Below are 112350 nucleotides of genomic sequence, written 5' to 3'. Positions count from 1 at the left end.
GCCCTCTCTTCGCTTGGTAAAAGCTCTGCGCGTTGATATTCCCAGCCGTCTTGACCCAATTGGTTCAACACTTGCTCAATCGTTGCGGCAAACCGGCCCTCGGCGGTCTTTACACCTTTTGCTTTCGTGCCTTTTTGCGGGGCGGGAACGACCTTGTACTCATAGCGCTGCATCGGTTCTTCCTGATTGCCGGTTTGTGGCAACTTAACATGCGGTTGATTTGGCGAAAGTCAGCATTGCGCGAAAACACCCGGAAAATCAAAAGCGGCAGGATTTTGCGAAACCCGCCGCCTGTATTGGGTGCCCTTAGAAGGTTACGAACCTAGTTTCTTGCCGACCAGCTCGTTCACCGCCTTGGGGTTGGCCTTGCCGCCAGTTGCTTTCATGACCTGACCCACGAACCAACCTGCAAGCTTCGGGTTCACCTTCGCCTTTTCGACCTGCGCGGGGTTAGCGGCGATAATCTCATCCAGCGCGGCCTCGATTGCACCCGTGTCGGTGACCTGCTTCATACCGCGGTCTTCAACGATCTTCGCCGGGTCACCGCCTTCGGTATAGACGATCTCGAACAGGTCCTTGGCGATTTTGCCCGAGATCGCGTCCGAGGAAATCAGATCGATGATTGCACCCAGTTGCGCCGGAGAGACCGGCGAGTCGGTGATGTCGTGATCTTCTTTCTTCAGGCGACCAAACAGTTCGTTGATGACCCAGTTCGCCGCCAGTTTGCCATTGCGGCCCTTGGCAACCTCTTCAAAATACGCGGCTGACTCTACCTCGGCAGTCAGGACGGATGCGTCATAGTCAGTCAGGCTAAATTCGCTGATGAACCTTGCCTTTTTGTCGTCTGGCAGTTCCGGCAGTTTGGCGGCGATATCGTCCACCCATGCCTGCTCGATCTCCAGCGGCAGCAGGTCGGGATCAGGGAAGTAACGATAATCATGCGCCTCTTCCTTGGACCGCATGGATCGTGTTTCACCTTTGTCCGGGTCGTACAGGCGGGTTTCCTGCTCGACCTGTCCACCACCTTCGACGATAGCGATCTGACGGCGGGCTTCGACCTCAATCGCCTGCTGGATAAAGCGCATCGAGTTCATGTTCTTGATCTCACAACGCGTTCCCAGATGCGAGAAATCCTGCGTTTCCTGATACTTCTCATACGCACCCGGCAAACAGATCGAAACGTTTACGTCCGCGCGCAGGTTACCGTTCTGCATGTTGCCGTCGCAGGTGCCCAAGTAACGCATGATCTGGCGCAGCTTTGCGATGTATGCGGCGGCCTCTTCTGGCCCACGGATGTCGGGACGCGAGACGATCTCCATCAGGCAGACGCCTGTGCGGTTCAGGTCGACAAAAGACATATGTGGATCCATGTCGTGGATCGATTTGCCCGCGTCCTGCTCCATGTGGATGCGTTCGATGCGGACCATGCGTGCCGTGCCATCGCCCATCTCGACCAGCACTTCACCTTCGCCCACGATGGGGTGGTACAACTGAGAAATTTGATAGCCCTGTGGCAGGTCCGGATAGAAGTAGTTCTTGCGGTCGAAAGCCGATTTCAGGTTGATATCCGCCTTCAGGCCCAACCCGGTGCGCACCGCCTGTTCCACACAATATTCGTTGATCACCGGCAGCATCCCCGGCATCGCCGCATCCACAAAGGCCACGTTTGCATTCGGCTCGGCCCCGAATTTCGTCGACGCGCCCGAGAACAGCTTGGCATTGGATGAGACCTGAGCGTGCACCTCCATCCCGATCACCAGTTCCCAATCGTGCTTGGCCCCGGCGATGGTCTTGGGTTTGGGCATTTCGTATGTCAGATCGAGCATTGCGCGCCTCATTTCCGCAGAAGTCTAAGCCTGCGTATTAGGCCCGGCGCGGGCTAGGGGCAAGGGGGAATCAGTGCTGGGACAGGCGCAACCCCGACGGGGTGAAGGTTACATCCATGCCGCTGAGCAACTCCTCGCGGAACAGGTCGCCAATCGCGCGCAGTGCATCGCGCTGACCGCGGGCCGCGAACCGCTCGGCCGAGTGTATACGGACCGAGTTGTTGAACCCGTTCGCCGCATGCGCCCAGATCATTGGGTGCAGCTCGGTCATGTGGTCGCGGATCAGCCCGTGTGCGGCCTCGTGAATTTGCGCACGCACAGTCTCGGCTTTTTCATTCTGCCTCAGGCCGTTCTGTATCGTAATGGCGCAATAGGCGGATAGCATGTTGACTGTTTGCTGATCCGGCCGATGGTGCAGAATGTCATAGAGACCTTCCAGAAAGTACTCAACATCCAGCCGGGCACAGGCCTCTTCATCCAAGGTGATGGCGTCGAATTGCACCCATGTGTAACCGCCAGCGCCCCAGATGTCGTGGGTCCGGGCTGCGTTGCGCAGGGCTTGAACCTCAAGCTCTGCGTAGCTGCCAAACCACTGGGGCAGCAGCTGGGTGCCCATCGCGCGCATGTGGCGCTGATTGTTGGGGTCTAGCGAGATCAGCCGCTCATATTCATCAGCAACACGAAGGCTGGCTTTGCGTTGGCCAGCCAAAAGTGCGCAGCCTGCGGCGGCGACGATCGGGCTGTCTGGCAAAGCCGCGCGACATCTCGGCAATAACGCTGCGGCCCGGTCGAAATGGGCCGCACAGCGGGAACGGTGCAGTGGCGGAAGGGTTGCGTCCGTTGCCGTTCCGCGCCACGCCCAAGCCAGGTCGATATGCGTCAGCGCGACCACAAGCGCAATCATCGCATCATCCGGGTGCGCGCGCATTTCGTCTTCAAGCTCGGAAATCCCGCCAAGCAAATCGTACTCACGCAGTGCATTTCCATCCGAAAGGGCGTGTTCGACCCCGAGAACCACATCGGACCGAGCGCCAAAGCCAAGCAGATCCGCGATTGGCGTGCCATCCGGTGCGGCGGCACGGTTCTTGTCTGCCGCGCGCATTTGACGAGACAGTTCGGCCCAACGATCCTGTCTGGCCAGCGTGCGACCACGCCCAATCGCATCGCGGCCTGCCAAGTCTTCGGCTTTGACGTCGGCCAATGGGATGTTCAATTGCCCTCTACCCGGGAGCGTCGAATTCACGCCGCCATTCACGTTGGGCAGGCTCTGCATGGAGCCTTTGGAAGAAGGAGAGGATTGGGCCTGACGCGCCCTGAAAAACCGAAACATGGTAAAACTCAAAATCAAAACAACTTACACGCTTGTTAGAAATTCTGACCGAAGGTTGGCTCAAATTCAAGCTTACGGCACTTTATTGGGTATAAACCCGAAACTAAGCATCATTAATCAGTTTGATTGTTTCAGAAAACGCGAAAATGATGCCGTTCAACCCGCAACCCGGCTTTCTGCAAGACGGCCTCAAGCTCCTTATGCGGCGGCATAGCCTCATCCGGCAGGCGAATCCGTTTGTCTGACGTCAGAACCAGTGCGCTGCGCACCGAAAAGTCCCAGCGTGTGTCTAACCGAACGTGATCGATTTCGGACAAAGCGACCTCGCCCTCGCGGTTGCCAGAGAACCAGCGAATCCGGTCGACATCCAACGTCAGCCCTGCTTGAGTGTCCTGTATGATGTCCCAAAGGGCAGGCAAGGTGGTCAGGCTGAGCAACACAACAAGCCACCATGCTGCGTCAAACACGATCACCAGCGCCAACAGCCCCGCATAGATGCCGATCAGAGTCAGGACGCCGCGTCGCGTCCGGTTGTTGCGCGTGAAACTGTACGGGCTCATGCGCCAAGGATACGGGACACCATTTCCGTGGTATCGCGCGACAGGTTTGGTGTTTCGGCGATACGGGCCAGCTGCGCTTGCATGAGGTCCTGTCGCTCAGCGTCGTAGCGTTTCCATGTCTGGAAAGCCGAGCACATTCGGGCCGTTGTTTGTGGGTTAACCGGATCCAGACGGATCAACCAATCCGCAAGCAGCTCATAACCGGCCCCGTCAGGGCGGTGAAACCCGGCATGGTTCATCGCGAGCGCACTGATGACCGCGCGGAATCGGTTCGGGTTTTTCCAATGGAAATCAGCGTGCTCTGTTAGCGCGCGTGTGACGTCAACGGTTGTTTCGGGTGTGGTTGTAGACACTTGCAATGCAAACCACTTGTCAACCACCAGCCGGTCATGTTGCCACTGATTGTAGAATCTTGTCAGTTCCGCCTGGCCCGCGCCTGCCCGCAAGAGACAGGACAGAGCAGTCAACTGGCGGGTCATGTTGTCAGCGACTGCGTATTCTTCGGCTGCTTTGGCACCGCCATCAAGCCGCGAAGTCAGGTACATAACCGCACCGCCAAGCGCGCGTTTGCCAGCCTGTTCGGCGTCTGGGCTGAACGGAGCGTCAATCTGCGTTTCGCTAAGCAGTCTCGGCAGCAGGTCCTGGACATGGTGCGCGGTTGCTTGCCGCAGGGTTTCGACTGCTGTCCAAATCGCCATCGGATCAGGGGTTTCACCGCTTTCGAACAGGGCGGCTGCCAATTCTGATTGCGTTGGTAGGCCCAGCATCAAGGCGCGATAGGCGGGGTCCAGATCTCTGTCCCGCAACACGGTTAGCATACCATCCAGATAGTCCGCCCCCGGCGCGGCATCGTTTCTGATCATGCGCAGTAAGGTGTCTTGCGCGAGTGAGCGCCCGGCCTGCCAGCGGTTGAACGGGTCAGTGTCATGGGCCAACAGAAAGGCGCGTTCCGCATCCGTATGGTCATGTTCGAGAATTACCGGAGCCGAGAAATCCCGCAGGATCGAGGCAACGGGTTTGGCGGCCAGACCGGTGAATTCAAAGCTCTGTTCGGTCTCTGTCAGTTCCAGCACCTCGGTTGGGCGCACTTCATCCCCGTTCGGGCTCAGCAAGCCAACGGCGACCGGGATCACTTGCGGCAGCTTCTCTGACTGACCGGGCGTCGGTTCGGTTCGTTGTTTCAGGGTCAGAGTATAAATGCCGTCCGCCCAATCTTCGGACACGGTAACGCGCGGTGTCCCTGACTGACTGTACCAGCGTTTGAACTGGGTCAGATCGCGGCCTGTCGTGTCCTCGAACACTTTCAGCCAATCCTCGATGGTGCAGGCCTGCCCGTCGTGGCGGTCGAAATAAAGGACTAGCGCCTGTTTGTACGCCTCATCCCCGACCAACCGCTTCAGCATCCCAATCACCTCGGCCCCTTTTTCATAAACTGTGGCCGTGTAGAAGTTATTGATTTCCTGAAAGCTCTCGGGTCGGACAGGGTGCGACAATGGCCCGTTGTCTTCGGGGAATTGCCGCGCGCGCAGGTCTATGGCGTCATGTATGCGTTTCACCGGGGCCGAGCGCATGTCAGAGGTGAACTGCGCATCACGGAAGACGGTCAGACCCTCTTTTAAACAAAGTTGGAACCAGTCGCGGCAGGTGATGCGGTTGCCTGTCCAATTGTGGAAATACTCATGCGCGATGATCGCTTCAATGCGTTCGAAGTTATCATCGGTCGAAGTTTCCGGGCTGGCCAGAACAGCCGAGGAGTTAAAGATGTTCAGCCCCTTGTTCTCCATCGCGCCCATGTTGAAATCGTCGACGGCCACGATGTTGAACACATCCAGATCGTATTCCCGGCCATAGACGTCTTCGTCCCATTTCATTGACTTTTTCAGTGCCTCCATACCAAAGGCGCATTTCTCTTCATCGCCTGGGCGAACCCAGAGGTTCAATGCAACATCGCGGCCCGACATCGTGGTGAACTGGCCGGGATGCGCGATTAGGTTGCCAGCCACCAACGCAAACAGATAGGCGGGTTTAGGCCAGGGATCGGTCCACTCCGCCCAGCCCTTGCCTTTGCCCGAGGGGTTGCCGTTCGACAGCAGCACCGGCAAATCGCCATTTATGCGCACGGTGAAGGTGGACATCACGTCTGGCCGGTCGGGGTAAAAGGTGATCTTGCGGAACCCTTCGGCCTCGCACTGCGTGCAATACATGCCGTTCGACATATAGAGCCCCTCAAGGGCGGTGTTGTTGCCCGGGTCGATCTCTACAATCGCTTCCCAGATGAATGGGGCGTTTGGAACGTCGGCGGTCAGGCCAGTCTCGGTGACATCGGGTGTGATCTCGGCCCCGTCGATGGCGGCGCGGATTAGGGTTAAATCCTCGCCATGCAGGAAAAACGTTCGATCTGTGGCGTCCGGATTGGGGCTGAAGGCAATGCGCGACGTGACGCGTGTGGCGTGATCGGCCAAATCAAAGGTCAGATGCACGCTGTCCACTAGATAGCCAAAGGGCGTGTAATCTTTCAGGTAGATCGTGGTAGGGGCTGCGTCACGCATCGGGGGCCTCGCATCGGTTCATGTTTGGCGCGACGTTATGGCCTGCGGCGGTGGGCTGCAAGCGGTGCAATCCGCAACCGTGCCTGTGTATTCCGAAGTTTTGGTAAGTGTGTTTTACCGCAGTGGCCCCTGTGCGCGTTGCCTATCGGAAACAATCGTTCTAAATGCAACCGGAATACAGTGGCGTACACACGAGAGAGGGACCCCATGAGCAGCAGACAAACGCGCAGCGGACTGCAAGTTGATACCGTTCTGGCCGAATTCATCGAAGATCGGGCTCTGCCGGGCACGGGTGTCACCGCCGAAACCTTTTGGGGCGGTCTGTCCCGCCTGGTGGCTGAGCTGGGTCCGAAAAACCGCGCGCTGCTGGCAAAGCGGGAAGAAATCCAAGGGCAGTTGGACGCGTGGCATCTGGAGCGGAAAGGGCAGGGGCACGACGCCGCCGCGTATCAGGCATTCTTGCGCGAAATCGGCTATCTGGTTGAAGAAGGCGCCGATTTCCAGATTGAAACCACCGATGTTGATCCCGAGATTGCGCAAACACCCGGACCGCAATTGGTAGTGCCAATCACTAACGCGCGTTTCGCGTTAAACGCAGCCAATGCGCGTTGGGGCAGCTTGTATGACGCCCTCTACGGCACCGACGCGATGGGTGACCTGCCGACCGGCAGCGGGTACGACACGGCCCGCGGCGCAAGGGTGATCGCTTGGGCCAAGGGGTTTCTGGACGACGCTGCGCCTTTGGCAAACGGGTCTTGGGCGGATGCGGCTGAGTTGCGGGTTGAAAACGGTGCGCTGGTGCCGGCTCTTGCGGATGCCTCACGTTTCGTTGGGTATGGTGGCGCTGCGAAAAACCCGGAGTTCATTCTGCTGAAAAACAATGGGTTGCACATCAAGATCGTTATTGATGCCTCCAGTACTATTGGTGCCTCTGATCCGGCGGGTATCGCGGATGTCGTGCTGGAATCGGCCTTGTCTACGATTATGGATTGCGAAGACTCAGTCGCCTGTGTCGACGCCGAGGATAAGGTGGTTGCATATGGTAACTGGCTGGGCCTGATGAAGGGTGACCTGACCGAACAAGTCACCAAAGGCGGCACCACATTTACCCGCAAGTTGGCGGATGATCTGGAGTACACCACCGCCGGTGGGGGTCAGGCCAAGCTGAAAGGTCGCTCATTGATGCTGGTGCGGAACGTGGGGCACCTTATGACCAACCCTGCCGTTCTGGACGCCGAGGGCAATGAGATCGGTGAAGGCCTGATGGATGCGCTGTGCACCACGTTGATCGCCATGCACGATTTGGCTCGCGAAGGCGGCAACTCGGTCATGGGATCGGTTTATGTGGTTAAACCCAAGATGCATGGCCCGGAAGAAGTTGCGTACTCGGTCGAGATTTCCGATATGGTCGAAGACATCCTTGGCCTGCCGCGTAACACCGTGAAGCTGGGCATCATGGACGAAGAGCGCCGCACCTCGGTTAACCTTAAGGAATGCATCCGTGCTGCAAAGTCGCGCGTGGCTTTTATCAACACAGGTTTCCTCGACCGGACAGGGGACGAGATCCATACCTCGATGGAGGCAGGTCCGATGCTGCCCAAGGGGGATATGAAAAACACACCATGGATCGCGTCCTACGAGGATCGCAACGTCGATATCGGGTTGGCTTGCGGCCTGAAAGGCAAGGCGCAGATCGGCAAGGGCATGTGGGCCATGCCCGACCGGATGCAAGATATGCTTGAGGCCAAAATCGGCCACCCGAAGTCCGGTGCCACCTGCGCATGGGTGCCGTCGCCAACCGCCGCAACGCTGCACGCAACACATTATCACAGTGTGGATGTTTTGGCCCGTCAGGACGAACTGGCAGCTGGTGGCGCGCGTGCCTCGCTTGAGGATTTGTTGACGATACCATTACTGAGCGGCCGCAATCTGAGCGATGATGAAATCACGCGCGAGATTGAGAACAACGCTCAGGGTATTCTGGGGTACGTGGTGCGCTGGATCGACCAAGGCGTCGGGTGTTCGAAAGTACCAGACATCAACGATATTGGCCTGATGGAAGACCGCGCAACCTGCCGTATATCCTCTCAAGCGCTGGCCAACTGGCTGAATCACGACGTTGTCAGCAAAGAGCAGGTGATAGCCGCGATGCAGAAAATGGCCGCCGTGGTGGATCGCCAGAACGAAGGCGACCCCGAGTATCGCCCAATGGCCCCGGGATTTGATGGCGTGGCTTTTCAGGCTGCCTGCGATCTGGTGTTCAAAGGGCGGATACAGCCTTCGGGCTATACTGAACCAGTCCTGCATGCCCGCCGTCTTGAGTTGAAAGCCAGCCTTTAAACCGAAAACACGATAGGACAGAAAATGGCAGTTTCTTTGCGCAAAGCCCGCACGATCATCCGAAAAACCCTTGAAAAGGGTCGTGAGATGGACCTGAAACCCCTTTCAGTTGTTGTACTGGATGCGGGTGGGCACGTCATCGCATTTGAACGCGAAGATGGCGCCGCACCGGGCCGGTTTCCGATCGCTCATGGCAAGGCCTATGGCTCGGTCATGTTGGGTATGGCGGGCACCGCGCAAATGCAGCGGGCCGAGGCACAGGCCTATTTTATGGCAGCGGTAAACGGTGTTTATGGTGGGCAGGTCGTGCCGGTTCCGGGCGGCATCCTTCTGCGGGATCGCAAAGGGGCTGTTATCGGCGCAGTTGGTGTCACGGGCGACACGTCTGACAATGACGCCGTTGCAGGCATGGCAGGGATCGAGGCCGCTGGTTTGACCGGAGAAATCTGAAAAAGATCACCGCGCCGGGGCAGAGCCTTGCCAGTTTAAGGCTCGGGCCCCGGCGTGGGCAACTCTCCCGTGTGCCTGAGGTTTCTGGATCACACTGTGCATCACTGAACACAGCCTTGCGCTGTCATACAGGGCGTGTTTTGTTGCACGTTCGATCCACTGCGGATAGCGTTCTCGTGAACAAGAAAACAGCAAGGGAAGCGGCATGTCTCGACCGGTCGTCGGTATCATCGGTAACTCCTACATCTTGAATGATGAGTACCCGACCCATGCGGGCGGAACGATGAACTCGGACGCGGTTGCGAATGTTTCGAACTGCCTGCCGCTGCTGATTCCGTCCGACCCACGCTATGTCTCAGTCGAGGAACTGTTGGAGGTATGTGATGGGTTTCTGCTGACTGGTGGGCGCCCGAATGTGCACCCTGAGGAATACGGCGAGGACGCCACCGACGCCCATGGAGAGTTTGATCGGGCGCGGGATGCGATTACGTTGCCTCTGGTCCGGGCCTGCGTCGAACGCGGTCAACCATTCATGGGCATCTGCCGCGGCTTTCAAGAGGTCAACGTGGCCATGGGCGGTACGCTGTATCCTGAAATTCGCGATTTGCCGGGCCGGATGAACCACCGCATGCCGCCTGACGGCACGTTGGAAGAAAAGTTTGCGCTGCGCCATGTGGTGACCCTGTCTGAGGACGGAGTTTTTCATCAACTGTTCGGGGCGACCGAGGTTATGACGAACACGCTGCACGGGCAGGGGATCAAAACAGTTGGCGACCGGGTGGTTGTTGACGGCTATGCCCCGGATGGTACGCCCGAGGCGATGTATATCCAAGACGCCCCAGGTTTTACGCTGTCGGTACAATGGCACCCAGAATGGGATGCAATAAACGATCCTGTGTCTCGACCGCTGTTTCAGAAGTTTGGCCAAGCCGTTCAAGCGTGGTCGACCTGCGGGCGCGCCGCGTTACGCCGGATCGCTTGAAGCCTGCTGTCTGTTTCGCACAGAAGAGCGACGTGGATGTCCCGCTTTTCACGTCGGAAAGCGGGACATCCACGCCTGATACGTGTCAGACCAGCAGGTTAAACTGCTGATTCAGCGGCAGTTTGCGGGCGCGCTCTCCGGTGAGGTCGAACAGCGCATTTCCAAGCGCGGGCATCGACGGAGGCGTGCCGGGTTCGCCCGCGCCACCCATGTGGCGGTTGGTTTCCAAGACGCGCACTTCGACCTGCGGCGCAGTATGCATGCGCAGCGCATCATAGTCGGGGAAGTTGTACTGCTCGACTTCACCTTCGGCAAAGGTGATCTCGCCATAACACGCGGCTGACAGCCCGTACATCATGCCGCCAAACATCTGCGCCTTGACGTTCTCGGGGTCCAAAGCCAGCCCCATGTCACAGGCGATCCAGGCCTTGCTGATGCGAATGGTGCCGTCCTCGTCAACCACCTCGATGACCTGAGCAACCGGAGTGCCGAAGCTGTAGGTGAAGGCAACGCCCCGGCCCACACCATCCGGCGTCTGACCAGTCCAACCTGACATTTCCTTCACGGCTTCCAGACATCCGGCCGACGGGGCATGCTCGGTCTTCATCAGCACCAGCCGGAATTCAAGCGGGTCCTGACCAGCGGCGTGGGCCATCTCATCCATAAAGGTTTCGTGGAAGAATCCGTTATGGCTGTTTCCTACCGAACGCCAGAACCCCACCGGAACATCCAATTTGGCGATGTGGCCGCTCATTCGGTAGTTCGGCACCGCATAGGGCTGGTTGAAAAAACCTTCGACCAGAACCTTGTCCGGGCCAGCGCCGGGCATGCCGGTGTACCGCGTCACCGCCTGCTGTGTGCAGGATTGCGCCGCGACCATGCCGTCGATCAGCACTGCTTTGCCGTTCTGAACTGCGCCCCGCATGCGGGCGATGGCACCGGGGCGGAAATAGTCATGGCGCATGTCTTCTTCGCGGCTCCAGGTTGTCTGCACCGGAGTGCCGGGCATCGCCATGGCAACCTTGGTGGCAATTTCACCAAAGTCCAACTCACCCCGGCGACCAAAACCGCCACCTAAGTAAGTGGTATGAATTTGCACCGCCTCTGTGTCCAGATTGGCCGTGTTTGCAACGCGGAACTTGATCAGGGTCGGGGCCTGATTTCCGCACCACAGTTCGAGCGCATCGCCGGTAAACAGTGCTGTTGCGTTCATCGGCTCCATCGTTGCGTGGGCCAGATAAGGCACCTGGTACTCAGCCGTAATCTCGGTCGCGCCGTCGGGTGTGACGCTGACATCGCCGTCATCCCGCATGGTCGAGTTCGGGGCTTCGTCAAACGCCTCGGAAATTTTTGCAAAGATGCCTTTGGTGTCTGGCGGGTAGGGGGCGTCTGCCCAGTCGACATCAATCGCTTCGACCGCCTGATTGGCCAGCCATGTGTTGTTGGCGATCACAGCGACCCCGGTGCCCAGATCGACCACTTTCTCAACTCCGGGCATGGATTTCGCAGCGCTGTCGTCATAGCCGTTCATCGCGCCGCCCAGCTTGGGGTTCATCCGAACGGCTGCGAATTTCATACCGGGCAAGCGAACGTCGACTCCGAATTCTGCGGTGCCGGTTGCCTTTTCCACCATGTCCAAACGCGGTTGGGTCTGGCCGAGATAGCGCCATTCTGACGGATCCCGCAGGGGGGCATCAACCGGTTCAAGCGCAGCCGCATCCACCGCCAGATCGGTGTAGGCGATCTTTTCGCCGCTGGGTGCAATGACATGGCCTGAGGCCGTTTTCAGGTCAGTCGGATCAACGCCGAGACGGTTGGCGGCAGCGCGCTTCAGCGTCTCACGCGCCGAAGCACCAGCTTGACGCATTCTCTCGAACCCATCTTTCATTGAGGTCGATCCACCGGTCACCTGCAAGCTGAGCGTTTTACCAAGAACACCCAACGCCTCGCCCAGATTGTGCTGGAAATCGGAGATATCATACCCCTTGTTGGGCAGGCCTTCCCCTATCAGGGCCGAGTTATAGTAAGCCGCCGCCGCAGGGCCGTGCAGAACGGTGATCTGATCAAGATCGACATCCAGTTCCTCGGCAATCAGCGCAGCCCATGTCGTCTGGACACCCTGTCCCATTTCGGCGCGGGGGGCAAAGAGGGTAACGCCATTTTGGTCGATCAAAACAAACGGGTTCAGAGCAGCCTGGCCCTCGCCAGGTTTCAACGGATTCACAGCGGGGCGGCTGACGTAATAGGCGCCGAACGCTACGCCACCGACAATCGCGGCCGAACCGATTAGGAAGGTGCGACGAAGGATTTTACCAACAGATGCCATGGTTTACGCCTCCTTCAACTTGCTGGCTGCATCATGAATGGCGGCGCGAATGCGAGGATAGGTGCCACAGCGACAAAGGTTGCCTTGCATAGCGTCATCAATATCTGCGTCCGAAGGGGCAGGATTTTCCGTCAGCAACGCAGCGGCCTGCATGATCTGGCCTGACTGGCAGTACCCGCATTGCGCCACTTGGTGATCGACCCACGCTTGTTGGATTGCAGCCATCGCATCAGGCGATCCGATCCCTTCGATTGTCGTGACATCGCCCCAGACATCCGACAGTGCCACCTGGCATGAGCGTACGGCTTCACCATCAATATGAACGGTACAAGCCCCGCAGGCCGCAACACCACAGCCGAATTTGGTTCCTGTCAAGCCGACCTCATCCCGCAATACCCAAAGCAGGGGTACGTCGTCGGGCAGATCAATCTGATGTTGCTTTCCATTGATCTTCAGGGCGGTTGCCATGGCGCACCTCACGTAGCTGTAGCTGGTTTCTGACATAATTGTCGTAAAATGTCACTGTGTCAATTGACAAAATAGACAGAAGATGTCACGGGTTCAGATATGACGGACACAGTTGATGATCCACGGCAAAAGGCAATCCTGGCATCGGCCTTTCAGGCGTTTGCCGCTTATGGGTACCGGAAAACGTCGATGGATGACATCGCGCGCGGCGCCGGCATGTCCCGCCCGGCAGTGTATCTACACTACAAAAACAAAGAGGCGATCGTCAGAAAACTGACTGAGGTTTATTACGCCGATAAAAGCGCTGCCGTGGCCGAGGCGCTGGCGACCTCAGGCACAGTGCCCGAGGTTCTCACACGTGCAGTGCAGGCACAAACTGCCGGGATGGCGACCATATTGGCCTCGCCTCACGGGCTTGAGATGCTGGATAACACCAAGTCCATGGCGGCCGACATCATTGCCGAGGGTGAGGCCGAACTGGCCAAGCACTATGCAGACTGGCTGACGCAGCAAGCGCAGGCTGGTCGGGTCAAAATGCCAGCAGATTCGGCCGAAACCGGGCGGACAATTACGGCCACGCTGAAAGGGCTGAAGCTGGCCGGCGCGGGGGCCGAGACCTATGAAAAGCAGGTTGCCCAGATCGCGTCCTTGATCGGTGCGGGGCTTGAGGTCAGGTAACCCTCTGCTGCACCTTGTACTCGGGCGCGTCCCACAGGCGATTGTTCATGACATCGGCTAGGATCTCAACCGCGCCTTCGACATCCTGTTCGTCGATGTAAAGCGGGGTAAAGCCAAAGCGCATGATGTTGGGCGCACGGAAATCTCCGATTACACCGCGGGCAATCAAGGCCTGCATAGCGGCATATCCGTCATTGAAGCGGAACGACACCTGACTGCCGCGCTGGCTCGGGTCACGCGGGCTGACCAGCTCCAGCTCGGGGCAGGTTGCTTCGACGCGGGCAATGAACAACTCGGTCAGCTCAATGGACTTGGCGCGCACATCGGCCATATCAGCCATGTCCCAGATATCCATCGCGGCTGACAAGGCGGTCATTTGCAGGATCGGAGGGGTTCCAACACGCATCCTCTCAATCCCGGTGCCGGGGCGGTAATCCAAGTCGAAAGCAAAGGGTGCCTCGTGCCCAAGCCAGCCTGACAGGGCCGGTCGTGCCCGATCCGCAAGGCGTGGCGCGACATAGATAAAGGCTGGCGCGCCCGGTCCTCCGTTCAGATACTTGTATGTACATCCCACCGCGAAATCGACGTTGCAGCCGGTCAGATCGACCGGGATCGCACCGGCAGAGTGGGCCAGATCCCAGACTGTTACTGCACCGTTGGCATGTGCCAGTTCGGTCAACGCTTTCATGTCGTGCATGCGACCGCTGCGATAGTCGACTTCGGTCAGCATCAGAACAGCGACATCTTCTGTGATATTCGCGGCCACATCCTCGGGCGCAACAACGCGCAGCTCATAGTCTGTCCCGAGCGATCGCAACAGGCCTTCCACCATGTAAAGATCAGACGGGAAGTTACCGCTGTCCGAAAGTACAACTTTTCGATCAGGACGCAGTTCCAGTGCCGAAGCGACGGCCTGATACACCTTGATTGACAAAGTATCGCCGGTCACAACCGATCCGGGCGCGGCACCTATCAACCGCCCGATACGATCTCCCAGAGCCGTGGGCAGAGCCATCCAACCAGCCTTGTTCCAGCCCGTGATCAGCATCTGCCCCCATTCCTTGACCATCATGTCATTCACGCGCTTGCCCGCAGCGCTTGGCAGGGGGCCAAGCGAATTGCCATCCAGGTAAATGATGCCCTCGGGCAGATCGAACATGGCTTTGGTTGCGGCAAAGTCGGTCATACTGGGGTCTCTACCTTCGTACTGTGTTGCGGTGATTTCGTCTGGCGTATCCTATCCATTTCTGCCTGTCCATCGATGCGACAACCTGAACTTTTGCCAATCTGGTTTCAAAGCGTTAGGACAGCGCTCAGAAATGTCACGTGCTTTACGTGATGTAAGGCCTGAGAACTGACTATGCGCTGGATCAATATCCCTCCTGTTTGGCTTGCCGGTTTTGTATTGCTGGCTTGGCTACAGGCGCGTCACCTGCCCATGGGGCTGTCACTGGAAAGCGGTTTGACCGATTTGCTCAGCGGATTTCTGATCGGAGGCGGCATCTTGATAGCGGTTCTCGCGGTCGTCGAGTTCCGCCGTCACAAAACAACCGTTGTTCCGCATCAAACACCCGATGCGTTGGTGCAGTCGGGTATCTACAAGCGCAGCCGCAACCCGATCTATGTTGGCGATGTTCTGATATTTGCTGGGTTGGTCCTGCGGTTCGATGCAGTACTGTCTTTGCTATTGATCCCGGTTTTTGTCTGGGTGTTAGAGCGCCGCTTTATCCTGCCCGAGGAGGACCGCTTGCGTCGCACTTTTCGTGCGGATTTCGCCCGCTATGAACGCAAAACACGCAGATGGATTTAGCATGGCACAACCGGTGACACAGCGTAACGATTGCCATGCTTGTGAAACAATGTTGCGCAAGATAAACGTTTGCTTAACAAACAATACCGCTCACCCGATCGAACAGAGTTAAATTTAGGGGGACTGCCAGTGAAAATAGGCACACCGAAAGAGATTTTTGACGGCGAGAACAGGGTTGCAATGACGCCTGAGTCTGCCGTGCAATTGCAGAAACTGGGCTATGAGTGCCTGATCGAGAAAGGGGCCGGTCAGGCGGCTGGTTTTTCCGATGCAGCGTATGAATCTGCCGGTGTTGAGTTGGTCAAAACAGCTGCGGCATTGTGGAAAGCGGCTGATATAATTGCCAAGGTTCGGGTGCCGACCGAGACAGAGCTTAAGCGTCTGACAAAGGGTAAGACGTTGATCTCGTTCTTCAATCCTGCAGGGAATGAAGAGGGGATGGAGCTAGCCAAATCCAAGGGCGCAAACGTCATCGCCATGGAAATGGTGCCGCGTATCTCACGTGCGCAGAAAATGGATGCGCTGTCGTCCATGGCGAATATCGCAGGCTATCGCGCGGTGATTGAGGCGGGTAACAATTTTGGTCGTTTCTTCACCGGTCAGGTGACGGCGGCGGGTAAGGTGCCGCCTGCCAAGGTACTGATCGTCGGGGCCGGTGTGGCCGGTCTGGCCGCGATCGGGACCTCGACGTCGCTGGGTGCAATCACCTATGCGTTCGACGTGCGCCCTGAAGTGGCCGAACAGGTCGAATCCATGGGGGCGGAATTCGTCTATCTGGACTTCGAAGAGGATCAGCAGGATGGCGCGGCCACCGGCGGCTATGCCTCGGTCCAGTCCGAGGAATTCCGCAACGCACAGCTTGCCAAGTTCCGCGAGCTTGCGCCTGAAATGGACATCGTCATCACCACAGCCCTGATCCCCAACCGACCTGCGCCCAAGCTGTGGCTTGAGGATATGGTGAAGGCGATGAAGCCGGGCTCGGTCATTATTGACCTTGCGGCGGAGCGTGGCGGCAATGTGGAAGGCACTGTGCCGGACGAAAAGGTCGTGACCGATAATGGCGTGACTATCATCGGCTATACCGATTTCCCCAGCCGAATGGCGGCGCAGTCTTCGTCTCTGTATGCGACAAACATCCGTCACATGATGACGGACCTGACGCCCGAGAAGGACGGCCAGATCAATCATGACATGGAAGATGACGTGATCCGCGGCGCGACCGTGACCCATGAGGGCGAGATCACCTTCCCACCGCCGCCGCCCAAGGTGCAGGCGATTGCGGCGCAGAAAAAGCCCGAGGTCAAGGAACTGACCCCGGAAGAGAAGAAGGCGCAGGAAATCGCGGCGTTCAAGGCGCAAACCAAACAGCAGTTCACCCTGCTGGGTGTGGGCGGAGCGCTGATGCTGTTGGTAGGGCTGGTTGCTCCGGCCAGCTTCATGCAGCACTTCATCGTCTTTGTGCTGGCGATTTTTGTGGGCTTCCAGGTGATTTGGAATGTCTCACATTCGCTGCATACACCGCTGATGGCGATCACCAATGCGATCTCGTCGATCATCATTGTGGGGGCGTTGATGCAGATTGGGTCGGGGTCGTTCCTGGTCATTCTGCTGGCGGCGCTGTCTGTCTTCATGGCCGGGATCAACATCTTCGGCGGTTTCCTCGTAACCCGGCGCATGCTTGCCATGTTCCAGAAATCTTAAGGAGGCCGGGCACATGGAATTTGGCTTCACCACTGCTGCCTATGTTGTTGCGGCTGTTCTGTTCATCCTTTCCCTCGGCGGCCTGTCGAACCAGGAAAGCGCCAAACGCGCGGTCTGGTACGGCATCGTCGGTATGGCGCTGGCGGTCTTTGCCACTCTGGTCGGTCCGGGTTCGGGTCTGTGGCTGCTGTCGATCCTGCTGATCATCGGCGGCGGTCTGATCGGTCAATATGTGGCGCAGCGCGTCCAAATGACCGAGATGCCGCAACTGGTCGCTGCGATGCACTCGCTGGTTGGTCTGGCCGCTGTGTTTGTTGGTTTCAACGCGCATTTTGAAATCGGCAACGTGGCTCAGGCACTGGCGTCGGCAGATGCTGAACTGGCGAAAGAGGGCTTTGGCACCTTCGCCGCGTTGATTGCCAAGAAAACCTCGGCTGAGCTGGCGATCCTGCACGTTGAACTGTTCCTTGGTATCTTCATCGGTGCGATCACCTTTACCGGCTCGGTCGTGGCCTATGGCAAACTGGCAGGTAAGGTGACGTCGGCTGCGACCAAGCTGCCCGGTGGCCACGCTTTGAACGCCGCGGCGGCGGGTTTGTCGTTCATCTGTCTGATCTGGTACACCAGCTCAGGCGGTTTCTTCCCGCTGTTCCTGATGACGCTGGCGGCGCTGTTCATTGGTTATCACCTTATTATGGGTATCGGTGGCGCGGACATGCCGGTGGTTGTGTCGATGCTGAACAGCTATTCGGGCTGGGCGGCTGCGGCGATCGGCTTCAGTCTAGGAAACGACCTGCTGATCGTGGTCGGTGCTCTGGTGGGCTCGTCCGGTGCGATCCTGTCCTACATCATGTGCAAGGCGATGAACCGGCACTTCGTCAGCGTGATCCTCGGCGGCTTTGGCGGTCCGCAGGGGGAACAGATGGCTGTCGAGGGCGAGCAGGTGGCCATTGACGCCGATGGTGTTGCGGCGGCCCTGAACGATGCCGACAGCATCATCATCATCCCTGGCTATGGCATGGCGGTGGCGCAGGCACAGCAGTCGGTATCCGAACTGGTCCGCAAGCTGCGCGCCAAGGGCAAAGAGGTGCGCTTTGCGATCCACCCCGTTGCCGGTCGTCTGCCGGGCCACATGAACGTGCTACTGGCCGAGGCAAAGGTGCCCTACGACATCGTTCTGGAAATGGACGAGATCAACGATGACTTCCCGGATACGGATGTTGCCATCGTGATCGGCTCGAACGACATCGTAAACCCTGCGGCACAGGAAGACCCCAACAGCCCCATCGCCGGCATGCCGGTATTGGAATGCTGGAACGCCAAGCAGGTGTTTGTCAGTAAACGCGGTCAAGGCACCGGATATTCGGGTATCGAGAATCCGCTGTTCTTCAAGGAAAACACCCGCATGTTCTACGGCGACGCCAAACAGTCGTTGGACAAGCTGATACCGATGATCGAGTGATCAAGGGTTTAATCCCAATACCAAGGGCGCCTAAGGGCGCCCTTTTTTGTTCTGTGGCGTGCTTTGCCTTCTGACCTTCGCGAATTGGTAGCCAGTCAAAACACGCTGCTGTGGTATGATTAGCCTGAGCTTGAAAAGGAGGGCGGGTATGCAGAAAGTCAACGGTATCGGAGGTGTATTCTTCCGTGCGCGCGACCCTCAAGCGTTGAGCGCCTGGTATGAGAAATATCTGGGCGTCAATCATTATGATCCAGTGCCGTGGAAGCAGCGCGAGGGGTACACGGTTTTTGCACCCTTCGCCCAGGACACAGCGTATTTCGGGCGGGACGAACAACAATGGATGATCAATTTCCGCGTTGATGACTTGGACGCCCTGACCAAGCAGCTGAAGGCAGCGGGAATAGAGGTTGAGACCAACCCGGACTGGAACAGCGAGGTTGGAAAATTCGCACGGATACACGACCCCGAAGGCAATCCGATCGAGCTGTGGCAGTCAAATCAATGAGATAGGGGGAATGTATACTGTCGTATCCGTGTAAGTAACTGAAAAAAAACGGAATTGATGTATTCTGGGTGTGTCGTATAGTGCCACGGACGAAACGGAGCCCCGCATGACGCCCATGGACGACCACCCGCTGCGCTATACCTTGGCCAATGAACTGCACGCCCGCCCTTTTCCAGTGGCCGAAACGCCATGCACGGTGGTTTTTCTGGCGATCAAAAAACCGGTGGCCGCAGTGGCCCGTGATCGCAGTGAGGACTTAACGCATCTGATCGACCTTTTGGACCGGCACGGTGCGCAGCATCCGCAGCCAAACGCCACTCATTTCGCGGGGCAGATCGGTCGCCACTGGCTCAAGTGGGAACAGCATACCGAATTCGTCACCTATACTGCGATTACGCAGAACGTCAGTGACCGCCCGTTCGACCCAGCGGATTTCGAGGTTTTTCCGAAAGACTGGCTATCTACCTGTCCGGGTCAGCGGGTCACTTCGCTGATGCTGCGCGTGGTTGATCGCGAAGAGGATGACGCGGTCAAGGTCGCCTTGGCTGACTGGTTCGAACCGGAAAGCCTGGCGGTGGCGCGGGTGTTGGACGATTCGGCCATCTGTGCCAGCGATTTTCGTATAGATGCCACGGGGCATATGCGTTTTGCACTGTTCGTGGCCAACAGCACGGGGCGGCGCAGGACCGGACGGATCATCCAGCGCCTGTGCGAAATCGAGACATACAAGGCCATGTCGATGCTAGGCTTTGCGCGCGTCAAACAATTGTCGCCCCGCATCGGGGCCTTGGATGGCAAACTGACCGACCTGATGGGGCAGATGACCAACAATTCGGCCCATCCTGACGAGTTGCTTCCCGATTTGCTGGCAACGTCGATCGAGTTGGAGACCCTCTCTGCCCAATGCTCTTTCAGGTTTGGGGCTACGGGTGCCTATGAGGCCATTGTCAACCAACGGATCGAGGCACTTAGGGAAGAGCGGTTTCAAGGCGGTCAAAGTTTTGCTGATTTCATGATGCGCCGCTACGATCCTGCTATTCGAACGGTGAAGTCGACCGAGCGTCGCTTGCAGGCTTTGTCGGACCGGGCGATCCGCGCGGGCGAATTGTTGCGGACGCGCGTAGATGTAGAACGCAGCGCACAGAACCAGGCTTTGCTGGAAAGCATGGACCGCCGTTCCGACCTGGCCTTGCGGTTGCAACACACGGTCGAAGGATTGTCTGTTGTGGCGGTTAGCTACTATGCGGTTTCGCTGGTTAGCTATCTGTTGCATCCCCTGACAAGCTCCGAGGTCAGCAAGGGCACGCTGACGGCAGCAGTGACGATACCCGTAGTGTTGATCGTTTGGTTTGCGCTCCGGAAGATCCGTGGAAAGCTCAGGTAATCCGCGATTGCCAAAGTATCCTAAGCCTGTAGAACAGGGCCGTTTGACGCGATTTGCAAAGGGTAATCGGTGATTGGAATCGCAGCTGCATGGCGGGCCGTAGCCGCCATGTTCATCCTGAACGGTGCGCTGTTTGGCATCTGGGCGTCCCGCATTCCCGCAGTGCGGGATCATCTGGGCCTGACGCATGAGGCGTTGGGCTATGGATTGTTGTTCATGGCGGCCGGTGCGGTGTGCTCGTTTCCGGTGACGGGTCGCCTCACCGATCGGTTTGGGGCTGTATCCATAACGCGGGTCATCGCGGTGCTTTATACGTTGTCCCTGATTCTGCTGGCGATGGCTGACAGCTTTTGGGCGTTGGCAGGTTTTCTGTTCGTGTTCGGGGCCTTTCACGGCTCAATGGATGTCGCCATGAATGCCTGGGCGGCCGAGGTTGAACACGCCTATGACAAACCTGTCATGTCCTCGTTTCACGCGATGTGGAGCTTAGGTGCTGGGCTGGGCGCGCTCAGCGGGTATGGCGCGGTGCAGATGGGGCTGACGGTAATGCAGCACTTTCTGCTGATGGGTGGGATTGTTGTTGCTTTGACGTTGGCACTGTCCTGGGTTCGGTGGACTTCACGCAAGGCCGCATCTTCGGGCGCTGCGGTGTTCGCACTGCCGTCTGGCGCGCTGATCCTTGTGGGGTTCACCGCTCTGTGCGGCGCACTTGGAGAAGGGGCCGTCGCTGATTGGAGCGCGATATTCCTGCGCGACGTGACAGGCGCGGAAGAAAGCATTGCGGCATTGGGGTATGCAGTGTTCTCGGTGACTATGGTGGCCTTCCGACTGGCGGGCGGGTTCGTTATCTCTCGGTTTGGTCCCGTCGCGACTGCGCGGTTTGGCGGAGTGTGCGCGGCGATTGGTGTTTTCACAGTTGTTTCAACTGCCGAACCGGCGTTGGCGCTGGTCGGCTTTGCCCTCATGGGCATCGGCTACGCAGTTATCATGCCGCTGGCGTTCAGCCGGGCCGCCAGCGATGCAAACGTACCGCCTGGGCAGGCCATCGCCAGCGTGGCCACTCTGGCATATGGGGGTTTGCTAATCGGTCCACCGCTTATTGGGTTTCTTGCCGAAATGCTTACATTACGCTTGGCGTTCGCGGCCTTGTTGCCCTTGGCCGTTTTGATTGTCTTGCTGTCCGGCGCGCTTCGGCCAGCCCGCTTGGACTAAGGACACAAAGGCGCAATCGGGGTCACACTCCGACAAAAATAGATGGGAGAGAACTATGCCAATCAAGAACCGTTTTGCCGAATTGCAAGGTGAGATCACTGAATGGCGGCGCGATATTCATGAGAACCCTGAAATTCTGTTCGAAACGCACCGCACCAGCGCCTTGGTTGCCGACAAGCTCAAGGAATTTGGCTGCGATGAGGTGGTGACCGGCATTGGTCGCACCGGGGTTGTTGGCGTGATTAAGGGCAAAACCGACACAGGCGGCAAGGTGATCGGGTTGCGGGCCGATATGGACGCCTTACCCATCCATGAGGAAACGGGGCTGGACTATGCCTCAAAAACCGATGGGGCGATGCATGCGTGCGGCCATGACGGCCATACGGCCATGTTGCTGGGCGCTACGAAATACCTGTCGGAAACCCGGAACTTTGACGGAACGGTCGTAGTGATTTTTCAGCCCGCAGAAGAGGGCGGCGGCGGCGGTCGTGAGATGTGCGAAGATGGCATGATGGACCGCTGGGGCATTCAAGAGGTTTACGGCATGCACAACTGGCCCGGTCGTCCCGTCGGCAGTTTCGCCATTCGTCCGGGCGCTTTCTTTGCGGCGACCGATCAATTCGACATCACGTTCGAGGGCAAGGGCGGACACGCGGCCAAACCGCATGAGACGATAGACACCACAGTCATGGCCGCGCAGGCGGTTCTGGCGCTGCAGACGATAGCGGCGCGCAATGCCGACCCCGTGGATCAGGTTGTGGTATCGGTCACGTCGTTCGAAACCTCGTCCAAAGCGTTCAACGTGATCCCGCAGAAAGTCCACCTTAAGGGGACGGTCCGCACGATGAGCAAAGAGATGCGAGATCTGGCGGAAAAACGCATCGGCGAGATATGTCAGGGCATCGCAGTGACATTCGGCGGGGCTGCTGAGGTGACATATTACCGGGGGTATCCGGTGATGGTGAATAGCGACGAGCAAACCGATTTTGCAGCAGATGTCGCCCGATCCGTATCAGGAAACTGCGATGAGGCGCCCTTGATCATGGGCGGCGAGGACTTCGCCTTTATGCTCGAAGAGCGACCAGGCGCCTATATTCTCGTTGGCAATGGCGACACGGCGGCAGTGCATCATCCCGAGTACAACTTCAATGATGAGGCTATTCCGGCCGGGTGTAGCTGGTGGGCCGAAATTGTCGAGCAACGGATGCCCGTAGCGTGAAGGTTAACGGCAAGGACACGCGCTGACAGCGACTTGCCATCAGCCCGACGCAGTTGAATTCTGACTTGAGAGGCTAAGTTGGGTGCAGAGTGTTTCGACAACTGCATCCAGCGCTGTTTTTTGGGTGTTCACGCAAGTCTTTGCAGCAGCGCGTGCCCTATCCAGTGCGGTTTGGTCAGTAAGCCATGTGGCTACGGCCTCGGCCAGTTCGGCGGATGACTGCACTTGCAGCGCGCCGCCCGATGCGATCAAAGGGGCGAAGGTTTCAGCAAAGTTGTAATAGCCGAGCCCGGTGATCACCGCAGCACCGGCTTGCGCGGGTTCGAACGGATTGTGGCCGCCAATCTCTTTTAGCGACCCCCCCAGAAACACGATGGGGCTAAGCGCGTACCACGTACCAGTTTCGCCAAGCGTGTCCGCCACGTAAACCTGAGTCTCCTCTGAGATCCTGTCGCCTGCCGAGCGGATCGCGGATCTCTGTCCGGCTTGGTCCAGCAGCGCGGTAACTTCTGACCGGCGTTCAGGGTGGCGTGGGATCAGCAGCAGCAACAAATCTGGCCACCGTCTCAGCAGTTCGGAATGGGCGGCCAGAACCGTTTCTTCCTCGCCCGCATGGGTTGAACTGGCGATCCAGACCGGGCGGTTCCCGATCTGCGCGCGGATGTCAGACAGCGTGGCCTGATCTACGGGCAGGGGGTCGGACATTGCTTTTAGGTTCGTGCCCGGTTGAACGCGCTCCGGACGTGCGCCCATGTCTATCAGGTTTCGGGCTGTTTTGTCATTTTGGGTCAGGAACAGAAGGAAATGATCCAGGACGAACCGAGCCGTATCGGGGTGTTTTTTCCAGTTTTCGACGGACTTGTCCGACAGGCGCGCGTTCAGCAGCGCCAACGGAATGTCCCGCAGGGCGCCTTCCACAACAAGGCGTGGCCAGATTTCACTTTCGACAAAAATACCTGTATCCGGGCGCCAATGATCCAGAAAACGCCGTACGGGACCCGCGGTGTCCAGCGGCGGGAATTGGTGGCGTGTGCGGGGCGGCATGCGTTTTTCGATCAGCGCGGCAGATGTAGGCGTGCCAGAGGTGATCAGGAACTCGGCCCCGGGCAAGCGCTCACCCAGCCGTTTGATCAAGCTGATGACCGAAAGGGTTTCACCAACGCTGGCTGCGTGAAACCAGACCAATACTCCGTCCGGGCGGGGAAGGCTGGCATGCCCCAAGCGTTCCTGTTGTCGGGTCTTGGGAACGTCCGCGGCTTGCAGCTTGTTGCGCACAGTGCGCCAGACAAGCGGAGACGCAACGGAAGTCAGACCACAATACAGGTGATAAAGTAGCGTAGGGCGGCCAGGAATGCCTGGCATTTCAGCCGCCTGTGTGGCTCATGTGGCGGCTCATCTTGCCGTCTACCGTTTGGCGGGAATAATCGAAATCGTGGCCCTTGGGTTTCAGGTTGATCGCCGCGCGGATCGCCTCCTCCAATGGCTGTTCGGTGTCGGGGTGATCGCGCAGGGGGGCGCGCAGGTCAGCCATGTCTTCTTGGCCAAGGCACATGTAAAGCTCGCCCGTGCAAGTTAGCCGTACGCGGTTGCAGCTTTCACAGAAATTGTGGGACAGCGGTGTGATGAAACCGATCTTTTGGCCGGATTCTTCAAGCCGTACATAGCGCGCCGGCCCGCCGGAACGCTCGGCCAGATCAGTGACGGTATAGTGGTTTTCGTATTCCTTGCGCACGTCTTTGAGAGACCAATACTGGTCCAGCCGATCTTCGTTGCCGATATCGCCCATTGGCATGACCTCGATCCAGGTCAGGTCCATATCCCGTTCGGCGCACCATTTCGTGATCAAGGGCAATTCTTCTTCGTTGAACCCCTTGAGGGCCACGGCATTGATCTTGATCCGCAGTCCGGCCTTCTGCGCTGCGTCGATCCCGTTCAGCACCTGTTTCAAGCGTCCCCAGCGGGTCACTTTGGCAAACTTGTCTTCGTCCAGCGTGTCCAGTGACACGTTTACACGACGCACACCCGCCGCATACAGGTCGTCGGCAAAACGATGCAGCTGTGAACCGTTGGTGGTCAGCGTCAGCTCTTTCAGCGCGCCGCTATCAAGATGGCGCGTCATGCTATTGAAAAACGACATGATATTGCGGCGCACAAGCGGTTCGCCACCGGTGATGCGCAGCTTTTCAACCCCCATCTTCACAAAGGTCGAACACATGCGGTCCAACTCTTCCAGCGTAAGCAGGTCCTTTTTCGGCAGAAACTTCATGTCCTCGGACATGCAGTAGACACAGCGGAAATCGCATCGGTCCGTGACAGAGACGCGGAGATAAGTGATCGCACGTGCGAACGGGTCAATAAGCGGAGCAGTCATGCGATATAGGTAAAGGCGAGGCTCGCCAACGACAAGAGCGAAGTTTCCTTTGCGCTGGCACGTATGCGCGCGGGGGGATAAGCTGACAGCATGAAGTATGTACTAATCACTTTGTGTGTTCTCGTGGCCGGATGCGACACCGTTCGGTCGACGACAGACCGCGTCTTTGGCGGGGACCAAGCCCCGCCCGAGGCTGATGAGGTCACGGTTGAAGAGGCCGTGGTTGAAGAACCTGTTGAGCCCGAGCCCGTAGCGGCCACAGCCGTTGGCTGGGTCGGGGCAAAGACGACCATCGCCGGGTTGGGTGATCCGACCACGCCGGGCCGGTGGCTAGAGACCCCTCTGGTCGACACCGAATTCACCGGGCGAGTCGTGGTCCCACGAACCGGATCGCAGGCCTACATTACTCTGGTTCCAGCCGGAGGACCAGAAAGCGGCGGCAGTCGGCTCTCCCTTGACGCGATGCGTGCCCTTTTGTTGCCCTTCGACGAATTGGTTGAACTTGAGGTCTATTCCAACTGATCTTTCAGGTATTTTCCGGCCTCGCGACGGGCAAAAGGTTTCATCGCGCTTCCGTGTTCGACCAGAAAAGCGGCCACTCTCGGTGCGTCGTGTTTTGACAACTCGCGCAGCCACCACGCGATGGCCTTTTGAATGAACCAATCGCGGTCGGGTACGTAACCTGCGGCCCACCCAAGGATGCGGTCGCGCCGAGCCAAGTCGTCGGGTTTGGGGTGGTTCTGCTTGGTCCAAGGCAGCGTGGCCACCAACGCCGCGCGTCGGGCCCACATATGGTCCGAGGTCGTCCAGAGTTCGACCTGATCCAACCGGGCCGGGTCGGCTGACGGGCGTTTTTGCATCGCCATGCAGGCGTGATCCGCCACGGCCCAGGCATCGAAATCGGGTAGCCAGCTTTGCAATAGCGCCCAGACTGCCTCATCCGGGCGAATGCGCGCCTGTGTCAGCAGTTTTGCGGCGGCCAGCCTGCCCTCATGAATGTTGGATTGCCATAGCTCATCTGCCAATTCCACGCGCGCGGGCACATCCAGTTCCCTGCGCCATGCTTTTGTCAGGTCGTTCAGAACGGGATTTGCAACACCAAGGTAAGGGCGGTCGACCTTGTGATAGGTCGCCATTTGCGCAGCGCGCTCTGGATCAGCTTTTGTCTTGATCTGGTCTAGATAGGTGTTCAGCATCCGTCGGTCAGTCGGCTACGCGCGTGGGTTTGCCATCTATCGTCTGTTGGTTCCTTTCCACCCAATAGGCGCGGATATCGTCATCGGACTTTGCATCAACCCATTTCTGCATGGTGTCGCGCTCGGATTGATACTCCATAAACGGCACCGCGTAACCACAGGAGGTCTGGACGAGATCAATCTCCAAGTCATAAATCTGCCGTGCGCTGCGATGACTAGGAAACAGATCAGCCATTTCATCCCAACCCGCGTCACCAACATGCAGCGTACGAGCGGTTCCGTAAGCACGCAGGATCAGGGGCCGCGTGGTGAAGGAGCACCACATCAAGGTCATGCGGTTGGTCTCTAGCAGATGCCCGGCCGTTTCGTTGCCACTGCCGGTCAGGTTCATCCAAACGATACGACCGGGTCCCAGAATGCGCAATGAGTCCATCCCTTTGGGCGAGATATTCACTCGCCCATCCGGTGCGGCGGTGCCAACGAAGAACATGTGTTGCTCTTCGATGAACTTGCTGTGGGCGTCTTGCAGTTCCGGGAATTGCTTGGCCATGGTTCACTCCACCGTAACTGATTTAGCCAGATTGCGGGGCTGGTCCACATCGGTGCCCTTGGCGATTGCCGTGTGATAGGCCAGTAGCTGCGCCGGAATCGAATAGAGGATCGGAGCCAGGCTTGGATGGATATGAGGCAGGCGAATGGTGCTCCAGGTGCCATCCCCGGCTTCGGCAATGCCGTCATCATCTGAAACCAGAATGACTTTACCCTTGCGCGCCATGACCTCTTGCATGTTTGAGACGGTCTTGTCGAACACCGCATCGCGCGGTGCCATCACAACCACCGGCATGTGCTTGTCGATAAGGGCGATGGGGCCGTGCTTTAGTTCGCCCGAAGCATAACCCTCGGCGTGGATATAGCTGATTTCCTTGAGTTTCAGCGCACCCTCCATCGCTAGCGGATACATCAGACCGCGACCCAGGAACAGCACGTCGCGCGCCTCGGACAAGCGTTGGGCGGATTTCTTGATGGCGGGGTCCTGATCCAGTGCTGCATTCAGCGCCGTTGGCAAGCCTCGCAGCGCGGCGGCATGGTCGGCCAAATCCTCATCGCTCAACGTACCCCGGTCCGCCGCTGCTTTTAATGCCAACATCAGCAATACGCTCAGTTGACAGGTGAACGCCTTGGTCGAAGCCACACCAATTTCCACCCCTGCATGGATTGGCAGGGCAATGTCGCTTTCCCTTGCGATCGAGCTCTCGGGAACATTGATCACCGACACGATCTTGTCGGCCTTACCCTCGCAATAGCGCAGCGCGGCCAGAGTATCAGCGGTTTCCCCCGACTGGCTCACGAAAAGAGCCGCCGTCCGCCCCGGGATCGGAGGTTCGCGGTACCGGAATTCACTGGCGATATCGACCTCAACGGGCATTTTGGCCAGACGTTCGAACCAGTACTTCGCAGTCAGACAGGCATAGAACGCTGTACCGCAGGCGACCATTGTAAGGCGGTCCAGCTTGGAGAAATCAAGATTGTCCGGAAGCACAACCCTGTCCCCGCCCGTGGGCAGGTAAGATCGGATAGCCTCGGCCACTACAGCGGGTTGCTCAGCGATCTCCTTGGCCATGAAGTGTTTATGGCCAGCTTTGTCCGCGCGTGTCTGATCCAGCTTGATCTTGCGGGTTTTGCGGTTAGCCAGTTCACCGGCCTCGTTGCGGATTTCAAGCGAGGTGCGGGTCACCACCGCGCGGTCGCCTTCCTCAAGGTAAGTGATGCGGTCAGTTAGCGGGGCCAGCGCAATTGCGTCTGATCCTACAAACATCTCACCCACCCCATGCCCGATCGCAAGGGGCGAGCCCTTGCGGGCCGCCACAATCAGGTCATCTTCACCGTTGAACAGAAAGGCCAAGGCGAACGCCCCTTTCAGTCGCTTGATGGTCTCGAACGCGGCATCAACCGGGGAAAGGCCAGTGTCGAGGTAGTACGCGGCCATCAGGGCGACAGTTTCGGTGTCCGTCTCGGTCACGAAATTTACGCCATGCTCGGCCAGTTCGGCGCGAAGTTCGCGGTAGTTCTCGACGATCCCATTGTGCACAACAGCGACCGGTCCGGCCTGATGCGGATGTGCGTTGGTAACGGAGGGTGCGCCGTGGGTGGCCCAGCGGGTATGGCCAATGCCGGATTTTCCTGGCAGGGGATCATGCACCAACAGATCGCTGAGGTTGACCAGCTTGCCCACCGCACGGCGGCGCCCAAGAACGCCATCATTGACCGTTGCGATGCCCGCACTGTCATAGCCACGATATTCAAGCCGCTTTAAAGCCTCGACCAGAATGGGGGCGGCTTCGTGATCGCCCAATACACCTACGATTCCACACATGGATCAGGCTCCTTTGTCGCGGCGAGCCTTCTTCGCCTTTAGCATGTCAAATAATTTGCGCGCATAGCCGGGCTTGTTGTCCTGCTTGGCGCGGGCCACGGCCAGTGCGTCGGGCTCAACATCGCGGGTGACGACTGTGCCGGTTGCCGTCATTGCGCCATCGCCTACCGTTACAGGGGCCACAAGCATGGTGTTCGAGCCAACAAACACATTCTCACCAATAGTGGTGCGGTGCTTCATGACGCCATCATAATTGCAGGTGATCGTGCCCGCGCCGATGTTTGTGGCAGCGCCCACCGTTGCGTCGCCGATATAGCTGAGGTGATTAACCTTGGCGCCTTCGGCAATCTCAGCGTTTTTGATTTCCACGAAGTTGCCGATGCGGGTGTTTTCGGCCAGTTCCGTACCGGGGCGCAGGCGTGCATATGGGCCTACAATCGCGCCGCGACTGACGTGGCACCCCTCCAAATGTGAAAACGCCCGGATAGTCGCGCCACTTTCGACCGTGACGCCGGGGCCGAAGACCACGTTTGGTTCGATCACCGTGTCGCGGCCGATGACGGTATCCGCCGCCAGGTAGACGGTTTCCGGGGCCATCAGTGTAACACCTATGTCCAGCAGATCAGCACGCGCCCGGGTCTGGAATTCAGCATCCGCAGCGGCAAGGTCCGCGCGCGAGTCCACGCCCAGAGTTTCGGATTCAGCACACTTGATCGCGGTGGCGCTCAGACCGCGTGCATTGGCGAGGGAGATGATCTCAGTCAGGTAGTACTCGCCCGAGGCATTGTCGTTGCTGACCTGGTCGATCAGATCGAATAAAAGCGCGGCGTCGCAGGCCAGCAGGCCACTGTTGGTAAACCGAATAGCGCGCTGTTCCTCGGTGGCGTCTTTGTATTCGACGATCTTTACCAACCGATCACCGTCCATGACCAAGCGACCGTACCGGGGTTGAACCTCGGCAATGTCAAAACCCAGCATCACCAAGTCATGCGAGGTGCGGGCGTCGATCATTCGGCGCAGGGTGTCCGGTTCGACAAACGGCGTATCGCCGTACAAAACGATCACGTCACCATCAAATCCTGCAAGCGCCTCGCGCGCCTGCGCGACCGCATGAGCGGTACCAAGCTGTTCCGTCTGACGCACAACGATTGCGCTTTCATCTTCTGCCTTCGCGGTTTTTTCAACGGCTTCGGCCCCGTGGCCGGCCACGATAACGGTACGATCCGGTAAAAGACTGGCCCCCGCGCGCATGGCGTGAACCAGCATCGGCGTTTGGGCCATGGGATGCAGAACCTTTGGAAGATCCGACTTCATCCTGGTACCTTTTCCTGCGGCAAGGATGACAAGGGCAGTGCTCATGAAAACGATTTCTCTTTGTGTTTTGTTGGCGTCCGTTTTATCCGCTGAGGGCAGGGGCGCAAGCGGTTCAGCCATCAAACAAGATTGCCGTTTGCAACACGATACGGCAAAAACCCGCCGAGGCAGGAGGTATCATGCGCACGGTTATCTTTGATTTGGACGGAACTCTGGCTGATACATCGGGCGATCTGCTGGCCGCCGCGAACCACTGTTTTCGTCAGATGGGGCACGGAGACGTTCTGAACCGCGAGCAGGATGCGGCAGTCGCATTGCGGGGCGGGCGGATGATGCTGACCTATGGGCTGAAACGGGTCGGCGCCTATGATGAGGACACTGTTAACACCTATTATCCAACGTTGCTGCAGGCTTATTCGCAGGCCATCGACACCCACACACATTTCTACCCCGGTGCGCTGAAAGCGGTCGAGATGCTGAAATCTGCGGGTTATGGTGTGGGCATCTGCACCAACAAGCCAGAGGCACTTGCAGAACAGTTATTGACCCAGATGGGGGTGCGTGATCAGTTCGCCTCGCTTGTGGGGGCCGACACGCTGCCAGTGCGCAAACCCGATCCGGAACCGCTGCGCGAGGCGGCGCGCCGGGCGGGCGGACATCCGGATTGGTGTGTGCTGATCGGCGACTCGGATACCGACAGGAACACGGCGCGGGCGGCGGGTGTGCCCTCGGTCCTGGTGACCTTTGGCCCGTCCGGCGACGATATGGCCGCGCTGGAGCCCGAAGCCCTGTTGCATCATTTCGACGATCTGCCTGACCTTGTTACTGGCCTGATCGGTGCGGCGGCTTGATCTCTTGACCCGGACCGCTGGTAGCACCACAACGTGCTTATGACCGAGACATTCACTGGCAGCTTCACCCAGCAGGAACCCATCCCCGAAGAGGCAATCGAGGCCGCGATGGTCGTGCTGCGCCACGGACGCCTGCACCGTTACAATGTTGTACCCGGTGAACTGGGTGAAACCGCGTTGCTGGAGCAGGAATTCGCGGCCCAGATGGGGGCAAAATACTGCTTGGCTGTGTCGTCCGGCGGCTATGCTTTGGCGACCGCGTTGCGGGCTATTGGGGTCAAGCCGGGTGATCCGGTTCTGACGAACGCCTTTACGCTCGCCCCGGTGCCCGGGTCGATTGCTTCGGTCGGGGCCAAGCCGATTTTTGTGGGCGTGACAGAAAACCTGACCATAGATTTGGATGATCTTGAGGGAAAGCTGCATCAGGCGCGTGTGCTGATGTTGAGCCATATGCGCGGGCACTTGTGCGATATGGATCGGCTGATGCAGATGTGCGATGCCGCAGGCGTCACGGTGATCGAGGATTGCGCCCACACAATGGGTGCCGCATGGCGCGGCCAGATGTCGGGGCGTCAGGGCGCGATCGGGTGCTATTCCTGCCAAACCTATAAGCATGTCAATTCCGGTGAAGGCGGCCTGCTGATCACCGATGACGAAGAGATTGCGGCCAAGGCTACGATGCTGTCAGGCTCTTACATGCTGTACGAGCGCCATTTGGCCGCGCCCGGGCCCGAGGTTTTTGAGAGAATCAAATACACCACCCCAAACGTCTCTGGCCGCATGGACAACCTGCGCGCCGCGATCCTGCGCCCGCAATTGCGCGATCTGGACCGACAGGTGCGGCGCTGGAACGAACGCTATCACGAGATTGAGGCCGGCCTTCGAAACACACCCGGTCTGGCCATCGTTGATCGCCCACCGCAAGAGACCTATGTCGGCTCGTCCATCCAGTTCCTGCTGCTTGATTGGTCGCCCGAACGTATAGCCGAGGTTATCCGGCGCTGCGCGGCCCGAGGGGTTGAGTTGAAGTGGTTCGGTGGGGCCGAGCCAACAGGTTTTACCTCGCGCTATGACAGTTGGCGCTATGCGGACAGCGAGCCGCTTCCTGCCAGTGACCGCATCCTCGCCGGTGTCATGGATATGCGCGTGCCTCTTACCTTTTCACTGGATGATTGCCGCCTGATCGCGCGTATCATCCGGGCTGAGGTCGGCGCGGTCTATCAGTCTCGATCCAATTGAGTGCGCTTTCAGCGCACGCTCTGATTTTTGACAGCCGCCCTTTTCGGGCGGTTGTCTGCGTTTTTGGGCGACGTTTTGCAGAGGATCGTTGACCCGGAATGATCAGGCTGATATCAGTTTATTGAACGTCTGTTCATTTATGCGAAGGAGGAGGTCGCGAATGTTCATGGCCACAATGCAATTCGATCTTGGCGAAGACGTGAATGCCTTGCGCGAGATGGTGCATCGCTGGGCGCAGGAGCGGGTCAAGCCGATGGCGGCTGATGTCGACGCGTCTAACGCTTTTCCGAATGAGCTTTGGAAAGAAATGGGCGATCTCGGCTTGCTGGGTATCACGGTACCCGAGGAATATGGCGGCGCGGGGATGTCGTATCTTGCCCACACAGTTGCTGTGGAAGAGGTCGCGCGGGCCTCGGCCTCGGTCTCGCTTTCTTATGGGGCGCATTCGAACCTTTGCGTCAATCAGATTAAGCTGAACGGCGATGACGCGCAGAAAGCAAAGTACTTGCCGCGTCTTATCTCGGGCGAACATGTGGGCGCGCTGGCGATGTCCGAAGCCTCGGCCGGTTCTGACGTGGTGTCGATGAAACTGCGCGCGGAAAAGCGCAACGATCACTACCGTCTGAACGGCAACAAATATTGGATTACGAACGGGCCGGACGCGGATACGCTGGTGGTATATGCCAAGAACGATCCGGATGCAGGTTCAAAAGGGATAACGGCGTTTCTGATCGAGAAAGAGATGAAGGGGTTCTCGACCTCGCCCCATTTCGACAAGCTGGGGATGCGAGGCTCGAATACGGCCGAACTGATTTTCGAAGATGTCGAGGTGCCCTTCGAAAACGTACTGGGTGAAGAGGGCAAGGGCGTTGCTGTTCTGATGTCCGGTCTGGATTATGAACGTGTGGTTCTGGCCGGGATCGGAACCGGGATCATGGCCGCCTGTCTGGATGAGATCATGCCGTATCTGGCCGAGCGCAAGCAATTCGGCAAGCCGATTGGCAGCTTTCAACTGATGCAAGGTAAGATCGCCGATATGTACACGGCGATGAATTCCGCGCGGGCTTATGTTTACGAGGTCGCAAAAGCATGTGACCGGGGTGATGTGACCCGTCAGGATGCGGCTGCATGCTGTCTTTATGCCTCGGAACAGGCGATGGTGCAGGCGCATCAGGCCGTTCAGGCGATGGGTGGTGCCGGGTTCCTGTCGGATTCGGCGGTTAGCCGGATTTTCCGCGACGCAAAGCTGATGGAGATCGGCGCGGGCACCAGCGAAATCCGCCGGATGCTGATTGGGCGCGAAATGATGAACGAGATGACCTAAGGAAAACGCCCCGCCAGAATGTGACGGGGCGTCTTGAAGAAGGTTCAGAAGCGATGGACGTACGATATGCCGACCAGCCAGGGATCGATCTCGGCAGTGCCGATATCGGTTCCGTCCAGTTCGACGTCCGAGTCGATGTCGAACCAGCGGACATTCAGACGAACGGCACCGTTTTCAGAGACCATGTAGTCCAAACCGGCCTGAACCGCGACACCGACCGAGTTATCGACCTCCAGATCACCCAGGGGCGAACTTTCGTCAAAGAAGATGGTGTAGTTAATGCCGGCGCCAACGTAGGGCTTCCATACGCTGTTCGTCGGAAAATGATAATTCAGCGACAAGGTCGGGGGCAGATGCTTGACCGACCCGGCATCTACGCTGCCGCCCAAGGTGACCTCATGGCTGAAAGGCGTGGCGGCCAACAATTCGACACCCAGATTATCGCGGACGAAGTACTCGACAGTAAAGATCGCGCTGGTGTCTGCGTCCACTTCGGCGTCGAATCCAGCCAATGTGCCGTTGTCGGATTTGGGATCAAGGTAGCCAACACCGACACCAACGGTCCAGTCACCTTGATTCTGGGCGAAGGTGGGGGCGGCGAGCGCAACAAGCGCGGTGGAGAGCGTCAAAGCAACGAGTTTTTTGGTCATTTTATGGCCCTTGAATATGTTGATGAGTGTGTTTTGCACACGTGCGGTCGGGCAGACTCTGATCTACATCAAGTGGGCGTACCCCTTCGAATTGTGGTTGATTGTAATGCATTGGAAATAAAGGAATTTCATAATGCATCCCGCTGATTGCATACCGGGGATGCAAAAAAACGGGGGCTGGTTAATCCCCGACAGGCTGAATATGGCGCAGCAGTGCCTTTCTCAGCCAAAGGATCGTGTTGCGATCATCGATTTGACCGGCGGTGGTTGTGAGGCCATCACTTATGGCGCATTGCAGCGCATGGCGGACGGAATAGCGCATGACCTGAAAATGCAGGTTCAACCTGGTGACAGGGTTGGTGTTCTTCTCAGCCAATCTCCGTGGTGTGCGGCGGCACATCTTGCAATCTGGAAGATCGGCGCGATCTCGGTTCCCTTGTTCAAGTTGTTCAAGCACGATGCCTTAGCGTCGCGGGTAGGGGATGCGGGCGCGTTGCTTGTGTTGACGGATACCGAAGGGGCGGCGTTGGTAGGCGATCTGGCCCGACCCGTCGTGGTTGACCAGATCGTACCGTCGCATGACCCGCTGCCCTATGCGGATACCGGCTCCGAAGACCCTGCGGTTTTGATCTACACCTCTGGCACCACGGGCAGCCCTAAAGGCGCGCTGCACGGCCATCGGGTTCTGACCGGCCACTTGCCCGGTGTTTCGATCAGCCACAATCATCTGCGGGAAGGCGACTGCCTATGGACACCCGCCGACTGGGCCTGGATTGGCGGGTTGTTCGACGTATTGATGCCCGGTCTGGCGCTCGGCATTCCCGTGGTCGCCGTACGGCTTGAGAAATTCACCCCAGAAGCCTGCGTCGACGTGATCGCGCGTGGGGGCGTGCGCAACGTATTTTTCCCACCGACCGCGTTGCGAATGCTGAAGGCTGCGGATCAGGCGATTCCCGGTCTGCGCTCGGTCGCGTCCGGGGGCGAGCCGTTGGGGGCTGAGATGCTGGCCTGGGGGCAGAAGGCGTTTGGTCTGACGATCAACGAATTCTACGGTCAGACTGAATGCAACATGGTCGTTTCCTCCTGCGACGTGGATTTCCCGGTGCGACCAGGCTGTATCGGCAAGCCGGTGCCGGGGCATGAGGTTGCGGTTATCGACAAGGACGGCAACCCGACGAACGAAGAGGGCGACGTAGCCATCCGGCGCGGCTCGGCCTCAATGCTGCTGGAATACTGGAACCGGCCTGAAGCCACCGCTGAAAAGTTCCGCGGCGACTGGCTGATCACCGGCGACCGCGGCGTGTGGGATGGCGATTACCTGCGCTTCGTGGGCCGCGACGATGATGTGATCACGTCCGCCGGGTATCGCATCGGCCCGGCCGAGATCGAGGACTGCCTGCTGACCCATCCGGCAGTGGCGACTGTCGGCGTGGTCGGCAAGCCCGACCCGCTGCGCACCGAGATCGTGAAAGCCTATGTGGTTTTGAAACCAGAGGCTGAGGCTGCGGAACATGAGTTACAGGATTGGGTCAAAGCGCGCCTGGCGCATTATTCGTATCCACGAGAAGTGGCTTTCTTAAAGGAGTTGCCGATGACGGTGACGGGTAAGGTTATCCGCAAGGAATTGAAAGCGCGGGCGAGAGCGGAATTGAGGGTATAGAAATGAAACTCACATCCAAAGTCATGCTTGCCTCTGACGGCTTCAAGGCAAACCGCGCGGCGCATCTGGAGGCGCTGGCGCACATCTCTGCCGCTGCCGAAGCAGCCCGCATGGGCGGCGGTGAGAAATCCCGCGCGCGGCATGAATCGCGGGGCAAGATGCTGCCGCGTCGTCGGGTGGCGAACCTGCTTGATCCGGGGTCTCCGTTCCTTGAAATCGGGGCGACGGCTGCGCATGGGATGTACGGCGATGCCGCGCCAAGCGCCGGGGTCGTTGCGGGGATTGGCCGGGTGCAGGGGCGCGAGGTTATGGTGGTGTGCAACGACGCCACCGTGAAGGGCGGCACCTACTATCCGATGACCGTCAAGAAACACCTCCGCGCGCAGGAGATCGCTGAGGAAAACCATCTGCCCTGCATCTATCTTGTTGATAGTGGTGGTGCGAACCTGCCCAATCAGGACGAGGTGTTCCCCGACCGCGATCACTTTGGCCGCATCTTCTATAACCAAGCGCGGATGAGTGCGAAGGACATCCCTCAGATCGCTGTGGTGATGGGGTCTTGTACGGCTGGCGGGGCGTATGTGCCTGCGATGTCGGATGTCACGATCATTGTGAAAGAGCAGGGCACGATCTTTCTGGCCGGGCCGCCTCTGGTCAAGGCCGCAACCGGCGAGGTTGTCACGGCTGAGGATTTGGGCGGTGGCGACGTGCATACCCGCTTGTCCGGTGTGGCTGACTATCTGGCCGAGGACGATGCCCACGCCTTGGCTCTGGCGCGGCGGGCTGTTGGCTCGCTGAACCTGCGCAAGCTGCAGACGGTCGATTGGGCCAGCCCCGAAGACCCGGCTTATGACCCCGAGGAAATCCTTGGCGTTGTCCCCGCTGACCTGCGCACGCCCTATGATATTCGCGAGGTGATCGCCCGCCTAGTCGATGGATCGCGCTTTGATGAGTTCAAACCTCGGTTCGGGGAAACGCTGGTGACTGGGTTCGCCCATGTCAAAGGCTGCCCGGTCGGGATCATTGCAAATAATGGCGTGCTGTTTTCTGAGGCCGCGCAGAAGGGCGCACATTTTGTCGAGCTTTGCTCGCAGCGGAAAATTCCTTTGGTGTTTCTACAGAACATCACCGGTTTCATGGTCGGTCGGAAATATGAAAACGAAGGCATCGCGCGGCACGGGGCCAAAATGGTGACGGCTGTGGCAACTACCTCGGTGCCGAAGATCACGATGCTTGTCGGAGGCTCATTCGGGGCTGGAAACTATGGCATGGCCGGTCGGGCCTATCAGCCGCGGTTCCTGTGGACTTGGCCGAATTCACGGATTTCCGTGATGGGGGGCGAACAGGCCGCAGGCGTGTTGGCTACTGTTAAACGCGACGGGATCGAACGGCAGGGCGGTACGTGGTCGGCCGAGGAGGAGGCCGAATTCAAACGCCCGACCTTGGATATGTTCGAGGAGCAGTCCCATCCGCTATATGCTTCGGCGCGGTTGTGGGATGACGGTATCATCGACCCGCGCAAAAGCCGCGACGTGCTGGCCCTGTCCCTCAGCGCCGCTCTGAACGCCCCGATTGAGGAAACACGTTTCGGCGTGTTCAGGATGTGAGTGCCATGGCATTGAATGACGTATTGACCCGCTATCCCGGTGCGCAAACCTTTAATTTCGGTGACAGCGCTGAACTGAGCGCTGAGTTGCTGGCATTGGTGCGCTCCGACCGGAAAACAGCAACCTGTGGCGCGCGTCGGGATTATCCCGACGGCAGCCCCGATATGCCGGTTGCCGGACGCCAGGATATTGCTTTGGAATGGGACGGTCGCCCGGCATTGGTCATCGAAACGGTCGAGGTATCGATCTGTCGATACTGCGATGTGACGGAAGACTTCGCTTTGGCTGAGGGTGAGAACGAAACCCTTGAAGGATGGCGCCGGGATCATCAGCGTTACTTTGAGCGTAACGGTGGATTTGAACCTGAGATGGAACTGGTGTGCGAGCGGTTCCGGCTTGTAGAAGATCTGGCGGTTGAGGGGTAGAAGATGTTCAACAAAATCCTGATTGCCAACCGGGGCGAAATTGCCTGTCGTGTCATTGAAACGGCGCAGTCCATGGGCGTGTCTTGCGTTGCGGTCTACTCGGATGCGGATGCGACGGCCAAGCACGTTCAGATGGCAGATGAGGCCGTGCACATCGGCGGTGCGGCTCCGGCCGAGAGTTACCTGAAGGGTGACGTGATTATTCAGGCCGCACTGAAGACAGGGGCACAGGCGATACATCCCGGATATGGTTTCCTGTCCGAGAACCCCAAATTTGTCGATGCGGTCGAGGCCGCCGGGCTGGTGTTCATCGGACCTTCGGCGGATGCGATTCGTAAAATGGGCCTAAAGGACGCGGCCAAAGTGCTGATGGAACGGGCTGGTGTTCCTGTTGTTCCGGGCTATCACGGTGACAATCAGGACCCCGAGCATCTGGCCGGGGCTGCCGACACTATCGGGTATCCGGTGCTGATCAAGGCCGTCGCCGGTGGCGGTGGTAAAGGCATGCGTCTGGTAGAGCGACCCCAAGATTTCGCCGCTGCGCTGGATAGCGCCCGGGGTGAGGCGCGCACTGCATTTGGCAATGACGATGTGTTGGTCGAAAAATTTGTCGCCAAACCGCGCCATATTGAAGTGCAGGTTTTTGGCGATGGCGCCCATGCGGTGCATCTGTTCGAACGCGATTGTTCGCTGCAACGCCGCCATCAGAAAGTGATCGAAGAGGCTCCGGCCCCCGGAATGACGCCCGAGATGCGCGAGTCGATGGGTCAGGCCGGTGTGCGTGCGGCCGAAGCCATCGGCTACAAGGGCGCGGGAACGGTCGAGTTTATCGTGGATGCGTCGGACGGGCTGCGCCCGGATCGCTTCTGGTTCATGGAGATGAATACCCGCCTGCAAGTCGAACATCCGGTGACCGAAGCGATCACGGGTATTGACCTTGTCGAATGGCAGCTTCGGGTAGCGTCAGGCGAGGCTTTGCCGAAACGGCAGGAAGACCTGTCAATCTCGGGCCATGCTTTCGAGGCACGGCTTTATGCCGAAGACGTGCCCAAGGGTTTTCTGCCTGCAACGGGCACTCTGACGCATCTGCACTTCCCACCCGCCTGTCGCGCCGACAGCGGGGTGCGCGCGGGGGACACGATCAGCCCGTGGTATGACCCGATGATCGCAAAGGTCATCGTCCACGGCCCCACCCGAGATGTCGCGTTGGAGCAATTGCATCGGACCCTGCAGCAAACTGAGGTCGCAGGTACTGTCACAAACCTTGCTTTTCTTGGCGCGCTTACGCGGCACAAGGGGTTTGCCTCTGGTGATGTGGATACCGGATTGATTGGGCGTGATCTTGAGGCGCTGACACAGCAGGAACCGGTGTCGGCCCCGACTTGTGTGGCTGCCGCGATGACCGCGCTCGGTCTGGTTGAGACGACCAGTGAGACCGGCTTCTCGCTTTGGGCGCCGCTGCATCGGGCGGTTCAGCTACAGGCACCCGAGGTGATTGATCTGGACGTTCAGGTCGAAAGCCCCAATCGTCAGGTGTGGCAGATCGGCGAGCAGACCGTTATCGCCGAACGCAGCACTGGTGGTTGGCTGATCGGTGGTACGCCGATGCCGCGTGTTTCGGTTTCGGGGTCACAGGTCACTGTATTCGATGCCTTCGGACAGGCCTTTGATATCGTCGATCCGCTGGACCGTGATGCCAGTGCCGCGGGGGATACCAACGTGATCGAGGCACCCATGCCCGGTCTGGTGAAAGCCGTGTTTGCGTCGGTTGGGCAGGCGGTGAACGAAGGGGATCGGCTGGCCGTCCTCGAAGCCATGAAGATGGAGCATTCTTTGTTGGCGGCCCGAGACGGAATAGTAGCCGAAGTATTGGTCGAGAATGGCGGGCAGGTTGAAGCCGGTGCCGCGCTGATCAGGCTGGAAAAAGAGTGAATTCGACGCCTGCCGCCTAGGGTGGCACCGTCGGAGGTGATCAAAGCTGGGAGGAGCGCAGCCATGGGCGAGCAGGTCGATATTTTTGAGGTAGGTCCACGCGATGGTCTGCAGAACGAAAAACGCGAGATCGCGGTTTCTGAAAAGGTAGCCCTGATCAATTGCCTCAGCCGCGCGGGCTTCAACCGGATTGAAGTGGCCAGTTTCGTCTCGCCTAAATGGGTGCCGCAAATGGCGGGCAGTGCCGAAGTTTTGGCCAAAATCACTCGGGCGGACGGAGTGCGTTACGCCGCGCTGACCCCAAACATGCGCGGGTACGAGGACGCGCTTGCAGCCAAGGCAGATGAAATCGCGGTATTTGCGTCGGCCTCAGAGGGGTTTTCCAAGGCCAATATCAACGCCACGATTGCCGAGTCGATTGAGAGGTTCACCCCTATCCTTGAGGCCGCGCGGCATATTGATCTGCCGGTGCGGGGTTACGTGTCTTGCGTGACGGACTGCCCGTATGATGGCCCGACACCGCCGGAAAAGGTGGCAGAGGTCGCGGATCACCTGTTTGCACTGGGCTGCTATGAAGTGTCGTTGGGTGATACGATCGGGCAGGGCACGCCGGATACTATTGCTCATATGATACTCGCCGTGCGCGAGCGTGTTCCCGTGACCCGGCTTGCAGGGCATTTCCATGACACGAATGGGCGCGCGATCGACAATATCGACGCGGCATTGGCGCTGGGCGTTCGTACCTTTGATACGGCCGTCGGGGGGTTGGGCGGGTGCCCATACGCGCCCGGAGCTGCCGGAAATGTCGCGACCGAAGCCGTGGTCGCGCATTTGGAGCGGCTAGGTTATGAGACCGGACTTGATCTGGGAATTGTAGAAGAGGCCGCGCAAATGGCCCGCGCTATGCGACCAGAGTGAGGAACAGTCATGTTTGAAACAATTTCGCTTTCGACCGATGCACGCGGAATAGCAACCCTGACCCTAAATCGGGCCGAAAAGCACAACGCAATGTCGGCGCAAATGATATCTGAGTTGACCCAGGCCGCTGGGCAATTGGGTGAAGACGACGCTGTGCGTGCCGTGGTACTGACCGGCGCGGGCCAGAGTTTTTGCGCGGGCGGTGACTTGGGGTGGATGCGGGATCAGATGGCCGCTGATCCCGAAACCCGGTTTTCCGAGGCGCGCAAACTGGCTGAGATGTTGCAAGCGCTGAATACCATGCCCCGGCCCCTGATCGGTGCCGTGCAGGGCAATGCGTTTGGTGGTGGCGTCGGGTTGGCCGCAGTTTGTGACGTGGCAATTGGCGCAATCGGCTTGAAAATGGGTCTGACCGAAACGCGGCTTGGTCTGATTCCCGCCACCATCGGCCCTTATGTTATTGCCCGTATGGGCGAAGCCCGCGCGCGGCGCGTTTTCATGTCAGCACGGCTGTTTGACGCCGCCGAAGCCGTTGAGCTTGGCTTGCTGGCCAAAGCGGTGCCTTCCGCTGATCTGAGCGCGGCTGTTGAAAAAGAAGTCTTACCCTATCTCTCTTGCGCTCCGGGTGCGGTGGCATCGGCCAAATCACTGGTGCGATCGCTGGGACCGGCAATTGACAATTTGGTGATCGATCAGACCATCCGGGCGCTGGTCGAGCGGTGGGAGACCACCGAAGCGCACGAAGGTATCAGTGCTTTTTTTGAAAAACGAAAGCCTTCTTGGAGCAATGAAGGCTAGCGCGCTAGAACAGCGTTTAAATTCGGGTGAAAAATGTAGCTTTTTTATTGCTGGAAACAACTGAGTTATTAGGCCACTGCGCGTTTGTGCTCGGTTGACCCCCTGATCCTGCGCGGATAGAGAATGGCCAGTCAACACGCCAATTGACGGCGCCCCCGGATTGGGTTGCGCAGGAAAGGAGCTATTCGTGGAAGACCTGCTACGGGAGTATCTCCCGATTCTGGTGTTTCTGGCCGTTGCTGTGGGCCTTGGAATCGTCCTGATTCTGGCGGCTGTGGTTCTGGCTGTACGTAACCCCGACCCTGAAAAGGTCAGTGCATATGAATGCGGCTTTAACGCATTCGACGATGCGCGGATGAAATTCGACGTCCGATTCTACCTGGTGTCGATTCTCTTCATTATTTTTGATTTGGAAATCGCCTTTCTGTTCCCTTGGGCCGTTGGGTTCCGGGACATTAGCGATGTGGGTTTCTGGTCAATGATGGTGTTCCTGGGCGTTCTGACCATCGGCTTTGCCTATGAATGGAAGAAGGGGGCCTTGGAATGGGAGTGATGACAGGTGCAAACACTGCCGGTGTCGACAAGGAGGTCGCAACCGAGGCCTTAAATGCCGAGTTGCAGGACAAAGGGTTCCTGCTGACATCGTCCGAGGACATCATCAACTGGGCCCGTACCGGATCGCTGCATTGGATGACGTTCGGTTTGGCCTGTTGCGCGGTCGAGATGATGCACACTTCGATGCCACGGTATGATGCTGAGCGGTTCGGAATCGCACCGCGCGCTTCCCCGCGCCAGTCCGATGTAATGATCGTTGCGGGAACGCTGACCAACAAGATGGCCCCGGCGCTGCGCAAGGTCTATGATCAGATGCCCGAGCCGCGTTACGTGATCTCGATGGGGTCCTGCGCCAATGGGGGTGGTTACTATCACTACTCGTACTCTGTGGTGCGTGGCTGTGACCGCATCGTTCCGGTTGATATTTATGTCCCCGGCTGCCCTCCAACGGCTGAGGCGTTGTTGTACGGCCTGATGCAGTTGCAACGCAAAATCCGCCGCACCGGCACAATCGTACGCTGAGGAGAGGGCAGATGAGCGAAGCACTCAAAGAACTTGGCACGCAGCTAGAGATAAAGCGGGTGGATTGCGTTCTGTCCTGGGATGTGACCCATGGTGAGCTGAACGTCGATGTGGCCCCGTCAAGCCTCGTGGAGTTTGTCGAGTTTTTGAAAACCGACCAAAGCTGCAAATTCTCGACGCTGGTCGATATCACGGGTGTGGACTACCCCGAACGGCCCAAGCGGTTCGACGTGGTGTACCATTTCCTGTCGATGTATCAAAACCAGCGTATTCGCCTGCGGGTTTCGATCCGCGAAGAAGATATGGTGCCTTCAATCACTGACATTCACCCCTCGGCCAACTGGTTCGAGCGTGAGGTGTTTGACATGTTTGGCATCCTGTTCTCAGGGCATCCCGACCTGCGGCGCATCCTGACCGACTATGGCTTCCGCGGCTATCCGTTGCGCAAGGATTTCCCGACCACCGGATATACCGAGGTGCGGTATGATGAGGCGCAAAAGCGGGTTGTCTATGAACCTGTCAGTCTGGTTCAAGAGTATCGTCAGTTCGATTTCATGAGCCCTTGGGAGGGTGCGAATTACATTTTGCCTGGAGATGAAAAACAGGAGACGTAGTCATGTTTGAGTTCCTGATCTGGATTGTGTTGGTGGTGGCGACGGTCGTACCGATGACCAAGCTATTGCCGCATTTCGGGATCAACAAGAACTGGGCGTTCGCATGCATCATCTCACCGGTCGTGCTTATCCTATTATGGATCATGGCCTTGAAGTTGCAAGAGATGGAGCGCCGCTGACATGATAGGTGAATTAATCGCATTGGGCGCGTTGGGCGTGCTGCTGGCAGGGGCCGCAGTGAAAGCGACCGAAGCTGAGAAGGTCCGGGTTCGGGCTGAAGCGAAAAAGAAAAAACGGGGGCGTTGATGGACGGCTCAAGATACGATGACGGCAGCACGGACGCGCTGAGCGGAGAACAGAAGATCCGCAATTTCAACATAAACTTCGGCCCGCAACACCCTGCGGCGCACGGAGTTTTACGCCTTGTGCTCGAGTTGGACGGCGAGATCGTCGAACGCTGCGATCCGCATATCGGCCTGCTTCACCGAGGCACCGAAAAGCTGATGGAAAGCCGGACATATCTGCAGAACCTACCATATTTCGATCGTCTGGATTACGTGGCACCGATGAACCAGGAGCATGCCTGGTGTCTGGCCATCGAAAAGCTGACTGGGGTCGAAGTTCCACGTCGGGGGTCGCTGATCCGGGTTCTGTATTCCGAGATCGGTCGTATTCTGAACCACCTGCTGAATGTGACTACGCAGGCGATGGACGTTGGGGCACTGACCCCGCCACTGTGGGGGTTCGAGGAACGCGAAAAGCTGATGGTGTTCTACGAGCGTGCCTGCGGTGCCCGCCTGCACGCCGCCTATTTCCGCCCCGGCGGTGTCCATCAGGACCTGCCGCCCGAATTGCTCGACGATATCGAGGCGTGGAGCCACGAATTCCCCGCCGTTCTGGACGATATTGACGGGCTACTGACCGAAAACCGCATCTTCAAGCAGCGCAACGCCGATATCGGCGTCGTGACCGAGGATGACATTCAGAAATACGGCTTCTCGGGCGTGATGGTGCGTGGAACGGGTTTGGCCTGGGATTTGCGCCGCGCGCAGCCCTATGAATGTTATGATGAGTTCGAATTCCAGATCCCCGTCGGTAAGAACGGTGACTGCTATGACCGTTATCTCTGCCGCATGGAAGAGATGCGCCAGTCGCTGCTGATCATCCGTCAGGCGATCGCCAAAATCCGCGAGTGCCCCGGTGACGTTCTGGCGCGCGGCAAGATCACCCCGCCTAAACGCTCGGACATGAAGACCTCGATGGAAAGCTTGATCCATCACTTCAAACTATACACCGAAGGCTTCCACGTCCCCGAGGGCGAGGTTTATGCCGCTGTCGAAGCCCCTAAGGGCGAGTTCGGCGTCTATCTGGTCGCCGACGGCACCAACAAACCCTACCGCGCCAAACTGCGCGCGCCTGGTTTCCTGCACCTGCAAGCCATGGACCATGTTGCAAAGGGCCACCAACTGGCCGACGTGGCCGCCATCATCGGCACCATGGATGTCGTATTTGGAGAGATTGACCGCTAATGCTCCGCCGTCTTCACCCAGAACAACCCGAAAGCTTTGCCTTCACTGCTGACAACCAGCAATGGGCCGAAGCGCAGATCACCAAGTACCCCGAGGGCCGTCAGGCCAGCGCGGTCATTCCGCTGCTGTGGCGCGCGCAAGAGCAGGAGGGTTGGCTGAGCCGTCCGGCTATCGAATCTGTCGCGGACATGCTGGGTATGGCCCATATCCGCGTGCTTGAGGTCGCGTCTTTTTACTTTATGTTCCAGCTGCAACCCGTTGGTTCCGTGGCACATATTCAGGTGTGCGGCACGACCTCCTGCATGATCTGCGGGGCTGAGGATTTGATCGCGGTTTGTAAGAAAAAAATCGCTGCCAAACCGCACGAGCTGTCTGCGGATGGTAAGCTGAGCTGGGAAGAGGTGGAGTGTCTTGGATCCTGCACCAATGCGCCGATGGCGCAAATCGGCAAGGACTACTACGAAGACCTGACCGCCGAGAGTTTTAGCAAGATCATCGACGACCTTGTATCTGGCAAGGTTCCCACGCCGGGGCCCCAAAACGGGCGCTATGCGTCGGAACCTTTGAAGGGTCTGAGTAGCCTGTCCGAGTATGAGGCGGGCAAGCCTCAGTACAACGCTAGTGTTGAACTGGCCACTGATTTGGGCGACACAGTCAAGCGGATCGACGGTACGGAAGTACCGATCCTGACGCCTTGGTTGGGCAAAGATGGCAAAGCCACCGCGAGTCAAGCGGCGCCCAAACCGCCTAAAGCGCCTGAGACTGGAAAGACTGCGGCGCAGCAAGGTGGCACCAAGAAATCGGCCAAGGCTGAACCGGCTTCGCCGGAAGGTGCTGCGGCCAAGGCGGACAGCACAGAGGTTCAGGAAGCCCAACCCGAAACGCTTAGCGCAGCGCGCGATGGTAAGGCGGACAATCTGAAACTGCTAAAAGGCGTCGGGCCCAAACTTGAACAGACGCTGAACGAGCTGGGCATTTATCATTTCGACCAGATCGCGGCGTGGTCGCCCGAGCATGTGGCTTGGGTGGATGAGCGGTTGCAGTTCAAAGGGCGGATTGAACGCGACGGCTGGATTGAACAGGCTAGGAAACTGGCGGCGGGTGAGGAAACCGAATTCGCCAAACGCGCCAAGGAAGATGGCACTTACGACGACGATTAAACGGTGCCCGGTTGGGGCATCAGGGTAAGATGGATAAGGACAAAGAACAGGCCATAGCCCGCAAGGGCCGTCATATTGGTGTAGTCATTGCCGCGACTATGCTGTTTTGGCTTGCCATGAACCTTTTTGTCGGACCCGCACTGGAATTGACGACGCGACATGCCCTGCTTTTTGACTTCGCTGCTCTGGCGGGTTTCATCTACGCGGGTGTCAACATTTTTCAACTCTGGCGGATGCGTCAGGATAGCCAAAGGTAACTAGCGATGCTGAAGGATCAGGACCGGATCTTTACCAACATCTACGGGATGCATGAGCGTACTTTGAAGGGTGCGCAAGCCCGGGGGCATTGGGATGGCACTGCTGGCCTGATGGAAAAGGGCCGCGACTGGATCATCCAGACGATGAAGGATTCAGGGCTTCGTGGACGGGGTGGCGCGGGTTTCCCGACGGGACTGAAGTGGTCCTTCATGCCCAAAGAAAGCGATGGACGTCCGGCGTATCTGGTTGTGAACGCAGATGAATCCGAACCCGGAACCTGCAAGGACCGCGAGATCATGCGCCACGATCCGCACACGTTGATCGAAGGCTGCCTGATCGCCTCTTTCGCGATGAATGCGCATACCTGCTATATCTACCTGCGCGGCGAATATATTCGCGAGCGTGAGGCGCTACAGGCTGCGATTGATGAGGCGTATGACGCGGGCTTGCTTGGCAAGAACGCTGCTGGCTCGGGCTGGGACTTTGACCTGTTTCTGCATCACGGGGCAGGGGCGTACATTTGCGGTGAGGAAACCGCTCTGATCGAAAGCCTTGAGGGCAAGAAGGGTATGCCGCGGATGAAGCCTCCGTTCCCGGCGGGAGCGGGCCTTTATGGGTGTCCGACGACGGTGAATAATGTGGAGTCCATCGCCGTTGTTCCTACGATCCTACGCCGTGGTGCTGACTGGTTTGCGGGTTTTGGCCGTCAGAACAATGCAGGCACCAAACTGTTTGCGATTTCGGGCCACGTGAATAACCCCTGCGTCGTTGAAGAGGCGATGTCGATTTCTTTTGAGGAGTTGATTAAAATCCATTGTGGCGGGATTCGTGGCGGTTGGGACAATCTGCTGGCGGTGATCCCGGGCGGCTCGTCCGTGCCATGTGTGCGCGGTGAAAACATGCGCGATGCGATCATGGATTTCGACTACCTGCGCAACGATCTGGGCTCGGGTCTGGGTACGGCTGCGGTAATCGTGATGGACAAGTCCACCGATATCATCAAGGCGATCTGGCGCCTGTCGAAATTCTATAAGCATGAAAGCTGCGGTCAGTGTACGCCGTGTCGCGAAGGCACAGGCTGGATGATGCGTGTTATGGACCGCCTTGTGCGTGGTGAGGCCGAGTTGGAAGAAATCGACATGCTGTTCGATGTGACCAAACAGGTCGAAGGCCACACGATCTGCGCGCTTGGTGATGCGGCCGCCTGGCCGATCCAAGGTCTGATCCGCAACTTCCGCGAAGAGATCGAAGACCGCATTAAGGCTCAGAAATCGGGCCGCATGGGCGCTATGGCGGCGGAGTAACCTGATGGACCTGTTTGCAGAATATGGCCATGCTGTCGCATCGGTTGTCATATTTTCCCTGATAATCTTGGTGCTGGCACCTTTTTCAGCCTTGGCCAAGCAATCCAAGGGTTTGGCACCCGGTGCAGCCCCAGCGCAGGACTATTCCGACAGTGCGTATCGTTTGAACCGGGCGTACCTGAATGGGACTGAGACACTGCCCGCGTATGTTGCGGTCACGGTCGCGGCCATTCTGATGGGGGTCAGCCCGTTCTGGGTGAACCTGCTGGCCTCGATCGCGCTGGTCGCGCGCGTGGCGATGTTGGTGGTGCATATTCGGGGCATCGGCAAACCAAATAGTGGCTTGCGCTCGGTCACTTATGTGATCGCGTGGGCTTGCATGGTGGCGATGGGTGTAATGGCGACGGTGGCTGCGTTCTAATGGCAAACTCGGGGAATATTCAGATGAAGGCCCAACATCTCCTTACGGGTCGGTTCACGATGCTGGGTGCGTTGGCCGCCATATCTTTTGTCGCGGCTTGCGGTGGAGTCGGGATTTCGTCTTCCAGCGATCGGGTTTTTTTTGACGGCCACTACTTCCGGGCCAACGCGAAACCGGTCGACAAGAAAGCAACGCCGACAGAATTCACAGTGGTCGTGAACGACGTATCGGCATCGCTGGACGGCGCGCGCGAAGCAGGACGGTTCGAAGGAACAAAATTCTGCATCTATAATTTTGGAACGTCCCAAATTCTTTGGAAGGTTGGCCCGGATACCGATCCGCAGGCGCTCAGCATTGTTGACGACAAGCTGACCTTTATAGGGGCATGCCAACGACCATGAGGCGTGCTTGCGCATATCACGCCATGACGCGGGGGATGTTATTGCATAGCACCTCGGCGGCAGGCCGTCTTGGGTTTCCCAAGACGAAAGGACTGGTCATGTCTGGTGTGAAACTGCTTGCAATTTTGTCTGTGCTGGCCCTGCCAACGGTAGCAAAAGCGAAACCGCCGCTGCGCGACGTAAAAGAGATCGACGACGAGCTTTACTATATCGCTATTGCGAACGAGATCTCAGAATACTGCCCCTCAATCAATGGTCGACGCCTGAAGGCGATTGGCGTGATGTGGGGGCTGAAGTCCAAGGCAAATAACCTCGGCTACTCGGACGATGAAATCCGGGCATATGTAGAATCCGACGCCGAAAAGGACAGAATGCGCGCCAAGGGCGAGGCATATTTGGCCCGGAACGGTGTGAGTTACAAAGATCAGAACTCTTTCTGCGCATTAGGGCAGAAGGAAATCGAAAGAAACAGCGCCGTTGGCGTGTATTTGAGGGCGAACTAGATCATGTCTGACCTCCGCAAAGTTAATATCGACGGGCAAGAAATCGAAGTCGATGGTGCAATGACCCTGATTCAGGCTTGCGAACAAGCTGGGATCGAGGTGCCGCGCTTTTGCTATCACGAGCGTCTTTCCATTGCCGGAAATTGCCGTATGTGCCTTGTTGAAGTTGTGGGCGGACCGCCGAAACCTGCAGCATCCTGCGCGATGCAGGTACGCGACTTGCGCCCGGGACCGGAAGGTCAGCCGCCAGTGGTCAAAACCAATTCACCTATGGTCAAAAAGGCCCGCGAAGGGGTGATGGAGTTCCTGCTGATCAACCATCCGCTGGATTGCCCGATTTGTGACCAGGGCGGCGAATGCGATCTGCAGGATCAGGCGATGGCTTATGGTTTGTCGGGGTCGCGGTTTAAAGAGGCAAAGCGCGCGGTAGACGATCTGGATTTGGGGCCGTTGGTGGGCACCGCGATGACCCGCTGCATCAGTTGCACCCGCTGCGTGCGCTTTACGACCGAGGTGGCCGGGATCACGCAGATGGGACAGACCGGGCGCGGTGAGGATGCTGAGATCACCTCGTATCTGAACCAGACGCTGGACTCGAACCTGCAAGGTAATATTATCGACCTTTGCCCGGTTGGGGCGCTGACGTCCAAGCCCTATGCGTTCACTGCACGTCCATGGGAGCTGACCAAGACCGAGAGCATCGATGTGATGGACGCTCTGGGTTCGAACATCCGGGTGGACACCAAGGGGCGTGAAGTCATGCGCTTTCTGCCGCGTAACCATGATGGCGTGAACGAGGAATGGATCAGCGACAAGACGCGGTTTGTGTGGGACGGCCTGCGTCGTCAGCGCTTGGACAAGCCGTATGTGCGCGAAAACGGCAAACTGCGTCCGGCCTCGTGGCCTGAAGCGTTGAACAAAGCTGCCGAGGCGCTGAAAGGGGCCGAAAAACCTGCAGGACTTGTGGGTGATCTGGTACCGGTCGAGGCCGCGTTTGCCTTGAAACAGATGATCGAAGGGCTGGGCGGAATTGTCGAATGCCGAACCGACGGTGCCCGGTTGCCTGCTGGAAACCGGGCGGCTTATGCCGGAACCGCCGCAATCGAAGATATCGACACGGCCGAGCGGATATTGCTGATCGGTACCAACCCACGAGACGAAGCTCCGGTACTCAACGCCCGTATCCGCAAGGCCTGGGCACATGGGGCAGAGGTCGCTGTGGTCGGGCCGGCGGTTGATCTGACGTATGAGTATCAGCATATGGGTGATGACCGCGCAGCCTTGCAAAAAGTCGTCGACATGGGCGGTGACGATGAGATCAAGGGCAAAGCCTCGTTGGTAATTATTGGTCAAGGCGCCCTGAAAGAAGCGGACGGGGCCGCTGTTCTAGCTGCGGCACAAACCATTGCCGCCAATACCGACAGTGGCCTGATCGTGTTGCATACAGCAGCGTCTCGGGTTGGCGCGATGGACGTAGACGCAACAAACGAAGGCGGCATGGAAGCCATAAGTGCGGCGGATGTGATCTACAACCTCGGTGCAGATGAGATTGAGATTGGGGAAGGCGCATTTGTCATCTATCAGGGCAGCCACGGTGACCGTGGTGCGCATCGCGCTGATGTGATCCTTCCGGGCGCGGCCTATACCGAGGAAAACGGCCTGTTCGTGAACACCGAGGGTCGTCCGCAACTGGCAGCGCGTGCTGGTTTCGCACCGGGTGAGGCCAAGGAGAATTGGGCGATCCTGCGTGCCCTTTCGGCAGAGCTGGGTGCAAAACTTCCCTATGACTCACTGGCGCAGCTTCGCACAGCGTTGATCGAAGCGGTGCCGCATCTGGCGCGAATTGACGAAGTCATTGAAAACAAGGTGGAACCACTGGAAGTGGCTCCACTGGGCAAGGGGACCTTCCGAAATGCGTTAGGTGACTTTTACCTGACCAACCCGATTGCTCGGGCCTCGCAATTGATGGCCGAACTGTCGGCACAGGCACAGGCACGCAAGTCCGAGAAGATCGCGGCGGAATGATCCAGTCTTGTTTCATATCCTTGAAGCGGGCCTGCGATACGCTGGGCCAAGAAATGCGTGTGAAACGCAATAAAAAGGGTGGCGCTGGGGCGGCGGATGCTGTTTACACCAACGCGCCGACCCAGCCGCAATTTGCGCAGGCATATGGCCTAAGCATCGTTTGCGGAAAACGGAATACCCACGGTGTGAGGACCAATGGCTGATTTCTTTAACACCCCAGGCGGAATAGCCTTTATCATTCTGGCACAAGTGCTTGCCGTTGTTGCATTTGTGATGATTTCGCTATTGTTCCTCGTGTATGGCGACCGCAAGATTTGGGCAGCGGTCCAGATGCGGCGCGGTCCAAACGTGGTCGGCGTGTATGGCTTGCTGCAAACAGTCGCGGATGCGTTGAAATACGTGGTCAAAGAGGTCGTTATCCCGGCCGGTGCGGACCGTACCGTCTTCATGCTTGCACCACTGACAAGCTTTGTGCTGGCGATGATCGCGTGGGCAGTGATCCCGTTTAACGATACCTGGGTTCTTTCAGATATCAACGTTGCCATTCTGTACGTATTCGCCGTTTCCTCGCTTGAGGTTTATGGCGTGATTATGGGCGGTTGGGCGTCGAACTCAAAGTATCCGTTCCTGGGTTCTCTGCGCTCTGCGGCACAGATGATTTCATACGAAGTATCGATCGGCCTGATTATCATCGGTGTCATCATTTCCACCGGCTCGATGAACTTTGGCGACATCGTCCGCGCACAAGACGGGTCGTTTGGGTTCTTCAGCTGGTATTGGCTGCCGCACTTCCCGATGGTTTTCCTGTTCTTTATTTCGGCGCTGGCGGAAACCAACCGTCCGCCGTTCGACCTGCCTGAGGCGGAATCGGAATTGGTTGCCGGGTATCAGGTCGAATATTCGGCCACGCCCTTCCTGCTGTTCATGGCTGGTGAATACATCGCCATCTTTTTGATGTGTGCTCTTACCACGTTGTTGTTCTTTGGCGGATGGCTGTCGCCCATTCCGGGTTTGCCGGATGGCGCGCTGTGGATGGTCGCGAAGATGGCGTTCTTCTTCTTCCTGTTCGCAATGGTCAAGGCGATCACGCCGCGCTACCGCTATGACCAGCTGATGCGTCTGGGCTGGAAAGTCTTCCTGCCGTTCTCGCTGGTCTGGGTGGTCTTTGTGGCCTTTGCGGCAAGATTTGACTGGTTCTGGGGCGCATTCGCCCGCTGGAGCGTAGGAGGCTGATTATGACTCAAATCGACTATACCCGCGCCGCGAAATATTTCCTGCTGCAGGACTTCTGGGTAGGTATGAAGCTGGGGTTGAAATACTTCTTTGCCCCAAAGGCCACCGTAAACTACCCGCATGAGAAGGGGCCACTGTCGCCGCGCTTCCGTGGTGAACACGCCCTGCGTCGCTACCCGAATGGTGAGGAACGCTGTATCGCTTGCAAGCTGTGCGAGGCGATTTGCCCCGCGCAAGCGATCACCATCGACGCAGAACCGCGCGAAGACGGCAGCCGCCGCACCACGCGCTACGACATCGACATGACCAAGTGCATCTATTGCGGCTTCTGCCAAGAGGCCTGCCCGGTCGATGCCATCGTCGAGGGTCCTAACTTTGAATTTGCCACGGAAACCCGCGAAGAGCTATTTTACGACAAGGAAAAACTGCTCGATAACGGTGAACGTTGGGAAGCTGAAATTGCCCGGAATCTGGAAATGGACGCACCTTACCGATGAGTGACAGCCCGACAAATCCGTTCGAGCTGATGATGAAGCAAGCTCAGGACATGGCCAAAGCGATGAACCCGGCGATGGAGAATTTCTCGCCCAAGGGGTTCGAGGCGCTGTGGCCGACCATGCCCAAAGAGGTCATGGAGATGATGTTCGGCAACGCCGTCAACAAGGATGGGTTGGATGCGAAGACCCGCCTGCTTCTGACGCTGGCGGGGCTGACCTGTCAGGGCGCGCAGGCCGATACCGCTGTGCGCCAGACTGTCCGCCACGCGCTTGAAGCCGGGGCCAGAAAACAAGAGATCGTGGAAACGATCGGTCAGATGTCGGTCTTTGCCGGCATCCCGGCCATGACCCGAGCGCTGGATCTGGCGCAAGAGCTCATGGGAGACAACGAGGATGAGGATCAATGACCGTCTTTGCCTTCTACCTTTTTGCCATCGGCGCCATAACCGGAGGGCTGTTCACGGTGATCAGCCGCCAACCGGTGCATTCGGTGCTGTGGCTGATCCTGTCCTTCCTGTCCTCGGCGGGGCTGTTCGTGCTGCTTGGGGCTGAATTCGTGGCGATGCTGCTGATTATCGTCTACGTGGGCGCGGTCGCGGTGCTGTTCCTCTTTGTGGTGATGATGCTGGACGTGGACTTTGCCGAACTGAAGGCCGAGATGGCGCGCTATATGCCGCTGGCACTGCTGATCGGTCTGGTCATCCTGATGCAGTTCGTCATGGCCTTTGGTGCCTGGGACAGCGCGCAGGGTGCTGCGGCCAATCTGGCCCAACCGGTTCCGACAGACCGTCACAACACCGAGGCGCTTGGCGTCATTCTTTATGATCAATACTTCCTTCTGTTCCAACTTGCGGGCCTGATCCTGCTGGTGGCCATGATCGGCGCAATTGTTCTGACGCTGCGCCACCGCAAGGACATCAAACGTCAGGACATCGTCGGCCAGATGATGCGCGACCCGGCCAAGGCGATGGAGTTGAAGGACGTGAAACCGGGGCAGGGGTTGTGAAGCATAACTCCACAATAGCACTCATGCTCATCATGTTTGTGATGAGTAACGCGGCACTGGCCTGTTCGCCAGCGCCCGTCAACGAGGGATGGAAGTTTAAGTCGGTCCACCCAGACTGTTCTTTTAAGAATGGCGGGCGTGGAAAATGGAATTCTTTCAGCGGGGAGCCAGTCATAGACATAGGCAATGGCCGCATTGGACAAAGATTGAATAGCGGCGATGCGTGCTTCTCTCAACAGTACCTCTTCTTCATGGATTGCTCAATTGCAGACGGAATTATCATCGGTGGGCAACTAGTTGGCTCGGAGACAGTAATTGCTGAAGATGGTCAAAAAGTTGTGTCGCATCCTATAGGCATTCATGAGTCAATCGAACTCATTCAACAGCCGCAGGGACCAATAGGCTTGAATGATCAGACCACCGTGTCTGAATTGCAGAATATCGCAAAAAACCAAGGTTATCGCAGTAGCTCTAGTCTTGATGCGTTCTTTGGCAGAACTGCGGATCAAAAGAAAGTCGACTACACCTGCGGCTGCAAACTCTACTACCCCGACTCGCCAGGAGCGAAGCTATGATCGGACTTGAACACTATCTTACGGTCGCGGCGACGCTGTTCGTCATCGGCATCTTCGGTCTCTTTCTGAACCGCAAGAACGTCATCATCCTGCTGATGAGCATCGAATTGATGCTGCTGGCGGTGAATATCAACCTCGTGGCGTTTTCCAGCTTCCTCGGCGATCTGGTCGGGCAGGTGTTTACGCTGTTCGTCCTGACCGTTGCAGCGGCCGAGGCGGCGATTGGGCTCGCCATTCTGGTTTGCTTCTTCCGCAACCGCGGCTCGATTGCGGTTGAAGACGTCAATATGATGAAGGGGTAAGAGACAATGGAAACGACCATCCTCTTTGCCCCGCTGGTGGGTGCGCTGATTTGCGGGTTCGGCTGGAAATTCATCGGCGAGAAAGCCGCCATGTGGACATCCACTGGCCTGTTGTTCCTGGCCTGTGTGCTGTCGTGGATCGTGTTCTTCACCTTCGATGGCGTCACCCAACAGATCGAAATCATGCGCTGGATCGAGAGCGGATCGCTGTCGACTAGCTGGGCCATTCGTCTGGATCGACTAACTGCGATCATGCTGATCGTGGTAACGACCGTTTCGGCGCTCGTGCACCTCTATTCCTTCGGGTACATGGACCACGATCCGCAATGGCGTGAGGGCGAGAGCTATAAGCCGCGTTTCTTCGCTTACCTATCCTTCTTCACCTTTGCGATGTTGATGCTGGTGACCGCCGACAATCTGGTGCAGATGTTCTTTGGCTGGGAAGGCGTGGGTGTCGCGTCTTATCTGCTGATCGGATTCTACTATCGCAAGCCGAGCGCAAATGCCGCTGCGATGAAAGCGTTCATCGTCAACCGGGTGGGTGACTTTGGTTTTGCCTTGGGGATCTTCGCGCTGTTCTTCCTCACGGACAGCATCAATTTCTCAGACATATTTGCCTCGGCGCCGCAGTTGGCGGAAACGCAGCTGACCTTCTTGTGGTCTGAGTGGAACGCCATCGAAGTGATCTGCGTCCTGTTGTTCATCGGTGCGATGGGTAAATCTGCACAGCTGATCCTGCACACCTGGTTGCCGGATGCGATGGAGGGCCCGACGCCTGTGTCTGCGCTGATCCATGCCGCGACGATGGTAACGGCGGGTGTGTTCCTTGTGTGCCGGATGTCACCGCTGATGGAGTTTGCGCCGGGTGCGACAGGGTTTGTCACCGTACTGGGCGCAAGCACAGCCTTTTTTGCCGCGACCGTTGGGTTGGTGCAAACCGACATCAAGCGTGTCATCGCGTATTCGACCTGTTCGCAGCTTGGCTATATGTTCGTGGCCGCTGGGGTCGGGATGTACTCCGCTGCGATGTTCCATCTGTTCACGCACGCCTTCTTCAAAGCGTTGCTGTTCCTCGGCGCGGGCTCGGTTATTCATGCCATGCACCACGAACAGGAAATGACCGAATATGGTGGGCTGAGGAAAAAAATCCCATATACCTTTTGGGCGATGATGATCGGTACGCTGGCGATCACAGGGGTTGGTATTCCGCTGACGACGATCGGTTTCGCTGGGTTCCTGTCCAAGGACGCCATCATCGAAAGCGCCTATGCAGGTGGGTCGGCCTATGGCTTCTGGTTGCTGGTCGTCGCGGCAGCGTTCACATCCTTCTATAGCTGGCGTTTGATATTCCTGACTTTCTATGGCGAACCTCGCGGGGACAAGCATAAGCATGAGCACGCGCATGAAAGCCCGATGACCATGCTTGTGCCACTGGGTGTGCTGTCCCTTGGGGCGGTATTCGCCGGAATGATCTGGTATGGCAATTTCTTCGGTCATGCAGACAAGGTCGGCAAATTCTACGGCATTCCCGTGGCTGAGGCGTCAGAACATGCTGAGGTTGGCGATCACGCGGAGGCGGCCACGCATGGCGATGAAGGTCACGCGGATGACGCTCAAGGCGATGCCCATACGGATGAGGGCCATGGCGAGAAAGACGCGCATGGCGACCACCACTACGCGTTTGTCGGCGAACCGGGTGAAGGCGCGCTTTACATGGCGCCGGACAACCATGTTCTGGACGATGCGCACGCGGCTCCGAAATGGGTCAAGGTCTCGCCGTTTGTGGCGATGGTCCTAGGTTTTAGCATGGCTTACTGGTTCTACATCGTCAATCCGTCGCTGCCGGGTCGTTTGGCGCAGAACCAGCGTCCTTTGTACCTGTTCCTGCTAAACAAGTGGTACTTCGACGAAATCTACAACGCGATCTTCGTCAAACCCACTGTGGCGATTGGGCGGTTCCTGTGGAAGCGCGGTGATGGCAACACCATCGACGGTTTCCTGAACGGGGTTGCAATGGGCGTTGTTCCGTTCTTCACCCGCCTCGCAGGTAAAGCGCAGACGGGCTACATCTTTACTTACGCCTTCTGGATGGTTCTGGGCATCGCAGCCCTTGTCACCTGGATGTCGATTGGCGGAGGCGCACAATAATGGACAATATCCTCTCCATCGTCACCTTCATCCCCGCTGTGGCGGCTGGCATTCTGGCCCTGTTCCTGCACGGTGATGACGCCGCCGCTCAGCGCAATGCGAAGTGGGTTGCGCTTGTGGCGACCACAGTAACCTTCCTTGTTTCAATCGGGATCTACACCAGTTTCGACCCCTCAAACACCGGCTTTCAGATGGTGGAAGAAGGCGAGTGGTTGCTGGGCTTGAAATACAAGATGGGCGTGGACGGCATCAGCGTGCTGTTCGTTTTGCTGACGACCTTCATCATGCCGCTGACCATTTTGGCCAGTTGGAACGTGACCGACCGAGTCAAGGAATACATGATCGCCTTCCTGTTGCTGGAAACGCTGATGCTGGGCGTGTTCATGGCGCTGGATCTGGTGCTGTTCTATCTGTTCTTTGAGGCAGGGCTGATCCCGATGTTCCTGATCATCGGCATCTGGGGCGGCAAAGAACGCATCTATGCCAGCTTCAAGTTCTTTCTGTACACCTTCCTCGGTTCGGTGTTGATGCTTGTGGCGATGGTGGCAATGTATGCTGATGCAGGCACTACGGATATTGAGGCACTGATGAACCATCAGTTCTCGTCCGAGGGGTTCACCGTTCTGGGCATCTACATCGTCGGCGGAATGCAGACGCTGATGTTCCTGGCTTTCTTCGCCTCGTTTGCGGTGAAAATGCCAATGTGGCCAGTACACACCTGGTTGCCAGATGCCCACGTGCAAGCGCCGACCGCCGGTTCGGTCGTACTGGCGGCAATCCTGTTGAAGATGGGCGGCTATGGCTTTCTTCGGTTCAGCCTGCCGATGTTCCCGGTAGGGTCGGCTGTGATGACTGATCTGGTGCTGTGGATGTCGGCGATTGCCGTGGTCTACACCTCACTGGTTGCGCTGGTGCAGGAGGATATGAAAAAGCTGATCGCATATTCTTCGGTCGCACATATGGGCTTTGTCACCATGGGCATTTTTGCGGCAAACCAGCAGGGCATTGACGGTGCGATCTTCCAGATGCTCAGTCACGGGTTCATTTCGGCGGCACTCTTCCTGTGTGTGGGCGTAATCTATGACCGGATGCACACGCGCGATATTGAGGCTTATGGTGGGCTGGTCATTCGGATGCCTGCCTATGCGTTGGTCTTCATGCTGTTCACCATGGCCAATGTCGGCCTGCCGGGCACATCTGGGTTCATTGGGGAATTCCTGACCCTGATGGGCACGTTCCAGGTGAACACTTGGGTGACGGCCGTGGCCGCAACAGGTGTCATTTTCTCGGCAGCCTATGCGCTGTGGCTCTACCGTCGGGTCGTGTTTGGCGACTTGATCAAGGAAAGCCTCAAGGCGATGACAGACATGAGTTCGCGTGAGCGGCTGATCTTTGCGCCACTGATCGTGATGACGATCCTTCTGGGCGTTTACCCGTCGCTGGTGACCGATGTGATCGGCAACTCGACGGCTGCCCTTATTTCAAACTATGACACGGCTCTGGCCGCGGCTGAGGCCGCGACCCAGACGGCCGCGTCGCAGTAGGGAGCTTTGGAGAAATGATCCAAGCTGATCTGACAATAATCCTGCCAGAGATCATTCTGGCCGTATACGCGATGGCCGCTCTGATCGGGGCCGTTTACACGACCAAGGACGCACTGGCGCCGGTTCTGGTCTGGACGACGGCCGGGGTGATGGCGCTCTTGTCTTTCTGGATTGCGACAAACGGCGACGGCACAAATGTGGCGTTCAACGGCATGTTCGTGGATGACGGATTCTCGCGCTTTGCAAAGGTTGCGATCCTGCTGTCGGCGGCTGCGGTCTTGGTGATGAGCCAAGACTATATGGCGCGTCGCGATATGCTGCGGTTTGAATATCCGCTGCTGGTGGCTTTGGCTGCCGTGGGTATGATGATGATGGTCAGCGCGGGCGACCTGATGTCGCTGTATATGGGGCTAGAGCTTCAGTCACTGTCTCTCTACGTCGTGGCCGCTTTGCGCAGGGACAGCTTGAAATCGACCGAGGCTGGCTTGAAGTACTTCGTACTTGGGGCTCTCAGCTCGGGTCTTCTGTTGTATGGCGCATCGCTGGTCTACGGTTTTACCGGAACCACTCTGTTCTCGGGCATCATCCAGACAGTTCAGCACGGAGAGATCTCGGTTGGTCTGTTGTTCGGCCTGGTGTTCCTGATCTCGGGTCTGGCCTTCAAAGTCTCGGCTGTTCCGTTCCATATGTGGACGCCAGACGTCTATCAAGGTTCGCCCACGCCGATCACGGCCTTTTTCGCCACCGCGCCGAAAGTCGCGGCCATGGCGCTGTTTGCACGCTTGTTACATGACGCGTTTGGTGGGGTGATCGCGGATTGGCAGCAGATCATCGTGCTGCTTTCAGTACTATCGATGCTGTTGGGAGCCGTTGCTGCCATCGGTCAGCGGGATATCAAACGACTGATGGCTTTCTCGTCCATCGCTCATATGGGGTATGCTTTGATTGGTCTAGCTGCAGGGACAGAGCTGGGCGTCAAGGCGATGCTGATGTATCTGGCGATTTATGTAACCATGAACATCGGTACTTTTGCCTTCATCCTGATGATGGAACGGGATGGCAAGCCCGTCACGGATATCGACGCGTTGCGGCAATACGCCAAACGCGATCCGGGCAAAGCATTGGCGGTGCTGATCCTGATGTTCAGCCTAGCCGGCGTGCCGCCGATGCTGGGCTTCTTCGCCAAGTTTGGCGTTTGGCAAGCTGGCGTCAGCGCGGGGTTGATCGGTTTGGTCATCGTTTCGGCAATCGCGTCGGTGATTGGTGCGTTCTACTATCTGCGGATTGTCTTTTACATGTACTTCGGTGCCGAAAACGAAGATTCAATTGAAACGCGCGCGACGCCGGTTCTGTGGGTCGCATTGATGGGGTCAGCCGCACTAATGCTGGTTGGTGTTTTCTACCAATTCGGTATCGAAGGCGCGGCAGCGGCTGCGGCGGCTACGCTTGTCAACTGACGTGTTGGACATCCAATCGCAGGAGGCTCGGTCGACAGGCCGAGCCTTTTTACCATGACAGACTGGCCGCAGGGATACGGCCTGCATATCTTGCAAGAGGTCGACAGTACCTTAAACGAGGCCACCCGGCTTGCGCCAACGGCGTCCGGCCCGGTGTGGATCATGGCACATCACCAAACCGCCGCGCGCGGACGGCGCGGTCGGGCCTGGGTCAATCCCAAGGGAAACCTGGCCGCCACGTTGTTGATGCGGCCGCAGGGTAATCCGGGGCAGGCAGCTTTGCGCAGCTTTGTTGCGGCACTTGCGGTGTTCGATGCCTGTATCGCGGTGACAGGACGCGCTGCGGGACTGTCTTTGAAATGGCCGAATGACGTGTTGCTGAACGGCGGCAAACTTGCAGGTATCCTGCTGGAAAGCACTGGGCAGGGCGGTGCGGTATCGCATTTGGCAATCGGAATTGGCGTGAACCTGTCCGAAGCGCCGACAACCAATGTCGTCGAACAGAATGCGGTGCGCCCGGTATCGCTGCTGTCTGAGACAGGTGCGGCAGTTTCGCCCGACGATTTTCTGACAGAATTGGCGGCGGCCTACGCGCGATATGAAACGCAGTTTACGACCCTTGGGTTCGAGCCGATCCGTACCGCGTGGCTGTCCAGGGCAGCAAGGCTGGGAGAGGTGATTACCGCCCGAACATCCACGTCCAAAACGGTTGGAACATTTGAAACCGTGGACTCCGACGGCAACCTTGTCTTAAAGACCGCAAAGGGCCGCATTGGCATTCCTGCGGCGGACGTGTTTTTCTGAAGGGGGCCCGGATGCTTCTGGCAATTGACTGCGGTAACACAAACACCGTTTTCTCGATCTGGGACGGCAATAAGTTCCTGTGTACGCTGCGAACTTCGACTCATCACTCGCGCACGGCGGATGCTTACTTCACTTGGTATTCGACGTTGGTGAAACATTACGGGATTGATGCGGAAATAAACGATGTGGTGATTGCATCAACTGTGCCGCGCGTGGTGTTCAACCTGCGCATCTTTGCTGATCGTTTCTTTGGCTGCCGACCGCTTGTTGTTGGTAAACCGGAATGCCTGCTACCTGTCGCGCCGCGTGTGGACGAAGGAACGATCCCCGGCCCGGACCGCCTTGCCAACGCCGTGGGCGCGTTTGACCGCCATGGCGGGGACGTGGTTGTGGTCGATTTCGGAACGGCGACGAATTTCGACGTGGTGGCGTCGGACGGGGCTTATGTCGGTGGCATCATCGCGCCGGGCGTGAACCTTAGCCTTGAGGCGTTGCACCAAGGGGCGGCGGCGCTGCCCCATATCGATATTACCCGACCGGAAAAAGTGATTGGTACAAATACGGTTGGCTGTATCCAATCCGGCGTGTATTGGGGCTATTCCGGTTTGATCGAGGGGCTGATCGCCCGGATCAAGGCAGAATACGGAATGCCGATGAAGGTGGTCGGCACCGGTGGGCTTGCGCCTTTGTTCGATCAGGCGGATGTCGGGTTTGACGCAATCGAAGACGATCTGACGATGCACGGGCTGACCGTGATCCATCGCTACAACAAGGAAAATGGCTCGACATGAGCAGTGAACGACTGATCTATCTGCCGCTGGGTGGTGCCGGCGAAATTGGCATGAATGCCTATGTCTATGGCTATGGACAGCCAGGACAGGAACGTCTGATCCTTGTGGACCTTGGCGTGACCTTCCCGGATATGGACACAACGCCGGGCGTCGACCTGATCTATGCTGACATATCATGGCTGCGCGAGCGGGCTGACCAGCTTGAAGCCGTGTTCGTAACTCACGCGCATGAGGATCACGTCGGGGCCGTGGCGCATTGTTACGAGGCGCTCGGTGCGCCGATTTACGCACGTGCCTTTACCGCGAATATCGCGCGGCGCAAGATGGAGGAGCACGGACACCCAGACGACGCGGTGCATACGGTTTCGGCCTGGCCCGAGAACGTTACGGTTGGACCGTTTACTGTTGGCTTCCTGCCCGTGTCTCACTCGATTCCCGAAAGCGCGGCACTGGTGATTGACACGCCCGCGGGCCGGGTTGTGCATTCGGGGGATTTCAAGCTGGATGCGAACCCTGTGGTGGGTGAACCGTTCGACCCCGAGCTTTGGGCCAGCGTTGCGAAAACCGGCGTTAAGGCGCTGATCTGTGACAGCACCAACGTGTTCTCCCCGCATGATGGCCGCTCGGAAGCGGAAGTTGTTCCTGAAATTACAAAACTGGTCGAAAGCGCCGAGGGCATGGTTGTGGCAACAACTTTTGCCTCAAACGTTGCCCGCGTTAAAACGCTGGCCGAAGCGGGCCAGCGGGCAGGGCGCTCAGTCGTCTTGTTGGGGCGCGCCATGCGGCGAATGATCGAGGCGGCGACAGAGACGGGCATACTCTCGGATTTCCCAAAAGTCATCAGCGCAGAAGAGGCCGTGGACGTACCGCGCCAGAACCTGATGCTGATCGTGACCGGCAGCCAAGGCGAACGCCGTGCCGCCAGTGCGCAATTGGCGCGGGGCAAGTATCGTGGGTTAGAGTTGAAGGAAGGCGATCTGTTCCTGTTTTCGTCCAAGACCATTCCGGGAAATGAGCGGGGAGTGATCTTTATCATCAACCAACTCAGCGAAAAGGGAGTCGATGTGGTCGATGACAGCTCGGGTCTGTATCACGTCTCTGGCCATGCGAACCGACCTGATCTTGAGAAAGTGCACGCGCTGATAGACCCGCAGGTGGTGATCCCGATGCATGGGGAACATCGCCACTTGCGCGAACACACCAAGCTGGCCGAGGCCGGCGGGAGAACGGGTGTTTTGGCGATCAACGGAACGATGGTTGACCTTACAGGCAATGCGCCCAAGGTGGTTGATTACGTCGAAACCGGTCGCACCTATCTGGACGGCACGGTCAAGATCGGTGCGCTGGACGGGGTCGTACGTGACAGGATCCGCATGGCCTTGAATGGGCATGTGACTGTGACCGTCATTCTGGATGAAGAGGATGAACCGCTGGGTGAACCGTGGTGTGACACAATGGGTCTGCCCGAAACCGGCACGTCGCGCGCCGCCCTGGTTGAGGTATTGGAGGAAGACTTGAACCAGTTCCTCATGCGCGCGGATGCCAAGACTCTGCGTGACGACGACAAGCTGGAAGAAGCCATGCGTCGCATCGTGCGTCAAACTGCCAGGGCCGAAATCGGTAAAAAGCCCGAAGTGACCACCGTCATCAGCCGAATGAAGTGACGCTTAGTCTGTGTTCGGCATCGGATGCCCTTTAAGCTGTAGGAACAGGCTTTGTTCCTCGGTATGCAGGAAGAGGGGAACGTTTGAGGGCGGCTCGGGGTTTGTAACCCGGGCCGCCACTTCGGCCAGAACGACCTCAGTTATAAACGGCAGGTCCAATTCGCGCGCCCGGTTCAATGGGACCCATTGCAGGTGGGACAGCTCATCCGAAGCGCGGCTGAAATCGTCAGGGTCCCCTTGGATGGCATTGGCATCGACAAGGAAAAACCGCGCATCGAAACGGCGGGGGCGACCCGGCGGGGTCACGGCGCGGAATACGAACTGAAGGGCACTGGCCGTTGGTCGGAAACCCATGCGCGCAAATTCCTGCCAATCCGCAGGAATTGATCCTTGCCAATCGCCACGCTCACCAAGAACCAATCCGGTTTCCTCCCACAATTCGCGGATCGCCGCTGCGGCCAAAGCGTTCTGCAAACCGGGAGCGGATCGTTCGTCCAGCCTTTCGCTGCATAGTGCGGGCAAGGGGGCGACCAACGGGACAGAGCCGTCTGCCGTGTCGACCGCGCCACCGGGAAACACAAACTTGTTGGGCATAAAAACAGCTTTTGCGCCGCGCTGTCCCAATAGTATCGAGGGGTTCGTCAGTCGATCGCGCAGAACTATGACCGTTGCCGCATCCCGTATCGCGGATTTATCCTCTGTCATGCGCTGTGCGATCTCGTGAACAAGGTCATTGCTCTTTTTCGAAACCGTGCATGCGACGTGCCCATTGATAGGCAACGACGGCGCCTTTCAGACGGGGCAGCAAAAACAGCGACAGTGCCGTACAACCGATCGCAAAGATCAAGAACATGGTCAGCGGCTCGGGGCGAAATTCAACATATGTGACGTGCAAAGCGGGCGCCAGCAGGTGACCAACGACCAGAATGGTCAGATAAGCCGGGCCGTCATCCGCCCTATGGTGAAACAACTCCTGTCCGCAATGGCCGCAGTTGTCCTGAACCTTCAAATAGCCCCGCAGAACCTTTCCCTTACCGCATTTCGGGCAACGGCCCCGGAAGCCGTTGACAAGTGCGGGCCAGGTTGGCCTGTCATTTTCGGTCGTGGTTTCGATCGTCTGGTCTGTCATTTTGAAACTCGCGCTTTCACTTGCGCGCGATACTGCTCTGGTTTTGCCTCACAGAAAAGGGGGGTGCGTCGCTTTGTGACGCGAAGCCGCGGCAACGCTTCAACAAAATTTTCGAACAAATTTCGACGGAACCGGTACTGCTGTGCGTTTAGTCTTTTGTAGGCGGCGGCAAAGGGCCGCAAAACAAAGGGAAAACGACATGAACAGCGCCAAATTTATTCCGGCCATTCTGATCGCGGCTGTTGCCGTTACCGGCACATCGCTTTTGGCAGCCGGATCAAGTATTCGTGAACCTGTGAACTTTCAGGAATTGGACGCCAATGGCGACGGCCAACTGACGCGGGAAGAAATGGAAACCCATCGCGCGCAGCGATTCTCTCAGTCTGACATTAATGGCGATGGACAGCTGAGCATTGATGAGGCGCAGGCGGCAGCTCAGCAACGCGCCAATGATCGTGTGGCAAAGATGTTTGAAAGGCATGACGCCAATCAGGACGGCTTTCTGAGCCAGGACGAGTTGCCCAAGCCGCGCCGGGCTGGCAAGATGTTTGACCGTATCGACGCGGATAACAGTGGGACGATCTCAGAGCAGGAATTTGCCGATGCAAAAGCGCGGATGGGCCGGAAGCACCGCAAAGGCGGCAACGCAGACGCCGACGATAGCTGATGAAGGATGGAGGATCTGACCTCCATTCCACAGGATGTTCGTGGCGCCGACGGCGCTGCGGACACCTCGGACGACGCGTTGTTGCGGCAATTTGCAGACGGTGATGCGGCGGCCGCGCGTGTGCTGACCGATCGGTTGGGGCCACGGTGTTTCTCGGTTGCGATGCGGATGCTGGGCAACCGGGCCGAGGCCGAAGACGTCACCCAGGATGCCATGATGCGGCTTTGGAAAATGGCGCCGAACTGGGTGGCTGGGCAGGCCAAAGTGACCACTTGGCTTTACCGTGTCACTTTGAACCTATGTGTAGATATGCAGCGCAGGAAGCGGCCTGACCGTCTGGACGATGTCCCCGAACCCGAGGATGAAGACCCAAGCGCTGTTGAAAGACTGCAGGAGGCAGCGCGTAAAGATGCTTTGCAGGTGGCGTTGTCACAATTGCCAGACCGGCAGAGGCAAGCGGTTATCTTGCGGCATATCGAAGAACTGCCCAATCCCGACATCGCTGGGATCATGGGCATTTCAACGGAAGCGGTGGAAAGTCTGACTGCGCGCGGAAAACGCGCCTTGGCGGCAATACTGGCCGGACGGCAGGATGAACTGGGGTATGAAGATGGCTGAAGACGAGATGGACCTTGATCAATTGCTAGCCAAGGCGCGGCAAACCCAACCCGATCTGCCTGATGATCTGGCCGTGCGCATCGTGACGGATGCCGAGAAGGTACGCCTTGACCGTCTGAAACCTGCTTCGTCGTCCCGGCGTTCGGTCTGGGTACGAATGCTGGACGGGATTGGCGGCTGGCAGAGCATGGGCGGTCTGGTCGCGGCCAGTGCGGCTGGCGTCTGGATCGGCTTGTCCGCGCCTGATTTCTTGCCCGATCCGGCCGCGATCATATACCCGCAGGAAAACAGCTTTGTGGTCGCTGACCTCGGGCTGGATGCAACATTTCTGGAGGACGCCGAATGAGCGATCAATCCAAGCCCAAAAGGCGGTGGGTGACGATCCTGTTATTTGTTTCGCTGGCGCTGAACCTTTTGGTGGCCGGGGTCGCCTTGGGCACTGTCTACCGTTTCAAAGGGGATAGCCATGGCAAGGCGCCCCCCGGCTTTGGACCAGCGCTGTACCGGGCCTTGCCAAATGCGGAACGCAAAGCTCTGCGCGGCGAACTGTATGAACGGCATATCCAAGGCGCGAAAATGCGGTCTCAGGGTTTTACGGCGCTTCAGACAGCTCTGCGTGCCGAACCCTTTGATCCAGTACCTGTAAATACATTGCTCGATCAACAGGCGCAAGCCATGGCCGAATTGCAAACTGCCCTTCAGGAAGAATGGTTAGAGCGCATAACTGCCATGACCGGCACAGAACGAAAGGCGTATGCAGACAGGTTGCAACAGGTGATCAAACGTAAAACGCATCGGCGCAAACCATCCGAGTGATTGAGTTAGGCTGCGCTTGGCAGTAGTCGGACCTGATTTCGCCCCGCTGACTTGGCAGCGTAAAGCGCTGTATCGGCCGATTTGATCAATCCATCCAGCCGTTGAGACTGATGCGAGTATGTCGACACGTTAGGTTGGGCCGCGATCAACCCAATACTGATCGTAACCGGGATTGGGGCAGCGGAGTCCGGAAGATCAAACGGCTTTTCCCGAATGCAGGCACACAGGTTTCCTGCCAGATCCAGCGCCTTTGCCTGAGTGGTGTCTGACAAGCCTATCATGAATTCCTCACCACCTATTCGCGCAATGAACCCGGCAGAGCCCAGAATTCGCTCCATTCGTGTGGCGGCCTCGGCCAGCACAATATCTCCTCCGGTATGGCCGAACCTGTCGTTGATTGCCTTGAAGTGATCAAGATCGGCCAGCATTATGGCAAAGCCCTTCCCGGACCGTGCGGCCTTGCGCGCGATCTGATCAATTGCGCGCATGGCATACCGGCGGTTGTGCAGTCCGGTTAGCGGATCAACCCAGGATTCGACCAATCCCTGCTTTAACGAGGCGCGCATCTGGTCCAGCCGGGCCTTTCGCGCGATCTGGTTTTCTAGCCGCAACACCGTTTCATCCGCGCAGAAGGGGCCCATGCAAATCACATCAGCCCCCCGGTCAAGCGCGTCTGATGCCAGATGTGCATTTTCTTCCTGAAGAACTCCGACCAGAACCGTGTGCCGTGTGGTGCTACGCGATTTCAGATCGGCCAGCAGTTTAAGGCCCGACGGCCCTGCGCTGACTTCGAACACAATGGCATCCGGCACGGGCCCCGACAAAACAGCCTGAAGGTTTGATGTAGTATGTGCTGACAGACTGTATCGCGTCCGTTTCGACAGGGCATTCTGCCATAGGGCGCTGGTGCGCGGCGTTTGTGTCAGAATGGCCACGCGGGCCGTTTTCGCGGGTGAAATGAACGCAGCAATGGATTCAGCAAAACCGATCGGGTGCGAGCTGTTTTCTACCTGTAGTTCTTGCGTCTCGGCCCGAGCGCGCAACAGGCTGCGCACCCGCGCCAACAGAAATGTATCCTTGAACGGATGCGCCAGTACGTCGTCCAACCCGTCTGACAGCGCCTTTAGACGTGCGGCCTTGTCATTCTGCGGTGCGATGGCAACCACAGGAACATCCACTAGGTCAGGATCTGCCAACACCAGCTTTTTCACATCCGCAGCCGACCCATCCGGCAGGGTCTGAGATGTCAGTACCAGATCCGGCTTGGTGCGCCGCAACAACCCTGCAAGGCCCTGTAGCTTTTCACCCTGTACAACGTGATACCACGCCGCAGTCAGCTGAACCTTCAGCATGATGCGATTGGTTGAGGTCCCGTCTAGGACAAGGATCGTTCCCTGCACGGACATATCTGTCACCATTGATTGCATGCGTTGCCAAAGTGTTTATGAGTCTGGTTAACAAACCCTTTCCAACACCTGATCTCTGGCCACTTTATGTCAATATCTGCCCAATCCGCTGAAACACTGGCACTGGACGTCCTTGGTTGGCTGGTCGGCAATGATGAATTGCTGCCGGTTTTTCTTGGTTCGACCGGCGCATCAGCGCAGGACTTGCGAGACAGGGCGTCCGAGCCTGAGTTCCTGGGGTCGGTGCTTGAGTTTCTTATGCTTGACGATTCGTGGGTGATTTCTTTCTGTGACGCGAATTCCGTGTCTTATGACCTGCCCGGTCAGGCGCGTGCCGTTTTGTCAGGTGGTGCCGATATCCACTGGACCTGAAAATGCCTTGCAGGAGCAAATAATGCCCATTGACGCGATCCTTTTCGACAAGGACGGAACCCTGTTTGACTTCGCGGACACTTGGGGTGCGTTCGGGCGGAATATGGTGCTGCGCCTTGCGCAGGGGGACCATGGACGCGCGGCCCAGCTTGGACGGGCCATCGGGTTTGATTTGGAACAGGTGTCCTATGCCAAGGACAGCGTTGTTATCGCGGGAGCAATTGATGAAATCGCCGAGGTTCTGGCCCCGCATTTGCCCAATATGCCGCTGTCAGACCTCATTGATCTGCTGAACGTCGAATCGGCCTCGGCGCCGCAGGCGCAAGCTGTCCCGTTGGTTCCTTTTTTTAATGAGCTCCGGCAGGCCGGTTTGAAACTGGGTGTGGCGACCAATGATGGTGAAATGCCTGCACTGCGGCATCTGGAGTCGGTGGGCATTCGCGACTTTTTCGACTTTGTTGCAGGATATGACAGCGGGCACGGATTCAAGCCCGGTCCCGGGCAGTTGCTTGCGTTTTCCGCGCATGTTGACGTGACCCCCGAACGCGTCGCCATGGTCGGAGACAGTTTGCATGATCTGCAAGCAGGGCGCGCGGCGGGGATGACTACAGTCGCTGTTCTGACCGGAATGGCGCCGGCCGAGGTGTTGGCCCCTTGGGCGGACGTGGTTTTGCCTGATATCGGCCACATACCCGACTGGCTGGCACGAATCTGATCGCAATCGCGTTAATTTCGCCGCTTCAGGATAAGAAACCGACATAGTCTGTCGCAGACAGAGCGGCCAGACGCCTGCTTCGGGGATTGCATGTAAAAACGCAAGCTCCGGAGGATAACATGGCTGATACAAAAACTCGCAAACGTCGTGGAGGCGGACGCGCCGGAGCTGCTAAGCGCAGGGGCAGCGCGGTGATTGACCAGATGCCGTGGAACCCTCCGGTTAATATCGACAGACCGACAGAGCCGTTGGACCAGGACGGAATCGACGCGATCCATGAAGGTGCGATGCGTATCCTCGAAGAGATTGGGATCGAATTCTACAACGAAGAAGCCAAGGGAATTCTTAGGGAAGCAGGTTGTACGGTACAGGGCGACAATGTCCGTATGGGTCGAGACTTCGTCATGGAGATGGTGCGGAAGGCCCCGTCGAGCTTTACGATCACGCCGCGCAATGCGGATCGCACGATTGAAATTGGCGGAAGGAATATCGTGTTCGGCAACGTTTCTTCTCCGCCAAATTACTGGGATATGGAGATTGGCACCAAGGTTCCCGGAAACCGGGAGATGTGCCGCAACCTGTTAAAACTTACGCAGTATTTCAACTGCATACACTTTGCAGGCGGCTATCCGGTCGAGCCGGTCGACATTCACGCAAGCGTGCGGCACCTGGATGTTCTCTATGACAAGCTGACGCTGACCGACAAGGCCATGCATGCCTATTCGCTGGGTAAGGAACGCGTCGAAGACGTCATGGAGATGGTCCGCATCGCAGGTGGTTTAACCCACGAAGAATTCGAAGCCACACCACGGATGTACACCAACATCAACTCTACTTCGCCATTGAAACATGATCACCCGATGATCGACGGGTGCTTGCGATTGGCGCGGCGCGGGCAGGCGATTGTGGTTACTCCTTTCACGCTGGCCGGTGCGATGGCGCCGGTGACCATGGCCGGAGCCGTTGCGCAATCGCTGGCCGAGGCGCTGTGCGCGATTGCGTTGTTCCAATATGTACGTCCGGGAATTCCCTGCGTAATCGGCACGTTCACATCGAATGTTGATATGAAATCCGGCGCACCGGCGTTTGGTACGCCGGAATACATGCGCTCGACCCAGATGACAGGTCAGATGGCCCGGTATTACGGGCTGCCGATGCGATCTTCTGGTGTGTGTGCCGCTAACGTGCCCGACGGCCAGGCAGTGTGGGAGACGTCGAACTCCTTGTGGGCAGCCGTTCAGTCAAGGACGAACATGGTGTATCACGCGGCGGGCTGGCTTGAGGGTGGTCTGATCGCAAGCCCCGAGAAATTTATCATGGATTGTGAAGTTCTGCAGCAAATTCAACGCTATATGCAGCCCGAGATCACAGCAACCGGGCCGGACGAAATCGCGCTGGATGCCATTCGTTCAGTTGGAAACGATGGGCATTTCTTTGGTATTCAGCACACGCAGGATCGTTATACCACGGCGTTTTACCAGCCTTTCCTCAGTGACTGGAAAAACTATGAGGGTTGGAACGTCGCTGGCGGTATCTGGACAGCGGAACGCGCGCATCACATGTTCAAGGAAATCGTTACCAGTTTCGATCCGCCCGCGATGGATGAGGCCATCCGCGAGGAGCTGGCTGATTTCGTGGCCAGACGCAAGGCCGAAGGTGGAGCACCGACAGATTTCTAGTTGAAAGCCCAAGGTTTCAGCTGCGAATCTCATTCAGATTTTCTGTATCTGATGGCGCGTGTTGTGTATTTGTTAAGAACTCTGAGCCCAGAATGAGGAAGAAATTATTCTGGGGCAACTGATGCATGGTCTGATCAATCGTGCGGTGCAGTCTTTTGTGAGCGCGACATATGGGTATTCATGCTGGTTGCGCGTGACCGAGGCGGCCGAGCTTGGCTTTGTCGAGTTCGAAGCCATGCTTGTATACGACGACGATATGACCCAACGGGTGTTGGATTACCTGTGTGCCGATCTAAGGCGCCCACGTTCCGAAATACTTGAGGATTTGGGAACTTATCTGGTCTCGCACCCAAATATGGAGGGATTGCGGCGTCTGCTGCGACTTGGCGGCGCCACATATGTGGAATTCCTGCATTCGCTTGACGATTTATCCGACCGGGCCCGGCTGGCTGTCTCTGACCTTCACCTGCCCGCGCTGGAATTGGTTGAGGTGAGTCCAGCAGAATATCAGTTGTTCTGCCATCCAGGTTTGGCCGGGTACTCCAGTGTAATGGTCGGAATCCTTCGGGCCATGGCAGATGATTACGGGGCTTTGGTCATTCTGTCCCACGCCGACCAAGAACAGGAGGTCGATGTTATTTCAGTTGTTCTTATTGAAAGTGCATTTGCTGAAGGGCGCCAATTTGAGCTGGGGGGCTGCAAGTCATGATGGGTACTGACGACCTTGCAGCCCTTCTTGAAACGTTGTGTCCAATGTTTGTCTTGGTGGGGACGGACGGTCAGATTAGCCGTGTAGGACCTACCTTGCAAAAGCTGCGGCCCGATCAACCGATGGCGGGTAGAAGGTTTCTGGACGTCTTCGAACTAGTACGCCCGCGTAACGTTACAAACCTGTCTTCGCTTATGGCATCTGCAGGGGCAAAACTGCATCTAAAGTTGCGGGAAACGCCGCGTACCGCACTAAAGGGGCTGATCGCCCCGCTTCCGGATGGAAAGGGTGCGGTTATCAATCTGTCCTTCGGAATCTCGATCCTGGATGCGGTGCGCGATTATGCGCTGACCAGTGCCGACTTTTCCGGTACCGATCTGGCGATCGAACTGTTGTATCTGGTTGAGGCCAAATCCGCCGCGATGGAGGCGTCGCGATCGTTGAACCTGCGGCTTCAAGGCGCAATGCTGGCGGCCGAGGAACAGGCCGTTACCGACATGTTGACAGGGTTAAAAAACCGGCGCGCCATGGATGGAACGCTTGGGCAACTGATAACAGGACACTTACCCTTTGCCTTGATGCATCTGGACCTAGATTTTTTCAAATCCGTCAATGATCAGTTCGGGCACGCCGCAGGGGATTACGTGTTGCAACAAGCCGCCCGGATCATGGTTGAAGAAACCCGCAACGGGGATACGGTGGCGCGTATCGGTGGGGATGAGTTCGTCATTATCTTTCCTGGACTATCGGATGAAGATATTCTCTCGGCGATCGCGACGCGCCTGATCGACCGGTTGCAGGCGCCGATCTTGTTCGAGGGAAACACCTGCCGAATTTCAGCAAGCATCGGTATTGCTTTGTCCAGTCAGCTAAAACCTCCGAGAGCGGCTGAGATTTTGAATGCCGCGGACTTGGCGCTGTATGAGGCGAAAAGAACGGGCAGGTCCCGGCACTGTTTGTATTCAGTGGTTGCTGGGCGTCAGAACGGCAACGCGGAACACGGTGTTGCGTCGCAATTGTGAGCCAGACTTACGTCAAGGGTTTCGTAAACCTTCGAACACACGGGACAACCTAAAGCCGATGTGGCGCTTGATCCGGGGCAGCTCGCCAACAACCGGCATGACCTGACCTTTGAAATCCGCTGCCGCCAATTCTTGCGGGACGTCTTCAAGTACATGACCGCCTTTGCATGCAAAAAACGGCAAGCACAAGGATTGGGGGGGCAGACCAGTAGCGGCTGTGGCAATGGATGGAGGTTCCTCGACAAAGCCGGGTCGGATCGACCTGAAAGTAAGCTTGCGACCCAGATCGTCGGCAAATGCCCGCGCAACAGCTGAAGGGTTGCGACTGCGGCCAGAGCCATGTGCCGCCAGAACCAAATCCGTGTCCTGAGCGTTCCATTGGTTTTCTAGCAGCGTGTCGCGCAATGCGTCTGCAACCAAATCAGGCAGGTCGGGATCAACACCCAGTGGATCAAGAATGCGCAGGTCGCGACCGGCAAGCCGTTTGGGCAAGGCGCTGGTGACAAACCATCCTTTTGCCATGAACAGCGGATAGATCACCGCATCATCGGGCAGTTCGGATACGCGTTGCTCGAACGCTCCGGGCGCTGCAAGTGTCGCCGACGTGACAGCCACACCTTCGCAAAGGGCGTCTACCTCGGCGGCGTAGGCCGCTAACGCATGCTCGGCCGGGTCCGGGTCTGAGGGTTGGCCATGTGCGACTATAAGGGCGTTGGGCATTTGATACAGTCCTGTGTGCTTTCCCGATAGGTGTTTCCTGACGCTCTAAAGTCAATCCAAACTGGTCTGTCTCACCCCAAAAGTGTCAGCCAGAACCAGACCGTAAGGATAGAAACGCCCGTTCCGATCAAAACCGACGAAGCAGCAACCCGTTTGGCCCGGCCATACAGGCTGGCAAAGATATAAGCGTTAAAGCCCGGCGCCATCGCCGCATTCATAACGCCCGAGCGGAACAGGTCTTGCGGCAGACCCGTCGTTTTCCCGAAGGCCCACATGAGGCTTGGATGCAGCATTAGTGAGATCGCACAGACATAGGCAATTGTGCGCAGATCGCCTTCGGGCTTGTATTTGACCAGAACGCCCCCCAAGGCGAACAAGGCACCAGGCAGGGCTGCTCGGGTTATGAGCCCAAGCGCGTCGTCCAGAACCACAGGTACACCGATCCCCGAAAGATTGACGATAAACCCGAGTACGATCCCTAAGATCAAAGCGTTGCGGAACATCGCGGACAGCACCGACCGAACCATCCGCGTGCCGCCATTGCCGCGGTTCCGGATGATTTCCATCACCGTGATACCGACGCCATAGCAAAACGGGGCATGGAAGGCGATGATTGCATAATTTCCGTCCAGATTCTCGGGTCCGTAGGCGCGCTCGGTAATCGGCAAGCCCAGCAGGACCGAGTTAGAAAACAGGCAGCAAAAGCCGATGGCGACGCAGTCTTCCCAGTCGCGGCGAAAAATCAGGCGCGCCCCGAATAGTCCAGCGGTAAAGCACAGCGCAGCGGCGGAGTAAAAACTGCCCAGCAATCGAGGATCGAAACTGGCGCTGAGGTCCAGATGCGAGATCGCCAGAAACAGCAGACACGGGATCGCGAAGCCTTGGGTGAACTTCATTATCCCGTCGATGTGGAGTTCCTTGAAATACCCGGAATATGTCGCGATGTATCCGGCGCCAATCACAAGAAAAACAGGCAGGATGACTTCGATCAGGCTTTGCAGCATCTTGCCACCCTTGATGATGTTACGGGCCGTGCCCGCAGCGCTTTACAATGTCTGGTGGATCACCATGCCGTCATAGGCAGGGGTGATGTGATCGGCGGTTTCAGCCTCGACCATGGCATAGTCAAGATCGATATGCATATTGGTTAGCACCGCGCGTTTGGGCTTGAGTTGCTCGATCCATCCCAGTGTCTTTTCCAGATGCGCATGCGTGGGATGGGGCGAACGGCGCAGGGCGTCGATGATCAGCCAATCCAGCCCAGACAGCAATGGCCAGGCCTCGTCATAGATCTCGGCCACATCCGGCAGATAGACCAGATTTCCAAGACGAAACCCCAGCGAGTCGATCGAGCCGTGATTGACCTTGAAAGGGTGAAAGGGAATCGGCCCCCCGGGGCCGTTGACCTCGAACGGGCCGTCGATGGACTTCAGATCCAGAATCGGTGGATAGGGGGAGCCCTCAGGCTGGATAAACGCGTATCCGAACCGTCCCAGCAACGCGTTCTGAGTATCGCCATCGGCCCATACCGGCACCCGTTCGCGCATGTTGAAAACGATCATCCGCAGATCGTCGATACCGTGGACGTGGTCGGCATGCGAATGCGTGTAGACCACACCGTCAAGCCGTCCGGTACCGGAGCTAAGCAACTGGTTGCGCATATCGGGCGATGTGTCGATTAGAACCGAAGTCGTACCTTCGGAGCCGTCGCGTTCCACCAGCATTGAACAGCGCTGGCGGATGTTGCGGGGGTTGTTTGGGTCACAATCACCCCATTGCCCGCCCAGGCGCGGTACACCGCCGGATGAGCCACAGCCGAGAATGGTGCAGCGCAATTCCGTCATGCAACTGCCTTGTACGCTGCTGCTTTCGTAAACAGCCGGTCGAAATTGAACTGTGTTTGTGCGGCAAAGTCGGCGTAGTCCATGTTGAACACCTCGGCCCCTTTGCGGGCGGTGTGTTCTGTATAGGCCGGCTCATTGCGCTTTCCGCGATAGGGCGGTGGGGCCAGATAGGGGGCGTCGGTTTCTACCAGAACCCGGTCAACTGGGGCCATGGCGAAGATGTCGCGCAGTTCCTGGCTTTTGGGAAAGGCCGCAATACCGGACATTGACAAGTAAAACCCCAGATCCAGCGCTGCTTTGGCCAGTTCCGCCGAAGATGAGAAGCAGTGCATCACACAAGTGTAGGGCGCGTTGCGGTATTCCTCAGTCAAGATGCGCGCCATGTCCTCGTCCGCCGCGCGGGCGTGGATGATGAGCGGCAGGCCCGTGCGCTGGGCAGCCTCAATATGGATGCGCAGGGATTGCTTTTGCAGATCAGCGCTTTCGGCTGTGTAGTGATAGTCCAGCCCGGTCTCACCGATGCCCACAAATTTCGGGTGTTGGGACAGCGCAACAAGATCGGAGACAGTAGCCATTGGTTCATCCGCCGCGCTCATCGGGTGCGTACCTGCGGCGTAGAAGACGGGCGCGTGGGTCTCGGCAATTGCGCGCACGCTGGGTTCGTTGCGCAGGCGGGTGCAGATCGTAACCATGCGTGTAACACCAGCCTCGGCGGCATTGGCGATGATCTGGTCCAACTGCCCCTCAAAATCCGGGAAGTCCAGATGGCAATGGCTGTCGGTAATTTGGGGGATGTCGCTCATCTGCTCTGACCGGCGGTTTCCTGTATCTTGAACACCGTATCTAGGACCAGGGCGGCGGGGTCAAGGTTGACCGCCTGACCATGACGTGCGCGGGCAGTGATTGTCGCTGCGACCTCGGCCCATTGCCGGGCTTGCTGCGGGGAACTGGACAAGCGGGCAAGCGTTTCCGCCTCATTTGGCGCAGCTTCCGGTGACGGAGGTGCACCGGTCGCCCCCGTCAGGGCAAGTCGGGACAGCGCCACGTCGATCAGCGATAGCAACAGCTCGAACCGGTCGGCCGCCCCGCGCTGGGCGGCGGCTTCGGCCAAGGCAAGCGCGCGCTGGCGATCCATGCGCGGGAGGGTGCCCAGAATGCCAATCAATTCGGCGTAAATCTTCAGCCCGCCCAAGTTTATCAACCGTACCGCATTCCCCACGGACCCTGCAGCAAGAGCGGCAAGGTGTTCGGTCTGAGCGGGCAATTCCGCACCGGTCTGCTTTAGGGCCGCCTGCATGTCTTCGGGCCCGAGTGGGGAAAGTCGTAGGGTTCGGCAGCGTGAGCGGATGGTCGGCAATAGGCGGGATGGCTGGTGTGAGACCAGCAGCAATGTCGTGCGCGCCGGGGGTTCTTCGAGCATTTTCAGCAGGGCATTGGCCGCGCTGACATTCATCTCATCCGCCGCGTCAACGATGACAACGCGCCGACCGCCATCTGCCGAGGACAGGCCAAAGAACTTGCCAAGCTTGCGAATGTCGTCGACCACGATTTCGTTCCGCAGCCGCCCCTGATCATTCAAAGAACGTGTGATAGCCGCCAGGCCCGGTTCAGCACCTGCCTGGATACGGTGTGCAACAGGGTGGTCCGCATCGATCTCAAGCGTCTCGGGCGGCGGTGGCGCACCAAACAGCCCGTCATCCTCAACCGGAGGCGTGGCAAGCAGAAATCGCGCTATACGCCAAGCCAGCGTGGCTTTGCCCACACCGCGCGGGCCAGTCAACAGCCAGCCATGATGCAATCGATCCGAGGTGTAAGCGTCCAGAAACGCCCTTTCTGCCGCAGACTGCCCAAACAGGTGCTGGGTTTCACGCGGGTGTGGGGCTCCGGGAGCCTGATCCGGGGTTGGGATATCGTCGTTCATCTATAGTTCTGTCAAAAAGCTTGCAGAACGATATCTGTCACATCCTGTGCAACACTGTCCATGTCCCGGTTGCCGTCAATCACCCGAAAACGGTTCGGGAACTCATCTGCAAGTGCCAGGAACCCATCCCGCATCTTTTGTTGCAAGTCGAGTCCGAAGTCCTCGAACCGTTCTTCTGTACCCTGTCGCCCCTTGGCACGCGCCAATCCGGTTTGAGGGTCCATGTCGATCAAAATCGTGAGGTCGGGTTCGCGCCCTATCATCAGGGCATGCAACTGGTCCACCAGAGCGCGCAGATTCCCGCGCGACATGCCCTGATACATACGCGTGCTGTCGGCAAAACGGTCACAAATCACCACTTTACCCGCGGCAAGCGCTGGTTCGATGGTGCGCTCAAGATGATCGCGCCGTGCCGCTGTAAACAGCAACAATTCGGTCTCGGCCGACCAGCGATCAGGGTCGCCCTCCAGAACCAGACGCCGGATTTCCTCGGCCCCGGCCGATCCGCCGGGTTCGCGCGTCAGAACAACTTCGTGGCCCATTTCGCGCAGGCGATCTGCAAGAATACGTGCCTGCGAGGACTTACCTGATCCATCGATGCCTTCGAAGGTCAGAAACAACCCGGATTTTGTCACAATGCGTCCAGAGGATTGCCGATCACGTCGGTCAGAACGATGCCGCCCACGGTCATCATGCGCACTACGAACCCTCCGGCGGCAACGCTTTCCGCAGCCACCAGCGGACGTCGGATTTCTGGCAATCCTTCGGGGTTGATCACAAGTTCAGCCAGTTTCTGACCCTTTTCCACTGGGGCGTTGACAGGGCCATCATAGACCACTTCGGCCTCGATGTTTTTGTCGCCCAGAACCGGGAACAACAGCGAAAGGTCTTCTTCCGGTACCAAACCCACCGTCTTTTGGGCACCCATCCAGATCTTGGCTTCGGCTATCGGCGTGTCGGCGCTGGCAACTGTCCTCTCGACAAAATTTCGAAACGACCAGTTAACCACGGCCTCAGCCTCCTCAGCCCGTACGCGGGTGCTGTCCAGACCAGTGAGCACAAAGATCACCCTGCGATCTCCCTGCTTGGCAGAGCCGACAAGGCCATAACCAGCCTCCTGCGTATGGCCGGTTTTCAGTCCGTCAGCCCCGATCCCAAGTCTCAACAACGGGTTTCGGTTGCGTTTGTTTGAAGGCGCGCGACCATCGAATTCAAACTCTTCCTCGGCGAACAGGGGATAGTATTCCGGGAAGTCCGATATCAGCCGGTCCGCAAGAACGGCAAGGTCGTGAACCGACATCATATGCCCGGCGGCAGGCCAGCCGTTCGAATTGGCAAAGTTCGAATTGTCCATGCCCATTTGCTTGGCGCGCTGAGTCATGTAGCGGGCAAACCCGGCTTCTGTTCCGTCAGGGCTGAGCGCTTCAGCGATCACGACGCAGGCATCGTTGCCCGACAATACGATGATGCCACGCAGAAGATCTTCGACTGTGACGCGATCCTGCGTATTCAGGAACATCGTCGAGCCACCATAGCTCATCGCGTGTTCGGATACCGGCAGCGTTTCGCCAAGCGTCAGCCGGCCATCGCGCAGAGCCTCAAACGCGACGTAGAGCGTCATCAACTTGGACATCGACGCAGGAGGCAGCGGCTGGTCAGCCTCTTTCGACAACAAAACCGTACCGGTAGTCTGGTCCATGACGTAGGCCGCACGAGCAGTTGTATCAAAGGCATGGGCTGGCAGGGCACACAGGGCCAGCCCAAGGGTCAAAACAGATGATCGCAGTGAGGACAACACTGGAGCCTCCTTTGTTTCAGTTTTTGACGGAGTATGCATCGGTAAAGCCAAGGTCCCTGACATCACTCTGCAGCGCATTTCGTTCAGCACGGGACGACGCCGGGCCGACCAGCACGCGCCAGACCGTCTTGTCGCCAGACTTTAACTGCCGCACATCGGCAGAAATTCCGTTCCGTTCAATTTTCTGGGCCGCGCTTTGGGCGTTGGCTTCGACATTAAAAGTCCCAACTTGCACGAATGGCTTTGTCAGTGACCGTGGCGACGCGTTCTGAGTTGCTGCCGACGTTGCACCGGCCGAGGTCGGCTCTGCCGCATCAATCGCGGCTGCTGCGCCTGCAATCGGGTCCAGCGGAGTTTCGGTGATCTCGTCTGGTTTTTTCCTTTGCCACCATTTCTGTTTGGCCGATTTTTCCTGTGGTGGCGTGACTTCGGGGTCCGACAAGTTCGCGGACGAAGTTTCTTGGGCTGTGGCTTCAACCACCTCTTCTGCGGCCTCAACTGTCGACGCTGTGGCCTCTGCCGCCGCCTCGGTAGTTTCTTCGGCAACCTCGGCTGTCGCCCCGGCAGCAACAGCCCCTGCCGCCGCGCCAGCAGCTACGGTTTCTTTCCTTTGCCACCATTTCCGTTTGGCCGGTTTCTCTTCTTTCGCCTCGGCCGTTTCAACATCTTCATTTTGCGCTTCGGCCTCGTCGGCAATCGGCTGCTGCTTGGCGACTTCGGTTTCTTCCGGCTCGGGTACTTCTTCGACAGGTTTACGCCTTAGGGCGACAACCTCAATCTTGGTTGGAGCACCAGCCAGAATACCCAACTCTTCCGCCGCGGCAGAAGACAGTTGCAAAGCGGGGCCAGGCAAATTTCTTTCCCTCCGGAACAAAGCCCCGTTTACGGATTTATTGTTGGTGGTGTTCTTTATCACGACGCGTTCAGGTTGGGTCACGTCCGGATGCGCAACCCAGATGCCACCAAGTGAAGGACGACCATCCCACAATCCGGCTTCTGCCACGCTGAAAACGTCCGGCGCCTCGATTGTATCCCCAGACCTGTCAGAAAACTCGGGGAAAAGTTCGATGGTTCCATCGGTCTGCGTATCTTCATCCGTTGCGTCTGCCGAAGCCCCTTCAATCGATGGCAGCTCATCGCATGCGGTCAGAACTGCCAACGCAACGGCAAATACCGCCAACGATCGCGGATTTGCGCGTATCTCAGTCGCTCGCTTCATTTTGTCATCCCTTGCCTGAAGGGGTCTCGTATCCAGAGCCCCGCCGCCATTTGCCGGTTCTGTCATGCCGGTCTGTTACGGTCCTCGTGAAAACCATAACGCGGGCGGGGTGTCATGGAAAGACCGCTATACATGCTTCGGCAAGAATTCCCTATTTACTCTTGCCACCGATTTCAGTTGGCCTTAAGACCCAGCAGCACGCGGGGAGGTGGCAGAGTGGTCGAATGCGGCGGTCTTGAAAACCGTTGGGCGTGAGAGCGTCCCCAGGGTTCGAATCCCTGTCTCCCCGCCACCCATACCCGTCTCATTTCATTTGTGTTTTCTGGTCCGAAATTGTGCCGTAATTCCCGCGCGTTGGCGCGTGCGCAGTCAATAAGAGACGGAGCAGACCGTACACTCAGAGTACAATTCAGGCCCCGGTCTCAGTGGCGCATTTTGGCGGGGTCGCTTTGGATTGGATTTCCCTGATAACCGGCAATGAACAGGGAATTTTCGTAAAACGGGTCTGGTACTCAGTATTTCACGTGTCAGAACTGTATGTTTTTCAGTGGCTTATGTTGCAAATTCCCTAAAGATTGGAACAGGGAATTCTCTCGCGCGAACAGGGAATTGTTCCGCCGGAACAGGGAGGGTGATGCCCGCAGCCCAGCGCCATAGGAAATACTGAGCGCGGCAAGGTACTTGAGCCCGGGACCGGGCGCGACGGCCAGAAGCTCGGAAACCTCTTCGACGCTGAGCACTGCGGGCAGTTTGCGCGGTTCGGTCCGGAACTGCATGTACCGCTTCATCTCCTCGCGCCCGCAGGTCATAAAAAAAGAAGCGCAGTGCGGTGATGCGCGCGTTGTAAACCGACGGCGAGACCTCGGCATTCGTCATGTGAAGCTGGTAGGCCCGAAGCTCCTCCGGCGTGGCCGTATCGGGCGAGCGCCCCAGAAACGCAGCGAACTCCTTCAACGCACGAATGTGCGCACGTTGGGATTTGTCTCCCAAACCCCGAATACGCATGTCCTCGATCATCCGCTCGCGCAGCGGCGTGGTTCTCTCCTCTGTCATCGGAACCTCCTGTCTGTCGACTGAGAAAGCCCCAATCGTCAGACAGGTTGATCAGTTCGCAAAATGCCCGGCTTCAGGAGTGACGCGCACCGTCGGCCACAAGCGCCATTGCCGCGCGAGCGGCTTCGTCCCAGAGCCCAATGCAGACATTTGGTTCAAGCGCAGCATCTGTCGAAAAGGACTAGAAACGTTTATTCGCTGCGTCCTGCGCCTTGGTTCGCGAAGCAAAGTTAAGCCGCCATTGCATTTTCATTCTGTACTAGTCCACACTGTCTCTCCGTGAACAGTAAAGGGAGACCCCGATGAGCAAAGAAACGATCGGATTTGTTGGTGTTGGCTTGATGGGTCAAGGTATGGCCTCAAATCTGCTAAAAGCCGGCTTCACAGTTAATGTGATTGCTCATCGAAACCGTGGACCTGTCGATGAGTTAGTCGCTCAGGGTGCGACGGAGGCGGAAAACTTCGCGGAGCTTGCAGCAGTGTCATCAGTTATCCATGTTTGTGCGCCCGGTTCTCCTCAGGTCGAGGCAATCGTGGCAGCCATGATGCCGTCCATGCAGGCCGGTAGCGTCATTGTAGACTGCTCCACGTCTGATCCGAATTCCACTATGGTACTCGCAAAAAAGTTGGCGCAGGCCGGTCACCATATGGCGGACGCGCCTTTGGGCGGGACGCCCGTACAAGCACAGAACGGAGAGCTGGCGACCATGGTCGGCGCTGAACTAGATGTTTTTGAACGGTTGAAGCCTGTTATCGCAGCTTGGGCAAAGACCATCGTTCACATTGGCCCATGTGCTGCAGGGCACAAAATGAAGCTTTTGAATAACTTTCTCTCATTAGGATACGCGGCGCTTTATTCGGAAGCGTTGGCACTGTCCGAAAAAGTCGGAATTTCCACCAAGGAATTCGACTCGGTTATTCGCGGCAGCAGGATGGATTGCGGGTTTTACCGGACCTTCATGGGTTACGCCGTTGAAGGTAATCGAGAGTCCCACAAATTCACTTTATCAAATGCTCTAAAAGATTTGCGCTACCTTGAAGCTATGGCAGATGAAGTAGGGCTGTCGAATCCAATCGGAAACGCTGCAAAAAACAGTTTCGCCATGGCGCTCGCCGCTGGAGGTGACGGACCGAACGACTATGTTCCTCACCTTGTCGATTTCGTGGCCAAAAGAAACGGTGTATCCAAGGCGTAATTCTGGTCGCATTGCGCACGCAGGTAAAAGCGAACTCTTTAAGATGCGGGAACAAGGATTTCAGGTAGTCACGCCAATCATGTTGAGGATCAGAACTGAGAAGATTTTTGCCTTGGCGTTTGAATTGAAGGTTTCATCCTGCGTCATTTCCTTCTTAACATCAACGCCTTCGTAAAACCGCGCTACTAACTCTGACGTCGTTAAATTCACAGAGTGGTTGTCGTTTGTTACGTTGAAAACCTGATAACTCAAATCACGGATGCTCACGAACTGTTGGCGCGCGGAGCAAAAACCAATCAATTGACCTCCTCCAAACCGCTTCCCAATGCGGCCTGCTGACGTTTAGTTGAGCTCAACTGGCGGGCTGAATGAAAAGGCGCGGGACTTCTTTGCCAAGTCACTCACGCAACATTAAAAAAAGAATAATGAAATACTTTCTCCAGACCCCAAGTGCCAGAGCAATCCTGATGGCACTCTTCATAATCATTGTTGTGAGGGTGTGCAGCCATGAAGGAGCTGGATACCAAGAGCCTGATAAAGAGTATTGGGACGGCAGAGGCAGGCCCTAACCCGCACTGCCACACCCTTATGTGTCTTCTTTCCGCTCATAAGCTGTCATCTGAGAAAATAGTCAGATGACCAAGTTGAGCCCAGAGGTGCCGAGTTGCTGCGTGGCGGCGAATGTCGGCTTCGATTAACATCGTTGACGATCAATTAACTCCGAGTGTTCACTACATCCAAGCTTTGCAGGAGAGTGAGATGCAAGAGTCCGAACAGTCTGACACCTTCGCTGCATTGGAGAAGCGTGAGTGGGCTACAGCAAATGTGGCGAAGTCCTATGCGCAAGTATTTGCAAAAGCTGCAGATATGGTGGTGCCAACCTTGGTAAAGGCGGTTGAAGCTCGTTCGGGTATCGAAGCGCTCGATCTGTGCTGCGGTCACGGGAATGTAACCGAAGGTCTGATCAACGCTGGTGCCAGTGTAACGGGAGTGGATTTCTCGCCTACCATGCTGGAGATGGCCCGGTCGGCAGTTCCAGAGGCCAAGTTCGTTGAAGGCGACGCGATGGCGTTGGACTTCGACGATGGCACCTTCGACACCGTGACAATTGGATTTGGAATACCGCATGTCCCTGATCCGCCGAGAGTATTTGCTGAAGCCCGCCGCGTGCTTCGTTCGGGAGGGCGCCTCGCGTTTTCGGTTTGGTGTGGCCCGGAAGTGGATACGGCACTTGGATATGTCTTTGGTGCAATCGGCAAATACGGAGCCCCGGATATTGTATTGCCGCCAGGACCCGGGGCTAATGATTATGCTGATCCGGAAAACGCCTTTCCAGCGCTTCTGAAAGCAGGCTTCGCCAATTTCCAGCAATCCAAAGTCGCTTCGGAGTGGGTGGTTGGTGACCCCGGCGCACCGTTCGATTTCTTCTTGGAGGGCACTGCACGGGGCGGTGCGTTGCTGCGTCCTCAGCCGCCGGACAATGCAGCGGCGATTAGGAAGGCAGTTATATCACAAGTCTTAGAAAGACATGGTTCAGGACCCGAATGGGTGGTGCCAATTCCTGCCGTCGTAACCGCGGCGGAAGCGGTTTAGGAACCGCGGGTTGGTGTAAGGACGTTGTTCAAAGCTGACCTTGATTTTCTTGCGAAAACGGCAGCTTCGTCCGCAACTCGGTCGTTGAACCAATTTCTGTGAACTTCCAGTCTTGGCAGGAGCAGTCATTCCGCGCTGACAAAGCGTATCGACGGGTTCCAACGGCCGCTTTCCCCCGAACCGCCCGCCGCCCGAGATTAGTGCAACGACCGGGTACCGGGACTGAACTGACGTCGAACGAATTAACCGCGTGGGTATGGGGATCCCACGCGGCCTGACAAGATGAAAAATAGTCGCTTTAACTCACGCCGAATATCATAAGGGCATAAATTCACCGACTCAACGAAATGCCGGTGTTGGGTGCTTTGGAGGCTGATATTTAAGCAGTAACGGCATCAATGCTGTCCAACAGGACCCTTTTGTTCCGGTTTACTTGGCAAAAGATGCTTGGGAGATTAATGGCCAACGTTTTCACGCGCGTTAAGGTCTGCTCCGATGGCAGAACTTATTTGGACGCTACGTTTGCCGGCGGTTCCAAACCTGAGATTTCGAGGATCAATTTGCGACGGATTGCTACTGCGAGATCGTCTTCATTCGCCGCAGTTACGACAAAGGCGCCAATACCACCGATTATCCGCTGTTCGTAGATCTTGGCGAGATCCGGATAACGGGCCGGCGTGTCGCAAAACCGGCAAAGGATTGGAAGCCCGTTGATCGTTATGCCAGACGCAACCACTTCCTCTCGTGCGGTTGATATCAAGGGTCCTGAAAAACTGTTCGGACTGTCACCCGAGAAATCTATAACTTTTCTCCAACCTTCAAAATCGTTCTGCTCTATGAGCCTCTTCGCGTCGAGCAAGGCTGCCCCGATTGCATTTCGCCCATAGGCCTGCCGAGGCGGGCCTATTAATGCGTCAGCAAAAACCTGTGCGCTTTTTGCTCCATTGATCTTAGTCCAATCGACAACAACTGCGGTATTCGCCGCCCACTCAACATAGGTCACCGCTATGGCGCCATAAGCTGATTCCTGTATTGCAGTAAGCACGCGAGGATCGGTGATTGCGTCAGCGTATCCTTGGCGCTGAAACTCGATTTCCGCCTCGGTTATTGAACCGGAAGCATCTGCCAGCAAAACGAGTTCAAGCTCCACCTCTTCTGAAAGAGCAGGCAGACCTAATAGGATGAAAAGCACGGACAGGATACGCATACAGAAAGGGTAGCGTATCTCTACAACTTTGAAACCGCTTAACGCCTGATAAGAGTTTTTGTCCTAACAACTTAAATTCCACCCAGTTGGTGGGTGGCAACGAAAGAATCCGAACCGTCGAACCCGTCAGGCCTCGACCTTCAACAAATCTGCTTTACCTCTCGTTCATGCGTTGGATTGCAGTTCTACTTCTCTTTGTTCCCGGGATCGCGTACTCGAATGACTGGGACTCTTTCTCCGAGCCTGGTGCAATCGCGATTATGCGTCATGCGCTTGCTCCTGGCACGGGTGACCCGGCAAACTTCGAAATTGGTGATTGCGCGACACAGAGGAACTTAGACGAGCGTGGTCGGGAGCAAGCACGAGCCATCGGCGCTGCATTTCAGGAGCGGGGCATTAATTTCGACGCAGTGCTCAGCAGCCAGTGGTGCCGAACTCTCGAAACGGCTGAACTGCTCAATGTGGGACGCGTCAGTGAAGCTCCACCCCTCAACTCATTCTTTGGTGATTATTCGACACGGGACAGCCAGACAATCCAGACACGCAACCTGATCGCTGAAACCTCGGGTTGTTTGATGCTTGTCACCCATCAGGTGAATATTTTCGCCCTCACGGGGCAGACCACGCGATCCGGCGAGGTTCTCATAATTCGATCCACAGCAAATGGCGTCGAAGTTCTTGGCAGCATTATGATACAGCCGTAATTCAAGCGGTTGAAGCAAAGCTTACGTCCACCCGTGGCCAATTGAGATTTTTCAACCATTTTCTAATCCATTTATTTGGTCTTGTCAGAAGAACATGGGTTGAGGAGGGCAAGCAGACACGCTCCGTCGCTCTCGCGGAATGACGCGAACTTGTTCTGGCATAAAGGGTGGCTCTACTGGCCTAGGTGAGACTGGTTCGAAATTGTCTGACGGTAACCAAAAATTTGATATCAAGCACCACGCCCTGCTATGCGACCCAGCACAACGGCACTCAGTAAGCCATTTCCGGAAAGATACCCGCTGTCCCCCTTGCCCGAAACACCAACGGCCGCGCCGCCGCCTGCATAAAGGTTGGTGAATGCGATACCGTCCTCCTTAAGGACGCGCGCAGAGGAATCGACGCGCAAACCGCCTTGAGTGTGGAACAGGGCACCTGTGACGCGGACGCCCATGAAAGGTGGCGCCAATAAGGGCAGGTTGAAAGACCTGCCGAATTGATCCGTGCCACATACAGGAATTTCTCGAATGGTTTGCTCCAAAGCCACAGATGGCAGGCCCAGTGCGTTCGAAAGGTCTGCTATTGTCTCAGCGGACCGGATCGCGCCTGTCTCTTCCGCGCGCTTGAAATCCTCGAACTGGCGCGCGATCGCGGCAATGCGGGCGTCGAAGATGGCGAAGGCCTCTCCACCGGGCTGCGCCAGCACCGCGCGGGCGGCCTCAGAATAGCCTTGCGACTCGTCCCAGAAACGATGACCGTTGCGGTTCACCTGTACCCCGCCTTCGGTAATCACTGCCCAGGTTATCAGGATTCCATGTGGGTGCGCGACATTGCCGTGGCCTTGGTAGGCCCCCAGGTTTTGCAGCCGGGCACCCACCCCCTCTGCCCACAGAACGGCCTCACCCCGGTTACCGCTATGCCCGAACCAGAGCGCATCTTCGATTTGCGGCATGTGCTCGGACACAAGGGCGCGATTGCCACCAAAACCGTTGCAGGCAAGGATAAGCCGGTCGCAGGCAATGGTTTCGACGGTTGCATCCGGGCCGGTCACGGCAATACCCAAGATTTGGTCTTGATCGCGATACAGCGTTGTCGCGCGGCGATTGCAGATGATGTCCAAACCTTCGCGCTCGCAAGCGCTGCGGAGTGCGTCGATCAACTCTTGCCCCGAGCGCGTCGGCAGCCCGTGCATCCGACGGCGCGAGTGACCGGGGTAGTCGAAATCCGTGACAACCGAAAAGGGCAGGGCGTGGCGTTCACAAAGCCAGTCGATGACTTCAGCGGCATTACTGGTCAACAGATCGACCAGATCTTGCTCGTTCTCGCTGTGGGCCTTCGACTGGATATCGCTGGCAAAGAGTGCTGCATCATCCGTGATCCCAGCGGCCTGCTGTATCTTTGTGTCCGCAGCAGGGATCAACCCAGCGGATAAAGCGGTCGAGCCGCTGGGATAAGGTTCGGCCTCGATAACCAGCACGTCCTGTCCTGCCTCAGAAGCCGACAGGGCGGCGACCAGACCGCAAGCCCCCGCGCCGATGATCAGGGTGCCAATCTTCAGATCGAACCGATCCGGTGGAACATCCTCAACCTTTGGTGTCATCATAGCGAGCCCCGGCATCCAGCATCTTGGCGGTTCCGATGACTTCATTCAGACCGCCGAAATCGAACATGTTCTGTGCGAAGGGCTTGTTCGAGCCGTTGTCGGCAAGGCTCTGATAATATGCCTGAGCAGTTTTGGCCAAAGCCCGAACGATCCCGCCAGGGAAAATGACGATAGAATAACCCTGTGCCTCCAGATCGTCAGCGCCAAGTATCGGGGTCGCGCCGCCTTCGACCATGTTCGCCAAAAGGGGGACGCGCGGGGCAAATCGGCCCGCGATGGACGTCAGTTGTTCGCGGCTTTGCGGAGCTTCGAGAAAAAGAACATCAGCACCAGCCTCCATATAGGTTTCAGCGCGCTCGATAGCAGCGTTGAACCCCTCAACGGCGATGGCGTCCGTTCGGGCTATAATCAGCGTGTCACTGCTGGCGCGCGCGTCAGCCATCGCCGCGATCTTTCCAGCCATTTCCTGCGCGGGGATCAGTGACTTGTCCGACAAATGTCCGCAGCGTTTCGGAAAGGTCTGGTCTTCGACTTGCAGCGCGGATGCACCGGCACGTTCATATAGCCGCATGGTTCGCTGGGCGTTCAATGCGTTCCCAAAGCCGGTGTCGGCGTCGATGATAACGGGTAATGAGACTCGATCAGCGATCAGCGTCATCGTGTCTGCCATCTCGGACGCCGTGGACAATCCGATATCGGGGCGACCTAGGCGCGTGTAAGCTACGGCGGCGCCGCTCAAATACAGCGCCTCGAATCCAGCTTTTTCAGCCAGCGCAGCCGTCAAACCGTCATACACGCCCGGTGCGACGAGAATTTCTTTCTTTGTCAGGCGGGATTTAAGACTCATTTGACTCCCTCCAGCCAGTTCAACATCTGATCGCACTTTCGCTGGTGCGTGACGGTGCCCAGTGACAGGAGCGTCGCATCATGAACCTCTTGCCGAAAGGCGGCGCATCCGTTTGTCAGCAGAACGGTATCGATATCTCGTAGATGCGCATCGCGCAGAGTCGAAGCAACTCCACCATTGGTCACGATGCCGCCGACAATCAGATTTTCGATGCCCAAGGCGCGCATCAGATATTCCAGACGTGTTTGGTAAAAAGCCGAGTAGGCAACCTTTTCGATGACGAAATCGCAGGGTTTCAGCGTATCGACCAGACTATGGCCAAACTCGCCCGGCGCAAAGTCGCCTTTGGTCAGGAACGGGCGTAGTTTCTTCAGGTGCGGTGCAATCAATGGCTCGCCATCGCGGTCGGGTACAAGTGTGAACTGCGCTGAAAAATAACGCCCACCCGCGGCTTGCAACTTTCGTGCCAGAGGGGCGATGCGTTCGGGAAGAGCACCAATTTCTTGGGCCGACTGGCCGGCCCGGCCATAGGCGCCTTCAGGATGGATAAAGTCGTTCTGAAGATCGATGGTCAGCAGCGCCGTCTTGCGCGGGTCCCAGGTTTCTGGTTCGCTCATTCAGCCCTCCTCCTGTGGTTCGATGATCGTGTTGCCAAAGGAGTCCACGCGCCCTTGAAAACCTGGATCGATCAGGACAGTCGTGTCAGGCTGGGTCAGAATGGCCGGACCTTTGATTACCGCGCCGACCGGTAATGACAAGCGATCGTAAATGGCTGTGTCATGCCAAGCGTGTCCGAAATGAACTTTCCGGGTCGACGCGGGCGCGACACTGCCTTCCGTTGCCGGAGCAAGAGAAGAAAGATCGAATTTCGGTCGCTTGCCCGTTATAGCGCTGCGCAGGTTCAATATGCGTCGCACGCCGTTCTTCAGCAGTCTTCCATAGGTGGCGTTGTAAGCCGTATCAAAGGCCTGTTCGATGTCGGTTTTGCTTGGCGCTGTAACCTTACCGTTTGTCATCGTGACGGTCAGCGGCACCGGCACAGTATGCGTTTGACCCACATAGGCCATGTCCAGCTCGAATGAAATCTCACGCTTGTCGAATGTGGTCCGCGATGCTTCAAGCAGCGCCATACCCTGGTCCACATGCTCCTGCATGAATGCGCCCAAAGCAGCTTTGTCCAGTTGTGAGACCAGTGTGTTGATGGTCTGTACGAAATCCTGCCGCATATCGGCGATCACACAGCCCAATGCTGAGGTGACACCGGGGTAACGCGGAATGATCGCGCGGGCGATCCCCACTTCGGCCAGCATTGCCCCGGCATGCAAAGCTCCGCCACCGCCGAACGGCATGAAGGCAAAACGTTTGGGGTCAAAGCCGCGCTCTATACTTACAAGGCGGATCGCTCCGGCCATGCGGGAATTGGCGACGCGCAGGATGGCTTCGGCCGCCTGAAGTCTGGATAAACCCAGAGGTTCGCCGACGTAGATATCAATAGCTTTTCCAGCAGCCTCCACGTCCAGCCTTTCCAGTTTGCCACCAATCGGGTTGTTCGGATCGATTCGACCCAGCACGACATTGGCATCCGTTACCGTCGGGCGATCATTGCCCAGACCGTAGGCGACCGGGCCGGGATTTGACCCAGCGCTTTCAGGGCCGATGTTCAACAATCCGCCCTTATCGACCCAGGCAATCGACCCCCCGCCTGCGCCAATGGTCGTTATTTCGATCATTGGGTTGCGTACAACCATCCCAAAATCGATGGAGGTCTGGGCCGACAACATCGTTTGCCCCTGTGATATCAGCGAAACATCAAAGCTGGTGCCGCCCATGTCCCCAGTGATCACATTGTCGAAGCCAGCGGATTGCGCGATATAGCCCGCAGCAATCACTCCCGCCGCCGGACCAGACAGCGCCGTACGCACCGGTAGGCGGGATGCTGTATCGACCCCCATGACGCCGCCATTGGATTGCACAACCATGAACTCGCCATCGAATCCGCCGGATTGCAAGGCGTTTTCAAGGCGGGTCAAATAGCCCGAGACTTCGGGCTGCAGATAGGCGTTCAGCGCCGTGGTCGAGAACCGTTCGAATTCACGGATTTCCGGCAGAATTTCTGACGAGGCCGAAACATGAGGGTTTGGCCAAATCTCGCGGACGGCGGCAACGGCGGCAGCTTCGTTTTCCGGGTTGGCATAGGCATTGGCGAACAGGATCGCGATGGCTTTGCATCCTTGCTCCCGCAAGTGCTCTGCTGCTCTGCGAACGGCGACCAGATCGACCGGTGTGCGAATGGTGCCATCCGCCAGCGTGCGTTCTGGCACCTCCAACCTGTCGCGACGGTCCACAACTGGTTCGAAATCCCCGCGCAATCCCCAGGTGCGCGGCCGGTCCCTTCGGCGCATCTCCAAGACGTCCCGCAGACCTGCAGTGCAAATCACACCCGTTCTGGCCCCTTTGCGTTCCAGCAGAGCATTTGTGCCCGCCGTGGTGCCGTGTACCACAACTGAGATCTCGGACAGGTCGTCAACCTCGCGCCCAATCCCGTCAAGGAATCCACCCGACTGGTCCGGGCGCGTGGTGGGAACCTTGGCGACGGACGCGCTTCCGTCCGCTTCGTTTAGAACAAAAACATCCGTGAACGTGCCCCCCACGTCCACGCCGATCATACGTCCGGTCATGGCTTAGCCTCCCGCCATGTGGTGCCGTAGACTTGGTCCGCCTGTTCAGCAGTCACAAGCCCGCGTGCCACATCCTTGGCGATCGCTTCAGGGGCGCGGCTGCCCGCAGAGCCGTAGCCGCCGCCGCCGGGTGTCTCAAGGCGAACCGCTTGTCCTTGCTTCAAATTGATCCCTCTCATTTTTGAAACCAGAGGTGGCGCCTTCCACCCATCGTCTTGTTCATAAGTGAAGACGTTCATCGCCCCATCGCCACCCTGAGCGATGCCCTTCGGAGCAAACTTGCCGCGTTCGCCGAACAGAAACGCCTGGGCGCCGTTTTCCTCAAGAACTTCAATTTCGTAGACAGCGCCAAGCCCGCCCCGATGCGTACCCGCACCTGCGCTGTCGGGGCGTAGAGCCCACTGTCGGAACATGACAGGATAGGCGGCTTCAAGAATCTCCATCGGCGGGATCGTCGCCGTCGAGATCGGAGCGTTACCGTGGTTTAGCCCGTCGCTTTCGATCGAGCCACCGTGGCCCCCGCCGTAAAAGCTGAACATCACCCATGGCTGTCCGTTCGAGCGTTTCCCGGCGATGGAAAGCGCATTGATCGTACCGTAGGCATTGGCGACAACACGATCCGGTGCAGCGTTGGCAAAGGCCGAAAATACGACATCAATCATTCGCAAAATAGTTTCCGTGTATCCACCGGTTGGGGCAGGGAACTCGGCCGACAACAGGCTGTCTTCGGGCACGATTACTTCGATGGGGCGCATCACGCCGGCGTTGGCAGGCAACGCCGGAAAGACGTGTTTTATGGCCACATAGGCGGTTGCAACGGTGGTGGGCTGGGCGATGTTCACAGGCCCGGCGCATTGCGGGGATGAGCCTGTGAAATCCAGCACCATTTGATCGCCCTTGATCTCAAGCGTCAGTTTGATGCGAAGCGGGTCATCGGTGATACCGTCATTGTCTAGGAAATCTTCGGCTTCCCACCGACCGTCCGGCAATTCCTGCAACTCGGACCGCATAAGCACCTCGGCCCGATCACTGAGCGCCTCAAGAGCGGCTGAGACTGTTTCAGCTTCGTATTCGTCCAGCAACTCGTCCATCCTCCGAACCCCAAGATCCAGAGCACCTAGTTGCCCGTTCAAGTCCCCCATCGCCGATTGAGGCAGACGGGTATTGCGCAGCAGAATGTCGATTATGTCCTGATTAACCTCACCTTTACGCGCCAATTTTACCGGCGGCAGAACAAAGGCTTCCTGGAAAACTTCGGTCGCAGCCGGGTTATAGTTTCCGGGCACCGCACCGCCCACGTCATGCCAGTGCCCAACTGACGCGAGATAGCAGAACAACTTGCCATCGCGGAAATAGGGACGCACCAGGCGCATGTCAGACAAGTGTGTGCCGCCGATATGCGCATCGTTGAAGATATAGATATCGCCGTCTTCCAGATCCTCTTCCACTGCGGCTTTTTCGATCACCGCTTTCACGGCAAAGGACATCACCCCCACAAAGATTGGCAATCCGGATTTGCCCTGAACCAGAGTGTCGCCCGTAGTTGCGGAATACAAACCGTGACTGGCGTCATGCGCCTCGGCAATGATCGGGTTGAACGCTGCCCGAAACAGGGTTGCATCCATTTCGTCGGCGATCTGTTCCATACGGCCTGCAAGAACAGAAAGGGTAATAGGGTCAATCTCGCTCATGCCTGTGCCCTTTTTTCTGCAATATCGTTCCAGACATCCTGACGTGTGATCAGATCATTCTGAATCTCGAACCGGTCAATGAAGCGGATATCTTCGAATGGTGAACCATCGGTCCATTCACCGGACAATGTACCCCGGCAATAAACGATCGCAGCGTCGCCATCGCTTTGCATTGCGTCGAACCCCTCGTAGGTTTTCGCGATCCGGCTATACCGGTTTGCCGCCCAACTCCTGAGATCCTCCAAATCACGCATAGGCGCGGTTCCGGGAAACTGCATCACGAAGTCCGAGCTGAGCCTTTTGCGCGCGCTTTCAAACGCGCGATCACTCATTTCGGCCAGGAAGGCGAGCACGATTTGCTCGGGTTCTTCTTTGGCTCGAGCAGGCTGTCTGCTCTTGCCGCCGCGATAGTAGTTCTGGTCTGAAATATCGTGGATCACGACCGTCACAAGCTCTGGCGTAGCGGGCACTACGAATCGCACAGCATTGGTTAGCGCCACGCCAAGTCGTTGTTTTTCTTGCGCGCTATAGCCTTCGATCACATGCAATTCGACGATCGGCATGCAAAAGCTCCTCCGGTTGTTGTATTATCTGTAATACAGGTTATTAGATAATTGTAAGACTATTTTTCGAGAGGCAATAATACTAAAGCTTGATTTTCCAAGTTCCGGTTTTACGATTGAAAGGGCTGTGAAAGGGGAATCAACGGGTGAACAAGATCAACGCGGCCAATCTTCCGGACGGGACTAAGGCGCAACGTGTCTACCTGCATCTGCATGATCAAATCACCGAAGGACAGCTTTCGGCAGGGGAAACCCTGCCCGGTGAGCAGCGGCTGGCCGAGAAGTTCAGCGTCTCACGCGTGACCATAAGGCGGGCGCTGGACGCGCTTTCACGAAATGGCCTGATCGAACGTCAAGCAGGCAGCGGCACCCGGGTTTCCGGCCGATCTACCCTTGGGGCACCTGCGGCGATGGATTTCAACACGCTTATGCCGCAGCTGGTCGAAATGGGGCAAAGCACTGCCGCGCGGCTATTGTCCTTTTCGTACGGCAAGGCTCCGGAGGTGGTGGCGTCCGCCATGGGGCTACCGAGCGACCAGCCGGTGCAGATCGCTACGCGAGTGCGCCTGACTGATGATGTGCCGTTTTCACATCTGACGACTTACGTTCCCGCTTCGATTGCGCAGAACTACTCGGAAAGCGACCTCGCCACGACACCGCTGTTCAAACTTCTGGAGCGCAGCGGTGTGCAAATTGAAGAGGCACATCAGACCGTTTCCGCAACTTTGGCGGGGCCTGATGTGGCCGAGGCATTGGGCGTTGCAGTCGGTTCGGCGTTGTTATCGTTGAAGCGGATCGTTCGGGACGTGGAAGGCAATGGGGTTGAGTATCTTTCCGGCCTCTATCGCTCTGACATGTTTCGGCTCGAAATGCCTTTGGCGCGCGTGGGAACCGGTTCAGCCCGGCATTGGGAACCTGCGATTGGACGCAGCGAGGAGACTGGGAAATGAGCGCACCGCGCACCATGCTCGACAAACTCTGGGCCTCGCACGAGGTTCTGAGGCTCGAGGATGGTGTTTCGTTGCTTTGGGTTGATCGACACTTTGTGCATGAAGGGTCGCATCATGCCTTTGCCAAGCTGGCAGAGCGTGGCTTACCCGTGGCTGAACCGGGCCTCACCTTTGCAGTGGCAGATCATTACGCGCCCACACGCGACCGGGCCAGGATTGCCGATCCAAAAATCGCCCGAATGATCGAAACTTTGCGAAACAACGCGTCGCACCACAACCTCAGAATTTTCGATCTCAGTGATCCGTCGCAGGGCATCGTTCACGTGATAGGGCCCGAGTTGGGGCTGACTTTGCCCGGGCTACTTATCAATTGCGGGGATAGCCACACATCCACTCACGGGGCATTTGGCGCGTTGGCTTTCGGGATTGGGGCGACAGAGGTTGCGCATGTGTTGGCAACACAGACGGTTTGGCAGCGAAAACCCAAGGCAATGCGCATAAACGTCGAAGGTCGTTTGGGGTTCGGCGTTACGGCCAAGGACATTGCCCTCAACTGGATCGGGCAATTGGGCAGCGGCGGTGCGCAAGGCCATGCGGTTGAGTACGGAGGTCAGACGATCCGTGATCTGTCGATGGAAGGGCGCATGACACTGTGCAACCTCTCAATCGAAGGCGGGGCGCGGTTTGGCATGGTGGCGCCGGATGAGGTAACGCTTGCCTACCTTAAGGGGCGTGAATACGCGCCTTCGGGCGCAGACCTACAGAGCGCCCAAAAGGCGTGGCGCGGCCTGATCACGGACGAAGGGGCCGTTTTCGACCGCGAGGTTACGCTGAGCGCAGCTGAAATTGTGCCGACTGTGACGTGGGGCACCAGCCCGGAACAGGCCCTGCCCATAACGGCTAACATCCCCAGCCCGGACTCCACTGACCCAGCCAAGTCCAATTCGGCGCGCGAAGCATTGGAATACATGGCGTTGAGACCGGGGCAGCCCTTGGACGGTATCCCGGTGGATCAGGTCTTTATCGGCTCGTGCACGAATGGGCGTATTGAAGACCTTCGTGAAGCTGCTTTGGTTTTGTCGGGACGTCGAGCGCGCGTGCCGGGGCTTGTCGCGCCCGGTTCGGCGCGGGTAAAGGCACAGGCCGAAGCCGAAGGGTTGGACAGGATATTCCAAGATGCCGGGTTGGAGTGGGCCGCGTCAGGTTGCTCTATGTGCGTTGGCATGAATGGAGATGTTGTGGCCGAGGGCAAACGCTGCGCATCCTCGACCAACCGTAATTTCCGTGGACGCCAGGGACGCGGCGCGCGAACGCATCTGATGTCCCCGGCGATGGTCGCCGCTGCGGCCGTGACTGGGACAATCACGGATGTCAGGCCGCTTTTGCAGGGCAGGGCAGCGTGATGGCGGGGTGGAGCACTCAAAAGGGGCACGCCCTAGCACTGGCGATCGACAATATCGACACGGATCAGCTTATCCCGGCGCGTTTCATGTCAGTCCCGCGCAGCGAGGGGTATGGCCGGTACCTTCTGCACGATATGCGGCGGGACGATGATGAACAGCTGAAAGCAGACTTCCCGCTGAACCGCCACGAGGGGATCAGCATACTGGTCGCCGGACATAACTTTGGCAGCGGATCGTCACGTGAGGCGGCGGTTTATGCGCTGGTCGACGCAGGCATTCGCGTAGTCATCGCACCCAGTTTTGGTGACATCTTCGCCAACAATGCCATCAATAACGGCCTGCTACCCGCGCGAGTGGATGCCGAGAAGGTGACGCAGCTACAGCATGCACTGAAAGATGCCCCAGTCCTTGCTTCGATTGATCTGACCGAGAACCGACTAACCCTTGGGGACATAACAGCGACCTTTGAGCTGGACGAAGGATGGCGTGTGAAACTGATCAACGGCTGGGACGACATCGACCTGACTCAGCAGCATATGCAGGCAATCAACGCGCATAGGGACAACCGCAACCGGGCCGCCCCTTGGGCCTGGCCGAACAAACCGGAATAGGACACGTCGCGCAAAGACGACGCAACACGGGTCAAGAGACCTGAAATTAGGGGAAACCAGGAAAATGCCCCTGAAACAAGTGGAGGAATAAATATGAAGATGAACGCATTGGCTGGCCTGTTGGCAGGGGCCGTGATCGTCGCCGGAACGGCCAAAGCCGAAGAAACGATCTCGGCGGTGCACGCCTTTCCCGAAACGCTGATTTATACGCAGAGTTTTCTGGACTTTGTCGAAAAAGTTAACGAAGCGGGCAAAGGGGTCATCCAGATTGACGTACGCGGCGGGCCGGAAGCCATTGGCATGTTCCAGCAGCCCGATGCGGTGCGCGACGGAATTGTTGACATGGTTTACACTCCAGGCTCCTTCTACGGTGGCGCGCTGCCCGAAAAAGACGCGATGGTCGCGTCGAATCTGACCGCGATTGAAACGCGCGAAAATGGCGGAACGGAACTGATCGATCAGATTCACCAGGACAAAATGGGCCTGAAATACCTCGGCTGGTTCGATAGTGGCGTCTGCTACAACCTTTGGACCCGCAACGAGCCTAGTTTTGATGCCGACGGCAATCTGGAAGTTGAAGGGCTGAAACTGCGCGGCAACAACGTCTACAACGCTTTCTTCACCAACTATCTTGGTGCGCAAGTGATCGACCTGCCCACGGGCGAAGTATATTCGGCCCTGCAACGTGGTGTTGTTGATGCGACAGGCTGGACTCAGATTGGCCTGATCGACCTGAAATGGAACGAGTTCCTGAACTACCGCATTGAGCCATGCTTCTTCTCGACCGATCTCGGTGTAATCGTGAACCTCGACCGCTGGAACTCGCTGTCTGAAGAGGCGCGCACGATCCTGCAAGACGTTGCGATCCAACACGAAAAGGACAGTGTTGAAGCCCTGCGCAGCAAACGCGACGAAGACTTTGCGGCCCTTGACGCAGCAGGCATGACGGTTGTTAGCCTGGAAGGTGAGGCAAAGGCGAACTACCTTGCGGCGGCCCGCGAAAAGACATGGGAGCGTATGAAAGGCCTGATGGCCGAGCAACCCGGCGGCACCGAAAATTATGATCGCCTGATCGAGCTGTTCTACGATCTCGACGCTGCGAACTAAGACCACTGACAGGCCCGTTCCAGACTGACGGGCCCATCACTTTTCGGGGCAGAGCAGGCGGGATGATGAAAAGGACCTATGACGCAGTGCTGTTTGGCATGGCCATTGTCGCTGGCCTTTTGCTGGTTTGGCTGATGCTATCCGTCATCACGTCAGTTCTGATGCGAAATGCCGGGCTGCAACCCTTTGCATGGCTTTTTACATCTGCCGAATACGGGCTTTTGTACATGACCATGCTGGGTGCGCCTTGGCTGGTTCGGGAAAAGGGCCACGTCCACATCGAACTGGTGACGGCCGCGCTGCCAGTTGGTTTGCGCCGGATTGTCAGCAGAACAGTGGCAGCCGCTTGCGTGCTGGTCTGCCTGATCCTCGCCTGGCAAGGGGCTGATCTGGTCCTGACAAATATCGAGCGCGGGGACTATGACACCCGCGCTTACTATTTCCCCCGATGGATGCTGACTATCGCTTTTCCGCTATCGTTTGGAATGATGGCGATCGAGTTTTCGCGCTTTGTCTTCGGACCCGAGCTGATGCACAGCGGAGAAGCAGGGATACACGAATAATGGAGTGGTACGAAGCGCTTGCCCTGCTGCTTGGGTCAATAGTGTTCCTGATGGCCATCGGAATGCCAGTCGCACTTGCTTTTCTGGCGGCCAACATTCTGGGCGCTTGGGTTTTCATGGGGGGTGAGCGAGGCGTCACGCAACTCCTCAACAACGGGCTGGGCGCACTGACCAAATACGCGCTGATGCCAATCCCGCTGTTCCTGTTGATGGGCGAGATATTCTTCCACACCGGGTTGGGCGGGCGCATGTTCAGCGCGATAGACAAGCTGCTGGGCCGCCTGCCGGGACGGCTGAGTTATGTGACGGTTTTGGGCGGCACCGCGTTTTCAACCTTGTCAGGGTCGTCTATGGGCTCAACCGCGCTTTTAGGGTCGCTTATGGTGCCGGAAATGAACCGCCGCGGTTACAAATCATATATGAGCATTGGACCAATTTTGGGAACGGGTGGCTTGGCGATCATCATCCCACCCTCGGCGCTGGCGGTTCTTCTGGCCACGCTGGCACAGATAGACGTCGCAGCCTTGCTGATAGCCGGAGTCATTCCCGGTCTGATACTCGCCTTGTTCTATATTGGCACGATCTGGCTTCAGACCCGGCTGGATCCCGACGCAGCGCCAGCTTACGACGTCGAGCCGATGTCACTGGCATACCGCTTGAAACTGCTCATGACTGAGGTCGTGCCGATGGTTGGCGTCATGGTCGTGATTATCGTCTTGATGATTCAAGGCTTTGTTACGCCATCCGAGGCAGCAGCGTTTGGCGCATTGGGCGTGTTGATCCTGGCGGCCATATTTCGCTGCCTATCATGGGAGGCGATCAAAAAGTCGGTCATCGGCGCCCTCAAGGTCACGTTGATGGCCTATTTGATTGTCTTTGGCTCGGCCACGTTTAGCCAGCTATTGGCATTTTCCGGAGCGTCTCGGGGATTGGTGAATTGGGCCATCGCGTTTGAACTTGCCCCACTGGCCATGCTGACGGTGATGTTCGCTGTCTTGCTGCTTCTTGGCATGTTCATGGAGCAGATCTCGATCATGTTGCTGACCGTGCCAATCTTCTTTCCACTGGCGCAGACGCTCGGGTTTGATCCGATCTGGTTCGGTCTGATCATGTTGCTTTCGCTCGAGATCAGCTTCACCACACCACCATTTGGGTTGCTGCTGTTTGTGATGAAAGGCGTCGCGCCGCCCGGCACCACGATGCGCGAAATCTATACGTCCGCATTCCCGTTTATTTTCTGCTCGATCCTGCTGGTCGTCCTGTTGATCATCTTCCCAAACCTGGCATTGTTCCTGCCATCCTTGTGAGAATGTTTTCTGAGGAAGACGCGCGAATTTCGTGTCAGAAGAACTTGGGTTGAGGCGGGCAGGGGCCATTCGCGGCTTCGGCACATGAATAGAAGATCACCATTCAAGTACTTCAAGACGAGTCCCCAGGTCATCCGCCTTGCGGTGATGTTATACATCCGCTTCCCGCTCTCGCTTCTAAATGTCGAAGATCTGCTGCACGAGCGAGGCATCGACGTGAGCCAAGAAACTATCCGCTATTGGTGGAACAGGTTTGGCCCGATGTTTGCGCCGGAGATCAGAAAGAAGTGTGTTCAGCAACTGCGCGCGATGCAGCATTTCAGGCGCATGCGAAGTTTACAGAAGTTCGCCTCCGTCCATGCCTCCGTATACAACCACTTCAACCAGGAAAGATCGCTGACCAGCAGAGATACTTTCAAGTTGCCACGCACCGCCGCTCTTGCAGAGTGGCGTTAACTTTGTTCCGGATAGGTTCTCGGTTTTGGCGTCAAACTGAGGCTAGTTCGAATTCGTCTAACAGTACCTGCAAAAAGCTACTCAGTTTCGGAGGATCGCGCCCATAAATTGATGTCCTCTTCCGAACTGACCTCATCAATCCTTGAGAGTTCCGCGTCGGTAAATTCCATATTTTCGACTGCACCGACGCAATCCGCGATTTGCTCGGGTCGCGAAGCGCCAATAAGCGCAGTCGTTACTCGACCGCCTTTCAAGACCCAAGCGAGCGCCATCTGTGCCAATGATTGACCGCGCGACGCCGCTATGTCGTTTAGAGCCCGGACACTCGCCAGTGAACGTTCGTTGATCATGCCGTCCAAGAGCGACTTTCCTTGGGTCGCCCGACTGCCTGCAGGAATTTCGTTCAAATACTTCGATGTCAAAATACCCTGTGCAAGAGGCGTAAACGCAATCGATCCTACGCCCATTTCATCAAGCGTGTCCAACAGCCCGTCGTGTTCAACCCAGCGGTTGAGCAGGTTGTAGGAAGGCTGATGGATCAGGCACGGCGTGCCAAGGTCATTTAAGATGGCAAGCGCTTCGCGTGTTCTTTGCGAGTTGTAGCTTGAAATCCCGACGTAAAGTGCGCGTCCGGAGCGCACGATATAGTCCAAGGCTCCCATAGTCTCTTCCAGTGGGGTATCCGGATCAAAACGGTGGGAATAAAAGATATCTGCGTAGTCGAGCCCCATCCGCTTGAGCGACTGGTCACATGAGGCCACGAGATACTTCCGTGATCCCCACTCCCCGTAAGGGCCTGGCCACATGTCGTAGCCGGCCTTGGTCGATATGATGAGTTCGTCTCGATAGCCAGCGAAATCAGTTTTCAGAATTTCGCCGAATGCCTCTTCCGCCGATCCCGGGGGCGGGCCATAGTTATTTGCCAAATCAAAGTGCGTTATACCCAGGTCAAAAGCAGTCCGGCAAAGATCACGCTTTGTTTGGTGCGGCGTATCCTCACCGAAGTTGTGCCATAGCCCAAGGCTTATCGCTGGTAGCTTTACGCCAGACCGACCGCAACGGCGATAGACCATTTGCTCATAGCGATCGGGATTGGGAGAATAGGGGTGTGGTCGGGGCTTCGGAGGGCGTTGAACTTTGCTCATCTGTCCATAATCCAAGATCATCACTCCGTGTCAATTCAACGAGATAGTAATCAGCCATCGGCGAAGCCTGCTGTAATCACTTCCAACAAACAGAAGCTGCGTCTACAGGGCAGACATTTGTCGCGATTGAACAAATGACCGGGCCGAGCCCTAGGTGGCCTTTTACGCACTGAACGAACACATCAAGTGGCTAAGCCCCTTGGTTTGGACCGTTTGTAGATGCACTGACACCCAATCCTCCAACACTAGGGGCAGTTCGAAGAAACACAAAACGCACATGCACGCGCAAATGCACGGCGGTGCCGGATTGAAGGAACCGGGCCAAGGCACATTTGGGGCCTTGGCAGAGGTTGTGCGTGTTCTTGAGGCGGAACCGGAAACGGATTGGACAAAAGTCGATTTGTCTGGTTTATGCGAACACCTCGTTGACATGGACAGGCTTTTAATCGGATCGATCGTTACCGAGACCTCACTGCTAGACGGGTTTCGTGTATCGGTCACGGGCGATGCAGAGACGCTTGCTTCATTGAGACGGATGGTACCGGCACATGCTGGCCAGTTGGCGCGCGATTATCGCTGGGCCGTTTCAGTGCAGGAAAGCAAACAGGGCGTTGAACTGACGGTAACCAGCGAAGACACAGCCGTAGTCGCGCGGATCAAAGGTCTCGGTTTCTTCGGCTTGATGGCGAGAGGCCAAGATGCGCACGCAAACTAGTACCTGACAGTCGCGTTCCATTGTTGTTGCTTGCAATCGATAGGTCGCGCTGGGTAAATTAGTACCCATGCGCTTTCTTCGCCTATTAATGATCCTGTCGGTCTTTTTCGCCATCGCTCATACCAGTGCGATGGCGGGCGCGCATGGGCTTATGGAAAACGAGCTTCACGTGAGTGTGCCAGATGCACACTCCGGTGCACACGAGCATTGCTGCACGGATCGCAATGACAACTCTCCGGATTGCCATATTTTTGCGGGTCTCCTTCCTGCTCCGGCAGACGGCGAGCCACTACCGGAAGTCTCGTCGGATATTTCCGCAGAAAATGGCATTGTGCCGGATGGTGTTGAACTCGCCGGACCTCTCGATCCACCGCGAAGCGCCTGATGCAGCTACGCCCCAAGCGGGCGTATTCCCCAATTCTTGGCTTGCATCACGACGGGCAAAGCCCTGTCGTTCTTATTCCGTGAGGAACACGACTATGATTAAAACTAGCAGAACACTCGGACGTGCGGCAGTTGGTGCACTGATGCTGGGCTTCTTAACTATGACTTGGATCGGGTATACCCACGCAGACGACACCACAGCCCTGACAGATTATGGGAAGATACACGTTGTCAAAAGCCCAACGTGCGGTTGTTGCGGCGCTTGGGTTTCGCTGGCCCGCGAAGAAGGATTTGAAGTTGAAGTGACCGACACGGCGGATGTGACCAGCGCCAAGCTGGAAGGTGATGTCCCCGGAAACATGTGGGCATGTCACACCGCTACCATCGACGGATATGTAGTCGAAGGGCATGTTCCGTTTGAAGCCATTCGCAAACTGCTGTCCGAGCGCCCGAACGTTAAAGGTATCGCCGTGCCCGGCATGCCGTACGGCTCACCTGGCATGGGGACTGATCCAAGTGTACGGTATGATGTTTTTGCGTTCGGCGGAGAAGCCTCTGACAATCAGGTTTACTACAGTGTAGGTCAATGAGCGTGAGGCGGGCGCTGATATCTGGCGCGGTATTTCTGATCGGTGCCGCGCTCGTCTACTTCGCCACCGGGCTTTCAAACGATGGTGGCGTTGTCCTCAAACCTAATGATGCATCCGTCGTTAGTCATGGAGCGGAGGTTTATGAACAAAATTGCGCGTCGTGCCACGGTGCCAATCTCGAAGGCGAGGAAGGCTGGCAAGGTCTTGACGAAGATGGCCGCTTGCGGGCGCCGCCGCATGATGCAACCGGGCACACCTGGCACCATGATGGTGAATTGCTGTTTCGCCTGACCAAGTATGGTCCGGCAGAAGTTATTGGTGACCCAAGCTACGCGACCAGTATGCCAGCGTATGAGGGCATACTCTCGGACGACGAAATCATCGCCGTTCTGAGCTATATCAAGTCAACCTGGCCGCCGCACATTCGGGCGCGCCATGATGAAATGGAGGAAAGGCGATGAGACTAAAATCAACGGCAATCGCCGCACTGCTTCTGCTGCCAACCAGCGTGTTTGGTCATTCTAAAGCAGAGCAAACCACGCCGGGCAACAACACGACGGTCGAGACCGTAGAGGTAATTGAAATTCGGTTTGACGATCCGATGCGCGTAACAGCCATATCGCTGAAAGGTCCGAATGGCGATGTTGCTATCGTGCGGGAGACCGGCCTCGATCCGTTGACCGAGTTCCGTGCGACGCCGGAAGGTGCAATGGGTGCAGGTGTCTATCAGTTCGATTGGCGCGGGCTGGCGGCGGATGGACACCCCATGCAGGGATCGTTTAGCTTTACGGTCGCCGAGTGAGGTAGGCTGATCGTGACGGGCTTGGCTCCAATAGATGCATGGGCAATCGCCGCCATACTTGCGAAGGCACTTGAGTATGGCACCGCGTTGCTGGCACTTGGTGGGCCGCTGTTCATTGTGACATTCCGGGAGGCGCACAAGGACGTGCTGCGTGTTGCCCGCAGCATCGCAATCGCAGCGGCTTTTCTCTGTGTCGCGCTCATCGCTTTGCGCTTTGGTATTCGGTCCGCGCGAATTTCCGGCATGGGCATGGATGGCATGACCGACACGATGATGCTGGGGTTGATCTGGGAAAGCCCGCTTGGATCGGCGGCGGTTCTGAGAGGCCTTGGCACCTTGCTCGTTCTGGCAATCGCTCTTGGCGGCAATGTTGCTTCTCTCATCGCTTTGATTGGGTCTGTTTTGATCGCGGTCTCTTACACGCAAGTCGGCCATTCGCTCAGTGATCCGCGTTGGTTGCTTGTCGGGTTGTTGTCAGTCCATCTACTGACTGCCGGTTTTTGGATTGCGGCTTTGGCACCTCTTCATCAAGCGGCACGGTTGGAATTTGCGGGCATTCTCTTGCACCGTTTTGGTGTCGTAGCGAGCGGGACCGTCCCGGCTCTCGTGATTGTTGGGTTAACATTCGCGTGGTTGATGACGGGATCAGTGAATGGGTTGTTCTCCACCGCCTACGGTTGGACACTTCTGACTAAGATGATCTTCTTTTCCGGTTTGCTGAGCCTTGCTGCTCTGAACAAGTTTAAGCTCGTTCCGTCACTAGAAAATGGCGACGAACATGCCGCGTCCAAGTTGCGCCGTTCAATTAAGATTGAGGGCTTCTTCGTCCTCTTGATACTGATTTCGACAGCAACACTTACTTCTGTAACCACTCCGCCTGTGAACCTTTAAGAAGAGTAGGCTTATGACATCGCTTTCACGTCGCTCGTTTGTAACTGGTCTTTCCGCTCTTGGAGCAGCTCCCTTGCTACCAAAGCGCAGCCATGCCGACGGAACTCAGGCGGTCCTTCGGGCAACGACATCAACGGCGCAACTCACCCCTGAAGGATTTCCACGAACAGATGTATGGGCCTATGCTCAAAAGGGTGCGGGATCCGTTCCAGGACCTGAGATACGCGTGAAAGCAGGCGAACGGGTGACGCGAAGGCTTCTGAACGAACTGCCGCAATCTACAGCGGTGCACTGGCATGGTATCCGGATCGACAATGCGATGGACGGGGCGGCACCATTGACCCAAGATTCCGTGCCGACCGGTGGTACATTCGATTATGATTTTGTTTGCCCAGACCCGGGGACGTATTGGTATCACTCCCACAACCGAAGCCGGGAGCAGGTCGCACGTGGACTTGCCGGACCACTAATCGTGGAAGATGTTGAGCCATGGCTGGGCCTGCCCGGTGCAGCAACCCGTGAACTTACGCTGGTGCTTGATGATTGGCTACTTAACGAAGATGGATCAATTATCGAAGGTAGATGGGACGATCTCCATGCAGCGGCTCATGCGGGAAGAATGGGTAACACGGGGACGGTAAACGGACAGTCATTCCCAGGGTTCTCTCTTCGCCCTGCTGAGCGTGTGCGCCTGAGGATGATCAATGTCGCAACTGACCGGATCATGCCAATCAGCTTACCTGGCCTGTCCTCGACCCTTGTCGCTTTGGACGGTCATCCTGTTGCCCCGCGCAAGCTCGAAGTTTTGGAATTGGCGCCAGCACAGCGGGCCGATATCGTCGTTGACGCTCCGGTGACATCCACAGAAATGACCAATCTCGTGCTCGACACTGGGAGAGGAAATCAGGTGGAGTTTGCCTCTTTCAATATTGAGGGCGAACCGGTGCAGCGTTCAGAAGAAGATGTCAGACCATTGCCATCTTGGAAAACGCTGCCAAAACTTGACCTCGCGACTGCGCAAAACCAGCCCCTGCTGATGGAAGGAGGCGCCATGCGGGGCATGGTTGAAGCCACATATCAGGGCGAGAAAATGGATTTTCGCGAACTGACATCTCGCGGCATGGCATGGGCATTCAACGGGGTCGCCCACGGCATGGGCGAACCAATGTTTGAAGCAAGCCTTGGTCGAACGGTGCGCATGGAGTTGACCAATCGCTCGGCCTTTCCGCACGGCATACACGTCCACGGGCACCACTTCACGGTTTTGTCGCGCAACAGCGTACCCGATCCCCACAAAGACGTGCGCGATACGGTCCTCATACAGGCGGACGAAACAGTGGAGATTGCATTCGTCGCGGATAATCCTGGCAAATGGATGATCCACTGCCATATGCTGTCGCATCAGGCGAGTGGGATGATGGGATGGTTCAAAGTCAATTAATTCGAACGGCGGTTTTGTCCGCATAGTTGCCGTTCCCCTTGATCGAGCGAAGGTCCGCTTCGAGCTGCCGGTTCAACCGATCGACGCAACACACTCTTCGAACTTCTCTGCGGGTGAGAAGCAATTCAAGGTCTTTCTTGGCCGCTCGTTGAGTTCGCGGGCGACGGCATCGAGCGAATTGCAGGCCGCATTCGCGTTGAATTATTAACGGCCGCATCTCTTTTCGCTCGCAGCGCGGGAACTCTGGAAGAAACGTTCGGTAACTGCCATGATCAGACCAGAGTTTATGGGAGAGGGCTTTGTCCGATATCAACAAGTGGCTCAGAGAGCTCGGACTGGCAGATTATGTCGAGCAGTTTGAGCGCGAAGCTATTGACGTCGAGACCGTCGGGGACTTGGTGGAAGAGGACCTGCGCGAGAGCGGCTTGGGGCTCGGTAGTATACTTCGCTGGGGGCGCAACGGATGTTTGCTCAACTATTGTTTTGACCATTTTGTATCCCGGTACCTTTGCTCTGACACCCGACCTTCAGCCACGTGGGCAAAGAGTTTTCCGCGTTTCTCACTAGGGCGGGCTGGTATCGTCATGTAAATTTGCCAGCACTGCAGGTGGGATATTCCCGATGGCGCTGTGCGGTCTTTCTTCGGTGTAGTATCTACGCCATTTCTCCATCTTCGCGCAAGCATCCGACAGTGACAGAACTAATAGCCATCCGCTTCGGGCTGAGTGCTTCCAAAGCGACAAAAGGCGCTTTTGTGAGCACCGCCGACACTTTCAAACAAACCCAAGGGCGCCGGCAGCTCGCTGCGTGAGCGAAAAGTCGATATGTGACGGCAGATAGCTATAGCCTCAACTGGCTTGGTCAGACGTTCCGCAGAAACGGGCAGACCTGACGCAGCTTTTTAGCAAGTATAGGGTGAAGCAAACTAACCAAAGGAGAAACTACTGAGGACATGCGGTCATTTGTTGCTATATCGCTCAGCGACGAGGCAAAAGAAGCTTTTGCACGTGCGCAGCGCGGACTGACAGTTGGCCGACCGGCACAGGAGGACAACTTGCATCTGACCCTAGTCTTTCTGGATGATCAGCCCGAGGAGATTTTGGAGGCATTGCATGAAGAACTTCTGACGCTTTCAGCCCCAAGCTTCAGCATAACTTTTTCAGGGGTTGAGTTTTTTGGACGGGCGCTGGCCGTCGGGGTGGCTGAATGTCAGGCGCTCACAGAATTACATCGGAAAGTTCACACCGCCACGCGACGAGCAGGAATTGTGCTGCCACGTCGGCGCTTTCGCCCGCATGTAACCATTGCTCGTTTAAAACACGGGCAAGACGAGGAAGCTCATTACCTCCAGAATCTCAACGCAATAAACACATTGCCGGAAATGACGGTCACCAGCTTTGGCCTCTACCAATCCACATTGCGCCCTGATGGTGCCCGACATGACGCTTTGGCGCATTATACCCTCAGCTAAACGTTTGCCCTTTGGCCAATTTCAGGAACTCTAACCGGTGGCGGAGTTCGGCTTGCAATCCGGCTGGCAATCTTGCCCTTCGTGAAGTTCCTGTCGCGGTCATGTCAGAAGAACTAGGGTTGAGGCGGGCAGGGCGGTTGCGTAGCTTTTGCCCATAACCAGACCCGCCTCTTTCAAATACTTTAAAGCCAGTTCCTAGATCATTCGCCTTGCGGTGATGTTATACATCCGCTTCCCGCTCCCGCTTCGGAATGTCGAAGATCTGCTGCACGAGCGAGGCATTGACGTGAGCCACGAATTTATCCGCTATTAGTGGAACAGGTTTGGCCCGATGTTTGCTGCTGACATCAGAATGAAGCGTGTTCAGAAACTGCGCGCGTTCTCGAAATGGAAGTGGCACGTAGACGAGGTTTTCGTGAAAGTGAATGGCAAGCGGCATTATCTTTGGCGGGCTGTTGATCACGAAGGCGAGGTACTGGAAGCCGTTGTAACCAAACGCCGAAACAGAGCTGCAGCACTAAAGTTCCTCAAGAAATTGATGAAGCGACACGGCAAAGCGGAAACCGTGGTCACAGATCGCTTCGCCTCATACAGAGCCGCGCTCAGAGATCTGGGCGCGCTCGAAAAACAACAGACGGGAAGGTGGCTCAACAACCGCGTCGAGAATTCGCACCTGCCGTTTCGACGACGTGAACGCGCGATGCAGCGTTTCAGGCGCATTCGAAGTTTACAGAAATTCGCATCCGTTCATTCCTCCGTCTACGACCACTTCAACCAGGAAAGGTCGCCAGTCAGCAGAGATACCTTCAAGTTGACACGCACCGCTGCTCTTGCTGAGTGGCGTCAACTTTGTTCCGGATAAGGTCTCGGTTTTGGCGTTAATCTGAGACTGGTTCGAATTCGCCTGACAGCACCTTAAAGACCAGTTCCTGAAGCAACATCGTTACACAAAGCACCAGGCATCTCACTCGAAGCTAAATTGTTTACATAAGGATCGATGCATAGCTAGCGGCAGAAGCCTTATGAAGGCTATAGGCAAGCAAAACTGCTAAAACGCATATTGGCCCCGCTATTTCCCAAAACGCTTTGAAAGATCGTTGGGAGCTATTCCCAAGGGAGAAATGCTGGGAGAGACTACTTTCTGCAGGGAATAGCTTCCATTTACCTATTCTTAACATATTAAACTCGTTAAAAAACAACGGTTGAAAACTAGCACTCATGGTCCCAGTCCCATAAAGTTTTCGCAATTTTCAGAGATTTTACGACAAATTCGAGAATATAGGTCTACAGTCACAACAGAAAAGAGCGCATTGTAAACGAACCCACTACCAATTGGTTGTTACAAGGCTTATCGGAAACATTTTTTCTAATTTCGACATTTGAGGCGCCATGGCACGCTGTTGATCAATTGTTACATACTATGGCTTAAGCCGTCCGCCAAGTCCGCAACTCGGACCTAGGGTCTGGATTCATAACCAGTAGATGACGGTTGCTGCGAGTGCGATGGCTAATAGGAAGGTCTTGTTAGAAGACCTTGGGTTGAGGCGGGCAGGGGCCTTTCGTAGCTTCGACACATGAATAGAAGATCGCCATTCAAGTACTTTAAAACCAGTCCCGAGGTCATTCGTCTGACCGTGATGCTATACGTTCGGTTTCCTCTTTCACTTCGAAACGTGGAAGACCTGCTGCATGAGCGAGGGGTTGAAGTAAGTCATGCAACCGTTCGGTGCTGGTGGAACCGTTTTGGTTCAATGTTCGCATCTGAAATCCGGAGAAAACGGGTCCAGCAGTTGCGGGCATACTCAAAATCCAAGTGGCATGTGTATGAGGTCTTCGTAAAGGTGAACGGCAAGCGGCACTACCTGTGGCGCGCCGTTGATTACGAGGGCGAGGTTCTCGAAGCCGTTATTACCAAGCGTCGAAACAAGAAGGCGGCATTGAAATTCCTCAAGAAACTGATGAAGCGACACGGTGCTCTGGATGAAGTTGTCACGGATCGCTTCGCGTCGTATCGGGCTGTGTTCAGAGAGCTTGGAGCCAAGGAAAAACAACAGACGGGCAAGTGGCTCAGCAATCGAGTTGAGAACTCCCACCTCCCGTTCCGACGACGAGAACGCGCGATGCAGCGGTTCAGGCAGATGCGAAGTTTGCAGAAGTTCGCCGCCATTCATTCCTCCGTTTACAACCACTTTAACCAGGAGCGCTCTCTCACCAGCCGAGACAGCTTCAAGCAGACACGGTCCGCAACTCTCGCCGAATGGCGCGAACTTGGTGCGGCATAAAGAGCAGCTATACTGGCGCAGCTGAGACTGGTTCGAATTTGTCTGACAGCAATTCTGTCTTTGCCGAGACTGGTTCGCATTCGTCTGGCAGCATCTCGCGTACTGAGATCAGCGCCCCTCTCCACGTCTGACGTACCACAAATAGAAAAACTTGAGTCGGGTTCTTATGACCTCTTTCAGGAACCTGGATAATTTGGCCTTATGGAAGCCTTTGCCTTTTGCCCATTTTTGTATTTGCGCAGGCCTTGTACTGTTTTTGGCGCAAACCCTTCCGAAAACCTTGACTCCAAATTTCTCGTAGGGTTGCCAGTTTGGCTCGGACGTGAAGAGATACCTTATTCCAGCTTCACCCGCCGACTTTATGGTGTCTTCATCCATGTCGCCTCCTGGAACTGAGGCGCTATTGACTGCGCTGCCCAGAATGTCTTCCAAGATGGCCTTGCTGCGACTCCATTCCCTCAGTTTTTCATCATACGGCAGATCCCTGAATATTGATGGGTGGGTATGGCTGTGTGTTCCAATGACGTGCCCGATACTATCAATTTCCTTGATTTGGTCAGAGCTAAGGAATCTCCTGTCATCGATCATGGACGTCGTAACAAAGAAGTGGCCGACTAGTCCCCTATCATGTAGCATGTGTGCGATTGATAACGCCGACGCCCCGCCATCATCGAAGGTCAGAAGCAGTTTATTTTTTGTGTTGTAGTCTACAATGTCGCTTACGCTCTCCGATGTGGAGAAGTTTTCCGTAATCAAATCCAGGTCATTCAAAAATTGCCCTACCGTGTGCTGATAGGGCAGCGCTCCGGGGTTCTGAAATCCGCTTGTTTCCGGATCATCTGACACCTCGTGATATAGAAATGAAATTATTTTCCGGGTCATCTGAGCTTCCCTCAGCCAGCATCTGTGCCGCGACCTTTACTGCCGTGTATTGAGCGTGGATGGCTCAGCGTGTCCACCACGATGGCGAGCAACATCGTAAGCAGGAGCAGCGAAAACCCTACCATTAATCCGACAACTTCCGACCCCAGGTTGCTGGGACGGGTCGGTGGTGTCGCCTCTGAAACCACTTGCGCGTCGGCACTGGCAACCGCCTGCAACTGGCGAATCTCTCGCAGCCTCCGTAAAATCTCGCTTTGTACAGCACCTGCGGCTTCGGCATCACGCATCAAAGTTTCGAGCTCGGGTTCGAATGCAGCGTCGTCAGCGTCACCGCCCCATCCATCGACCTTTTCAATGGCTGAGTAAAGATCGCTGGTGGCATCAAGGATAAGGCTGCGCAGTTCTTCCACGCTTTCGGGCGACACCTCCGTTGTTCCTCGCTCGGGCAGGCGCGACAGCACCGCGCGAAAGGCAGCTTCAGCCTCGGCGAGGTTCGCACGCACTTCGGATGGCGGCGAGGCAAGGCTCTCGGATTTCTCTCTGAGCCGACGCTGACTTTGCTCAGCATCTTCCGTTACTTCGGCCAGCTGCTCTTGAAGCCTTTCTCGAACTTGCACAATTTCATTGATCTTTTCGGTGCGCTGTTGATCCAGGAACTCGGTAGCCACGGCGTTGGAGACGATAGCTGAAAGTTCAGGGTTAGTTGAGGTGAACGAGATGCGCAGGATCTCTGAATCTGATACCTGCTGCACCTTAAGCCGCTCTTCGATATAGAGCGCGAGATCTTCGGTCGGATCGTTCCCTTCAATCTTTGCGACGCCTTCAACGCTTTGGCCGAACGTACCGGATGACAGCAGCGCGTCCGCGACACGCGCGATGTGGGCCGGTGATCTAAGTAACTGAGCTTGCGTTTCGAGAACCACGGCAGAACTGGTCAAATCGGTGGATACAGGATCGTATCCCAGAATCGACAAGCTATAGGGCTTTATCAGGAGAAGGCTTGACGCAGTGTAGGTCGGCTCCCTCGCGCTGTTGAGAAGGCCTGCACCCAGGCCACCAATGAGGCTCACTGTAATGATCGCCCAGATGTGGCGACGTATTGGCCACATTATCGAGCCGTTTCGGCTGGCACGCGTGTCAGCCGAAACGCTATGATCAACATTAAAACTGAGCCTCCTTGGCGGCCCGGGTGGTTGATTTTGCGACACTCTTTACTTCCTAACATGACTAAACCGCAGCAATTGTTATGTGGAATGTCGTTTTTTGCAATATGATGAATGAAATACCGAGTAGTTAAAAGTTGTCCAATGAATGAAATACCCCCACCGCATGGGGACGGTCCTGTAGCCCTTTTTTTGCCGACGTTGGACGGCGGAGGTGCGGAACGTGCCTTTGTGAACCTTGCGCGGGGCATGGTCGAAACTGGTGTCGACGTTGACCTCGTGGTTGGCAATGCGTCGGGTCCGTTCCGCGCTGAAGTCCCGAAGAACGTGAACCTGATCGACCTTCAGTCTCCACGTCTAATTCGCGCCTTGCCAGGACTCGTGCAATATTTGAAGCTGCGCAGTCCGAAACGCCTGTATTCTGCGCTCGAAGAGGCGGGTTTGATTGCCTTGCTTGCCCGTCCACTTTCAGGAAAATCGCTGGCGGTCATTCCCAGCATTCGAAATCGTCTCACTGAAGAGGCAAAGCTTGGGAGCATTAAGCGCCGCGCCGTGCTTGTTCTGGCACGAAGGTTTTTCCGGCAAGCGGACGCTTTTGTCGCTGTCTCAGATGGTGTTGCCGAGGATGCTGCGCAGGCTCTTGACCTGCCTATCGAGCGGATCTCGGTTATTCGAAATCCGACAATTGTTCCGGAAATGATCGCGCAATCAAAACTGCCGATTGACGATCCTTGGTTTTCCACCGATGCTCCGCCCGTTGTTTTGGCGTGTGGTCGTTTGTCAGCTCAAAAGGACTATCAGACGCTCATTCGGGCATTCGCCGAGGTGCGGAAGGCACAGGCTGTCCGTTTGTTGATCCTGGGGGAAGGCCCAATGCGTTCGGAGCTTCACGCGCTGATCTCGGACTTGTCGCTCAGCGATGACGTCGCATTGCCTGGGTTTGATCCGAACCCCTTTCGATACATGGCCCGGTGCAACGTTTTTGCGCTTTCGTCGATATTCGAGGGATCGCCGAACGTTTTGGTACAGGCGATAGCTTGCGGCGCAGCAGTTGTTTCGACGGACTGCCCTAGCGGCCCAAACGAAATCTTACATAACGTCGAGGCGGCAGAGCTAGTTCCCGTCGGAGATTGCGTTGCGATGGCGAAGGCAATCGAGCGTCTCTTGGAGCGGCAGCCCAGAGAACGAACAAGAAGCTCCATGGCTCAGTACGACTATCTCTTTGCTGCGCGTCGTTATCTAGAAGTCGCAGTGTAAAATAAAAGCCAGTTGCGATGGGCACAGTAAGTGACGGGGCTGTCCAGTTTCTAACGTCAGCGCCAATGGGACAGTTTAGGTTGATTTGATAAGAGAGGGTCTCTGGCTAATTGTAAACACCAAGGAGTGGATCTATGGACGCCCCCTGCGCAAGGTGTGTTTAACGATAGCATCAACGATTTTGGATGCGTGAATCTATCCGGCCTTTGATCGAAGCACTTTGGCTCCTGGCCTCGATGGGATCCGCTGGTTTCATTGCCTTCCAAGATGACCGGCCTTTGATGGCCACCACTCCTTACAGGCTGTGAATTGCGGCCCTTGCCGTTACACCATCGTCTCATCACCTCGCATTCTTGGAAGCCGAATCTTTCTACGCTACCTGCTACGC

113 protein-coding genes, 1 tRNA gene and 4 pseudogenes (1 of these 118 only partly in view) are annotated in these 112350 nt (G+C 57.1%); 79 read left to right on the top strand and 39 right to left on the bottom strand.

Annotated elements, in window-relative coordinates; translation table 11 throughout:
* The 5 genes from AC2FIT_RS13610 to pepN all read right to left on the bottom strand — a co-directional run.
* Nucleotides 1–173, bottom strand: the beginning of a protein-coding gene (locus tag AC2FIT_RS13610) for a DUF4177 domain-containing protein (RefSeq protein WP_496830281.1). The gene continues 238 nt to the left of window position 1, outside the view; the window shows 173 of its 411 coding nt (coding positions 1–173); its start codon is at nucleotides 171–173; its stop codon lies off the left edge, out of view.
* A 141-nt stretch (nucleotides 174–314) separates the two neighbouring features.
* Nucleotides 315–1826 (bottom strand): Asp-tRNA(Asn)/Glu-tRNA(Gln) amidotransferase subunit GatB, encoded by a 1512-nt coding sequence (gene gatB / locus AC2FIT_RS13605; protein WP_496830279.1) that lies wholly within the window; start codon nucleotides 1824–1826, stop codon nucleotides 315–317.
* 70 nt (nucleotides 1827–1896) lie between these two features.
* Nucleotides 1897–3156 carry a hypothetical protein gene (locus AC2FIT_RS13600; RefSeq protein WP_496830277.1) on the bottom strand — a complete coding sequence of 420 codons (1260 nt, stop codon included), beginning with the start codon at nucleotides 3154–3156 and terminating at the stop codon, nucleotides 1897–1899.
* Between the two features lie 131 nt (nucleotides 3157–3287).
* Nucleotides 3288–3716 (bottom strand): hypothetical protein, encoded by a 429-nt coding sequence (locus AC2FIT_RS13595; RefSeq protein ID WP_496830275.1) that lies wholly within the window; start codon nucleotides 3714–3716, stop codon nucleotides 3288–3290.
* A complete protein-coding gene (gene pepN, locus AC2FIT_RS13590) occupies nucleotides 3713–6265 on the bottom strand; it encodes an aminopeptidase N (protein ID WP_496830273.1) in 2553 nt (850 codons plus the stop codon). Before pepN ends, AC2FIT_RS13595 begins: the two co-directional genes overlap by 4 nt.
* 207 nt (nucleotides 6266–6472) lie before the next feature.
* On the opposite strand from pepN, the gene AC2FIT_RS13585 reads away from it, so the two are divergent.
* The 3 genes from AC2FIT_RS13585 (at nucleotide 6473) to AC2FIT_RS13575 (ending at nucleotide 10037) form a co-directional block, all read left to right on the top strand.
* Nucleotides 6473–8605, top strand: coding sequence for a malate synthase G (locus AC2FIT_RS13585; protein WP_496830272.1), 2133 nt, complete (start codon nucleotides 6473–6475; stop codon nucleotides 8603–8605).
* A 24-nt stretch (nucleotides 8606–8629) separates the two neighbouring features.
* Nucleotides 8630–9055 (top strand): GlcG/HbpS family heme-binding protein, encoded by a 426-nt coding sequence (locus tag AC2FIT_RS13580; RefSeq protein ID WP_496830270.1) that lies wholly within the window; start codon nucleotides 8630–8632, stop codon nucleotides 9053–9055.
* A gap of 205 nt (nucleotides 9056–9260) precedes the next feature.
* Complete coding sequence (locus tag AC2FIT_RS13575; RefSeq protein ID WP_496830268.1) at nucleotides 9261–10037, top strand: gamma-glutamyl-gamma-aminobutyrate hydrolase family protein; 777 nt, start codon at nucleotides 9261–9263, stop codon at nucleotides 10035–10037.
* An 85-nt stretch (nucleotides 10038–10122) separates the two neighbouring features.
* Here the strand turns inward: AC2FIT_RS13575 and AC2FIT_RS13570 are convergent, their stop codons facing one another.
* Both AC2FIT_RS13570 and AC2FIT_RS13565 read right to left on the bottom strand, forming a co-directional pair.
* Nucleotides 10123–12363, bottom strand: a complete 2241-nt coding sequence (locus AC2FIT_RS13570; RefSeq protein WP_496830266.1) for a xanthine dehydrogenase family protein molybdopterin-binding subunit — start codon at nucleotides 12361–12363, stop codon at nucleotides 10123–10125.
* A 3-nt stretch (nucleotides 12364–12366) separates the two neighbouring features.
* Nucleotides 12367–12831, bottom strand: coding sequence for a (2Fe-2S)-binding protein (locus tag AC2FIT_RS13565; RefSeq protein WP_496830264.1), 465 nt, complete (start codon nucleotides 12829–12831; stop codon nucleotides 12367–12369).
* A gap of 99 nt (nucleotides 12832–12930) precedes the next feature.
* On the opposite strand from AC2FIT_RS13565, the gene AC2FIT_RS13560 reads away from it, so the two are divergent.
* Nucleotides 12931–13509 carry a TetR/AcrR family transcriptional regulator gene (locus tag AC2FIT_RS13560; RefSeq protein ID WP_496830262.1) on the top strand — a complete coding sequence of 193 codons (579 nt, stop codon included), beginning with the start codon at nucleotides 12931–12933 and terminating at the stop codon, nucleotides 13507–13509.
* On the opposite strand, the gene kynU is transcribed toward AC2FIT_RS13560, so the two are convergent.
* Entirely contained in the window at nucleotides 13502–14695 is a 1194-nt protein-coding gene (gene kynU / locus AC2FIT_RS13555; protein ID WP_496830260.1) for a kynureninase, read from the bottom strand. The two genes, AC2FIT_RS13560 and kynU, sit on opposite strands and share 8 nt — an antisense overlap.
* 174 nt (nucleotides 14696–14869) lie before the next feature.
* Here kynU and AC2FIT_RS13550 point away from each other — a divergent pair, with 174 nt between their 5' ends.
* The 7 genes from AC2FIT_RS13550 (at nucleotide 14870) to AC2FIT_RS13520 (ending at nucleotide 22802) form a co-directional block, all read left to right on the top strand.
* On the top strand, nucleotides 14870–15319 hold the full coding sequence (locus AC2FIT_RS13550) for a methyltransferase family protein (RefSeq protein ID WP_496830258.1): 450 nt from the start codon (nucleotides 14870–14872) through the stop codon (nucleotides 15317–15319).
* 129 nt (nucleotides 15320–15448) lie between these two features.
* The gene (locus AC2FIT_RS13545) at nucleotides 15449–17020 is read left to right on the top strand and encodes a Re/Si-specific NAD(P)(+) transhydrogenase subunit alpha (RefSeq protein WP_496830256.1); all 1572 of its coding nucleotides are present in this window, start codon (nucleotides 15449–15451) and stop codon (nucleotides 17018–17020) included.
* 13 nt (nucleotides 17021–17033) lie between these two features.
* The gene (locus AC2FIT_RS13540) at nucleotides 17034–18482 is read left to right on the top strand and encodes an NAD(P)(+) transhydrogenase (Re/Si-specific) subunit beta (protein ID WP_496830254.1); all 1449 of its coding nucleotides are present in this window, start codon (nucleotides 17034–17036) and stop codon (nucleotides 18480–18482) included.
* Nucleotides 18483–18630: 148 nt separating this feature from the next.
* On the top strand, nucleotides 18631–18987 hold the full coding sequence (locus AC2FIT_RS13535; RefSeq protein ID WP_496830252.1) for a VOC family protein: 357 nt from the start codon (nucleotides 18631–18633) through the stop codon (nucleotides 18985–18987).
* A gap of 106 nt (nucleotides 18988–19093) precedes the next feature.
* Entirely contained in the window at nucleotides 19094–20371 is a 1278-nt protein-coding gene (locus AC2FIT_RS13530) for a DUF3422 family protein (protein ID WP_496830250.1), read from the top strand.
* A 69-nt stretch (nucleotides 20372–20440) separates the two neighbouring features.
* A complete protein-coding gene (locus AC2FIT_RS13525) occupies nucleotides 20441–21583 on the top strand; it encodes an MFS transporter (protein ID WP_496830248.1) in 1143 nt (380 codons plus the stop codon).
* Nucleotides 21584–21638: 55 nt separating this feature from the next.
* A complete protein-coding gene (locus tag AC2FIT_RS13520) occupies nucleotides 21639–22802 on the top strand; it encodes a M20 aminoacylase family protein (RefSeq protein WP_496830246.1) in 1164 nt (387 codons plus the stop codon).
* A 39-nt stretch (nucleotides 22803–22841) separates the two neighbouring features.
* Here AC2FIT_RS13520 and AC2FIT_RS13515 read toward each other — a convergent pair whose 3' ends face one another.
* Entirely contained in the window at nucleotides 22842–24164 is a 1323-nt protein-coding gene (locus tag AC2FIT_RS13515; RefSeq protein ID WP_496830244.1) for a 3-deoxy-D-manno-octulosonic acid transferase, read from the bottom strand.
* A gap of 1 nt (nucleotide 24165) precedes the next feature.
* A complete protein-coding gene (gene moaA / locus AC2FIT_RS13510) occupies nucleotides 24166–25173 on the bottom strand; it encodes a GTP 3',8-cyclase MoaA (RefSeq protein WP_068335589.1) in 1008 nt (335 codons plus the stop codon).
* Nucleotides 25174–25263: 90 nt separating this feature from the next.
* On the opposite strand from moaA, the gene AC2FIT_RS13505 reads away from it, so the two are divergent.
* Nucleotides 25264–25695, top strand: a complete 432-nt coding sequence (locus tag AC2FIT_RS13505) for a hypothetical protein (RefSeq protein ID WP_496830242.1) — start codon at nucleotides 25264–25266, stop codon at nucleotides 25693–25695.
* Here AC2FIT_RS13505 and AC2FIT_RS13500 read toward each other — a convergent pair.
* Genes AC2FIT_RS13500 through glmU form a run of 4 tightly spaced genes read right to left on the bottom strand, consistent with a single transcriptional unit; the run spans nucleotide 25683 to nucleotide 30102 of the window.
* Nucleotides 25683–26369: a DNA alkylation repair protein gene (locus AC2FIT_RS13500; protein ID WP_496830240.1), complete on the bottom strand. Its 687-nt coding sequence runs from the start codon at nucleotides 26367–26369 to the stop codon at nucleotides 25683–25685. The two genes, AC2FIT_RS13505 and AC2FIT_RS13500, sit on opposite strands and share 13 nt — an antisense overlap.
* 7 nt (nucleotides 26370–26376) lie before the next feature.
* Complete coding sequence (locus AC2FIT_RS13495) at nucleotides 26377–26919, bottom strand: pyridoxamine 5'-phosphate oxidase family protein (protein WP_496830238.1); 543 nt, start codon at nucleotides 26917–26919, stop codon at nucleotides 26377–26379.
* A 3-nt stretch (nucleotides 26920–26922) separates the two neighbouring features.
* Nucleotides 26923–28743, bottom strand: coding sequence for a glutamine--fructose-6-phosphate transaminase (isomerizing) (glmS, locus tag AC2FIT_RS13490; protein WP_496830237.1), 1821 nt, complete (start codon nucleotides 28741–28743; stop codon nucleotides 26923–26925).
* Between the two features lie 3 nt (nucleotides 28744–28746).
* Complete coding sequence (gene glmU / locus AC2FIT_RS13485) at nucleotides 28747–30102, bottom strand: bifunctional UDP-N-acetylglucosamine diphosphorylase/glucosamine-1-phosphate N-acetyltransferase GlmU (protein ID WP_496830235.1); 1356 nt, start codon at nucleotides 30100–30102, stop codon at nucleotides 28747–28749.
* Between the two features lie 134 nt (nucleotides 30103–30236).
* Here glmU and AC2FIT_RS13480 point away from each other — a divergent pair, with 134 nt between their 5' ends.
* The 3 genes from AC2FIT_RS13480 to AC2FIT_RS13470 all read left to right on the top strand — a co-directional run bounded on the left by AC2FIT_RS13480 (nucleotide 30237) and on the right by AC2FIT_RS13470 (nucleotide 33471).
* A complete protein-coding gene (locus tag AC2FIT_RS13480; RefSeq protein ID WP_496830233.1) occupies nucleotides 30237–30908 on the top strand; it encodes an HAD-IA family hydrolase in 672 nt (223 codons plus the stop codon).
* A gap of 39 nt (nucleotides 30909–30947) precedes the next feature.
* The gene (locus AC2FIT_RS13475; RefSeq protein WP_496830231.1) at nucleotides 30948–32147 is read left to right on the top strand and encodes a DegT/DnrJ/EryC1/StrS family aminotransferase; all 1200 of its coding nucleotides are present in this window, start codon (nucleotides 30948–30950) and stop codon (nucleotides 32145–32147) included.
* A gap of 160 nt (nucleotides 32148–32307) precedes the next feature.
* The gene (locus tag AC2FIT_RS13470; protein WP_496830229.1) at nucleotides 32308–33471 is read left to right on the top strand and encodes an isovaleryl-CoA dehydrogenase; all 1164 of its coding nucleotides are present in this window, start codon (nucleotides 32308–32310) and stop codon (nucleotides 33469–33471) included.
* Between the two features lie 44 nt (nucleotides 33472–33515).
* Here AC2FIT_RS13470 and AC2FIT_RS13465 read toward each other — a convergent pair whose 3' ends face one another.
* Nucleotides 33516–34121, bottom strand: a complete 606-nt coding sequence (locus tag AC2FIT_RS13465) for an OmpW/AlkL family protein (protein ID WP_496830227.1) — start codon at nucleotides 34119–34121, stop codon at nucleotides 33516–33518.
* A 133-nt stretch (nucleotides 34122–34254) separates the two neighbouring features.
* Here AC2FIT_RS13465 and AC2FIT_RS13460 point away from each other — a divergent pair, with 133 nt between their 5' ends.
* The 31 genes from AC2FIT_RS13460 to AC2FIT_RS13310 all read left to right on the top strand — a co-directional run bounded on the left by AC2FIT_RS13460 (nucleotide 34255) and on the right by AC2FIT_RS13310 (nucleotide 62774).
* Complete coding sequence (locus AC2FIT_RS13460; protein WP_496830225.1) at nucleotides 34255–35781, top strand: AMP-binding protein; 1527 nt, start codon at nucleotides 34255–34257, stop codon at nucleotides 35779–35781.
* Nucleotides 35782–35783: 2 nt separating this feature from the next.
* Entirely contained in the window at nucleotides 35784–37388 is a 1605-nt protein-coding gene (locus AC2FIT_RS13455) for a carboxyl transferase domain-containing protein (protein WP_496830223.1), read from the top strand.
* A 5-nt stretch (nucleotides 37389–37393) separates the two neighbouring features.
* The gene (locus AC2FIT_RS13450) at nucleotides 37394–37813 is read left to right on the top strand and encodes an ASCH domain-containing protein (RefSeq protein WP_496830221.1); all 420 of its coding nucleotides are present in this window, start codon (nucleotides 37394–37396) and stop codon (nucleotides 37811–37813) included.
* A gap of 3 nt (nucleotides 37814–37816) precedes the next feature.
* The gene (locus AC2FIT_RS13445; protein ID WP_496830219.1) at nucleotides 37817–39745 is read left to right on the top strand and encodes an acetyl/propionyl/methylcrotonyl-CoA carboxylase subunit alpha; all 1929 of its coding nucleotides are present in this window, start codon (nucleotides 37817–37819) and stop codon (nucleotides 39743–39745) included.
* Between the two features lie 63 nt (nucleotides 39746–39808).
* Nucleotides 39809–40663 (top strand): hydroxymethylglutaryl-CoA lyase, encoded by an 855-nt coding sequence (locus AC2FIT_RS13440; RefSeq protein ID WP_496830217.1) that lies wholly within the window; start codon nucleotides 39809–39811, stop codon nucleotides 40661–40663.
* Between the two features lie 9 nt (nucleotides 40664–40672).
* Nucleotides 40673–41461 carry a crotonase/enoyl-CoA hydratase family protein gene (locus AC2FIT_RS13435; protein WP_496830215.1) on the top strand — a complete coding sequence of 263 codons (789 nt, stop codon included), beginning with the start codon at nucleotides 40673–40675 and terminating at the stop codon, nucleotides 41459–41461.
* Between the two features lie 187 nt (nucleotides 41462–41648).
* On the top strand, nucleotides 41649–42014 hold the full coding sequence (locus AC2FIT_RS13430; protein ID WP_068335558.1) for an NADH-quinone oxidoreductase subunit A: 366 nt from the start codon (nucleotides 41649–41651) through the stop codon (nucleotides 42012–42014).
* Nucleotides 42005–42538, top strand: a complete 534-nt coding sequence (locus AC2FIT_RS13425; protein ID WP_068335556.1) for a NuoB/complex I 20 kDa subunit family protein — start codon at nucleotides 42005–42007, stop codon at nucleotides 42536–42538. The genes AC2FIT_RS13430 and AC2FIT_RS13425 overlap by 10 nt, the downstream gene beginning before the upstream one ends.
* An 11-nt stretch (nucleotides 42539–42549) precedes the next feature.
* A complete protein-coding gene (locus tag AC2FIT_RS13420; RefSeq protein ID WP_496830212.1) occupies nucleotides 42550–43152 on the top strand; it encodes an NADH-quinone oxidoreductase subunit C in 603 nt (200 codons plus the stop codon).
* Between the two features lie 2 nt (nucleotides 43153–43154).
* The gene (locus AC2FIT_RS13415) at nucleotides 43155–43331 is read left to right on the top strand and encodes an NADH dehydrogenase (protein WP_068335552.1); all 177 of its coding nucleotides are present in this window, start codon (nucleotides 43155–43157) and stop codon (nucleotides 43329–43331) included.
* A gap of 1 nt (nucleotide 43332) precedes the next feature.
* Nucleotides 43333–43458 carry a hypothetical protein gene (locus tag AC2FIT_RS13410; protein WP_267885766.1) on the top strand — a complete coding sequence of 42 codons (126 nt, stop codon included), beginning with the start codon at nucleotides 43333–43335 and terminating at the stop codon, nucleotides 43456–43458.
* A complete protein-coding gene (locus AC2FIT_RS13405; RefSeq protein ID WP_496830209.1) occupies nucleotides 43458–44681 on the top strand; it encodes an NADH-quinone oxidoreductase subunit D in 1224 nt (407 codons plus the stop codon). Before AC2FIT_RS13410 ends, AC2FIT_RS13405 begins: the two co-directional genes overlap by 1 nt.
* Complete coding sequence (locus AC2FIT_RS13400; protein ID WP_496830208.1) at nucleotides 44681–45841, top strand: NADH-quinone oxidoreductase subunit E; 1161 nt, start codon at nucleotides 44681–44683, stop codon at nucleotides 45839–45841. The genes AC2FIT_RS13405 and AC2FIT_RS13400 overlap by 1 nt, the downstream gene beginning before the upstream one ends.
* Before the next feature lie 29 nt (nucleotides 45842–45870).
* The gene (locus AC2FIT_RS13395) at nucleotides 45871–46098 is read left to right on the top strand and encodes a DUF5337 domain-containing protein (protein ID WP_496830206.1); all 228 of its coding nucleotides are present in this window, start codon (nucleotides 45871–45873) and stop codon (nucleotides 46096–46098) included.
* 6 nt (nucleotides 46099–46104) lie between these two features.
* The gene (nuoF, locus tag AC2FIT_RS13390; protein WP_496830204.1) at nucleotides 46105–47403 is read left to right on the top strand and encodes an NADH-quinone oxidoreductase subunit NuoF; all 1299 of its coding nucleotides are present in this window, start codon (nucleotides 46105–46107) and stop codon (nucleotides 47401–47403) included.
* A gap of 4 nt (nucleotides 47404–47407) precedes the next feature.
* Nucleotides 47408–47824, top strand: coding sequence for an MAPEG family protein (locus tag AC2FIT_RS13385; protein WP_496830202.1), 417 nt, complete (start codon nucleotides 47408–47410; stop codon nucleotides 47822–47824).
* Between the two features lie 23 nt (nucleotides 47825–47847).
* Nucleotides 47848–48225: a hypothetical protein gene (locus tag AC2FIT_RS13380; protein ID WP_496830200.1), complete on the top strand. Its 378-nt coding sequence runs from the start codon at nucleotides 47848–47850 to the stop codon at nucleotides 48223–48225.
* Nucleotides 48226–48260: 35 nt separating this feature from the next.
* On the top strand, nucleotides 48261–48728 hold the full coding sequence (locus tag AC2FIT_RS13375) for a DUF5333 domain-containing protein (protein WP_496830198.1): 468 nt from the start codon (nucleotides 48261–48263) through the stop codon (nucleotides 48726–48728).
* Between the two features lie 3 nt (nucleotides 48729–48731).
* Nucleotides 48732–50753: an NADH-quinone oxidoreductase subunit NuoG gene (nuoG, locus tag AC2FIT_RS13370; protein ID WP_496830196.1), complete on the top strand. Its 2022-nt coding sequence runs from the start codon at nucleotides 48732–48734 to the stop codon at nucleotides 50751–50753.
* Between the two features lie 195 nt (nucleotides 50754–50948).
* Nucleotides 50949–51986, top strand: a complete 1038-nt coding sequence (gene nuoH, locus AC2FIT_RS13365; RefSeq protein ID WP_068335537.1) for an NADH-quinone oxidoreductase subunit NuoH — start codon at nucleotides 50949–50951, stop codon at nucleotides 51984–51986.
* Nucleotides 51987–51988: 2 nt separating this feature from the next.
* Nucleotides 51989–52483: an NADH-quinone oxidoreductase subunit NuoI gene (nuoI, locus tag AC2FIT_RS13360; RefSeq protein WP_039524264.1), complete on the top strand. Its 495-nt coding sequence runs from the start codon at nucleotides 51989–51991 to the stop codon at nucleotides 52481–52483.
* The gene (locus tag AC2FIT_RS13355) at nucleotides 52480–52890 is read left to right on the top strand and encodes a carboxymuconolactone decarboxylase family protein (RefSeq protein WP_496830193.1); all 411 of its coding nucleotides are present in this window, start codon (nucleotides 52480–52482) and stop codon (nucleotides 52888–52890) included. The genes nuoI and AC2FIT_RS13355 overlap by 4 nt, the downstream gene beginning before the upstream one ends.
* Nucleotides 52887–53489 (top strand): NADH-quinone oxidoreductase subunit J, encoded by a 603-nt coding sequence (locus AC2FIT_RS13350; protein WP_496830191.1) that lies wholly within the window; start codon nucleotides 52887–52889, stop codon nucleotides 53487–53489. Before AC2FIT_RS13355 ends, AC2FIT_RS13350 begins: the two co-directional genes overlap by 4 nt.
* 23 nt (nucleotides 53490–53512) lie before the next feature.
* Complete coding sequence (locus tag AC2FIT_RS13345; protein ID WP_496830189.1) at nucleotides 53513–54064, top strand: hypothetical protein; 552 nt, start codon at nucleotides 53513–53515, stop codon at nucleotides 54062–54064.
* Nucleotides 54061–54366 carry an NADH-quinone oxidoreductase subunit NuoK gene (nuoK, locus tag AC2FIT_RS13340; RefSeq protein WP_050602759.1) on the top strand — a complete coding sequence of 102 codons (306 nt, stop codon included), beginning with the start codon at nucleotides 54061–54063 and terminating at the stop codon, nucleotides 54364–54366. Before AC2FIT_RS13345 ends, nuoK begins: the two co-directional genes overlap by 4 nt.
* A 6-nt stretch (nucleotides 54367–54372) precedes the next feature.
* The gene (gene nuoL, locus AC2FIT_RS13335; RefSeq protein ID WP_496830187.1) at nucleotides 54373–56514 is read left to right on the top strand and encodes an NADH-quinone oxidoreductase subunit L; all 2142 of its coding nucleotides are present in this window, start codon (nucleotides 54373–54375) and stop codon (nucleotides 56512–56514) included.
* Nucleotides 56514–58058, top strand: a complete 1545-nt coding sequence (locus tag AC2FIT_RS13330; protein WP_496830185.1) for an NADH-quinone oxidoreductase subunit M — start codon at nucleotides 56514–56516, stop codon at nucleotides 58056–58058. The genes nuoL and AC2FIT_RS13330 overlap by 1 nt, the downstream gene beginning before the upstream one ends.
* Nucleotides 58059–58072: 14 nt before the next feature.
* The gene (gene nuoN, locus AC2FIT_RS13325) at nucleotides 58073–59515 is read left to right on the top strand and encodes an NADH-quinone oxidoreductase subunit NuoN (RefSeq protein WP_496830183.1); all 1443 of its coding nucleotides are present in this window, start codon (nucleotides 58073–58075) and stop codon (nucleotides 59513–59515) included.
* A gap of 54 nt (nucleotides 59516–59569) precedes the next feature.
* Nucleotides 59570–60319 (top strand): biotin--[acetyl-CoA-carboxylase] ligase, encoded by a 750-nt coding sequence (locus AC2FIT_RS13320; protein ID WP_496830181.1) that lies wholly within the window; start codon nucleotides 59570–59572, stop codon nucleotides 60317–60319.
* Between the two features lie 11 nt (nucleotides 60320–60330).
* Nucleotides 60331–61110: a type III pantothenate kinase gene (locus AC2FIT_RS13315; RefSeq protein WP_496830179.1), complete on the top strand. Its 780-nt coding sequence runs from the start codon at nucleotides 60331–60333 to the stop codon at nucleotides 61108–61110.
* The gene (locus AC2FIT_RS13310) at nucleotides 61107–62774 is read left to right on the top strand and encodes a ribonuclease J (protein WP_496830177.1); all 1668 of its coding nucleotides are present in this window, start codon (nucleotides 61107–61109) and stop codon (nucleotides 62772–62774) included. The genes AC2FIT_RS13315 and AC2FIT_RS13310 overlap by 4 nt, the downstream gene beginning before the upstream one ends.
* A gap of 3 nt (nucleotides 62775–62777) precedes the next feature.
* Here AC2FIT_RS13310 and AC2FIT_RS13305 read toward each other — a convergent pair whose 3' ends face one another.
* Both AC2FIT_RS13305 and AC2FIT_RS13300 read right to left on the bottom strand, forming a co-directional pair.
* Nucleotides 62778–63479 (bottom strand): NUDIX hydrolase, encoded by a 702-nt coding sequence (locus AC2FIT_RS13305; RefSeq protein ID WP_496830175.1) that lies wholly within the window; start codon nucleotides 63477–63479, stop codon nucleotides 62778–62780.
* A 25-nt stretch (nucleotides 63480–63504) separates the two neighbouring features.
* On the bottom strand, nucleotides 63505–63903 hold the full coding sequence (locus tag AC2FIT_RS13300; RefSeq protein WP_496830173.1) for a DUF983 domain-containing protein: 399 nt from the start codon (nucleotides 63901–63903) through the stop codon (nucleotides 63505–63507).
* A gap of 199 nt (nucleotides 63904–64102) precedes the next feature.
* Here AC2FIT_RS13300 and AC2FIT_RS13295 point away from each other — a divergent pair, with 199 nt between their 5' ends.
* From AC2FIT_RS13295 to AC2FIT_RS13280, 4 genes are read left to right on the top strand one after another with little or no spacing between them, the layout of a single operon-like run.
* Nucleotides 64103–64570: an EF-hand domain-containing protein gene (locus tag AC2FIT_RS13295; RefSeq protein ID WP_496830171.1), complete on the top strand. Its 468-nt coding sequence runs from the start codon at nucleotides 64103–64105 to the stop codon at nucleotides 64568–64570.
* Between the two features lie 6 nt (nucleotides 64571–64576).
* The gene (locus AC2FIT_RS13290; protein WP_496830169.1) at nucleotides 64577–65188 is read left to right on the top strand and encodes an RNA polymerase sigma factor; all 612 of its coding nucleotides are present in this window, start codon (nucleotides 64577–64579) and stop codon (nucleotides 65186–65188) included.
* Entirely contained in the window at nucleotides 65175–65534 is a 360-nt protein-coding gene (locus tag AC2FIT_RS13285; protein ID WP_496830167.1) for a hypothetical protein, read from the top strand. The genes AC2FIT_RS13290 and AC2FIT_RS13285 overlap by 14 nt, the downstream gene beginning before the upstream one ends.
* Nucleotides 65531–66004 (top strand): periplasmic heavy metal sensor, encoded by a 474-nt coding sequence (locus AC2FIT_RS13280; protein ID WP_496830165.1) that lies wholly within the window; start codon nucleotides 65531–65533, stop codon nucleotides 66002–66004. Before AC2FIT_RS13285 ends, AC2FIT_RS13280 begins: the two co-directional genes overlap by 4 nt.
* A 5-nt stretch (nucleotides 66005–66009) precedes the next feature.
* Here AC2FIT_RS13280 and AC2FIT_RS13275 read toward each other — a convergent pair whose 3' ends face one another.
* Nucleotides 66010–67431, bottom strand: a complete 1422-nt coding sequence (locus tag AC2FIT_RS13275) for a diguanylate cyclase (RefSeq protein WP_496830163.1) — start codon at nucleotides 67429–67431, stop codon at nucleotides 66010–66012.
* 66 nt (nucleotides 67432–67497) lie between these two features.
* Between AC2FIT_RS13275 and AC2FIT_RS13270 the strand changes: the two genes are divergently transcribed.
* The 5 genes from AC2FIT_RS13270 to AC2FIT_RS13250 all read left to right on the top strand — a co-directional run bounded on the left by AC2FIT_RS13270 (nucleotide 67498) and on the right by AC2FIT_RS13250 (nucleotide 71907).
* Nucleotides 67498–67782 (top strand): DUF3572 domain-containing protein, encoded by a 285-nt coding sequence (locus AC2FIT_RS13270; protein ID WP_068335495.1) that lies wholly within the window; start codon nucleotides 67498–67500, stop codon nucleotides 67780–67782.
* A 22-nt stretch (nucleotides 67783–67804) separates the two neighbouring features.
* A complete protein-coding gene (locus AC2FIT_RS13265) occupies nucleotides 67805–68497 on the top strand; it encodes an HAD family hydrolase (RefSeq protein ID WP_496830161.1) in 693 nt (230 codons plus the stop codon).
* A 119-nt stretch (nucleotides 68498–68616) separates the two neighbouring features.
* Nucleotides 68617–70176 carry a trimethylamine methyltransferase family protein gene (locus AC2FIT_RS13260; protein WP_496830159.1) on the top strand — a complete coding sequence of 520 codons (1560 nt, stop codon included), beginning with the start codon at nucleotides 68617–68619 and terminating at the stop codon, nucleotides 70174–70176.
* A gap of 121 nt (nucleotides 70177–70297) precedes the next feature.
* Complete coding sequence (locus AC2FIT_RS13255) at nucleotides 70298–70885, top strand: heme NO-binding domain-containing protein (RefSeq protein ID WP_496830157.1); 588 nt, start codon at nucleotides 70298–70300, stop codon at nucleotides 70883–70885.
* Nucleotides 70882–71907 (top strand): GGDEF domain-containing protein, encoded by a 1026-nt coding sequence (locus AC2FIT_RS13250; protein ID WP_496830154.1) that lies wholly within the window; start codon nucleotides 70882–70884, stop codon nucleotides 71905–71907. Before AC2FIT_RS13255 ends, AC2FIT_RS13250 begins: the two co-directional genes overlap by 4 nt.
* A gap of 12 nt (nucleotides 71908–71919) precedes the next feature.
* Here the strand turns inward: AC2FIT_RS13250 and AC2FIT_RS13245 are convergent, their stop codons facing one another.
* The 8 genes from AC2FIT_RS13245 to AC2FIT_RS13210 form a co-directional block, all read right to left on the bottom strand.
* Nucleotides 71920–72627 carry a CbiX/SirB N-terminal domain-containing protein gene (locus AC2FIT_RS13245; protein ID WP_496830153.1) on the bottom strand — a complete coding sequence of 236 codons (708 nt, stop codon included), beginning with the start codon at nucleotides 72625–72627 and terminating at the stop codon, nucleotides 71920–71922.
* Nucleotides 72628–72698: 71 nt separating this feature from the next.
* Complete coding sequence (locus AC2FIT_RS13240; protein ID WP_496830151.1) at nucleotides 72699–73631, bottom strand: AEC family transporter; 933 nt, start codon at nucleotides 73629–73631, stop codon at nucleotides 72699–72701.
* 42 nt (nucleotides 73632–73673) lie between these two features.
* Nucleotides 73674–74471, bottom strand: coding sequence for an MBL fold metallo-hydrolase (locus AC2FIT_RS13235; RefSeq protein WP_496830149.1), 798 nt, complete (start codon nucleotides 74469–74471; stop codon nucleotides 73674–73676).
* The gene (locus AC2FIT_RS13230) at nucleotides 74468–75274 is read right to left on the bottom strand and encodes a TatD family hydrolase (protein ID WP_496830147.1); all 807 of its coding nucleotides are present in this window, start codon (nucleotides 75272–75274) and stop codon (nucleotides 74468–74470) included. Before AC2FIT_RS13230 ends, AC2FIT_RS13235 begins: the two co-directional genes overlap by 4 nt.
* On the bottom strand, nucleotides 75271–76392 hold the full coding sequence (locus AC2FIT_RS13225) for a DNA polymerase III subunit delta' (protein WP_496830145.1): 1122 nt from the start codon (nucleotides 76390–76392) through the stop codon (nucleotides 75271–75273). The genes AC2FIT_RS13230 and AC2FIT_RS13225 overlap by 4 nt, the downstream gene beginning before the upstream one ends.
* Before the next feature lie 11 nt (nucleotides 76393–76403).
* Nucleotides 76404–77027: a dTMP kinase gene (gene tmk, locus AC2FIT_RS13220; protein WP_496830143.1), complete on the bottom strand. Its 624-nt coding sequence runs from the start codon at nucleotides 77025–77027 to the stop codon at nucleotides 76404–76406.
* Nucleotides 77024–78190, bottom strand: a complete 1167-nt coding sequence (locus AC2FIT_RS13215) for a D-alanyl-D-alanine carboxypeptidase family protein (protein ID WP_496830141.1) — start codon at nucleotides 78188–78190, stop codon at nucleotides 77024–77026. The genes tmk and AC2FIT_RS13215 overlap by 4 nt, the downstream gene beginning before the upstream one ends.
* A 16-nt stretch (nucleotides 78191–78206) precedes the next feature.
* Nucleotides 78207–79409 (bottom strand): SPOR domain-containing protein, encoded by a 1203-nt coding sequence (locus AC2FIT_RS13210; RefSeq protein WP_496830139.1) that lies wholly within the window; start codon nucleotides 79407–79409, stop codon nucleotides 78207–78209.
* A gap of 202 nt (nucleotides 79410–79611) precedes the next feature.
* Here AC2FIT_RS13210 and AC2FIT_RS13205 point away from each other — a divergent pair.
* Nucleotides 79612–79701: transfer RNA gene (locus AC2FIT_RS13205), tRNA-Ser, on the top strand.
* A gap of 340 nt (nucleotides 79702–80041) precedes the next feature.
* Here the strand turns inward: AC2FIT_RS13205 and AC2FIT_RS13200 are convergent.
* Nucleotides 80042–80462: pseudogene (locus AC2FIT_RS13200) on the bottom strand (tyrosine-type recombinase/integrase); the annotation flags it as partial.
* Nucleotides 80463–80764: 302 nt separating this feature from the next.
* On the opposite strand from AC2FIT_RS13200, the gene AC2FIT_RS13195 reads away from it, so the two are divergent.
* Nucleotides 80765–81658: an NAD(P)-dependent oxidoreductase gene (locus AC2FIT_RS13195; RefSeq protein ID WP_496830137.1), complete on the top strand. Its 894-nt coding sequence runs from the start codon at nucleotides 80765–80767 to the stop codon at nucleotides 81656–81658.
* A 60-nt stretch (nucleotides 81659–81718) separates the two neighbouring features.
* Here AC2FIT_RS13195 and AC2FIT_RS13190 read toward each other — a convergent pair whose 3' ends face one another.
* Entirely contained in the window at nucleotides 81719–81958 is a 240-nt protein-coding gene (locus tag AC2FIT_RS13190) for a hypothetical protein (protein ID WP_496830135.1), read from the bottom strand.
* Between the two features lie 459 nt (nucleotides 81959–82417).
* On the opposite strand from AC2FIT_RS13190, the gene AC2FIT_RS13185 reads away from it, so the two are divergent.
* The gene (locus AC2FIT_RS13185; RefSeq protein WP_496830133.1) at nucleotides 82418–83251 is read left to right on the top strand and encodes a class I SAM-dependent methyltransferase; all 834 of its coding nucleotides are present in this window, start codon (nucleotides 82418–82420) and stop codon (nucleotides 83249–83251) included.
* Nucleotides 83252–83756: 505 nt separating this feature from the next.
* Here the strand turns inward: AC2FIT_RS13185 and AC2FIT_RS13180 are convergent.
* Nucleotides 83757–84458, bottom strand: coding sequence for a DUF1194 domain-containing protein (locus AC2FIT_RS13180; RefSeq protein ID WP_496830131.1), 702 nt, complete (start codon nucleotides 84456–84458; stop codon nucleotides 83757–83759).
* 167 nt (nucleotides 84459–84625) lie between these two features.
* On the opposite strand from AC2FIT_RS13180, the gene AC2FIT_RS13175 reads away from it, so the two are divergent.
* A complete protein-coding gene (locus AC2FIT_RS13175; protein ID WP_496830129.1) occupies nucleotides 84626–85162 on the top strand; it encodes a histidine phosphatase family protein in 537 nt (178 codons plus the stop codon).
* A 230-nt stretch (nucleotides 85163–85392) separates the two neighbouring features.
* On the opposite strand, the gene AC2FIT_RS13170 is transcribed toward AC2FIT_RS13175, so the two are convergent.
* The 6 genes from AC2FIT_RS13170 to AC2FIT_RS13145 are packed head-to-tail and all read right to left on the bottom strand — an operon-like array spanning nucleotide 85393 to nucleotide 92542.
* Nucleotides 85393–86763, bottom strand: a complete 1371-nt coding sequence (locus tag AC2FIT_RS13170) for an FAD-dependent oxidoreductase (RefSeq protein ID WP_496830127.1) — start codon at nucleotides 86761–86763, stop codon at nucleotides 85393–85395.
* Nucleotides 86744–87610, bottom strand: coding sequence for an isocitrate lyase/PEP mutase family protein (locus tag AC2FIT_RS13165; RefSeq protein ID WP_496830125.1), 867 nt, complete (start codon nucleotides 87608–87610; stop codon nucleotides 86744–86746). Before AC2FIT_RS13165 ends, AC2FIT_RS13170 begins: the two co-directional genes overlap by 20 nt.
* On the bottom strand, nucleotides 87607–88227 hold the full coding sequence (locus AC2FIT_RS13160; RefSeq protein ID WP_496830123.1) for a cysteine hydrolase family protein: 621 nt from the start codon (nucleotides 88225–88227) through the stop codon (nucleotides 87607–87609). Before AC2FIT_RS13160 ends, AC2FIT_RS13165 begins: the two co-directional genes overlap by 4 nt.
* Nucleotides 88228–90288 carry a hydantoinase/oxoprolinase family protein gene (locus tag AC2FIT_RS13155; RefSeq protein WP_496830121.1) on the bottom strand — a complete coding sequence of 687 codons (2061 nt, stop codon included), beginning with the start codon at nucleotides 90286–90288 and terminating at the stop codon, nucleotides 88228–88230.
* Entirely contained in the window at nucleotides 90285–91979 is a 1695-nt protein-coding gene (locus AC2FIT_RS13150; protein WP_496830119.1) for a hydantoinase B/oxoprolinase family protein, read from the bottom strand. The genes AC2FIT_RS13155 and AC2FIT_RS13150 overlap by 4 nt, the downstream gene beginning before the upstream one ends.
* Entirely contained in the window at nucleotides 91976–92542 is a 567-nt protein-coding gene (locus AC2FIT_RS13145) for a tautomerase family protein (protein ID WP_496830117.1), read from the bottom strand. Before AC2FIT_RS13145 ends, AC2FIT_RS13150 begins: the two co-directional genes overlap by 4 nt.
* Nucleotides 92543–92688: 146 nt before the next feature.
* Here AC2FIT_RS13145 and AC2FIT_RS13140 point away from each other — a divergent pair, with 146 nt between their 5' ends.
* From AC2FIT_RS13140 to AC2FIT_RS13110, 7 genes are all read left to right on the top strand, one after another.
* A complete protein-coding gene (locus AC2FIT_RS13140; RefSeq protein ID WP_496830115.1) occupies nucleotides 92689–93492 on the top strand; it encodes a GntR family transcriptional regulator in 804 nt (267 codons plus the stop codon).
* The gene (gene leuC / locus AC2FIT_RS13135; RefSeq protein ID WP_496830113.1) at nucleotides 93489–94895 is read left to right on the top strand and encodes a 3-isopropylmalate dehydratase large subunit; all 1407 of its coding nucleotides are present in this window, start codon (nucleotides 93489–93491) and stop codon (nucleotides 94893–94895) included. The genes AC2FIT_RS13140 and leuC overlap by 4 nt, the downstream gene beginning before the upstream one ends.
* Nucleotides 94895–95506, top strand: a complete 612-nt coding sequence (gene leuD, locus AC2FIT_RS13130; RefSeq protein WP_496830111.1) for a 3-isopropylmalate dehydratase small subunit — start codon at nucleotides 94895–94897, stop codon at nucleotides 95504–95506. The genes leuC and leuD overlap by 1 nt, the downstream gene beginning before the upstream one ends.
* A 93-nt stretch (nucleotides 95507–95599) precedes the next feature.
* Nucleotides 95600–96613 (top strand): TRAP transporter substrate-binding protein DctP, encoded by a 1014-nt coding sequence (gene dctP / locus AC2FIT_RS13125; protein WP_496830109.1) that lies wholly within the window; start codon nucleotides 95600–95602, stop codon nucleotides 96611–96613.
* 62 nt (nucleotides 96614–96675) lie between these two features.
* Complete coding sequence (locus AC2FIT_RS13120) at nucleotides 96676–97176, top strand: TRAP transporter small permease (RefSeq protein ID WP_171175855.1); 501 nt, start codon at nucleotides 96676–96678, stop codon at nucleotides 97174–97176.
* Entirely contained in the window at nucleotides 97176–98483 is a 1308-nt protein-coding gene (locus tag AC2FIT_RS13115) for a TRAP transporter large permease (RefSeq protein WP_171175853.1), read from the top strand. Before AC2FIT_RS13120 ends, AC2FIT_RS13115 begins: the two co-directional genes overlap by 1 nt.
* A gap of 84 nt (nucleotides 98484–98567) precedes the next feature.
* The gene (locus tag AC2FIT_RS13110) at nucleotides 98568–98939 is read left to right on the top strand and encodes a hypothetical protein (RefSeq protein ID WP_496830106.1); all 372 of its coding nucleotides are present in this window, start codon (nucleotides 98568–98570) and stop codon (nucleotides 98937–98939) included.
* 77 nt (nucleotides 98940–99016) lie between these two features.
* Here the strand turns inward: AC2FIT_RS13110 and mgrA are convergent, their stop codons facing one another.
* On the bottom strand, nucleotides 99017–100084 hold the full coding sequence (gene mgrA / locus AC2FIT_RS13105; protein WP_496830386.1) for an L-glyceraldehyde 3-phosphate reductase: 1068 nt from the start codon (nucleotides 100082–100084) through the stop codon (nucleotides 99017–99019).
* Nucleotides 100085–100361: 277 nt separating this feature from the next.
* Here mgrA and AC2FIT_RS13100 point away from each other — a divergent pair, with 277 nt between their 5' ends.
* From AC2FIT_RS13100 to AC2FIT_RS13060, 9 genes and pseudogenes are all read left to right on the top strand, one after another.
* The gene (locus tag AC2FIT_RS13100) at nucleotides 100362–100799 is read left to right on the top strand and encodes a hypothetical protein (protein ID WP_496830104.1); all 438 of its coding nucleotides are present in this window, start codon (nucleotides 100362–100364) and stop codon (nucleotides 100797–100799) included.
* Nucleotides 100800–100866: 67 nt separating this feature from the next.
* A complete protein-coding gene (locus AC2FIT_RS13095) occupies nucleotides 100867–101184 on the top strand; it encodes a hypothetical protein (RefSeq protein WP_496830102.1) in 318 nt (105 codons plus the stop codon).
* 94 nt (nucleotides 101185–101278) lie between these two features.
* Entirely contained in the window at nucleotides 101279–101773 is a 495-nt protein-coding gene (locus AC2FIT_RS13090) for a DUF411 domain-containing protein (protein WP_496830100.1), read from the top strand.
* Complete coding sequence (locus tag AC2FIT_RS13085; RefSeq protein WP_496830098.1) at nucleotides 101770–102234, top strand: c-type cytochrome; 465 nt, start codon at nucleotides 101770–101772, stop codon at nucleotides 102232–102234. The genes AC2FIT_RS13090 and AC2FIT_RS13085 overlap by 4 nt, the downstream gene beginning before the upstream one ends.
* A complete protein-coding gene (locus AC2FIT_RS13080) occupies nucleotides 102231–102575 on the top strand; it encodes a copper resistance CopC family protein (RefSeq protein ID WP_496830096.1) in 345 nt (114 codons plus the stop codon). Before AC2FIT_RS13085 ends, AC2FIT_RS13080 begins: the two co-directional genes overlap by 4 nt.
* Before the next feature lie 12 nt (nucleotides 102576–102587).
* On the top strand, nucleotides 102588–103466 hold the full coding sequence (locus AC2FIT_RS13075) for a CopD family protein (protein WP_496830094.1): 879 nt from the start codon (nucleotides 102588–102590) through the stop codon (nucleotides 103464–103466).
* A 13-nt stretch (nucleotides 103467–103479) separates the two neighbouring features.
* A pseudogene (locus AC2FIT_RS13070) lies at nucleotides 103480–103935 on the top strand (multicopper oxidase domain-containing protein); the annotation flags it as partial.
* A gap of 3 nt (nucleotides 103936–103938) precedes the next feature.
* Nucleotides 103939–104907, top strand: coding sequence for a multicopper oxidase family protein (locus AC2FIT_RS13065; protein ID WP_496830384.1), 969 nt, complete (start codon nucleotides 103939–103941; stop codon nucleotides 104905–104907).
* A gap of 299 nt (nucleotides 104908–105206) precedes the next feature.
* Entirely contained in the window at nucleotides 105207–105497 is a 291-nt protein-coding gene (locus tag AC2FIT_RS13060; RefSeq protein ID WP_496830092.1) for an SAM domain-containing protein, read from the top strand.
* Here AC2FIT_RS13060 and AC2FIT_RS13055 read toward each other — a convergent pair.
* Nucleotides 105471–105605 (bottom strand): annotated as a pseudogene (locus tag AC2FIT_RS13055) (integrase core domain-containing protein); the annotation flags it as partial. The gene AC2FIT_RS13060 and the pseudogene AC2FIT_RS13055 sit on opposite strands and share 27 nt — an antisense overlap.
* A gap of 254 nt (nucleotides 105606–105859) precedes the next feature.
* On the opposite strand from AC2FIT_RS13055, the gene thpR reads away from it, so the two are divergent.
* The 3 genes and pseudogenes from thpR (at nucleotide 105860) to AC2FIT_RS13040 (ending at nucleotide 108660) form a co-directional block, all read left to right on the top strand.
* Nucleotides 105860–106378 (top strand): RNA 2',3'-cyclic phosphodiesterase, encoded by a 519-nt coding sequence (gene thpR, locus AC2FIT_RS13050; protein ID WP_496830090.1) that lies wholly within the window; start codon nucleotides 105860–105862, stop codon nucleotides 106376–106378.
* A 199-nt stretch (nucleotides 106379–106577) separates the two neighbouring features.
* Nucleotides 106578–107240 (top strand): annotated as a pseudogene (locus tag AC2FIT_RS13045) (IS6 family transposase).
* Nucleotides 107241–107952: 712 nt separating this feature from the next.
* Nucleotides 107953–108660, top strand: a complete 708-nt coding sequence (locus AC2FIT_RS13040; protein WP_496830088.1) for an IS6 family transposase — start codon at nucleotides 107953–107955, stop codon at nucleotides 108658–108660.
* 108 nt (nucleotides 108661–108768) lie between these two features.
* Here AC2FIT_RS13040 and AC2FIT_RS13035 read toward each other — a convergent pair whose 3' ends face one another.
* Together AC2FIT_RS13035 and AC2FIT_RS13030 are read right to left on the bottom strand one after the other, a co-directional pair.
* The gene (locus tag AC2FIT_RS13035) at nucleotides 108769–109542 is read right to left on the bottom strand and encodes a polysaccharide deacetylase family protein (protein WP_496830085.1); all 774 of its coding nucleotides are present in this window, start codon (nucleotides 109540–109542) and stop codon (nucleotides 108769–108771) included.
* An 11-nt stretch (nucleotides 109543–109553) separates the two neighbouring features.
* On the bottom strand, nucleotides 109554–110516 hold the full coding sequence (locus AC2FIT_RS13030) for a GumC domain-containing protein (RefSeq protein ID WP_496830083.1): 963 nt from the start codon (nucleotides 110514–110516) through the stop codon (nucleotides 109554–109556).
* Nucleotides 110517–110849: 333 nt separating this feature from the next.
* Between AC2FIT_RS13030 and AC2FIT_RS13025 the strand changes: the two genes are divergently transcribed.
* Nucleotides 110850–111962: a glycosyltransferase gene (locus tag AC2FIT_RS13025; protein WP_496830081.1), complete on the top strand. Its 1113-nt coding sequence runs from the start codon at nucleotides 110850–110852 to the stop codon at nucleotides 111960–111962.
* Nucleotides 111963–112350 lie beyond the last annotated feature (388 nt).

The organism is Ruegeria sp. YTSA135, from assembly GCF_059610165.1.
The sequence above is the reverse complement of the archived record's forward strand: the minus strand, read 5'-3'. Positions and strand labels throughout refer to the sequence as shown.

Coding starts and splice junctions, on each gene's coding strand:
- gatB (WP_496830279.1), bottom strand. CDS start 1,826: ATGCTCGATCTGACATACGAAATGCCCAAACCCAAGACCATCGCCGGG.
- AC2FIT_RS13600 (WP_496830277.1), bottom strand. CDS start 3,156: ATGTTTCGGTTTTTCAGGGCGCGTCAGGCCCAATCCTCTCCTTCTTCC.
- AC2FIT_RS13595 (WP_496830275.1), bottom strand. CDS start 3,716: ATGAGCCCGTACAGTTTCACGCGCAACAACCGGACGCGACGCGGCGTC.
- pepN (WP_496830273.1), bottom strand. CDS start 6,265: ATGCGTGACGCAGCCCCTACCACGATCTACCTGAAAGATTACACGCCC.
- AC2FIT_RS13585 (WP_496830272.1), top strand. CDS start 6,473: ATGAGCAGCAGACAAACGCGCAGCGGACTGCAAGTTGATACCGTTCTG.
- AC2FIT_RS13580 (WP_496830270.1), top strand. CDS start 8,630: ATGGCAGTTTCTTTGCGCAAAGCCCGCACGATCATCCGAAAAACCCTT.
- AC2FIT_RS13575 (WP_496830268.1), top strand. CDS start 9,261: ATGTCTCGACCGGTCGTCGGTATCATCGGTAACTCCTACATCTTGAAT.
- AC2FIT_RS13570 (WP_496830266.1), bottom strand. CDS start 12,363: ATGGCATCTGTTGGTAAAATCCTTCGTCGCACCTTCCTAATCGGTTCG.
- AC2FIT_RS13565 (WP_496830264.1), bottom strand. CDS start 12,831: ATGGCAACCGCCCTGAAGATCAATGGAAAGCAACATCAGATTGATCTG.
- AC2FIT_RS13560 (WP_496830262.1), top strand. CDS start 12,931: ATGACGGACACAGTTGATGATCCACGGCAAAAGGCAATCCTGGCATCG.
- kynU (WP_496830260.1), bottom strand. CDS start 14,695: ATGACCGACTTTGCCGCAACCAAAGCCATGTTCGATCTGCCCGAGGGC.
- AC2FIT_RS13550 (WP_496830258.1), top strand. CDS start 14,870: ATGCGCTGGATCAATATCCCTCCTGTTTGGCTTGCCGGTTTTGTATTG.
- AC2FIT_RS13540 (WP_496830254.1), top strand. CDS start 17,034: ATGGAATTTGGCTTCACCACTGCTGCCTATGTTGTTGCGGCTGTTCTG.
- AC2FIT_RS13535 (WP_496830252.1), top strand. CDS start 18,631: ATGCAGAAAGTCAACGGTATCGGAGGTGTATTCTTCCGTGCGCGCGAC.
- AC2FIT_RS13530 (WP_496830250.1), top strand. CDS start 19,094: ATGACGCCCATGGACGACCACCCGCTGCGCTATACCTTGGCCAATGAA.
- AC2FIT_RS13520 (WP_496830246.1), top strand. CDS start 21,639: ATGCCAATCAAGAACCGTTTTGCCGAATTGCAAGGTGAGATCACTGAA.
- AC2FIT_RS13515 (WP_496830244.1), bottom strand. CDS start 24,164: ATGCCAGGCATTCCTGGCCGCCCTACGCTACTTTATCACCTGTATTGT.
- moaA (WP_068335589.1), bottom strand. CDS start 25,173: ATGACTGCTCCGCTTATTGACCCGTTCGCACGTGCGATCACTTATCTC.
- AC2FIT_RS13505 (WP_496830242.1), top strand. CDS start 25,264: ATGAAGTATGTACTAATCACTTTGTGTGTTCTCGTGGCCGGATGCGAC.
- AC2FIT_RS13500 (WP_496830240.1), bottom strand. CDS start 26,369: ATGCTGAACACCTATCTAGACCAGATCAAGACAAAAGCTGATCCAGAG.
- AC2FIT_RS13495 (WP_496830238.1), bottom strand. CDS start 26,919: ATGGCCAAGCAATTCCCGGAACTGCAAGACGCCCACAGCAAGTTCATC.
- glmS (WP_496830237.1), bottom strand. CDS start 28,743: ATGTGTGGAATCGTAGGTGTATTGGGCGATCACGAAGCCGCCCCCATT.
- glmU (WP_496830235.1), bottom strand. CDS start 30,102: ATGAGCACTGCCCTTGTCATCCTTGCCGCAGGAAAAGGTACCAGGATG.
- AC2FIT_RS13480 (WP_496830233.1), top strand. CDS start 30,237: ATGCGCACGGTTATCTTTGATTTGGACGGAACTCTGGCTGATACATCG.
- AC2FIT_RS13475 (WP_496830231.1), top strand. CDS start 30,948: ATGACCGAGACATTCACTGGCAGCTTCACCCAGCAGGAACCCATCCCC.
- AC2FIT_RS13470 (WP_496830229.1), top strand. CDS start 32,308: ATGTTCATGGCCACAATGCAATTCGATCTTGGCGAAGACGTGAATGCC.
- AC2FIT_RS13465 (WP_496830227.1), bottom strand. CDS start 34,121: ATGACCAAAAAACTCGTTGCTTTGACGCTCTCCACCGCGCTTGTTGCG.
- AC2FIT_RS13460 (WP_496830225.1), top strand. CDS start 34,255: ATGCATCCCGCTGATTGCATACCGGGGATGCAAAAAAACGGGGGCTGG.
- AC2FIT_RS13455 (WP_496830223.1), top strand. CDS start 35,784: ATGAAACTCACATCCAAAGTCATGCTTGCCTCTGACGGCTTCAAGGCA.
- AC2FIT_RS13450 (WP_496830221.1), top strand. CDS start 37,394: ATGGCATTGAATGACGTATTGACCCGCTATCCCGGTGCGCAAACCTTT.
- AC2FIT_RS13445 (WP_496830219.1), top strand. CDS start 37,817: ATGTTCAACAAAATCCTGATTGCCAACCGGGGCGAAATTGCCTGTCGT.
- AC2FIT_RS13440 (WP_496830217.1), top strand. CDS start 39,809: ATGGGCGAGCAGGTCGATATTTTTGAGGTAGGTCCACGCGATGGTCTG.
- AC2FIT_RS13435 (WP_496830215.1), top strand. CDS start 40,673: ATGTTTGAAACAATTTCGCTTTCGACCGATGCACGCGGAATAGCAACC.
- AC2FIT_RS13425 (WP_068335556.1), top strand. CDS start 42,005: ATGGGAGTGATGACAGGTGCAAACACTGCCGGTGTCGACAAGGAGGTC.
- AC2FIT_RS13420 (WP_496830212.1), top strand. CDS start 42,550: ATGAGCGAAGCACTCAAAGAACTTGGCACGCAGCTAGAGATAAAGCGG.
- AC2FIT_RS13415 (WP_068335552.1), top strand. CDS start 43,155: ATGTTTGAGTTCCTGATCTGGATTGTGTTGGTGGTGGCGACGGTCGTA.
- AC2FIT_RS13410 (WP_267885766.1), top strand. CDS start 43,333: ATGATAGGTGAATTAATCGCATTGGGCGCGTTGGGCGTGCTGCTGGCA.
- AC2FIT_RS13405 (WP_496830209.1), top strand. CDS start 43,458: ATGGACGGCTCAAGATACGATGACGGCAGCACGGACGCGCTGAGCGGA.
- AC2FIT_RS13400 (WP_496830208.1), top strand. CDS start 44,681: ATGCTCCGCCGTCTTCACCCAGAACAACCCGAAAGCTTTGCCTTCACT.
- AC2FIT_RS13395 (WP_496830206.1), top strand. CDS start 45,871: ATGGATAAGGACAAAGAACAGGCCATAGCCCGCAAGGGCCGTCATATT.
- nuoF (WP_496830204.1), top strand. CDS start 46,105: ATGCTGAAGGATCAGGACCGGATCTTTACCAACATCTACGGGATGCAT.
- AC2FIT_RS13385 (WP_496830202.1), top strand. CDS start 47,408: ATGGACCTGTTTGCAGAATATGGCCATGCTGTCGCATCGGTTGTCATA.
- AC2FIT_RS13380 (WP_496830200.1), top strand. CDS start 47,848: ATGAAGGCCCAACATCTCCTTACGGGTCGGTTCACGATGCTGGGTGCG.
- AC2FIT_RS13375 (WP_496830198.1), top strand. CDS start 48,261: ATGTTATTGCATAGCACCTCGGCGGCAGGCCGTCTTGGGTTTCCCAAG.
- nuoG (WP_496830196.1), top strand. CDS start 48,732: ATGTCTGACCTCCGCAAAGTTAATATCGACGGGCAAGAAATCGAAGTC.
- nuoH (WP_068335537.1), top strand. CDS start 50,949: ATGGCTGATTTCTTTAACACCCCAGGCGGAATAGCCTTTATCATTCTG.
- nuoI (WP_039524264.1), top strand. CDS start 51,989: ATGACTCAAATCGACTATACCCGCGCCGCGAAATATTTCCTGCTGCAG.
- AC2FIT_RS13355 (WP_496830193.1), top strand. CDS start 52,480: ATGAGTGACAGCCCGACAAATCCGTTCGAGCTGATGATGAAGCAAGCT.
- AC2FIT_RS13350 (WP_496830191.1), top strand. CDS start 52,887: ATGACCGTCTTTGCCTTCTACCTTTTTGCCATCGGCGCCATAACCGGA.
- AC2FIT_RS13345 (WP_496830189.1), top strand. CDS start 53,513: ATGCTCATCATGTTTGTGATGAGTAACGCGGCACTGGCCTGTTCGCCA.
- nuoK (WP_050602759.1), top strand. CDS start 54,061: ATGATCGGACTTGAACACTATCTTACGGTCGCGGCGACGCTGTTCGTC.
- nuoL (WP_496830187.1), top strand. CDS start 54,373: ATGGAAACGACCATCCTCTTTGCCCCGCTGGTGGGTGCGCTGATTTGC.
- AC2FIT_RS13330 (WP_496830185.1), top strand. CDS start 56,514: ATGGACAATATCCTCTCCATCGTCACCTTCATCCCCGCTGTGGCGGCT.
- nuoN (WP_496830183.1), top strand. CDS start 58,073: ATGATCCAAGCTGATCTGACAATAATCCTGCCAGAGATCATTCTGGCC.
- AC2FIT_RS13320 (WP_496830181.1), top strand. CDS start 59,570: ATGACAGACTGGCCGCAGGGATACGGCCTGCATATCTTGCAAGAGGTC.
- AC2FIT_RS13315 (WP_496830179.1), top strand. CDS start 60,331: ATGCTTCTGGCAATTGACTGCGGTAACACAAACACCGTTTTCTCGATC.
- AC2FIT_RS13310 (WP_496830177.1), top strand. CDS start 61,107: ATGAGCAGTGAACGACTGATCTATCTGCCGCTGGGTGGTGCCGGCGAA.
- AC2FIT_RS13305 (WP_496830175.1), bottom strand. CDS start 63,479: ATGACAGAGGATAAATCCGCGATACGGGATGCGGCAACGGTCATAGTT.
- AC2FIT_RS13300 (WP_496830173.1), bottom strand. CDS start 63,903: ATGACAGACCAGACGATCGAAACCACGACCGAAAATGACAGGCCAACC.
- AC2FIT_RS13295 (WP_496830171.1), top strand. CDS start 64,103: ATGAACAGCGCCAAATTTATTCCGGCCATTCTGATCGCGGCTGTTGCC.
- AC2FIT_RS13290 (WP_496830169.1), top strand. CDS start 64,577: ATGGAGGATCTGACCTCCATTCCACAGGATGTTCGTGGCGCCGACGGC.
- AC2FIT_RS13285 (WP_496830167.1), top strand. CDS start 65,175: ATGAAGATGGCTGAAGACGAGATGGACCTTGATCAATTGCTAGCCAAG.
- AC2FIT_RS13280 (WP_496830165.1), top strand. CDS start 65,531: ATGAGCGATCAATCCAAGCCCAAAAGGCGGTGGGTGACGATCCTGTTA.
- AC2FIT_RS13275 (WP_496830163.1), bottom strand. CDS start 67,431: ATGCAATCAATGGTGACAGATATGTCCGTGCAGGGAACGATCCTTGTC.
- AC2FIT_RS13270 (WP_068335495.1), top strand. CDS start 67,498: ATGTCAATATCTGCCCAATCCGCTGAAACACTGGCACTGGACGTCCTT.
- AC2FIT_RS13265 (WP_496830161.1), top strand. CDS start 67,805: ATGCCCATTGACGCGATCCTTTTCGACAAGGACGGAACCCTGTTTGAC.
- AC2FIT_RS13260 (WP_496830159.1), top strand. CDS start 68,617: ATGGCTGATACAAAAACTCGCAAACGTCGTGGAGGCGGACGCGCCGGA.
- AC2FIT_RS13255 (WP_496830157.1), top strand. CDS start 70,298: ATGCATGGTCTGATCAATCGTGCGGTGCAGTCTTTTGTGAGCGCGACA.
- AC2FIT_RS13250 (WP_496830154.1), top strand. CDS start 70,882: ATGATGGGTACTGACGACCTTGCAGCCCTTCTTGAAACGTTGTGTCCA.
- AC2FIT_RS13245 (WP_496830153.1), bottom strand. CDS start 72,627: ATGCCCAACGCCCTTATAGTCGCACATGGCCAACCCTCAGACCCGGAC.
- AC2FIT_RS13240 (WP_496830151.1), bottom strand. CDS start 73,631: ATGCTGCAAAGCCTGATCGAAGTCATCCTGCCTGTTTTTCTTGTGATT.
- AC2FIT_RS13235 (WP_496830149.1), bottom strand. CDS start 74,471: ATGACGGAATTGCGCTGCACCATTCTCGGCTGTGGCTCATCCGGCGGT.
- AC2FIT_RS13230 (WP_496830147.1), bottom strand. CDS start 75,274: ATGAGCGACATCCCCCAAATTACCGACAGCCATTGCCATCTGGACTTC.
- AC2FIT_RS13225 (WP_496830145.1), bottom strand. CDS start 76,392: ATGAACGACGATATCCCAACCCCGGATCAGGCTCCCGGAGCCCCACAC.
- AC2FIT_RS13210 (WP_496830139.1), bottom strand. CDS start 79,409: ATGAAGCGAGCGACTGAGATACGCGCAAATCCGCGATCGTTGGCGGTA.
- AC2FIT_RS13195 (WP_496830137.1), top strand. CDS start 80,765: ATGAGCAAAGAAACGATCGGATTTGTTGGTGTTGGCTTGATGGGTCAA.
- AC2FIT_RS13185 (WP_496830133.1), top strand. CDS start 82,418: ATGCAAGAGTCCGAACAGTCTGACACCTTCGCTGCATTGGAGAAGCGT.
- AC2FIT_RS13180 (WP_496830131.1), bottom strand. CDS start 84,458: ATGCGTATCCTGTCCGTGCTTTTCATCCTATTAGGTCTGCCTGCTCTT.
- AC2FIT_RS13175 (WP_496830129.1), top strand. CDS start 84,626: ATGCGTTGGATTGCAGTTCTACTTCTCTTTGTTCCCGGGATCGCGTAC.
- AC2FIT_RS13170 (WP_496830127.1), bottom strand. CDS start 86,763: ATGATGACACCAAAGGTTGAGGATGTTCCACCGGATCGGTTCGATCTG.
- AC2FIT_RS13165 (WP_496830125.1), bottom strand. CDS start 87,610: ATGAGTCTTAAATCCCGCCTGACAAAGAAAGAAATTCTCGTCGCACCG.
- AC2FIT_RS13160 (WP_496830123.1), bottom strand. CDS start 88,227: ATGAGCGAACCAGAAACCTGGGACCCGCGCAAGACGGCGCTGCTGACC.
- AC2FIT_RS13155 (WP_496830121.1), bottom strand. CDS start 90,288: ATGACCGGACGTATGATCGGCGTGGACGTGGGGGGCACGTTCACGGAT.
- AC2FIT_RS13150 (WP_496830119.1), bottom strand. CDS start 91,979: ATGAGCGAGATTGACCCTATTACCCTTTCTGTTCTTGCAGGCCGTATG.
- AC2FIT_RS13145 (WP_496830117.1), bottom strand. CDS start 92,542: ATGCCGATCGTCGAATTGCATGTGATCGAAGGCTATAGCGCGCAAGAA.
- leuC (WP_496830113.1), top strand. CDS start 93,489: ATGAGCGCACCGCGCACCATGCTCGACAAACTCTGGGCCTCGCACGAG.
- leuD (WP_496830111.1), top strand. CDS start 94,895: ATGGCGGGGTGGAGCACTCAAAAGGGGCACGCCCTAGCACTGGCGATC.
- dctP (WP_496830109.1), top strand. CDS start 95,600: ATGAAGATGAACGCATTGGCTGGCCTGTTGGCAGGGGCCGTGATCGTC.
- AC2FIT_RS13120 (WP_171175855.1), top strand. CDS start 96,676: ATGATGAAAAGGACCTATGACGCAGTGCTGTTTGGCATGGCCATTGTC.
- AC2FIT_RS13115 (WP_171175853.1), top strand. CDS start 97,176: ATGGAGTGGTACGAAGCGCTTGCCCTGCTGCTTGGGTCAATAGTGTTC.
- AC2FIT_RS13110 (WP_496830106.1), top strand. CDS start 98,568: ATGAATAGAAGATCACCATTCAAGTACTTCAAGACGAGTCCCCAGGTC.
- mgrA (WP_496830386.1), bottom strand. CDS start 100,084: ATGAGCAAAGTTCAACGCCCTCCGAAGCCCCGACCACACCCCTATTCT.
- AC2FIT_RS13100 (WP_496830104.1), top strand. CDS start 100,362: ATGCACGCGCAAATGCACGGCGGTGCCGGATTGAAGGAACCGGGCCAA.
- AC2FIT_RS13095 (WP_496830102.1), top strand. CDS start 100,867: ATGCGCTTTCTTCGCCTATTAATGATCCTGTCGGTCTTTTTCGCCATC.
- AC2FIT_RS13090 (WP_496830100.1), top strand. CDS start 101,279: ATGATTAAAACTAGCAGAACACTCGGACGTGCGGCAGTTGGTGCACTG.
- AC2FIT_RS13085 (WP_496830098.1), top strand. CDS start 101,770: ATGAGCGTGAGGCGGGCGCTGATATCTGGCGCGGTATTTCTGATCGGT.
- AC2FIT_RS13080 (WP_496830096.1), top strand. CDS start 102,231: ATGAGACTAAAATCAACGGCAATCGCCGCACTGCTTCTGCTGCCAACC.
- thpR (WP_496830090.1), top strand. CDS start 105,860: ATGCGGTCATTTGTTGCTATATCGCTCAGCGACGAGGCAAAAGAAGCT.
- AC2FIT_RS13040 (WP_496830088.1), top strand. CDS start 107,953: ATGAATAGAAGATCGCCATTCAAGTACTTTAAAACCAGTCCCGAGGTC.
- AC2FIT_RS13035 (WP_496830085.1), bottom strand. CDS start 109,542: ATGACCCGGAAAATAATTTCATTTCTATATCACGAGGTGTCAGATGAT.
- AC2FIT_RS13025 (WP_496830081.1), top strand. CDS start 110,850: ATGAATGAAATACCCCCACCGCATGGGGACGGTCCTGTAGCCCTTTTT.